The sequence below is a fragment of the Alloalcanivorax sp. C16-2 genome (assembly GCF_046507615.1).
GTDB classification, from domain to species: Bacteria; Pseudomonadota; Gammaproteobacteria; order Pseudomonadales; family Alcanivoracaceae; genus Alloalcanivorax; species Alloalcanivorax marinus_A.
On sequence record NZ_JBKFTL010000004.1, the window covers coordinates 1 to 113,694 of the forward strand.

Here is a 113,694-nt window from a genome sequence, read left to right on the forward strand (position 1 = left end):
GGCACAGGTTCAAGGACCTCAGGAGCGACTCGGGTTGCCACCGGGCTGACAGGGGATGGTAGCTAATCATCTCCCTGTGGAGAGACACAAGGAGCGACTTCAGTCGCGATCATAGGCGCTGCCATCGTCATCGCGACTGAAGTCGCTCCCACCGCGATGAACCACAAAAAAGCCCGGCGCCACCGAAGTGGGCCGGGCTTTTTATTCCGGCTCGCGCGGAGCCGGATGCCGGGAAAGCGCCGTTTACGCTTCCTTGGCTTCCTTCATGGACAGCTTGATGCGGCCACGCTGGTCCACGTCCAGGACTTTCACCTTGATGATGTCGCCCTCGTTGACGTAGTCGGTGACCTTCTCCACGCGCTCCTCGGCGATCTGGGAGATGTGCAGCAGGCCCTCGGTGCCCGGCATGATCTGCACGAAGGCGCCGAAGTCCACCACGCGCATCACCTTGCCTTCGTAGATCTTGTCGATCTCGGCCTCGGCGGTGATCTCCTCCACCCGGCGCTGGGCCTCGGCGGCCGCTTCGCGGGTTTCACCGTAGATCTTCACGCTGCCATCGTCCTCGATGTCGATGGTGCATTTGGTCTCTTCGGTGAGAGCGCGGATGGTGGCGCCGCCCTTGCCGATCACGTCGCGGATTTTCTCCGGGTTGATCTTCAGGGTGATCAGGGTGGGCGCGTTCTCGGACACCTGGCTGCGCGATTCGCTGATCGCCTTGCTCATTTCGCCGAGGATATGGAGGCGGCCTTCGCGGGCCTGGCCCAGGGCCTTCTCCATGATTTCCTCGGTGATACCCTCGATCTTGATGTCCATCTGCAGGGCGGTAACACCGCGCTCGGTGCCGGCCACCTTGAAGTCCATGTCGCCGAGGTGGTCCTCGTCGCCAAGGATGTCGGACAGCACCGCGTAGCGACCGTCTTCTTCCTTGACCAGGCCCATGGCGATACCGGCCACCGGAGCGCTCAGGGGCACGCCGGCATCCATCAGCGCCATGGAGGTACCGCACACGGACGCCATGGAGGAAGAACCGTTGGATTCGGTGATCTCGGACACCACGCGAATGGTGTACGGGAAGTCCTGCTCGTTGGGCACCACCGCTTCCACGCCACGGCGGGCGAGACGGCCATGGCCGATCTCACGACGCTTGGGAGAGCCGATCATGCCGGTCTCGCCGACGCAGTACGGAGGGAAGTTGTACTGCAGCATGAAGTGGTCCTGACGGGCCCCTTCCAGCGCGTCGATCAGCTGGGCATCGCGCATGCCGCCCAGGGTGGCGGTGACGATGGCCTGGGTCTCGCCACGGGTGAACAGGGCGGAACCGTGGGTCTTGTTGAGCACGCCCACCTGGCAATCGATGGGACGCACGGCGTTCAGGGCACGGCCGTCGATACGCGGCTTGCCGGACACCACCGCTTCGCGGACCACGCTCTTCTCGATCTTGCCGAACAGGTCCTTCACTTCGCCGGCTTCCGGCGCGCCGTCCTGCTCGGTGGCGAACTCGGCCACGCAGGCATCACGCAGCTCGCCGACTTTCTGCTGACGGGACATCTTGTCGGTGATGGTGTAGGCCTCGGCCAGCGGGGCCTGGTATTTGCTCTGAATCACCGACTTCAGCTCGGTGTTTTCCGGGGCCGGCTGCCAGTCCCAGGCGGGGGTGCCCACCTCGGCGGCGAACGCCTTGATACCCTCGATCAGGGCCTGCATTTCCTGGTGGCCGAACAGCACGGCGCCCAGCATCTGGTCTTCGCTGAGTTCCTCGGCTTCGGACTCCACCATCAGCACGGCGGCTTCGGTGCCGGCCACCACCAGATTCAGGTTGGAGGCTTCCAGCTCGGAGTAGCTCGGGTTGAGCAGGTAGAAACCGTCCTTGAAGCCCACGCGAGCGGCGCCGATGGGGCCGTTGAACGGAATGCCGGAGATCGCCAGGGCGGCGGAGGTGCCGATCATGGCGGCGATATCCGGGTCCTGGTTCTTGTCGGAGGACATCACCGTGGCCACCACCTGGACTTCATTCATGAAGCCTTTCGGGAACAGCGGGCGGATCGGCCGGTCGATCAGGCGGCAGGTGAGGGTTTCTTTCTCGCTGGGCCGGCCTTCGCGCTTGAGGAAGCCCCCGGGAATGCGCCCGGTGGAGTAGGTCTTTTCCTGGTAGTTCACGGTCAGGGGGAAGAACGGCTTGTTCGGATCCGCTTCTTTCTTGCCAACCACGGTGACCAGTACCTGGGTTTCACCAATGGTCACCATCACGGCGGCGGTGGCCTGGCGGGCGATGCGCCCCGTTTCCAGCACCACGTTGTGGTCGCCGTATTGAATTTCCTTGCGCACTATATTGAACATATCGCTTCTCTTCGTTTCGTCGTCTCTTTTCTTCGACTGCGCGACGTTGCTCTCTCGTCGCTATCGCTCATGCTTTCCGTTACATGCCGGGGCATCATAACCCGGCGCTGGCCGGCACCGAAGCCTTTTAGCGGCCAGAAAACCACCACCCAGAAACAAAGGAAGCCCGGCACGGGGCCGAGCTTCCAATGTCACCAAGGTCAGGGGCTCGCTTAGCGGCGCAGGCCCAGACGCTCGATCAGCTTCAGGTAGCGATCGCGGTTCTTGCCAGCCAGGTAGTCCAGCAGCTTACGGCGCTGGTTTACCATGCGGATCAGGCCGCGACGGCTGTGGTGATCCTTGTGGTGATCCTTGAAGTGACCTTGCAGCTGGTTGATGTTCTCGGTCAGCAGGGCGATCTGAACTTCCGGGGAACCGGTATCGCCTTCTTTGAGGCCGAAGTCCTTCAGGATTTGTGCTTTTTGCTCGTTGGTCAAAGCCATGATCATTGCTCCAATATGCAGTTCATGTCACGGTCGGCCGTGCATATTTACAGCCGCCGCCTTCAGGAAACCAGACGACGAGGGGCGATCCGCCCGTCCTCCAGTACTTCACCGACACCCATGAAGGTGTCCGTGGAAGCTTCATAAATACTGACCCAGCCGTCCAGCGGCCGGTCACTGGTCATCACCGGCTGCCCCTGACGCAGGTAATACGCCGAGGTCTCGCCCAAGGCAACGCGCGGCCAGTCTGCCACGCTGGTGGATAAAGGCAAGAGCAATTCATCAATCGCCTCGAAGCCACCGGCGGCCTTGATTTCGCCAAGCTGCTCCAGGGTCAGCATGCGCTCCGCCGGGTAAGGGCCGGCGGACAGCCGCCGCAGAGCCGCCACATGGGCGCCGCAACCGAGCATCTCGCCCAGGTCCTCGACCAGGGAGCGCACATAGGTGCCCTTGGAACAGGCCACCTCGAAACTGACCCGGTCGCCCTCTTCCAGGCGCGCGTCACTGATCTCGTGAATCGTGACCCGGCGCGGCTTGCGCTCCACGGTGATGCCCTCGCGGGCCAGTTTGTAGAGCGGCGTGCCGTTGTGCTTGATCGCCGAGTACATGCTCGGCACCTGCTCGATCTCGCCCAGGAAACGATCCAGCGCTTCCAGCACCCGGGCCTCGGTGACCTCCACCGGCCGGGTTTCGCGAACCTCGCCGTCGGCGTCGCCGGTTTCCGTGCTCACGCCCAATTGGGCGGTGACCTGGTAACGCTTGTCCGCGTCGAGCAGAAACTGACTGAACTTGGTCGCCTCGCCGAAACAGATCGGCAACATGCCGGTGGCCAGAGGGTCCAGGCTCCCGGTATGGCCGGCCTTCGCGGCGGCGAACATCTTCTTGGCCATCTGCAGGGCACCATTGCTGGTTACGCCCTGGCTCTTGTCGAGCAACAGAATGCCATTGAGATTACGACCTCCACGGCGCCGTCTTCCCACTGTTCTTGCTCCGTGATCAATCGTTATCGGGGTTGGTGTCGTCTTCCGGGCGCAATTCCCGGTCCTCGGCGCGAGCTTCGTCGATCAGCTTGGACAGCTCCGACGCCCGCTCCGGGGTCTTGTCGTAGTGAAACCGCAGGCGCGGCGTGATGCGGGTGTTCAGCGTCTGGGCCAGCGCCGTGCGCAGGAAGCCGGCGGCGCCGGACAGCACCTGCTCCGCCTCCAGGCCGGCGTCCTCGCCCTCGCCAAGCAGCGTGAAATACACGTCGGCGAAGGCCAGATCCCGGGCCACGGTCACGTCCTGCACCGTCACCAGCCCGACCCGCGGGTCCTTCAGTTCAAACTGAAGCACCCGGGACAGCTCGCGCTGGATCTGGTCGGCGACACGGTCGGTGCGCTGAAAACCACTGGGGCGACGATGACGGCTCATGGCTGGGCGCGCCTACAGGCTGCGCGCCACCTCCTTCACTTCGAACACCTCGATCTTGTCGCCTTCCTTGACGTCGTTGTAGCTCTTCACGGCGATGCCACACTCGATACCGCTGCGAACTTCCTGGACATCGTCCTTAAAGCGGCGCAGGGATTCCAGCTCGCCCTCGAAGACCACCACGTCGTCGCGCAGCACGCGGATCGGGCGGTTCCGGTAGAGGGTACCCTCCACCACCATGCAGCCGGCCACGGCGCCGAACTTGGAGGAGCGGAACACATCCCGCACCTCGGCGACACCGAGGATCTCCTCGCGTTTCTCCGGCGCCAGCAGACCGCTCATGGCCTGTTTGACGTCGTCGATCAGCTCGTAGATCACGCTGTAGTAGCGCAGGTCGATGCCTTCCTGCTCGCACAGCTTCTTGGCCTTGCTGTCGGCACGCACGTTGAAGCCGAGCAGTACCGCCTCGCTGGTCATCGCCAGGTTGACGTCGGATTCGTTGATCGCGCCCACGCCGGCGGACACCAGGCTCACCTTCACTTCGTCGGTGGACAGGTCGTTGAGCGCGCCGATCAGTGCTTCCAGGGAGCCGCGCACGTCGGTCTTGAGCACGATATTGACCTGGCTGGCCTCGGCGCTGCCCATGTTCTCGAACAGGTTCTCCAGCTTGGAGGCCTGCTGACGCTTGAGCTTGACGTCGCGGTCGCGATCCTGCCGGAATTCCGCCACTTCGCGGGCTTTCTTCTCGTCCGGCACCACCTGGATCTGCTCGCCGGCTTCCGGCGCGCCGTCCAGACCCAGCACCTCCACGGGAATGGAGGGGCCGGCTTTTTTGACCGGTTGACCGTTTTCGTCGACCAACGCCCGGACACGACCATAGTGCGCGCCGGCCAGCAGCATGTCGCCGACATTAAGCTCACCGGATTGGATCAGCACGGACGCCACGGTGCCACGGCCTTTCTCGACGCGGGACTCGATCACCACGCCGCTGGCCGGGCCTGAATCCGGCGCCTTGAGCTCCAGCAGTTCCGCCTGCAGCAGCACCGCTTCGAGCAGATCGTCGACACCCTGGCCGCTGTGCGCGGACACGTTAACGAACTGATACTCACCGCCCCATTCCTCGGGGATCACGTCCTTGCCGGCCAGTTCATTCTTGACCCGGTCCGGATCAGCGCTTTCCTTGTCGATCTTGTTGACCGCGATGATCAGGGGAATACCGGCCGCCTTGGCGTGGTTGATCGCCTCCTCGGTCTGCGGCATCACACCGTCGTCGGCGGCCACCACGATGATGGCGATGTCGGTGGCCTTGGCACCGCGCGCGCGCATCGCCGTGAAGGCGGCGTGGCCCGGGGTATCCAGGAAGGTGATCATGCCCTTGTCAAGCTGCACATGGTAGGCACCGATGTGCTGGGTGATGCCCCCGGCCTCGCCGGCGGCCACCTTGGCCTTGCGGATGTAATCCAGCAGCGAGGTCTTGCCGTGGTCCACGTGGCCCATGATGGTCACCACCGGGGCGCGCGGCACTTCATCCACGCCGCTGTAGTCCGCCAGGTTGGCCAGATCGTCTTCCAGGGCTTCTTCCTCGCCTTTCACCGGCTTCGGCGTATGGCCCATTTCCTCGGTGAGCAGTACCGCCGTTTCCTGGTCGATGTACTGGTTCACGGTGGCCATCTCGCCCATCTTCATCATCGCCTTGATGAGTTCCTTGGACTTGATGTTCATGCGCTGAGCCAGCTCGGCCACGGTGATGGTCTCGGGAATCTCGACGTCGTATACCATTTTCTCCGTGGGGCTCTTGAACCCGTGCTGTTTGTTCATGGAGCTGCGCATCTGGCCGTGGGCCACGCCACCACCGCGGGGCTTGCGGCGGCGACGGCGGGATTGCCGCTCCTCGGTACGGTAGCCGGCTTCCACGGCGTCGCGAACAATGGACGAGCCTTTCTCTTCTTCCTCGTCGCTCTTTTCCTGTTCCTGTTCGCCGCCGCGCTTCTCCAGCTCCTCGGCGATACGCTTGGCTTCCTCGGCGGTGCGCCGGGCGGCCTCTTCCTCGGCTTTCTGGCGCTGCTCGGCTTCCTGCTTGCGGCGTGCTTCCTCGGCTTCGCGCTGCTTGCGCTCCTCGGCCTCACGCTGCTTGCGTTCTTCCTCGGTTTCTTCCTTCTGCGCCTTCTTGCCGGTCTTGGGCACGCTGGCACGCTTGGCTTTTTCCTGGGAAGCCTTTTCTTCCTCGGCCTTGCGCTCTTCCTCGGCGCGGGCCTTGGCTTCCTGCTCGCGACGCAGGGCTTCTTCTTCCTCCGCCTTGCGCCTGGCCTCTTCTTCCTCGGCCTTGCGCTTCGCTTCTTCCTCGGCCAGGCGCGCCGCTTCTTCCTCGGCGGCCTTGCGCTCGGCTTCCAGGCGCTCTTCTTCCTCGATCGCCGCGCGCTTCACATAGGTCCGCTTCTTGCGCACTTCCACATTCACGGTCTTGGCCTTGCCCGCCGCGCCGGTGGTCTTGATGGTGCTCGTGGAACGACGCTTCAGGGTGATCTTGCTGGGCTCCGACGACTGGGCACCATGGGACTTGCGCAGATGCGCGAGCAGCTGCTGCTTTTGTTCATCGGAGACCCCATCACCAGCGTCGGTGTGCGGCAGCCCGGCTTCCTTCATCTGCGTAAGCAGTGTATCCACCGGAATGCCAACCACGTCGGCCAGTTTTTTTACGGTCGTTTCTGCCATGTCAGCAACACTCTCCTGTCCGCTTCTTGGTGACGCCCTGCTTTCTCCGACGGAGGTTACTCGCCGGCTTCCTCACCTTCGAACCAGGGGGCGCGAGCGGTCATGATCAACTGGGCCGCGCGCTCTTCGTCCATCCCTTCGATGTCGAGCAGGTCATCCACCGCTTGTTCGGCAAGGTCTTCCATGGTGACGATGCCTTTGGAGGCCATCTCCACCGCCAGGTCACGGTCCATGCCGTCCATGTTCAGCAGATCGTCGGCGGGTTCGGCCTGTTCGAATTTTTCCTCGGACACCAGGGCCCGGGTCAACAGCGCATCCTTGGCGCGCTGGCGCAGCGCTTCGACGATATCCTCGTCAAAACCCTCGATGGCCAGCATCTCCTCGGTGGGCACGTAAGCCACTTCCTCAAGGGAGGAGAAACCTTCCTCCACCAGCACGGCGGCCACGTCCTCGTCCACGTCGAGGAACTCCATGAAGGTTTCCAGGGCCTGTTCGGCCTCTTGCTGCTGCTTGTTCTCCGCCTCGTCAATGGTCATCACGTTCAGTTCCCAGCCGGTCAGCTCGGAAGCGAGACGGATATTCTGGCCGCTGCGGCCGATGGCCTGGGCCAGGGCGGATTCGTCTTCCACCGCGATGTCCATGGTGTGGCTTTCCTCATCGACGACGATGGAGGCCACTTCCGCCGGCTGCATGGCGTTGATTACCAGTTGCGCCGGATTGTCGTCCCACAGGACGATGTCGATGCGCTCGCCGGCCAGTTCGTTGGACACCGCCTGCACGCGCGCGCCGCGCATGCCGACGCAGGCGCCCACCGGATCGATGCGCTGGTCGTTGGTCTTCACCGCGATCTTGGCGCGGGAACCCGGATCACGGGCGGCGCCCTTGATCTCGATGAGCTCCTCGCCGATCTCCGGCACTTCGATCTTGAACAGCTCGATGAGCATTTCCGGGCAGGCGCGGCTGGCGAACAACTGCGGGCCCCGGTTCTCCTCGTTGACGCCCAGCAGATAGGCGCGCAGCCGGTCGTTCTGGCGCACGCTTTCGCGGGTAATCATGTGCTCGCGGGTGATCAGCGCCTCGGCGTTGCCGCCCAGGTCGAGCACGATGGCGTCACGGCTGGACTTCTTGACCACGCCGCTGATCAGTTCGCCGATGCGATCACGATATTCCTCGATGATCTGCCGGCGCTCGGCTTCGCGCACCTTCTGCACGATCACCTGCTTGGCGGTCTGGGCGGCGATGCGGCCGAACGCCTCGGATTCGACTTCCTCTTCGTAGGTGTCGCCGATCCGGAGGCTCTTATCCTGCTCGTGGGCCTCATCCAAAGTCAGTTGGCGCCCGAACTCGAACAGCTCTTCGTCGGGTACCACGTGCCAGACGCGGAAGGTGCGGTAATCGCCGCTGACGCGATCGATTTCCACGCGGATTTCCACGTCTTCTTCCTTGAACCGTTTCTTGGTCGCCGCCGCCAGGGCCGATTCGATGGCCTCGAAAATTACATCGCGGCTGACGCCTTTCTCGTTGGAAACGGTTTCCGCTACCAGCAGGATCTCTTTGTTCATGGCCAGGCCTTTACCTATGTCTCCGGGGCGCGCTCAATCGAAGCGGGGCTGCAATCGGGCGCGGTCCACCTGACTGTAGGGAACACGCAGGGTGTCGCCGTCAAGCGTCACCACCAGCGTATCGCCATCCACGGCAACCAGGGTCGCCGTCATTTTACGCTTGCCCGCCACCGGAGCCAGCAGCTTGAGCTGCACGTCCTCGCCCAGGTAACGGTCGAATTGGGAAAGTTCGAAGAGGGGACGGTCCATGCCCGGGGAAGACACTTCCAGGTTGTATTCACCGGGAATCGGGTCTTCCACGTCCAACAGGCCGCTGACCTCATGGCTCACCCGTACGCAATCATCAACGGTGATGCCTTCGTCGTGGTCGATAAAAAGACGCAACACGGCACTGCGCCCCTGGAGGTATTGCACGCCCCAGAGCGTATAACCCAGGTCCTCGACCAGCGGAGCCAGCAGCTCCTTGAGTTGTTCAGTGCGTTTTGACATGTGCCTCTTTTCCGGCGCCACAAACAAAAAATGGGCATAACGCCCATTCCCACTAGCGACCCCGGTTGTGGATAGCAAAAAGCCCCTCTAGAGGGGCTTTTTGTTCTACGGAACCGGGATCGGCTCCGACAAGTGGTAGCGGGGGCAGGATTTGAACCTACGACCTTCGGGTTATGAGCCCGACGAGCTACCAGACTGCTCCACCCCGCACTTGAAATCGAGCGCAAATACTAAGGATTCGCGCGGGCCTTGTCAATCCGATTCGAGAAAAAAGTATTTATTTTTCCGAACCTTAACGAGTGCAAAACCCTTCCACATTTGCTGCCGAAGGCTGGGCGGGAAGCCCCGCTTCCCGCGCCAACGCAGCGGCGGGGATACCGCCCGCCGCGTCTCGGCGTTGGCCGGCAGTGCGGCCAAGAATCACAAGCGGGCTCCGCCAGGAACCCAACCTTATTTTGGTGCCGAAGGCCGGACTTGAACCGGCACGACCGTAAGGTCACTACCCCCTCAAGATAGCGTGTCTACCAATTCCACCACTTCGGCAAAGAACTCGCTTACTGCTCCGGCTGAGACGTGGTCTCATCCGGGGCCGGGGATTCTAACTCAGCCGCCGGCACATCTAAAGACTCTTTTTCGGATTCGGGCGAATCCATCGCCGGCACGTCGCCACCGGGCACGTCACTGGCGGCCGGAGCGTCCGTGGACGGCACCTCGGCACCGCTCTGATCCATGGCCGGCACGTCCTGCTCGTCCACGGATTCCAGCGCCGGCAGAATACTGCCGCCACCCGTGGCTTCCTGGCGGGCCATCCAGGCCAGGCCCAGGCTGGTGATAAAGAACACCACCGCGAGCACCGCCGTGGAGCGGGTCAGGAAGTTGGCGGAGCCGGCACTGCCGAACACGGTTTGCGAACCGCCGCCACCAAAGGAGGCGCCGGCGTCGGCGCCCTTGCCGTGCTGGATCAGAATCAGGCCAATAAGACCCAATGCCGCAAGCACGTGCACTACATGAAGCACAATATCCATAAATCAACCTGCCGCCCGACAAATGGCGATAAATTGTTCTGCTTTCAATGAGGCCCCGCCGATCAGACCACCGTCGATATCCGGCTGAGCAAATAGAGGGGCGGCATTATCCGCCTTTACACTGCCGCCGTAAAGGAGCCTCAGGCCGGCGGCCACCCCGGCGTCCAGATCGGCCACCGCGGCACGCAGCCGGGCGTGCACTTCCTGGGCCTGTTCAGGCGTCGCGGTAAGGCCGGTACCAATCGCCCAGACCGGCTCATAGGCCACCACCGCCCCGGCCAGAGCGCCCACGCCGGCGGCCTCCACCACCGCCATCAATTGCCGCACCACCACCTGCTCGGTCTGCTCCGCCTCCCGCTCGCGCAGAGTCTCGCCCACGCACAGGATCGGAGTGAGCCCGGCCTGTTGCGCGCGCAGGAACTTGCTGGCTACCCGGTCATCGTCCTCGCCATACAGCTCGCGGCGCTCGGAATGGCCGACGATGACGTACACGCAGCCCAGCTCCTTGAGCATTTCCGCGGAGACTTCACCGGTGAAAGCACCGTCCTCATGATCACAGAGATCCTGGGCGCCAAGCATGATGCCGCTGCCGTCCAGTGCCCGGCGCAGTGCCGCCAGGTACGGGAAAGGCGGGCACAGCGCCGCTTCCACGCCCTCGGTCATGACGCCGCGCAGAGCGGCGGCGACCTCTTCGACCAGCGCCAGCCGGCCATTCATCTTCCAGTTGCCCGCCACCAGCGGTGTTCTTGTCATGGGTCGACCCTCTTAAAACCGATCTCAGGCAATCGCCGTTTCCACCGCGTCCGCCAGGCGCCGGCACAGCCGTTCCACCTGGTCGGCGTCCTTGCCCTCCACCATCACCCGCACCAGGGGTTCGGTACCGGAGGGGCGCAACAGCACCCGGCCATTATCGCCCAGCTCCGCCTCCACTTCGCCCAGCGCCGCGCGCAGCCCATCGTCATCCTGATAGCGATCACGGTGAGCGCCACGTACATTGATCAGCGTCTGCGGCAACAGCGGCGCCTCGGTGACCGCCTCGCGCAGACCGCGCCCCTCGCGCCGCAAGGCATCGAGCACCTGCAGGGCCGCCACGGTTCCATCCCCGGTGGAGGTACGGTCCAGACAGACCAGGTGCCCGGAGGATTCGCCTCCCAGCAGCCAGCCACGCTGGTCCAGTTGTTCCATGACGTAGCGGTCGCCCACCTTGGCGCGAACGAACGGGATATCCCGGGCGCGCAGCGCCAGCTCAAGCCCCAGATTGGACATCAGCGTGCCGACCACCCCGCCCTCCAGGCGGCCGCGCCGGTGGCGGTCACGGGCGATGATGTACAGCAATTGATCACCATCCACCACCTGGCCCCGGTCATCCACCATGATCAGGCGATCGGCATCGCCGTCCAGGGCCAGCCCCAGATCCGCGCCCTCTTCCACCACCTGGCGGCGCAGTGCATCCGGGTTGGTGGAACCGCAGTCACGGTTGATATTGAAGCCGTCCGGCTTGTTGGCCATGGGCACCACCTCGGCGCCCAGCTCCTCAAGCACATCCGGCGTAATGTGGTAGGCGGCGCCGTTGGCGGTATCCACCACGATCTTGAGCCCGCCCAGGTTCAGCCCCGGCGCGGTGCTTTTGCAAAACTCGATGTAACGCCCACGGGCATCATCGATCCGCCGCACCTTACCAAGCTTGTCGGTGGGCACCACCGATATCGGCTCGTCGAGCATGCGCTCGATGTCCGCTTCGATCTGATCGCTGAGTTTGCGCCCATCGTCACCAAAGAACTTGATGCCGTTATCGGTATAGGCATTGTGCGACGCGGAAATCACGATGCCCGCCTGGGCATGCAGGGTGCGCGTGAGGTAGGCGATGGCCGGAGTGGGCATCGGGCCGAGCAGGCGAACATCCACGCCGGCGGCGGAAATACCGGCTTCCAGGGCCGACTCGAACATATAGCCGGAGATGCGGGTGTCCTTGCCAATCAGAATCTTGCTGCTGCCCCGGGCGGCCAGCACCCGGCCCGCGGCCCAGCCCAGCTTGAGCACGAAATCCGGCGTGATCGGCGGCTCCCCAACCGTGCCGCGAATGCCATCGGTTCCAAAATACTTGCGACTCATCCCTTGCCTCCTCTGCCAGGGGTTTCCCGCGTCCGGCGCGCGTCGCCGCCGGGCCGCGTTCAGCGTTTCTTATATTGGTTCACGGCGTGGGCGAAACGCACGCCGTCCAAAGTGGCCTTGACGTCATGGGCGCGCACGATCATCGCGCCCCGTTCCACGCACAGTACCGCCGCCGCCACCGAACCCGGCATGCGCTCGTCCACGGGACGGTCCAGCACCTTGCCGATCATGCCCTTGCGCGACAGGCCCACCAGGATGGGCAGATCCAGGACACGAAGCTGCTCGAGCTCGGCCAACAGGCGCAAATTATGCTCCAGGGTCTTGGCGAACCCGAACCCCGGGTCCACCAGCAGCTTGTCACGGGCAATACCAGCGGCCACGCAGGCCTCCACCCGCTCGCGCAAAAAGGCGATCACCTCGGCGGTGACATCCTGGTAGCGGGGATCGTCCTGCATATTGCCGGGTTCACCACGCATGTGCATGACACATACCGGCAAACCGGTGGCGGCGGCAGCCTCGAGGGCGCCGGGACGGCGCAGGGAGCGCACGTCGTTGATCAGACCGGCGCCGGCGGCGGCGCAATCGCGGATCACCGCCGGGGTACTGGTGTCCACGGACACCAGGGCATCCAGCTCCCGGGTGAGCGCTTCCACCACCGGAATCACGCGGTCCAGTTCTTCCTGCTCGGAGACCGGCTCGGCCCCGGGGCGGGTGGATTCACCGCCCACGTCGATGATCGCCGCCCCGTCCGCCAGCAGGCGTTCCGCCTGGCGCAGGGCTGCGTCCCGCGAGGTATAGCGGCCGCCGTCGGAAAAGGAATCCGGGGTCACATTGAGGACCCCCATAACGAGGGGCGCGGACAAATTCAGTGTCCGCGCCCCACAGGTCAGGCTGGTTGTCGTCATTGAAGCCCGGTCGTCAGTGCGTGTTCGCCGGACCGCCGATGGCGTCGTCGCCGGGCTTGGCGTCACCGGTGCTTTCGTCGCCCTTGGAGGAAGCGCCGCTGCCACCCGGGCCCTGGTCGCGCCAGTCACGGGGCGGACGGGGTTTGTGGCCAGCCATGATGTCGTCGATCTGATCGGCATCGATGGTCTCGTACTGCATCAGCGCCTCGGCCATCAGGTCGAGCTTGTCCCGGTTGTCCTCCAGGATCTGCTTGGCCCGCTGGTAGCAGCTATCGATGATGGCACGCACTTCGCGGTCGATCTCCTCGGCGGTCTGCTCGGAGACGTGCTTGCGCTGCGACATCTGCTTACCGAGGAACACCTCGCCTTCGTCTTCCTCGTAGGCCAGCGGCCCCATCTTCTCGCTCAGGCCCCATTTGGTGACCATGGCACGGGCCATCTTGGTGGCGCGCTCAATATCGTTGGAGGCACCGGTGGTGACCCCGTCGAAGCCCAGCGTCATTTCCTCGGCCAGGCGACCGCCGTACAGCGAGCAGATCGAGGACTCGATGGCGCGCTTGGACTGGGAGTACTTGTCCTCCTCGGGGAGGTACATGGTCACGCCCAGGGCGCGGCCACGGGGAATGATACTGACCTTGTAGACCGGATCGTGGTCCGGCACCAGCCGACCGACGATGGCGTGGCCGGATTCGTGATAGGCGGTGTTCAGCTTCTCTTTCTCGCTCATCACCATGGAGCGACGCTCGGAGCCCATCAGGATCTTGTCCTTGGCCTTCTCGAACTCCTCCATGCCCACCACGCGCTTGTTGGCGCGAGCGGCGAACAGGGCGGCCTCATTGACCAGGTTGGCCAGGTCGGCGCCGGAAAAGCCGGGCGTACCACGGGCCAGCACGCTGGCGTCCACGTCCTCGCCCACCGGAACCGGGCGCATGTGCACCTTGAGCACCTGCTCGCGACCGCGCACGTCCGGCAGCGGCACGGTGACCTGACGGTCGAACCGGCCGGGGCGCAGCAACGCGGGGTCGAGCACGTCCGGACGGTTGGTGGCGGCGATCACGATGATACCGTCGTTGGCGTCGAAACCGTCCATCTCCACCAAAAGCTGGTTGAGGGTCTGTTCACGCTCATCGTGACCACCGCCCACGCCGGCGCCCCGGGAGCGGCCCACGGCGTCGATCTCGTCGATGAAAATGATGCACGGCGCGTGCTTCTTGGCCTGATCGAACATGTCACGCACGCGGGAAGCGCCCACGCCCACGAACATTTCCACGAAATCGGAACCGGAAATGCTGAAGAACGGCACCTTGGCCTCACCGGCGATGGCCTTGGCGAGCAGGGTTTTACCGGTACCCGGCGAGCCCACCATCAGCACGCCGCGCGGAATCTTGCCGCCGAGGCGCTGGAATTTGGCCGGATCACGCAGGAACTCCACCAGTTCCTGCACTTCTTCCTTGGATTCCTCCACGCCCGCCACGTCGGCGAAAGTGGTCTTGATCTGGTCCTCGCCCATAAGGCGGGCCTTGGACTTGCCGAACGTCATGGGCCCGGAGCCGCCCTTGCCGCCACCCTGCATCTGACGCATGAAGAAGATGAAGATCGCCAGGATCAGCAGAATCGGCAGCACCGACAGGAACAGCTGGGTCAGGAAACCCTGGCGCTCCGGCTCCTTACCGGTGACCTGCACGTCGTTCTGGATCAGGGTGGGCATCAGGTTGGTGTCCATGGCCTGCGGCTTGACGGTCTCGAAGCGGGTACCGTCCTTCATCTGCCCGGAAATGCGGGTGCCACCGATGGTCACCTGATCCACGTTGCCGCTCTCCACGTTATGAATGAACGAGGAGTAGTTCAGCATTTGCTGCGACGGCTGCGGATTGATGCTGGAGGCGACTACGTAAAGCACCCCGGCGATCACCAGCCACAGCACGATGTTCTTGGTCATGTCGTTCAAGGGAGACCTCGACTTACTGGGCGCAATTGCGCGTACTGACAGACTTGCAACTCTACACTACTTCAGGATGGACCCCAATTGGTACACCTCGGTAGAGCGCGGCCGGCTGGCCGCCGGCTTGCGGCTGACCACCTTCTTGAAGGCGCCTTGCAGGGTGCGGCGATACTCGTCGAACCCTTCGCCCTGGAACACCTTGACCAGGAACATCCCGCGCGGTTGCAGCACATTGACCGCCATATCCAGTGCCAGTTCGGCGAGATACATGGCGCGGGGCAAATCCACGGCCTTATTACCACTCATATTGGGGGCCATGTCCGACATTACAAGGTCGACTTTCTGCTCACCCAGCAATGCGGTTATTTGCGTATACACATCCTGTTCCCGAAAATCCCCCTGCACGAAGGAGACGTCCGGAATGGCGTCCATGGGCAGAATATCGCTGGCCACGACGGTACCGCGTGAACCCACCAGGCGGGCCGCTACCTGGGACCAGCCGCCCGGGGCCGCCCCCAGGTCCAGCACGCGCATGCCGGGGCGGAACAGCTTGTCCTTCTCGTGGATTTCCAGCAACTTGAAGCTGGCCCGGGAGCGATACCCCTCGGCCTGGGCCTTCGCCACCCAATGGTCGTCGAAGTGCTCCCTGAGCCAGCGCTGGCTGCTTTTTGATCGGGCCATCGGTCACCACTGCGTCGAGATCGGTTGGTTTCAGGCGCGCACGGCTCTAGAATGGCGCCCCCGTTTTTGGAGAAGATCATGCCCCTGAGCCCGTTGGACAAGAAACGCCTGCGCCGTATCGGCCACCACCTGAAACCGGTGCTGCTGTCCGGCGACAAGGGCCTCAGCGAAACCTTCCTGGAAGAACTTCAGGGCCGCCTGGAAGATCACGAGCTGATCAAGGTAAAAATCAGCGCGCCCACCCGCGATGACCGCGCCCGCATGATCGACGAGCTCTGCGAGCAAAGCGGCGCCGAACTGGTGCAGCGCATCGGCAACATCGCCCTGCTCTACCGCGCCGCCGCCAAGCCTAACCCGAAGCTGTCCAATATCCTGCGGGCCAATGAAAGCTAGACGCCTGACGCTGGACGCCGGACGCTACAACCCGGTGCGGATGGCATTGGCGTGTTTGCCTGAAAGGTTCAGCTCGATGCAGGCAGGAAACACGTCGCACCTATCCGGTTAAGGGTTCTCAGCGTCCGGCGTCCAGCGTCCAGCCTCAGAGATGCTCCACCTTGTCCACTTCGTATTCCTTGACCCCGCCCGGGGTCTCGATCTGCACCACATCACCTTCCTCGCGACCGATCAGGCCCCGGGCGATGGGTGAATTGACGCTCAGCTTGCCGTTCTTGATGTCGGCCTCGTCGTCACCGACGATCTGGTAGACCTTCTCCTCGTCGGTGTCCACGTCGACGATGGTGATGGTAACGCCGAAAATCACCTTGCCAGTATTCTGGATACTGGTGATGTCGATGATCTGGGCATTGGAGAGCTTGCTCTCGATGTCCTGGATACGGCCTTCGCAGAAGCCCTGCTGTTCGCGGGCGGCGTGGTACTCAGCGTTTTCCTTCAGATCACCGTGTTCACGGGCCTCGGCGATGGCCGCGGAGATGCGCGGCCGGTCTTCCCTCTTGAGCCGCTCCAGCTCGCGGCGAAGCGCGTCGGCGCCGGCCACCGTCATGGGAAAGCGTTGCATAGGATTAACCTCTTTTGTCGTCCTTGGGGCCGCCCCGAAGGAAACGGCCCTCGGGACGGCAACGGTCAGTGCATATCGGCGTGCAGGTCCTGCAGACGACGCACCCGCGGCTCACCGCTGATGGCCATCGCCTGGCAGACCGCGTAGGCCGCGGTGATGGTGGTGGTGTAGAACACCTTGTGCTGCAGGGCGGAGCGGCGGATGGCGAACGAGTCGCGGATCGCCTGCTTGCCCTCGGTGGTGTTCACGATCAGGTCCACGCCGTCGTTCTTGATCATGTCGACGATGTGCGGACGCCCCTCCAGCACCTTGTTCACCGCCTTCACCGCCAGCCCGGCCTCGGCCAGGTGAGCGGCGGTACCGCGCGTGGCCACCAACTCGAAGCCATGGCTGATCAGCGAGCGCGCTACTTCCACGGCGGCGGCCTTGTCGGCGTCGCGCACGGAAATAAAGGCGGTGCCGCCCTCCGGAAGACGCTCACCGGCGCCCAGGGACGCCTTGCCGAACGCCTCGGCGAAGGTTTCGCCGACCCCCATCACCTCACCGGTGGATTTCATTTCCGGGCCGAGGATCGGGTCCACCTTCGGGAACTTGGCGAACGGGAACACCGCCTCCTTGACGAAGTAGTGACGCGGCGCCACCTCCTCGGTGAACCCCTGCTCGGCCAGCGAGGTGCCGGCCATGCAGCGCGCCGCCACCTTGGCCAGGGACACGCCGATGCACTTGGACACATAGGGGACCGTGCGCGAGGCACGCGGGTTCACTTCCAGCACATAGACTTCGTCGCCCTTGACCGCGAACTGCACGTTCATCAAGCCGATCACGCCCAGCTCCAGGGCCATGGCGGCGGCCTGTTCGCGCATCACGTCCTGCACAGCCGTGTCCAGGGAGTACGGCGGCAGGGAACAGGCCGAGTCGCCGGAATGCACGCCGGCCTGTTCGATGTGCTGCATGATGCCGCCGATCACCACCTGCTTGCCGTCGCAGATGGCGTCCACGTCCACCTCGATGGCGTCGTCCAGGAAGCGGTCCAGCAGCACCGGTGAATCGTTGGACACGCTCACCGCGTTGTTCATGTAGCTGCGCAGTTCCGCCTCGTTATAGACGATCTCCATGGCCCGGCCACCGAGCACGTAGGAAGGCCGCACCACCAGCGGGTAGCCGATCTCGGCGGCCAGCCGCAGGCCCTCGTCCAGGGAGCGAGCGGTACGGTTCGGCGGCTGCTTGAGGCCGAGCTTGTTGACCATCTGCTGGAAGCGTTCGCGGTCCTCGGCCTCGTCGATGGCGTCCGGGCTGGTGCCGATGATCGGCACGCCGAACGCCTGCAGTTCGCGGGCCAGCTTGAGCGGCGTCTGACCGCCGTACTGGACGATAACGCCCTTGGGTTTTTCCTTGTCGACGATGGCCAGCACGTCTTCCAGGGTAACCGGCTCGAAATACAACCGGTCGGAAGTGTCGTAGTCCGTGGACACGGTCTCCGGGTTGCAGTTGACCATGATGGTCTCGTAACCGTCATCCTTCATGGCGAAGGCGGCGTGCACGCAACAGTAATCGAACTCGATGCCCTGCCCGATGCGGTTGGGGCCGCCGCCGATCACCATGATCTTGTCGCGGTCGGAGACGTTCGCCTCACACTCCTCGTCGTAGCTGGAGTACATGTAGGCGGTGGCGGTGGGGAACTCCGCGGCGCAGGTATCAACGCGCTTGAACACCGGCTGCACGCCCAGTTCGCGGCGACGGCTGCGCACATCCTGCTCTTTCACGCCCAGCAACTGCGCCAGGCGGGCATCGGAAAAGCCCTTGCGCTTAAGCCCGTATAGGCGAGCCTTGGTAAGATCGCTGAAAACACCGGCGGCCACCGCGGCCTCTTCCTTGATGAGATCCTCGATCTGCACCAGGAACCAGCGGTCGATCTGCGAAATCTGGAACACCTCGTCCACGGTCATACCGGCACGGAAGGCGTCACCGACGATCCAGATGCGCTCCGGGCCCGGCGTGGAAAGTTGGCGGGCGATCACTTCCCGGGCATCCGGCGCGTCCAGATCCACGTTCGGGTCGAAGCCCACGGAATCGGTTTCCAGGCCACGCAGTGCCTTGTGCAGGGATTCCTGCAGGTTACGGCCGATGGCCATCACCTCGCCGACGGATTTCATCTGTGTGGTCAGCACCGGATCGGCGGCGGCGAACTTCTCGAAGTTGAAGCGCGGGATCTTGGTGACCACGTAATCGATGGACGGCTCGAAGGAGGCCGGGGTGGCACCGCCGGTGATCTCGTTCTGCAGCTCGTCCAGGGTGTAGCCCACCGCCAGCTTGGCGGCCACCTTGGCGATCGGGAAGCCGGTGGCCTTGGAGGCCAGCGCCGAGGAGCGAGACACCCGCGGGTTCATCTCGATCACCACCATGCGGCCGGTGTCCGGGCACATGCCGAACTGCACGTTGGAGCCGCCGGTTTCCACGCCGATTTCGCGCAGCACCGCCAGGGAGGCATCACGCATCACCTGGTATTCCTTGTCGGTGAGCGTTTGCGCCGGGGCCACGGTGATGGAGTCACCGGTGTGCACGCCCATGGGGTCGAAGTTCTCGATGGCGCAGACGATGATGCAGTTGTCGTTCTTGTCGCGAACGACCTCCATCTCGTATTCCTTCCAACCCAGCAGCGACTCGTCGATCAGCAGCTCATGGGTGGGAGAGAGCTCGAACCCGCGACCGCAGATTTCCTCGAACTCTTCCTTGTTGTAAGCCACGCCACCACCGGAGCCGCCCATGGTGAACGATGGCCGGATGATGGTGGGGAAGCCCAGCTCGGCCTGGATTTCCCAGGCCTGTTCCATGGTGCGGGCCACCTTGGCGCGCGGGCATTCCAGGCCGATGTTCCGCATCGCCTTGTCGAAGCGATCACGGTTCTCGGCCTTGTCGATGGTGTCGGCGTTGGCGCCGATCATCTCGACGTTGAATTTGGCGAGCACGCCGTGGCGCTCCAGATCCAGGGCGCAGTTGAGCGCGGTCTGGCCACCCATGGTGGGCAGCAGCGCGTCCGGGCGCTCCTTCTCGATGATCCTGGCCACCGTTTCCCAGGTGATGGGTTCGATGTAGGTGGCATCCGCCATCGCCGGGTCGGTCATGATGGTGGCCGGGTTGGAGTTCACCAGGATCACCCGGAAGCCTTCCTCGCGCAGGGCCTTGCAGGCCTGGGCGCCGGAGTAATCGAACTCGCAGGCCTGGCCGATGACAATGGGGCCGGCGCCGATGATGAGGATGCTCTTTAGATCGGTTCTCTTGGGCATAAGTGCTAACCGTCAGGCGTTGATTCTTTCCAGGGGTCCGGCGCGCGCGGCGCCGGACGCTCTCAGCGGGCCCCGTGGGCCTCCATCAGCTCGATGAAATGATCGAACAACGGCGCGCAATCGTGCGGGCCTGGGCTCGCTTCCGGGTGCCCCTGGAAGCTGAACGCCGGCACGTCGGTACGGTGAATGCCCTGCAGGGTGCCGTCGAACAGGGACACATGGGTCACCTTGACGTTGTCCGGCAGGGTATCGGCGTCCACCGCGAACCCGTGGTTCTGACTGGTGATCATCACGGTGCCGTCCTCCAGGTTCTTGACCGGGTGGTTGGCGCCATGGTGGCCGTTCTTCATCTTCATGGTGCGCGCGCCGCTGGCCAGCCCCAGTAACTGGTGGCCCAGGCAGATGCCGAACACCGGCAGGCCGGTGGCGAGGATCTCGCGGATCGCGGCGATGGCGTAATCACACGGCTCCGGGTCACCGGGGCCATTGGCCAGGAACACGCCGTCCGGGTTCATCGCCAGCACTTCCGAGGCCGGGGTTTGCGCCGGCACCACGGTGAGCTTGCAGCCGCGATCGGCGAGCATGCGCAGAATATTGCGCTTGCAGCCATAATCGTAGGCCACCACGTGGAAGCGCGGGTCGCCGCCGGGCCGGTGCCCGGTGGGCCGGTCCCAGGTGCCTTCGGTCCAGGTATAGGTGTCGCGCACGCTGACTTCCCGGGCCAGATCCATGCCCTTGAGGCCGGGGAAGCCCCGGGCGGCGGCCAGCGCCTTCTCTTCATCGATGTCGTCGCCGGCCAGGATGCAGCCGTTCTGAGCACCCTTGTCGCGCAGGATGCGCGTCAGGCGGCGGGTATCGATGTCGGCGATGGCGACGATGTCACGCGCCTTGAGGTAGTCCGGCAGGGACTGCTCGGCCCGCCAACTGCTCACGGTCAGCGTCAGATCGCGGATCACCAGGCCGGCGGCCCAGACGCGGTCGGACTCCTCGTCCTCCGGGTTCACCCCGGTATTGCCAATATGCGGGTAGGTCAGGGTCACGATCTGCTTGGCATAGGACGGATCGGTGAGAATTTCCTGATAGCCTGTCATGGCGGTGTTGAACACCACTTCACCCACGGTTTCACCCGTGGCGCCAATGGCGACGCCCCGAAAGAGGCTACCGTCTTCCAGAGCTAGTATGGCGGGTACCGTCAACGCAACCTCCTGGCGGATAGGGACTTGTGGAGATCGGTGGCGGGGGCCGCGCGCCACCCCGTCCGGGGTTCGCAAAAAAGCGAGATGGATTGCTCCACCTCGCTTTCATGAAACGCGCTCTTGGGCCAGAAGCCCATTTTTCACTCGGCCACCCGCTCGCCCATCTTGGGCAGGCGCCATTTTAGGACGTAACCGCCCTGGTGTCACGTCACACGCCCGTAATCGCGGCGGAAGCCGCTCCTACAAAGAGGTGGCGCCCGCTGTAGGAGCGGCTTTAGCCGCGATCGTGCCGCCTCAGCGGCCCCAGCCGGCGCTGTCGCCGGCCAGACCGAGCACATCCTGCATGTCGTACAGCCCGCGATCGTGCCCGCCCAGCCACAGAGCCGCCCGCACCGCGCCCCGGGCGAAGGACATGCGGCTGGACGCCTTGTGGGTGATTTCCACGCGTTCACCATCGGCGGCGAACAGCACCGTGTGGTCGCCGACGATATCGCCGGCACGGATGGTCTCGAAGCCGATGGTGCGCCGCTCCCGTTCGCCGGTGCGGCCCTCGCGGCCATACACCGCGCACTCCTTGAGATCACGGCCCAGGGTCTGGGCCACCACCTCGCCCATGCGCAGGGCGGTGCCGGAGGGGGCATCGATCTTGTGCCGGTGGTGGGCCTCGATTACCTCGATGTCCACCTCGTCACCGAGCACCGCGGCGGCGGTCTCCAGCAGCTTGAAGCAGAGGTTCACACCGATCGAATAGTTGGGCGCGAAGCAGATGGCGATGTCCTCGCCGGCGGCGCGCAACGAGGCGGTCTGGTGATCATCCAGCCCGGTGGTGCCGATCACCAGCCGGGTGCCGGCGGCCCGGCACACCCCGATATGGCGCGCGGTGGCCTCGGGCACGGTGAAGTCGATGAACACATCCGCGTCGCGAACCACCTTTTCCAGCTCATCCGCCAGGACCACGCCGAGGCGGCCCTGGCCCACCAGTTCACCGGCGTCGACACCGATCAGGCTGGAGCCGGGCACATCCACGGCGGCGGCCAGTTCGGTATCCGGATTGGCCAGCGTGGCCTCCATGAGGATGCGTCCCATGCGCCCGGCGGCGCCAATAATGCCTACTTTCATGATCTTTCCTCAGAGCCCTTCGAAGAAGCGTTTCACGCCCTCGAACCAACTGGTGCGACGCGGATTGTGGCGCTCGCCGCCCTTCTCCAGGGATTCCTGGAAATCGCGCAGCAGGTCTTTCTGTTCGCCGGACAGCTTCACCGGAGTCTCCACCACCACCTTGCAGATCAGATCGCCGGGCGGCCCGCCGCGCACCGGAGTAACCCCCTTGCCACGCAACCGGAACAGCTTGCCGGTCTGGGTTTCCGGCGGCACCTTGAGCTTCACCTGGCCATTCAGGGTGGGCACCTCCAACTCGCCACCCAGGGCGGCATCAACGAAACTGAGCGGCACGTCCACGTGCAGGTTCTCGCCGTCGCGCTTGAAGATGTCGTGCTCGCGCACCGCCACCTGCACGTACAGGTCCCCCGGGGGCGCCCCGTTCATGCCGGCTTCGCCCTTGCCTGCCAGGCGGATGCGGTCGCCGGTGTCGACGCCGGCGGGAATTTTCACCGACAGGGTACGGGTGGTCTGCACCCGGCCCTGGCCACCGCAGTTTCCGCACGGGTTTTCCACCACCTTGCCCTCGCCGTGACAGGTGGGGCAGGCCTGTTGCACCGTGAAGAAACCCTGCTGCATGCGCACCTGGCCCATGCCATTACAGGTCGGGCAGGTGACCGGCTGCTCGCCGGCCTGGGCACCACTGCCGTCGCAAACTTCACAGGTATCCCAGCTGGGCACGCGGATTTGTTCCTCGCAGCCGCGTACCGCCTGTTCCAGGGTCAGCTCCAGGGTGTAGCGCAGGTCGGCGCCACGGGCCGGGCCGCGACGACCGCCGCCGAAGATATCACCGAAGATGTCCCCGAAAATATCGCCGAAACCGCCACCGCCGAAACCGCCGGCGCCACCGCCGCCGAAGCCACCCTGGCCGTTGACGCCGGCATGGCCGAACTGATCGTAGGCGGCGCGTTTCTGCTCGTCGGCGAGCACTTCGTAGGCTTCCTTTGCCTCCTTGAACTTGGCCACCGCCTCCTGGTCATCCGGATTGCGATCCGGATGGTACTTCATCGCCAGGCGACGATAGGCTTTTTTCAGATCCTGCTGGCTGGCGTCCTTGGCCACACCCAGCACGTCATAATAATCGCGTTTGGACATAGAAATTCAACTTGCCGTGAAGCAGAAACGCCGGCACTTTATGCCGGCGATAAATATGCTCTGACGCCAGACGCCAGACGCCAGACGCCAGACGCCAGACGCCAGACGCCAGACGCCAGACGCCAGACGCTCAGTATCGGGACTTAGCATTCGGCGTCCAGCGTCGAGCGTCCGGCGTCAGGCTTTCCTCACTTCTTCTTGTCGTCGTCGACTTCCTCGAATTCAGCGTCGACCACGTCATCGCCGGAGGCCTTCTGCTGATCACCGGCGCCGGCTTCGGCCTGCTGGGCTTCGGCGTACATCTTCTGCGCCAGGGCCCCGGACGCCTCGGTGAGCGCCTTGGTCTTGGCCTCGATGTCGTCCTTGTCGCTACCCTTGAGGGCCTCTTCCAGCTCGGCGATGGCCTTGTTGATGGCCTCTTTCTCTTCCTCGCTGGCCTTGTCGCCGGCTTCTTCCAGGGTCTTGCGGGTGGCGTGCACCAGGTGGTCGCCCTGGTTGCGCGCCTGCACCAGCTCCTCGAACTTCTTGTCCTCGTCGGCGTGGGCCTCGGCGTCCTTGACCATTTGATCGACTTCATCATCGGACAGGCCGGAGGAAGCCTTGATCTGAATGGTCTGTTCCTTGCCGGTGGCCTTGTCCTTGGCGCCCACATGCAGGATGCCGTTGGCGTCGATGTCGAAGGTTACCTCGATCTGCGGCACGCCACGCGGCGCCGGCGGAATGTCCTCCAGGTTGAACTGCCCCAGGGACTTGTTCTGGGCCGCCTGCTTGCGCTCGCCCTGCAGCACGTGCACGGTCACCGCGGTCTGGTTGTCCTCGGCGGTGGAGAACACCTGCGACGCGTTGGTCGGGATCGTGGTGTTCTTCTCGATCAGCGGCGTCATCACGCCACCCATGGTCTCGATGCCCAGGGTCAGCGGGGTCACGTCGAGCAGCAGCACGTCCTTCACGTCGCCGGACAGTACCGCGCCCTGGATAGCAGCACCGATGGCCACGGCTTCGTCCGGGTTGACGTCCTTGCGGGCGTCCTTACCGAAGAACTCGGCCACTTTCTTCTGCACCATGGGCATGCGGGTCTGGCCGCCCACCAGGATCACGTCGGTGATGTCGGAGGCTTTCACGCCGGCATCGCTGAGCGCGGTCTTGCACGGCTCCAGGGAGCGGGTCACCAGCTGCTCGACCAGGGATTCCAGCTTGGCCCGGGTCACTTTCACCACCAGGTGCTTGGGACCGGTCTGATCGGCGGTGATGTAAGGCAGGTTGACCTCGGTCTGTTCCGCGGAGGAAAGCTCGATCTTGGCTTTCTCGGCGGCTTCCTTGAGGCGCTGCATGGCCAGGGCGTCGCCACCCAGATCAATGCCGGAGTCCTTTTTGAACTCATCCGCCAGGTAGTTGATGATCGCCAGGTCGAAGTCCTCGCCACCCAGGAAGGTGTCACCGTTGGTGGCCAGCACCTCGAACTGATGCTCACCGTCCACCTCGGCGATCTCGATGATGGAGATGTCGAAGGTACCGCCACCCAGGTCGTAGACCGCGATGGTGCGATCACCGCCTTTCTTGTCCAGACCATAGGCCAGGGCCGCGGCGGTGGGCTCGTTGATGATGCGCTTGACCTCGAGGCCGGCGATGCGCCCGGCATCCTTGGTGGCCTGACGCTGGGAGTCGTTGAAGTAGGCGGGCACGGTGATCACCGCCTCGGTGACTTCCTCGCCCAGATAGTCTTCCGCGGTCTTCTTCATTTTCTTGAGGACCTGCGCGGAGATCTGCGGCGGCGCCATCTTCTCGCCCTTCACTTCCACCCAGGCGTCACCGTTGTCGGCCTTGGTGATCTTGTAGGGCACCATTTTGATGTCCTTCTGCACCACGTCGTCTTCGAAACGACGACCGATCAGACGCTTGACCGCGTACAGGGTGTTGGTGGGGTTGGTCACCGCCTGACGCTTGGCGGCCTGACCGACGAGGATCTCATTGTCCTCGGTGTAGGCGATGATGGACGGCGTGGTGCGCGCGCCCTCGGCGTTCTCGATGACCTTGGTTTTGTCCCCTTCCATGACAGCGACACAGCTGTTGGTGGTGCCAAGGTCGATACCAATGATCTTACCCATAATGCTCCATTCTCCTTCACACGGTCCGGACCCCGAATGGCCGCCCGGACAGCTGAACCTTAATGACCTGCCAGCTATATGGCGGCTGGCGGTGGCTTTTCAAGAGAGGCGCCGCGCGCCTTATTCGGCCTTGCTGACCACCACCCGGGCCGGGCGGATCAGGCGACCGTTGAGCTGATACCCCTTCTCCAGCACCTCGATCACGGTGTTGGGCTCGGCATTGGGTGCCGGCACCATGGTCATCGCTTCGTGGTGCTCCGGGTTGAAGGGCTGCCCCTGAGGATCGATCTGCTCGAGGTTGTATTTGGCGAACACATCGAGCAGCACCTTGAGGGTCAGTTCGAGCCCCTCGCGGGCGGGCTTGAGCGCCTCGTCCTCGGGGTTCAGCGTGGCCAGGCCCCGCTCCAGGCTGTCCGCCACGGTGAGCACATCGGCGGCGAACTTCTCCAGCGCGAACTTGTGAGCACTCTCCACATCGCGCTCGGCGCGGCGGCGCACATTCTGAATTTCCGCCTGGGCACGCAGGTCGGCCTCGGCCAGCGCCTTTTCCACGCGGGCGAGCCGATCGCGGGTTTCCGCCAGCTCGTCCTCGACGCCGTTGCCGTCCTGCTGCCCGGACGCCACCTGTTCGGCTTCCGCCTCGGGGCGGGCACCTTCGTTGATTTCGGCCTCGTCGGCCGGCTGTTTTTTGTCCTGTTCGCTCATATCCACTCCAGACATCCCGAATTCTGGGAAAGCGGGCAAAGATATGGGAACGCCGGGGAGGGATTCAAGGGCGACGACGACGCGCGCGCCGGAACCGCCGAGTCACGGCCTACAATTGGGTAAGCGCGGCGGAGAGGATGCGGGCGGTGATGTCCACGGTGGGAATCACCTTCTCATAGTCCATGCGGGTGGGACCGACCACCGCCAGCACCCCCATGGGACCGTTGTCCACCCGGTACGGAGCGGACACCAGGGAATATTCCTCGAACGGCTGGTAGCCGGATTCGCGGCCGATGAATATCTGCACGCCGTCCGCCTTCATGCTGCGTTCCAGCAAATGCAGAATGTCACGCTTTCGATTGAACGCATCGAACAGGTCGCGCAGCTTGTCGATGCTGTCCAGCCCGGCACTGTCGATCAGATTGGACTCACCGGACACCACATAGTCGGAGTCCTCACGCTCCGGGCGCAGCGCCTTGCCGGCCACGTCCAGAGTGGTCTGCATCATTTCATCGAGCTGCGCGCGATCCGCCTCCATGGTGCTGAGCAGGCCTTCACAGATACCGTCCAGATCGCAGCCGGCGTAGGTCTGGTTGATGTAGTTGGCGGCCTGACGCAACTCCACCTCATCGTATTCCCGGCTGGTCTGGATGATGCGGTTCTGCACCTCGGAGCGGTTCACCACCAGCACCACCAGCACCCGCTGGCCGGATAACGGCAGGAATTCCACCTGGCGCAAGGTGGTGACCTGACGGCGCGGCACCGCCACCAGCCCGGCCATGCGGGTCAACTCCGCCAGGGTTCGCGAAGCCTGGGACACCAGCGCCTGGGGAGATTGATCCGGCGCCAGCATGCGCCGCAGTTCATCGCGCAGGCGGGCGTTGTCCGGCCGCTCCATGGTGCTGGAGGCAAGCAGGGTGTCCACGTAAAGCCGATAGCCCAACTCGGTGGGAACCCGGCCGGCGGAGGTGTGCGGGCTGGCCAGCAAGCCCATTTCCTCCAGCTCGGCCATGATGTTGCGGATGGTGGCCGGGCTCACGCTGAGGCCGCTGCCGGCCGCCAGGGTCTTGGAGCCCACGGGTTGCCCGTGACGGATATGGCGCTCCACCAGGGTCATCAACAACCGTTGCTTGCGTTCGTTCAGTTCCAGCCTGGACATATACTTCAAATACCAAGAAAGACGACTCAGTATAGCCTGATTCCCGGCGCCCATTTTCGGCGTCCGGCGGCGGCGCCGTCCAGTGCCCCGGGACAGGGGCTTACACTGGCGGCGGGAATGCCCTAACATCCTCACAACTACTGGCCAGAAGGACAGTCCATGCTGACCCATCTCAGTGTTCGCCACTTCGCCACCGTGGACCAGCTGGAGCTGGAACCCGAGGGCGGCCTGACCGTGATCAGCGGCGAGACCGGTGCCGGCAAATCGGTGCTCATCGACGCCCTGTCGCTGACCCTGGGGGAAAGGGCGGACAGCGCCGTGGTGCGCCCCGGCTGCGAACGCGCCGAGGTGCTGGCCACCTTTCACCTGGGCGACAACCCGGCGGCCCGTGCCTGGCTCGCCGAGCGCGAGCTGGACGACGGCGACGAATGCCTGCTGCGCCGCACGGTACGCGCCGATGGTCGCTCCCGCGCCTACATCAACGGCACCCCCACGCCACTCACCGAGGTGCGCGACCTGGGCGAACACCTGATCAGCATCCACAGCCAGCACGAACACCAGGCCCTGCTTCGCAAGGAAACCCACCGCGCCCTGCTCGACAACCTGGCCGAAGCCGGAGACCTTGCCACCAGGGTACGTGAGCGCTGGCGCGAGTGGCAGGCCGCCCGGCGCGCCCATGACGACGCTCTGGCCAGCGCCCGGGAGCAAACCGAGCGGCAGGAGCTGCTGCGCTTCCAGCTCGAGGAACTGGATGCCCTGGCTCTGGCCGAGGGCGAGCTGCCGGAGCTGGAGCAGGAACAGCAGCGCCTGGGCAACGCCGACGCCCTGATCCGCCTGTGCCAGCAGGCGGTCACCGCCCTTTACGACGGCGAGGACGGCACCGTCAACGACCACCTGGGCCAGGTCAGCCACTGGGTGGAGGAAGCCCGCGCCAGCGACGACGCCCTGGCCGGCGTGTTCGATACCGTGGAATCCGCCCGCCTGCAGGTGGAGGCCGCCGCCGAGGACCTGCGTCACTACCTGGAGAGGCTGGACCTGGACCCGGAACGGCTCAATCACGTGGAAGAGCGGCTCGGCCAGGCCTACACCCTGGCCCGCAAGCACCGCCTGCGCCCGGAGGAACTGGTGGAACACCACCAGCGCCTGGCCGAGGAAGCGGACACCCTGGAACATTTCGACGAACACCTGGAAGCCCTCGCCGCCACCGAGCAAAAGGCCCGCGACGCCTACATGAAACAGGCCCAGGCGCTGGGCCGGCGACGCCGCGACGCCGCCGGCATACTGACCCGCGACGTGCTCAAGCAACTCAAGGCCCTGGGCATGAAGGCCGCCCGCCTGGAAGCGGTGGTCGAGGAAAGCAAACCGGGACCGGACGGGCTCGAGGAGGTGGAATTCCGCTTTTCCGCCAACCCGGGCCAGCCGCCGCGCGCCCTGGCCAAGGTGGCCTCCGGCGGCGAGCTGTCCCGGGTGAGTCTGGCGATCCAGGTGATCTGCGCGCGCAACCTGACCGTGCCCAGCCTGGTGTTCGACGAAGTGGACGTGGGCGTGGGCGGCGGGGTCGCCGAGATCGTCGGTCGGCTGCTGCGCGAACTGGGTGATCACGCCCAGGTACTGTGCATCACCCACCAGCCCCAGGTGGCCGCCCAGGGCCACCAGCACTGGCAGGTGCACAAACTGCAGGGCAAGGACAGCACCCGCACCCGCATTCAGCCCCTGGCGGAAACCGCCCGGGTGGAGGAAGTGGCGCGCATGCTCGGCGGCGTGGAAATCACCGAATCCACCCTGGCCCATGCCCGGGAAATGCTCGACAAGGGCCAGCGGGTCGCCTGAACGCACGACGCCCGGATGCCTGACGGCAACCCGGGCGGGGTGTTTCATGGGGCTGGCGGCGCGTCCCGGCGGATGCCGCGACGCAGGCTGGCGGGAAGGCGGCTTACTTCTTGCCGCCCTTGGGCTTCACATAAAGCACCAGGGAGTGGTCGACGATCTCGTAACCGTGCTCCTCGGCGATGCGGTGCTGACGCTCCTCGATCTCCTGGTCCACGAACTCGATCACCTCGCCGGTCTCCATGCACACCATGTGATCATGGTGATCCTCGTCGGCCAGCTCGAACACCGCGGAACCGCCTTCGAAGTTATGGCGCAGCACGATACCGGCCTGCTCGAACTGGGTCAGCACCCGGTAAACGGTGGCCAGCCCCACGTCCTCGCCGGCGTCCATCAGCGATTTATAGATGTCCTCGGCGCTGAGATGCCGCTCCTTGGAGGATTCCAGCTGCTGCAGAATTTTCATCCGCGGCAGGGTCACCTTCAAGCCTGCTTTTCTAAGATCCTGATTATCCAAAACAATTGCTCCGTATGCCGCCAGCGGGGATTCCTGATTCCGTGAGGAACCTTGTTCCCCTTCAACAAGTCTGTATTATCGCCCGGACATTATGCCAAGTCGAAACATCATGCCAAGGACCTTTCTCCTATCCCTGTTATTGGCCGGTCTTCTCACCGGCTGCAGCTCCCTCCGCTTCCCCGGGGTATACCGTATTGATATCCCCCAGGGCAACGTGGTGACCGAGGACATGCTGGCCGAACTGGAACCGGGCATGAGCCCGGAACAGGTACGCTTCGTGCTGGGGCCGCCGACCCTGACCGACCCCTTCACCCCGGACACCTGGTACTACCTGCTGCATTACCAGCCCGGCAAGGCCGATACCGTCGAGCAGGACATCGTGGTGTTCTTCGAAAACGGTCAATACAGCCATTACCGGGGCGAAGTGGTGGCCAATGTGCGCGAACGGACCTCCGGTCGCCGAGACCGGGAGCTGGAACAGCGCGCCGAGGACCGCCGCGAAGGCAATGTGGTGGATCAGGAGCCGCTCAACGATCCGGCCCCGGAACCGGGCGCCCAGAGCACCCCGGACGCCACCACCGTTCCCCTGCCCCGCGACGGCTGAAGACGCCGACAGGCCCTGCTAGCGTGAACGCTCCGCCCGGGCCCGCCGGGCGGCCTTCGGGTCGATGCTGAGCGGCCGGTAGATCTCCACCCGCTCGCCGTCCGCCAGTACGCGCCGGGCCGGGTCCGGCTCCGCCTTGCCGAAGATGCCCATGGGCATATTTTCCAATTCCAGCCCCTCGAACTGCCCGGCGATACCGGACTGGCGCGCGGCGTCCAGCATGGTGGTCCCCGGCGCCACCTCCAGGGCGACCAGGCGCTGCTTGTCCGGCAGCGCGTAGACCACCTCCACGCGGATCGACTCAGCCACCACCACCTCCGACCGCGGACCAGATCGAGTAGAGAATCAGGGCGATCACCGCCAGCGGCGAGAACACCCTCACCAGGGCCCGCCACACCAGGTACAGCGGGAAGCTCTTCATCGCCAGCTCCTTGCGCACCTGGGTCTCCTTCATCACCCAGCCGGTGAACACGGCGATCAGCAAGCCGCCCAGCGGCAGCAGAATACTGGTGGACAGGAACTCGATATTGTCGAAGAAGGTACCCATCAGGAAGGTATCTTCCTTCCACAGATTGAACGAAAGCACCGAACCGATACCCAGCACCCAGGCCGCCAGCCCCACCATGGTGGCGGCCACGCCGCGCTTGTGACCGCGCTCCACCAGCCAGGCCACCATCGGCTCGCCCAGGGAAATCGAGGAGCTCCAGGCGGCGCACACCACCAGCACGAAGAACAGGCTGCCGAACAGAATGCCACCGGGCATCTGGCCGAAGGCCAGCGGCAGAGTGACGAACATCATGCCCGGCCCCTGGGCCGGCTCCAGCCCGCCGGTGAACAGCAGTGGGAACATGGCCAGCCCGGCGCCCAGAGCCACCAGGGTGTCCAGGGCCGCGATAATGACCACCGACGAAACGATCGATACCGGCCGGGAGCGGCCGCTCTTCTTGTCCTTGATCTCGCGGGGCATGTAGGCGCCGTAGGCCATGATCGCGCCCATCCCCAGGCTGAGGGTGAAGAACGCCTGGCCCAGGGCGATGATCACCGCCTCTCCGGACAGCTTGGAGAAATCGAACGCGAACAGGAAACTGACGCCCTCGGCGAACCCCGGCGTGGTGGCGGCGTAACCGATCAACACCACCAGCAGCAGGAACAGCAACGGCATCAGCACTTCCACCGCCCGCTCCAGACCCCGTTTCACCCCCAGGGCCACCACGCCCATGGTCAGCACCATGAAAGCGGTGTGCGAGCCCATCATCAGCCAGGGATTGGCCTGCATGGCCTCGAAGTTAGCCTGGGACTGCATCGCCGTAAGCCCCTGGAACATGCCGGTGACCGCCTCCCAGACGTAGATCAGCGCCCAGCTGGCGACCACGGAATAGAACGACAGAATCAGAAAGCCGGCCAGTGCCCCCAGGTAGCCAATGCCCTTCCAGCGCTGGCTCACCTTACTCTGCTCGGCCAGCCGCCCCATGGAATGAATCGGGCTGAGGCCACCCCGGCGCCCCAGCAGCACTTCGGCGATCATGATCGGCACGCCCATCAAGGCGATGCAGAGCAGATACAGCACCACGAAGGCCCCGCCGCCATACTCGCCAGTGATGTACGGAAACCGCCATATGTTGCCCAGGCCCACCGCGGACCCGGTGGCGGCAAGAATAAAGACCCACCGGCTGGCCCACATGCCGTGGACCGGCTTGTTCTGTTCGCTCATCGGCTATCAACCCCTCGACGCAATGCGGCCATTGTCTTGATTTTCCAGGGACCCCTCAAGGGACAGTGCGTGAACGCTCACCCACCCCGACGAACGGCGCCCTCGCCAGAACCGCGGGCACTCTCTATAATCGCCGCCCCATGGGCAAAGCGAAAAAGCAAAAGTCGACGTCCGACGCCATCGCGCAGAACCGCAAGGCGCGCTTCGACTATCATCTGGAAGAATTCTTCGAGGCCGGCCTGGCCCTGGAAGGCTGGGAGGTTAAGTCCCTGCGCGCCGGCAAGGCCAACCTGACGGAATCCTACATCCTGCTCAAGGATGGCGAGGCGTTCCTGTTTGGCGCCCGCTTCGAACCCCTGCCCGCCGCCAGCACCCATTTCGTGCCGGACCCGCAGCGCAGCCGCAAGCTGCTGCTGCACCGCAAGGAGCTGGCCAAGGTGTTCAGCGGCGTGCAAAAACAAGGCTTCACCTGCGTGCCGGTGAACCTGCACTGGAGGCGGGGCCGGGTGAAACTGGACATCGCCCTGGCCAAGGGCAAGCAGAAACACGACAAACGGGCCACCGAGCGCGAACGCGACTGGAACCGCCAGAAGCAGCGTATTCTGCGCCAGCACTGATCGCGACCAAAGTCGCTCCTACAGCAATCCCGTAGGAGCGACTTTGGTCGCGATTTCGACAGACTCGATTAAAACGCCTTGCCGGTGCGGCCATGGCGGCGGCGCCAGCCGCGCACCTCGTCACGCACCCACCAGTACACCCGCAGCCAGGCACGCAGCACCGCCGGCAGAAAGTACACCGCGAACAACAGCACCGGAATCCGGGCGTCGCCGCTCACCGCCACCAACGCCGCGATACCGCCGGCGTATAATGCCACCGCCAGCACCAACTGCAGGGTACGCGCCAGCAACGGACGCGCCGCCACCGGCGCCAGGGCTTTCTCGACAACCTGTTCAGCTGACCGGAAGATCGCTTTCATGATCTCGCTCCCTCTTTAAACGGATGGGTTAGCGGCTGACTTTGTCATCGGTATTCGAGGCTCGCTTTGACCAGAATCATGCACCCGGGCAATGACAACGCCATGGCATTCGGGTCTGATTGTCCGACAAGGCGTACAAAAAACCGGCAATGCGGCCCTCTTTGAGCATTCTCAACAAATAAAGCGCCCCTTGGCTTTCCTCCCGGCGTCCCCATCTCCTACAATACGCCGCTTGGCCTGAGCGGCCAGATCACAGGGGGCGACATGGATTCGACGCCGGTAAAGAAACCTGTGGTGCATGTCGAGTAGCGTCGCAATGCTCGTAAATTCCTTGTGGCATTTTAAAGTAATCGCAAACGACGATACTTACGCACTAGCGGCTTAAACCCCGCTTATCGCCAAACGACCCAGCCTGTGGGGAAGTGCGGCGAGCATCGCTACACAGGCTCGCGGCAAAGTCCGTCCCGGACGGCGCCGTTAAAACTCTTAGGGACTCGGTGACTGCGCCCTGTCGGTCGGGCCGCAGCCACTTAAATCAATAGACCAGACTAAACATGTAGATCCACAGGCGGATTGCTGGCGGACGGGGGTTCGATTCCCCCCGCCTCCACCAACGCAAAGAAAAAGGGGCGCCCATGCGGGCGCCCCTTTTTCTTTGCGCGGTTGCGGTGGGAGGATGAGCAACCCCCGTCGGGGTTCGACAAGCGAAGCAAAGCTTCGCGCAGGACGTCCCCGCCCCGCGGGGACGGTCCCGGCCAAAGGCCGGGATGGCCGGATCGCCAAAAGCGATCCGGCCACCTTCCCCCCGCCGGCCCGCCACCTCCCACCCTGCCCCCAAACCACCCACCCACCCCACAAAAACGCACCATAAAAGTGCATACATCCCATGAACCCCCAACATTCACCACCTAAATACCCCTAAACCCTTCACTTTCCTGCCAATTTTCGTGTATACAAGAACGGCACATAACTTGCTCCATGCCCTGAAACCGCCCAGGGCGGCCTCGATATGCTGGGGATGCGCCGCCGGGACGGACCACAAAGCCGTTGAAGGAGTCACCTTTTGGAATTCCTGGATCAATACAGCATCGCCTGGCTGGCGGGCCTGGTGGTGGCGCTGCTGGCCACCGGCGTGATCGCCGGCGTCATGGCCGGCCTGTTGGGGGTGGGCGGCGGCATCGTCATCGTGCCGGTGCTCTATCATCTGTTCACCCTGCTGGGCGTGGACGAATCCGTGAAAATGCACGTTGCGGTGGGCACTTCCCTGGCCACCATCATTCCCACCTCGATCATGTCGGCACGGGCCCACGCCGCCAAGGGCAACCTGGATTTCTCACTGCTCAAGACCCTGGGCCCGGCGCTGGTGATCGGCGTGCTGATCGGCACCTGGCTGAGTGGCTACCTGGGCGGCACCGCCCTGACCGCCATCTTCGCCGCCGTGGCCCTACTGGTGGCCGCCAACATGGCGTTCCGTACCCAGGGCGGCGCGCTGGCCGAATCACTGCCGCCGACCCCGTTCAAGCAATTGATCGGTACCGTGATCGGCGGCTTCTCCACGCTCATGGGCATCGGCGGTGGCACCCTGACGGTGCCGATCCTGACCCTGTTCAACTATCCGATTCACAAGGCGGTCGGCACCGCCGCCGCCATCGGCCTGTTCATCAGCGTGCCCGGCGCCATTGGTTTTCTGCTGCATGGCATGGACGATCCGGGCCGGCCGCCGTTCACCGTGGGCTACGTGAACCTGATCGGCTTTATTCTGATCGTGCCAATGACCATGCTGATGGCCCCGGTGGGCGCGCGCCTGGCCCACGCCATCAACGCCACCCGGCTGCGCCAGGCGTTCGCCGTGTTCCTGTTCCTGACATCCCTGCGGATGTTCTACGGCCTGCTCTGAGGAATCACCATGCTGCATACCAAACGCGCCCTCGGCGGTGTCTTCGTCGCCCCCCATCACCTGGCCGCCCAGGCCGGTCGGGACGTGCTCCGCGAGGGAGGCAACGCCGCCGAAGCGATGATCGCGGCGGCGGCGGCGATCGCCGTGGTCTACCCGCACATGAACGCCATCGGCGGCGACGGCTTCTGGCTGCTCGCCGAACCCGGCCAGGCGCCCAAGGCCATCGAAGCCTGCGGCCCGGCGGCCGCCGCCGCCGACGCGGATTTCTACCGTGCCCGCGGCCACGACGTGATCCCGTCCCGGGGGCCGCTGGCGGCGCTCACCGTGGCCGGTACCATCGGCGGCTGGGAGCGCGCCCGGGAAATCGCCGAGCGGTGGGGCGGCCGCCTGCCTCTACCGCGACTGCTGGACGACGCCCGGCGCCACGCCCGCGACGGCGTGGCGGTCACCGCCAGCCAGGAAGGCCTGACCCGCGCCAAACTGGCGGAGCTGGCCGACGTCCCCGGCTTCGCCGACGCCTTCCTGCTCGACGGCCAGGTTCCCAAGGAAGGCCAGGTGCTGCGTCAACCGGCCCTGGCCGATACCCTGGAGCGTCTGGGCCAGGCCGGCCTGGATGATTTCTACCGGGGCGAGCTGGCCGCCGCCCTGGCGGCGGATCTGGCCCGGGCCGGCAGCCCGCTGACCGGGGACGACCTGGCCGCCTACCGGGCCCGGGTGGTGGAACCGCTGTCCACCCGGCTGCGCACCGCTACCCTCTACAACCAGCCACCGCCCACCCAGGGCATGGCGTCGCTGATGATCCTGGGCATGTTCGACCGCCTGGGCGTCACCGAGGCGGAAGGCTTCGACCACATCCACGGCCTGGTGGAAGCCACCAAGCAGGCGTTCCTGATCCGCGACCGCCACTGCACCGACCCGGCCTACATGGACGTGGACCCGGCGGACTTCCTGTCCGGCGATGACCTGGCCGAACGGGCCGCCGGCATCGACCCCACCCGCGCCCTGCCCTGGCCGCAACCGGCGCTGCCCGGCGACACCATCTGGATGGGCTGCATCGACCGCGAGGGCCGCTCCGCCAGCTTTATCCAGAGCATCTACTGGGAATTCGGCAGCGGCGTGGTGCTGCCCGCCACCGGCGTGCTGTGGCAAAACCGGGGCATCAGCTTCTCTCTGGACGAAAACGCGCCCCAGGCCCTGAAACCGGGCCGCAAGCCGTTCCACACCCTGAACCCGGCCATGGCCCGCTTCGACGACGGTCGCACCATGGTCTACGGCACCATGGGCGGCGAAGGGCAACCGCAAACCCAGGCGGCGGTGTTCAGCCGTTACGGGCTGTTCAACCAGCCGCTACAGCAGGCGGTGACCGCGCCGCGCTGGCTGCTGGGCCGTACCTGGGGCGAGGTAAGCACCAGCCTGAAGCTGGAGGCCCGCTTCGAAGCGGAGCTGGTGGAAAAGCTGCGCGACGCCGGCCACCAGGTGGAAGTGCTGGACCAGGACTTCAGCGACACCATGGGCCATGCCGGCGCCGTGGTGCGCCATCCGGACGGCGTCATCGAAGGCGCCAGCGATCCGCGCAGTGACGGCCTGGTGGCAACGCTGTAACCCGTTTCAACCGAGCAACCCTCGGCGGCGGCACGGCCCCTTCCCCGGTCGTGTCGTCCGCCTTCTTTTATTCCCCTTTCCTTTCTTCTCCCGCCTTCTCCTCGCCGGGCCTGTGTATACATTCGGAGCACAGCGCACCAAGGCGGATCATTTTTTGTGGGCAATAAATATTCAAGCCTTTGATTAGGAAGGGCTTTTCTGTTTGGCACAAAGCCTGCTCTGTTCCTGTCGTCCTTATCCGATTGGCAGGAGAACAGCATGTTGAACCGACTGATCCGCCCGCTCACCGTGGTGGCGCTATCCCTGGTCACCTTGAGTCTGGGCACCCTGACCGCCCAGGCCGCCACCGTGGTCAAACTGCACCACGACCTCACCGAGGACAGCGCCCAGCACGAAGGGGCCCTGCGCTTCAAAAAGCTGGTGGAAGAACGCAGCAACGGCGATATCCAGGTCAAGATCTTCCCCAACAACGCCCTTGGCGACGACGTCCAGGTGGCCCAGCAGATGCAGTTCGGCGCGGTGCAGGCGGCGCCCATTCCCACCGCCAAACTGAGCGGCTTCAACAAGCAGCTTCAGTTGATCGACCTGCCCTTCCTGTTCCCCTCCCGGGACATCGCCTATCAATTCCTGGACGGCCCGGTGGGTCAGCGCGTGCTGGATGGCCTGCGCGACGCCGGCTTCGAACCGGCCAGTTTTTGGGAGAGTGGCTTCAAGCAGATGACCTGCAACAAGCCGGTGCATGAACCCGCGGACCTGGATGGCGCCAAGTTCCGCGTCATGGAAAGCCCGTTGTTGATCGCCCAGTACAAGGCGGTGGGCGCAAACCCGGTGCCGATCGCCTTCTCGGAAACCTACACCGCCCTGCAGCAGGGCGTGGTGGATTGCCAGGAGAACCCGCTGGTATCGATCTCGCAAATGAAGTTCTACGAGGTCCAGGACTACCTGATGCTGTCCAACCACGGCTACCTGGGCACCGCCTTCATCTTCAGCAAGGTGTGGTTCGACAAGCTCCCCGAAGCGCAGCAAACAATCCTGATAGACGCCGCCCGGGAAGCCGGCCAGTACCAGCGTGAGCGCTCCGTCGCCCGCGAACAGGGCTACCTGGACGGCATCAAGGAAGCCGGCGGCACCGAGGTGGTGGTACTCAATGACAAGCAAAAGCAGGCCTTCCGCGATGCCATGGACCCGGTCTACGAGGAATTCGGCGCCATTCTCGGCGAGGACCTGATGCAGGCCACTCGCCAGGAACTGGATCGTCTCAACGAGGGGCAATAAACAGCCCCGGGGAGTTAGCGTCATGTGGCAACGATTCAGTCGCGGCCTGGCCAGGGTGGAGGCGGCGTCCGTGGGCGCCCTGATCCTGTTCGCCGCCGTCATGCTGTGCGTGCAAATCACCGCCCGCGCCCTGTTCAATCATTCGTTCAGCTGGGCCGAGGAGAGCGTGCGCTACGCCATTATCTGGATGGTGTTCCTGTCCTGTGGCCTGGCGTTCCGGCAGGACGCGCACATCAACATCGACGTGCTGCGCCAGTTGCTCCCCGGCCCGGCGCGCAAGGTGCTGGAAGTGATCATCATCCTGGCCTGCGCGGCGCTGGCCGGACTGCTGGTCTGGTACGGTGGCGCCATGGTCGCCACCCTGTACCGTTTCGGCCAGGTATCGCCGGCCATGGAGGCGCCCATGTACCTGTTCTACCTGGCGATCCCGGTGAGCGGCGTGCTTATGCTGATCCGCCTGGGCGAATCCCTGGTACGGGTGCTGCGTTGCAAGCCGGCGCCCGCCACGGCGCCGGTACTGGCGGGGTAGCGGCATGGGCGCGGGATTCTTCGTGATGGTATCGGGTCTGCTCACCGTGGGCCTGCCAATCTTCGTGGCGCTGCTGCTGGCGGTGTTCATCGGCCTGCACCTGGAAAACGGCACGCCGCTGATGCTGATCATTCAGCGCATGTTCTCCGGCCTGGACAGCTTTCCGCTGATGGCGATTCCGCTGTTCATCCTGGCCGGCAACCTGATGAGCACCGGCGGTCTGTCCCAGCGCATCCTGCGCGTGGCCATGCTGCTGGTGGGCCCGATGCGTGGCGGCCTGGCGATGACCACCGTCACCGGCTCCATGTTCTTCGGCGCCATCTCCGGCTCCAGCCCGGCCACGGTGGTGTCCATCGGTCGCATGATGCTGCCCACCATGACCGAGCAGGGCTACGACAAGAAGTTCACCCTGGGCCTGCTGATGGCCACCGGTGCCCTGGGCATTATTATTCCGCCGAGCATCTTCATGATCGTCTACGGTGCCGTGGCCGGCGTTTCCATCGGCGCCCTGTTCATGGCCGGTATCGGCGCCGGCCTGGTGTACGGGGCGGTGTTCTTCGCCTACTGTTTCTACCGGGCCCACCGGGACGGCCTGGAACCGAAGCCCTGGCCCGGCCTGGAGGAATGGCTCAGCGCCGTGGGCGAGGCATCCTGGGGACTGGCGATTCCGGTGTTGATCCTGGGTGGCATCTACGGCGGCATTTTCACGCCCACCGAGGCGGCCGCCGTGGCGGTGGCCTACGCCGCCTTCGTGGGGCTGTTCGTGTACCGGGAACTGGACCTCCCCGGCCTCTGGAAGGTATGCGTGGACAGCGCCGTGGTCACCGCCCAGGTGATGGTCATCATCTCGGCGGCGGCGGCGTTTTCCTGGTACCTGACCTCCAGTGGCATCACCGAGACCATCGCCGGCGGGCTGCTGGCGCTCAGCGACAATCCCTGGACCCTGCTGCTGATGATCAACCTGGTGGTGCTGGTGGCCGGTATGTTCCTGGACCCCAACTCCATCGTCATCATCCTGGTACCGTTGATCGTCAACGTGGCCCGGGCGGTGGGCATCGACCTGGTGCATCTGGGCGTGATCCTGTGCGTGAACTGCGCCATCGGCATGTTCACGCCACCGTTCGGCATGAACCTGTTCGTCGCCAGCGGCCTGGGCGATGTGCGCTACGCGGAGGCGGTGCGCGGCGCCCTGCCCCTGGTGTGGCTGGCACTGCTGGCCCTGGTGATCGTCAATGTGTTCCCGGGAATCAGCCTGTGGCTGCCGCGCTCCGTGATGTCGGGCCTTTGAATCTGTTTGGAGATACGAGTGAAACTGGACAACGGCTTTCTGGACTTCGACCCGGTCCACCTCGCCCCTACTGGTAGCGGCCCCCTGGACGGGCTCCGCTTCGCCGCCAAGGATGTTTACGATATCGCCGGCACCGTCACCGGCATCGGCCACCCGCTCTATCGCGCCACCCACGCCCCCGCCGAGCACACCTCCCCGGTGGTGACCGCCCTGCTGGCCGCCGGCGCCGAACTGGTGGGCAAGACCCACACCGACGAACTCACCTACAGCCTGGCCGGCCAGAACATACACTACGGCACGCCGCCCAATCCGGCGGTGCCGGACGGCATCCCCGGCGGCTCCTCCAGCGGCTCCGCCTCGGTGGTGGCCGCCGGCCTGGTGGATTTCGCCCTGGGCAGCGATACCGGCGGCTCGGTGCGAGTGCCGGCCAGTTACTGCGGTATTTATGGGCTGCGCCCCACCCATGGCCTGGTCGACGACCGCCACACCGCGCACCTGGCGAAAAGCTTCGACACGCTCGGCTGGTTCGCCCGCGACGCCGCCACCCTGTTGGCGGTGGGTCGGCAACTGCTGCCCGCCTACACCGGTCCGGCGTTGCGGCGTCTGTGCCCCCTGCGGGAAGCGCTGACCATGGCCGGCGAGAACCTGGCCGGCCAGCTTAACGAACTCACCGCCGAGGGCTTCGCCGGGCTGAGCCCCGGCGAGCCGGTATCCGTGGGCCCGCTGCGGGCCTTCTTCGATGCTTTCCGGCCGGCCCAGGCGTTCGAGGCCTGGCGCTATTTTGGCGACTGGATCAGCGAACACCGGCCTGAATTCGGCCCCGGTATTCGTGAACGCTTCGCCGCCGCCGCCGACGTCACGCCGGCCCAGGCCGCCGAGGCCCGCGAGGCCTGCGACCTGCTGCGCCGCCGGGTACGCCAACTGGTCGCCGACGGCACCGTGCTGTGCCTGCCCACCACGCCCACCGCGGCGATTGCCCTGGACGCCAGCGACGCGGCGGTGGACGAGGTGCGCCTGCGCACCCTGTGCATGACCGCGGTGGCCGGCACCGCCGGCCTGCCACAACTGACCCTGCCGTTGCTGCATGACGAGCGCGGCCCGGTGGGCCTGTCATTGATCGGCCCGCCAGGGGCTGACCTGGCGCTTCTGCAACTGGCCGCACGATGGGAGAACGGCTAATGTCCCAGGAACTGGATATCCCGGAAGTGATCGAGGAAGTGAGCGCGGCTTTCCAGGAATACGAAAAAGCCTTGGTAAATAACGACGTGGCGGTGCTGGATCGGTTATTCTGGGAGGATGCCCGGGTGGTGCGTTACGGCGCCGGGGAGAACCTGTACGGCTACGACCAGATTCAGGCGTTTCGCGCCGGCCGCCCCGGTGGCAATTTGGCCCGCACCCTGCATAACACCCGTATCACCACCCACGGCCGCGACCTCGCCACGGTCTGGACCGAGTTCCACCGGCCGGGCAATCCGCGCACCGGGCGTCAAAGCCAGGTGTGGGCACGACGGCCGGAGGGATGGCGCGTCGTCGCCGCCCATGTATCGTTCATGGACGAGGGTTAATAACAATGAACGAGCAGTTTTCCGTGCAAGTCCCGATGGACTCGGATCGCCCGCTGGCGGAACAGATCCGGCGCGTCCTCTCAGATGAAATTCTCAGCGGCGTTCTGCCGCCGGGCACCCGCCTGGATGAAATCGCGCTCGCCAATCGCTTCGATGTGTCACGCACGCCGGTCCGTGAGGCGCTGCGGGAGATGGCGTCCGCCGGCCTGGTGGAACACCAGCACCGGCGTGGCGTGTTCGTGATCGAGATCCCCGATCAGCGGCTCGCGGACATGTTCGAGTACGCCGCGGAGATGGAAGCGGTGTGCGCGCGCATGGCGGCGACCAAGATGAGCCGGGCGGAACGGGAGGAGCTGCTGGCCGTGCATCTGGACAGCCACGTGCACGTGGTCAACGAGGACATGGACGCCTACGACGCCGCCAACCTGCGCTTCCATGAACGGCTGTTCCGGGGTTGCCACAACAGCTATCTGTTCGAAGCGGCGATGGCGGCGCGCTCACGGGTGCTGGCCTACCGGCGGGTGCAATTCACCGTGGGCGACCGGTTGTCCAACTCCTTCGCCGAGCACAGCGCCATCGTCATGGCCATCGTGCGCGGCGAGAGCGAGCACGCGGCGGAACAGATCCGCGACCACGTGCTCAGTGCCCACCGTACCTCCAAGGATCTGCTGGAACGCCGCGCGCCCCGGGACGGCGATCAGGAGTCGCCGGACTTCCAGGTTTCCTGAATGAAACGCAGGTCGTAGGCTTTCCGGTAATCCAGTCCCTCAGGCAGGGTGCCGGCCTCGACCATGTCCTGGTAGAACGACTGCCAGCGTGCGTCGGTCATCATTCCGTACTCGCCGCCCTCGGCGGCGTCCGACAACAGAATTCCCTGCTCCTCCATTTCCCGGATTGAATAGGCGATCAGGTCGTCCTGCATTTCCGGGTTGTCCTGTTTAATCAGTGCATTGGCCGGCGCCGGGTTCTCGAAGTAAGCGGCCCAGCCCTCGGCGGTGGCGTCCACCATGGCCTGCACCACTTCCGGTTGCTCCTCGATCATGTCCCGGGTGGTCACCAGGGTGGCGGAATAGGCCCCCCAACCGGCGTCCGCCAGCAGCAGACTCTTGGCATCCACGTTTTCCTTGGCCAGGAAATATCCGTCGTTGGTGATATAGCCCTGCTGGGCGATGGTGGGGTCGGCGATGAACGGGCCGATGGTGTAATCGTAGGGACGCAGTTGATCATCGGTGAAACCGTACTCCGCTTTTAGCCAGGGCCAGTAAGCGACGCGGCCGGCGGTGGGAACGCGGATGCCGGCACCCTTGAGATCGGCGATCTCGTCGTAACCCTGCCCTTCATGAACCATCAGCGATTGCGGGTCCTTCTGGAAAAACGCCGCCACGGTGACCAGCGGCAACCCCTGCTGGACCGCGTTCAGGGCCTGCAGGCTGTAGCTCATGCTGAAATCCGTGGCGCCGCCGAGCAGCAACTGCATGTTGTTGACCTGGGGCCCGCCCATCTTGATGGTCACGTCCAGGCCGTGCTGCTCGTAGAGTCCCATGGCCTTGGCGGCGTACAGGCCGCCGTGTTCCGCCTGGGCGTACCAGGTGGTGCTCACCGTCACCGGCGTCAGTTCCTCGGCCTGGGCCGACAGGGCGCCGCCAAGCAGCGCGCCGGCGAGAGCCACGCGCGTCAGGGTCCAGAGTTTCATCGCTACCTCCACGATTGCATCGTTATTGGCCGTTGCCCGGCATTCGGAAATGGTGAATCTCGGTGAACGCCCGCACCCAGCCATCGATCAGGGAATCCAGCATCCGGCTCCCCTCTTCCGGGCAGGAGCCCGCCGGATCGCCGACCACGCCGCTCTTGCTCAGATCATGGGTCAGCCAGGCGTAGCGGAAACGCCCTTCCGGGGTAAGCAGGCCCTGGTGCGGTGGCGGGTACTCCCCCACCGCCCTGTCGGCGTGCACGTAATCCCCGGCCAGGGCCATCATCAGGCTGGTTTCCGAGCGGCCGGCGTGGATGCCCTCTTCCAGTTCCTTGGTGGAAAGGAACTCACTGGCGCAATTCGGCACCGCCCAGGAAAACACCGGGAACAGACAGAAATCCTGGTATTCGGCGCGCAGATCCCGGGCGATGATTTCCACCACCTGGGGCTGGCCGCCGTGGCCGTTAAGCAACACCAGCTTGCGGAAACCCATGCGGTAAACACTTTCGCCAATGTCCCAGAGAATCCGCATCAGAGTCTCGGCCTTGAGGATCACGGTGCCGGAAAAATTAATGTGCTCGTTGGATTTGCCACACCACACCGGCGGCAACGCGAACGCCGGCACGGATTCCGGCAGCGCCGCCAGGGCGCGACCGGTGAGCTCCGTGGCGATGGCGGTGTCGGTGCACACCGGCAGGTGGGGGCCGTGCTGCTCGATGGCGCCGATGGGCAGCACGATCACCGTGTTTTCCTTGTCCGGCAGCGCCTCGATGGCCGGCGCGGTGAAATACGGCAGAAAACGGGACGGCGGCACGGCGCCGTGGAGCTGGGTCATGCCGCGGCCTCCTCGTCCCAGGTGCGCATCTTGCCGGGGTTGAGCAGGCCCTGGGGATCGAGCCGGCGCTTCATGGCGAGCTGGCCCGGGTCGACGCTGAGCTTGCCGCCGTCTTCCAGGATGTAGGTGTGCGGGTTGCTGATGTGCACGTTCTGCTCCCGGTGGTACTGAATAATCTCGTTGAGACGCTCCTCGGTGGTGTAGCGCACCACCTGGATGCCACTGCAGGTAACGGCGCCGTCGGCGCGCAGGAATTCCAGATGCATCATCACTTCCTCGCCGAAGTGCTCGTGCATCTGTTCAACCCGCTGCACGTTCTCCCAGGGTCGGAAACCGCTTTGCAGGTAAGTGATGTCCTTGTGTTTGCGGAAGATGTGCAGGGTGGTGTGGTTCCAGCTGTGCTCGATCATGCTCTTGGTGGTACCGAACACCTCGGCATGGGACTGCTCCTCCACCAGTTCGCCGCCGAATTTCTCGCGCAGCTCGTGGAGCGCGTCCATGCCCGGCTGGTTAACGATGGTGACCACCGCGGTGTGGCCGGCGGCGATCTTGTCTTCCAGGCCGCACATTTGCGGCAACGGGTCCGCCAGCAGGGTGAGCAGCTTCTTCATGGTGCCGCAGGTGCTGCCCAGGGCCTGGCAGAATTTCACCGCCTGCATGAAATCCGGGAAACTGAGCAGGTTCTCGCGCCAGTCCAGGGCCGGGGCCAGGGCGAACTCCAGCTCGGTGATCAGCCCGTTGACACCATAGGCGTGGTAAAGATCGCGGGCCTCGGCGCCGCGCAGTTCCTCGGCTTCAGGCTGCTCCGCCATGCTCAGGGCACGCACGCCCAGTACGTTACCCGGGTCGCCGATGGAGCCGTAGGTAATCGAACCGACGCCGCCGAAACCGCCGCAGAAAAAGCCGCCGGCGGTGGCCAGCCGGTAGGTCGACGGCATCAGCCGCAGCTCCCAACCATGCTCACGGGCGGCCTTGTCGATGTCCACCAGGCGCGCGCCGGCCTGCACCCGGGCCACGCCGTCCTTGATCCAGAGAATTTTGTTCAGGCCACTCATGTCCATCAGCACCCCGCCGTGCAGCGGCGTGCTCTGGCCGTAATTGCCGGTACCGCTGCCGCGCAGGGTGAGCGGAATGCGGTGCCGGCTGCAGGCCGCCGCCACCCGCTTTACCTCCTCTTCGCTGGCGGGCTTGACCACCAGTTCCGCCTGCTTGCCACGGAGCCGCTCCACCAGCACCGGACTGAACCAGGCGAAATCCTTGGAGTAACGCTGCAGGGCCCGGTCCTCCATGCTGATTTCCAGGCCGTCCAGGTCCGCGCACAGCTGCTTTAACGTATTGTCGTCGGTCATGGTTCTCTCCATTCTTACGCTCGCCATCCTATTGCTCGACCTTGAGTGCGCTTTCGTGCCAGTTGCGCAGCACCCGGTCCGACAGCCACACCATCAGCGCGAACAGAATGATCCCGGTGAGAGTGATCAACCCCAGGGCGGCGAACATACGGGGAATATTCAGGTTGTAGCCGGACTGCAGAATCAGATAGGCGAGGCCGGCCTGGGTGCCGCCGGTGCCGGCCACGAATTCGGCCACCACCGCGCCGATCAACGCCAGGCCGGTGCTGATGCGCATGCCGCCGAAGAAGTACGGCAAGGCGCTGGGGATACGCAGGCGAATCAGTTGCTGCAGGCGCCCGGTGCGATACATACGGAACATGCTGAGCAGGTTCGGATCGACGCTGCGCAGCCCCAGGGTGGTGTTGGAAATGATCGGGAAGATGGCGATGATCACCGCGCACACGGTGAGCGCCCAGGTGGTGTCGTCGACCCAGATGATGATCAGCGGCGCGATCGCCACGATCGGCGTCACCTGCATCAGCACCGCGTAGGGGAACAGGCTTACCTCTATCCAACGGCTCTGCACGAACAACAGCGAGGCGGCGGTGCCCAGCACCACGGAAATGGCGAACGCCATCAGCGTCACCTTGAGCGTCATCAGCAGGCTGTGGAACAGCACCGCCCAGTCCGCCACGAACGCCTTGGCGATGTCCAACGGCCCGGGCAGGATGTACACCGGCGTGCCGGTGGCGCGCACCACCGCTTCCCACAACAACAGGAACACCACGCCCACGAACACCGGCGCGGCGATCTGCACGAATCGTTCGTTTTCCAGCAACGGGGATTTCATTATTTCGCCTCCTCGCCCTGGCGACTGGCCACTTCCAGTGCCTCGGACACGCGCCGGCAGTAACCGGCGAACTCGGTGGACACGCGGAATTCCTGACCGCGCGGATAGGGCGCCTCGATGGGCACGTCCTCGATCACACGGCCCGGACGGGCGGCCATCACCACCACCCGGTTGGACAGGTAAACCGCCTCGTACACCGAGTGGGTAACGAACACCACGGTCCAACCGTTGGCTTTCCACAGACGCAACAGATCGTCGTTGAGCTTGTTGCGGGTCATTTCATCGAGGGCGCCGAACGGCTCATCCATCAGCAGCAGGTTCGGCTCGGTAACCATGGCGCGGGCAATGGACACACGCATCTGCATGCCGCCGGACAATTCCCTGGGGTAGGCGTCGCCGAACTTGTTCAGGCCCACCATGTCCAGGGCCTGGTCGATGCGCTGTTCGGTTTCCGGGCCTTTCTCCCGGTTCAGGTCCAGGGGCAGGCGCACGTTCTTGCGCACCCGGGCCCATGGCATCAGGGTGGCGTTCTGGAACACGAAGGCCAGCTTGCGGCCCTTATGCCCGACCACGTTGTAATCCTGCTCCCACCAGCTCACCTTGCCGGCGCTCACGTCGCCGAGCCCGGCCATCAGTCGCAACAGGGTGGATTTGCCGCAGCCACTGGGGCCCAGCAGGCTGACGAATTCCCCTTCCTTGACGGTCAGGTTGACGCCCTTCAGCGCCACGGTACCGTTGCCGTAGACCTTGTCCACGTCGCGCACGGACACCACCGGCCGGCCGCCCACGGCGGGCCGGGTTTGTTGTTCGGTGCTCATCGGCACCACCACCTCGGGGCGGGTTGCTTTGACGTTTGTCACGACACTTCCTCCTTTGCGGCCGGGGCTCGGGCTGGCAGCTCGAGCCAGGACCCCTGGGTGTTCAGGCTGAGGGTCAGAATGCGGTAGTCGGCGGCGCGCACCGCGCCCGGGGCGCGGCCGCTGCCATCGTTGAGGGTATAGGCGGGATAGCAGGCGCCACTGACGCTCAGACGCAGCCGCTCGCCAGCGCGCACCAGGGCGCAGGTACCACGCAGATCCAGCCGCACCGGGCCGTTGCCACTGGCGCGGACATAACCCTGGGTGAGATTGCGGGCGCGACCGCCCGCGTCCACCACCGACAGCACCGCGCACAGATCAAAGCTGTCGGCGTCGGCGGCGGCATTGAGAGTCGCGCGCACCGGGCCGGCCAGTTGACGGTCGGCGCCGAGCGGCGCGCTGGTGTAGGTGAGCACGTCCGGGCGGGCGTCCACCACGGTGCGATCATGGATGCCGGGGGACGGCGCCAGATGGCCGCCCACCGCCGGTACCGGCCGCCACGGATCATGGATGATGGTGTCCACGGTGGCTTCGCCGGTCTCGCCGAGGCGGCCACCGTCCAGGTCGAACCCGGCACTGCCGTCGCTGGCCAGACACAAACGCTCCGTGGGCAGGCCGGCGTAATCCTCATAGGCGCGCCAGCGATTGGCGCCCAGGTCATAGAGCTGTACCGGAGGGTCGCTTTCCACGCCGGTGTCACGCTCCTTGAGGAAACGATCGAACCAGCGCAGTTGCAGGGTATCGATGGTGGAGCGGGCGGCGTCGCCGAGCCAGGCCTGGCCCACCGCCGGCGTCCACGGCAGGTGGGTCCAGGGACCCACCACCAGACGCTGGGGCGCGGCACCGGCTCGCAGGTGCTCGTAAGTGGCGAAGGTGCCGGTGAGGAAGCTGTCGAACCAGCCACCCACGTGCAGCGCCGGCAGATCCACCACCGGCAAGGTCCCGGCGGCGGAGCGCTCGGTCCAGTACTTACTGTCCAGGGGCTGGTCCAGCCAGTCACCGAAAAAGGTGCCCTCCAGCAATTCGCGCACCGCCGGCGAGGCCGGGTCGATCAGTTCATCGGCGGCCGGGTCGTGGCCCAGCCGGTAGCGCTGGGCGAAGCGGTCGTGGTAGCCGTCGCGGCGGTCGGTTTCCGCGCCCAGTTGGGCCGCCCAGGACAGGCTGTTCTGCAGACGCAGGGCGCCCCCCTCGCAGGCCCAGTCGCTGGCAAGCCGGAAGCCGGTCATGGCCGGCACGATGGTTTTCAGGGCCGGGTGCCCGCTGGCGGCGGCGAACAATTGGGTGACGCCCTGGTAGGAAAAGCCGTACATGCCCACCCGGCCGTTGCAGTCCGTCAGGCCGGCAAGCCATTCCAGGGTGTCCTCGCCGTCCCGCTGCTCGTTGACGAAGGGCTCGAACACTCCTTCCGAGGAGCCACGCCCACGCACATCCTGGATCACCACCAGATAGCCCTGTTCCGCGTACCAGGAAGGGTGGGCGTAGGTGACCGTGGAAGCGATACGACGCCCGTAGGGCTGGCGCATCAGCAACGCCGGGAACGGGCCCTCGCCGTCCGGGCGGTACACATCCGCGTCCAGACGCACGCCATCGCGGGTGCGCATGCTGATCACTTCCGGCATCGGCAGCCCGGCGGTCATGGGCCCGCTCCCCGCAACACGCGCAGATCCTCGGCATCCAGATGGTCGGGCACGCCATTGCGGATCAGCCGCGCGAAATTCTCGTCGGGCACCATTACCGTAAGAGTGTAGAGCCGCCCATCGCCAGTGTTTTCCACCACGTGCTCGGCGCCGGCGGGCACCACCATGGCGTCGCCCTTGCGCAGTTCCAGCCAGTCGTCATCACAGCGCGCCCGGCCTTCGCCTTCCAGCACGAAAAACAGTTCATCGGCGGCCTTGTGGGTATTGGGCGGCGTCAGCCCGCCCACGTCGAAGATCTCCACGCAGGCGATGAAATCCAGCTTTTCGTTGATCGAATCAAACATCACCACGAGCCGGTTGCTCTCGCCTTCCTTGATGCGGAAAGCCTCGAACTGCTCGGGGCGCTTGAAGAACGGCAGCATCAGAATGTCTCCAGAGCTGGGATCAGGTCCGCCGACAGGGCGGTGAAGCCGAAGATCTGGCGGGCGTTGTAAAGCGTGGCCTGCCAGCAGAAATCCGGGGAGGTGGTGGCGGTGCAGTCCTCCAGCAGAATGGTGTCGTAGCCGAGGAAGTTGGCGTCCGCCAGGGTGTGCAGCACGCACTGGTCGGCATTGACGCCAGCGAACAGACAGGTGCTGATACCGAGATTGCGGAGAATGGAATCCAGGGGCGTGTCCCAGAAGCCGCTCATGCGGAACTTGTCGACGCGGATGTCCTGATCGGCGATGTCCAGATCATCGATCACTGCGGCGCCCCAACTGTCTTTCTCCAGCACCGGCGCGCCGGTGCCCGGCACCGGGTCACCGAGGCCCACGTCCCGGCCACTGCCGTTGTAGACGTGGCGCAGCGCCGGCGAGATGTTCATCAGATCCTTGCGGTTGCCCCAGTTCACCCAGATCACCGGCACGGCGGCACGGCGCAGGGCGGGCAGCAGGGTTTGCAACGGTGCCACCGGTCGGCGCGCCGGCGTGGTGTCCACGCCGATGTGATCCAGCCAGCCACCAGGGGTACAGAAATCGTTCTGCATGTCGACGACGATCAGCGCCGTGCGATTCAGGTCGAGTACCAGGGATTTGGGCGCGGCCGGCACGTCAACGGGACGCGGCGCCGGTCCGCGGCGGCTAAGGTCGGCGACCTGGTCGCTGACCCGCCACTGGCCGCCGGGCCGGGGGCCCAGCGGTAGAAGTTCGGGGTGATGGTGCGTGGTTTGATCGCTCATCTCTACTCGGCCCCTTCACTGCGAAATCACTGCGAAATAGCCCGTGAGGCGGGACCCTGGGGCGGCGACGCAGAGGGACGCCGCCACCCCAAGGCAACGCGAACGGTTAGAACTTGAAGCGGGCGCCCACGCCGTAGGTGTCGCCATCGCCAAGGTCGTCGATGTCGTCGTTCATGAAGTTGGCGTAAACGTCGAACTGGTCGTTGATGATCCAGTCGTAACCCACGGTCCAGGTGTTACGCTCGGTGTCGATGTCACCCTCGAAATCGGAGCTGGCGTAGGAGGCCAGTACCGAGCCCGGGCCCACCGGAATGTCCACGCCACCCTGGTAGGTATCCACGTCCACGCTGCCGGTGGTGGTGTCGGTGTCCAGGCTGTGGAACATGCCGTAGACCTTGATCACCTGGAAGTCATAGCTGGCGCCCACCAGGTAGGCGTCCTGATCGGTGACGGAGAAAACACCGCCGCCAATGGCAGCCAGACCACCGCTCTCGCCGAAGCCCGGGCTGTCGCCGCTGTTCAGGGCACCCTGCTTCACGGAGTGAGCCGCCGCGGTGAGCATCAGGCCACCGTTGCGATACACCAGGTTGCCACCGAATTTGTTCTCGGAGTCCTCACCCTCTTCCTCGCCGAAGGCGTAGGTCACGGTGGCGGTCAGGCCGCTCATGTTCGGGGAGGTATAGCTGACACCGTTGCTCCACCCGGAGTCACCCACGGTGGCGCCATAGTTGCCGCCCTGGTAGGAATGCAGGATCGCCGGCGAGAACACGAAGGAGCCGCCAAACGGGTTGGAGAAAATCACCGGCAGGAACATGGGCGCTCCCACACGACCGGCGGAGAAGGTACCCAGATCACCCTTGACGCCAATCTGCGCGGCGCGGGCGAAGAACTCGTCGCCGTTGTAGCGGCCATCGTCACCGGTGTCCGGGCGCAGGAACATTTCCGCCTTGGCGAACGCCTGGGTGCTCTCGTTAAGGTCCGCGGTGGCGCTGAAGCCAACGAAGGAAGTGGTCATGCCGCCGGCGTCCAGCACCTTGGAATCGTCTCCGGCCACGGCGCTTTCCCGGCTGCCGGCGAACAGATCAAGCAAACCGTAGAAGTCCACTTCAACATCCGCGCAGGCCATGCCACTGGCGCCCATCAGGGTGGCGGCCCCCAAAGTCTTAGCAACCTTTCTGTTAAGTTTCACGTGCTTTCCTCTCTGAAAAGTGGGGAGGCACCCGCGCGTCGGTAGCGAATTCCGAACCGCGCCAAAGGCGACCTCGATCCACCGGTATGGCCGGTGTCCCCCGGATTCGCGTCGTCTTCCCGAACGACCACGAAACCCTCTTGCATCCGACGCCACCACATCCCGTGGCGGCGACTCGTCGGGCATGGCGGCTCGGCCGCGGCATGCCGTTATCCTGTGCACCGGACTGGCAAAACCCAGCCTTGCATACACGATAAGCCTCTACTTTCAAGATGCGTGCCAGCCGCTCGGCGGCGGCCTGAAAGGCACTACGGACGGGTGAACAGGACGTCAAACGGAGGGAAGGCAGTCGGCGGACCGGGTGTTTCCTGCCCGCTTTTGGGGCAAACCTGGAAATTTCGCCCTATGGGGGCGCGAGAAAAATACAAGAGCGGGGACAGAAAAAAGCCGTGCCAGACGGGGCCATGGGCGCCCGCCGGGCCCGGCGAACGGAAAGGAATCGGTGAAAATTCAACCTCCCAGACGTATTTTTGTATACAAAACAACAGAGCCGTGCGTGACGGTACCTCGAAGCGTCTCGGTGTGGGCCCCTTTCCGGGACCCTGTTTGACAGGATGTCAAACCGGGAGCCCCCAGGGACGGGTTCACGGCGTTCCCGGAAAGGGGCCCACACCGAGACGCGGCCCGACTGGAGACCCCACGCCAGGATACGGCCCGAGCCAGGACTCAGACCGACGCCGCCGACTCATGCTCCTCGATCAGCCGCTCCATCATGCGCCGGATCACCAGCCCCGGCTTATCGGACTCCATGTGTTTTTCACCACGCGGGTCCAACGGCATGTCCGGGTCGGTGCTCTCCAGCACGTGCTTATCCTCCAGGGTCACCTTGCGGTCGAAGGCAAGCAGTGCTTCGCGATCAAAACCGGTGCCGTCATCCTGCTGCAGGCAAAACTGCACCACCTGGGAACGGCCGTGATCGATGGGCACCTGGCAATTGACGATCACATGGGCCGGGCCGCCATCGGCGTAATTGATGCGCAGGCGGCACACGAAAGGCGCGAACCAGGAACAATCCAGAAAGCGCTCATTGGCGTCTTCCTGTGCATGGTGAGCCTGGGTTACCCCGAGCCGGCCCGTGTAGTGGAAGCCGCCCTCGAATTCCTCGATGCGCGCATCCCGGGCCACCAGATGCTCCGGGCTGCCGAAGGTACCCAAGTGCACATAACTGGGGTGGGCCATGTCCAATTCGTTCTCCATCACCCGCAGCCCCGCCACCTTCCATTCCTCGTAGAACTCCTGAATCAGTTCGAAGTCCGGCTCGCCGGCTTCCGGAATGGTCGGGATTTCGTAGATCGGATCCTCCAGGGCCACCCAGGCATAGCCATAACGGGTGTCACAATGAAACGCCCGCACCCGACGCTGGGGGCCCGGATCCCGGCCCGGCATCTGTGGTACGTGCACGCACTGGCCGGTGCGGTCGTACTGCCAGCCATGATAGGGACAGGCCACCCTGCCCTGACACACGTCACCCAGCGACAACTGCGCGCTGCGGTGGCAACAGCGGTCCTCCAGAGCCGCGGGAGCGCCATCCGGGTCCAGAAACAACACCAGCGGCTGCCCCAGCAGCACAAAACGACGCGGCCCCTCACGCAGATGGGCGAGCGGCATCACCGGGTACCAGAAACGTCGAAAGACGGGATGCTCCATGACATTCATCACGCGTTCTCCTCAATGGGCGGGCAGCGGCGGCGGCCGGAACGTCAGGCCAATCAGGAACGACGCCACCACCGACAGCAGCAAAAACAACATGGCCGCGGGAAAGCCGTAGCCGTCGCGCAGCACACCGAACACCAGCGGCCCCAGCGCGCCCATCAGCATGGCCAGCCCCTGCACCAGCGCCGACAGACGACCAGCCTCGGCGGGCGTCGCCGAGTAATCCAGCGGCAGGGTCAACGCCAGCGGAAAGGAACCGCCCAGCCCGACCCCGGCGATCACCGCCCAAAGCAGACCGCCGGGTTCGGGAGACCACCAGAAACCGGCCACGCCGATCATCAGCAGCCCCAGAGTGGCGGCCAACGCCGGCCGGCGGTCGCGCTGAAACTGGGCCAGCGGCGGCACCAGCAGAGCGCCAGCGATCTGGGCGCCGGTGAACACGGTCAGCAGCGCAGCCCCCTGAGCCTGGCTGTGGCCCTGGGCCACGTAGAACGGCACCAGCCAGGCCAGCAAGGACATATAGGCCACCGACCCGGTGCCCAGCAGCAGCGCCATGCGCCAGGCCAACGGATCGCGCCAGGGCAACACGCGGGCATTTTCACCCCGGGCGCGCTCAAGCCGTGCCGGCCAGAGCAAGGCGGCCAGCAGCGCCGGCAGCGCCCAGATGCCCAGCGCCAGCCGCCAGTCGCCACCGGCGCCGGCGGTCAAGGCCGGGGTGGCGGCGGCGCCGATAGCCGCCCCCAGATTCATGGCGGTGGTGAAAATTCCCATCATCAGCGCGGCACGCCCGGGGAAATACTGTTTCACCACCACCGGGATCAACACCTGCCCGCAGGCAATCCCCAACCCGCCCAACAGAGTGGCGGCGAACATCACCGCCGGATGCAGGCCCGCCCAGCGTGCGGCACAGCCCGCCGCCACCAGCCACAATGCCACGCGCATGCCAACGCCGATGCCCAGCCGGCCAATCAGCCAGCCGCCCACCAGCGCCACCGCGCCCATGCAGAAGGTGGGCAGCGCCGCCAGCAACCCGGCTCCGGTACTGCTCAACCCCAGATCCAGACGCACCGCCTCCAGACTCACGCCCAGGGAGGTCAACAAGGGCCGCAGATTGAGCCCGGCCACCACGATCATCACCGCGATCCAGCCCAACCCCACCGCCGGCGCCACCGACGGACTTTTCAATGCCGCCGACGGCGACTCAGTAGGTGGCATTCAGTCTTTCCATCAGGTGCTCACCGGCCCGGATCGGCGGATAGCGCGGCGGGTTATCCGCGTCCGCGCAGCTTTCAATGCAGCGGATTTCCGCGTCCGGATTCGGGTGGCAAAAGAAAGCAATGGAATAGCGATCCGGAGACCCCTCACCGGTGAACGGCGATACCCGGTGCGGCGTGGAGCAAAATACATGGTTGGTCCAGCGCTGCATCAGATCGCCGGTGTTGACCACCACGGTGCCGGGAATCGGCGGCGCGGTGATCCACTCGCCGTCCCGGGTGCGCACCTCCAGACCGCCGACGCCATCCTGAAACAACAAGGTGATGCTGCCGTAATCGGTGTGCGCGCCGGCGCGACGCTCGCCGCCCTGGGGCTGGAACGACCCGGGCAGCGGCGGGTAGTGAAGCAACCGCAGGGTATGATGGAGCTGATCATGGGTGTCGACGAAAAAACCGTCGGGCAAATCCAATGCCAGGGCGAAAGCGGCCAGCACCCGGTTGGACGCCGCCACGCAGCCTTCCATCAAATCCATCACCGTGGCGCGAAAGGCGGGCTGCCCCACTGGCCAGCGGTTTTCCCGATACGGGCGCTCCGCTTCCGACAGGCTATCCGGCGCCGCCTCGGGGCCGGCATTGAAGGCTTCCTTGAGATCGCCGGGCTTGCTCGCGTCCAGTCGCTCACGGCGCACCGCCACATAGCCCCGGTTGCTACTGGCGTTTTGCCAGGCCACGCCCATTTTCTCTTCATAGGGCAACGCGAAGAAGGAACGCGACGCCTGAAAGGAGCGGCGCAGCAGGGTCTCCGGCACGCCATGATTGGACAGATAGAAAAAGCCCCAGTCAGCGCTGGCCTGGCGCATCGCCCGTGCCACCGCCTTGCGGTCCTCGGCATCGCCGTGCAGGAAAGGCCCGAAATCAATCACCGGAATAGTGGCGACGTCGGCCTGTTTCGCTGAATCCATATGATTTCTCCCGGAACGCCCCCGCGCTCCTTCAGTTCAGTTCCGCCACCACCTCGGCGGCGCGCTCACGCAGAGCGGCCAGCTCCAGGCCCGGAATGGCGCCGTCGCGCACCCGCACCTCGCCGTCCACCAGCAAATGGCGCACCGAGGCGCTGCCGCCGCCGGCCACCGGCGCGATGGCCGGGTCGTGCATGCCGAAGTAGCGCGGCTGGTCCAGATCATAGAGCGCCAGATCGGCGGCGCGCCCCGGCGCCAGCTCACCGACCTGGTCGAGGCCGAGCACACGGGCACCGCCGGACGTTCCCCAATGGACCACGTCCTCCACGGTGACCGCGTCGGCACCACCCAGGGCGCGATGGATCATCCAGGTGGTGTGCGCCTCCTGAATCATGTCGGCGGCTTCGTTGGAAGCGGCGCCGTCCACCGCCAGGGAAATCGGGATGCCGCGGGCGGCCATCTCCGGTACCCGGGCGATGCCGCTGCCCAGCCGGCAATTGCTTTGCGGGCAGTGGGCGATGCCGGTGCCGGTTTCCGCCAGGATCGGCAGCTCCGAATCGGCCACGTGCACCATGTGCGCGAACCAGACGTCCTCGCCCAACCATTCGTTCTCGCCGCAGAATTCCACCGGCGTCATGTTGTGCACGTCGCGGCAGTACTCCACGTAGTTGAAGGTTTCCGACAGATGGCTGTGCAGGCGCAAACCCAGGGCACGACCGGCCCGGGCCAGCTCACGCAAGGTCGACGGGTCCACCGAGAAGGTCGGCGTGGTGGGCGCCATCACCACCTGGCGCATGGCGCGCGGGCCGCTTTGGTGATAGCGGGCGGCGAGCCGTTCCACGTCGGCCACGTAGGCGTCCAGGGTTTCCGATTCCAGGTCATTGGGGTAACCCGGGTGGCGACCCTGTTCGGTGGCGCCGCCCCGGCACAAGGTGAAACGCAGCCCCAGCCGCCCAGCCACTTCGAACAGCACATCGCCCATCTCGCTGTCGAGACCGCCATAATAAATGTAATGGTGATCGGCGCAGGTGGTGGTGCCGGACAGCAACAGCTCCGCCAGCCCCACCTCCGCCGCCACTTCCAGATGGCGGTCGCGAATGCGCGTCAGGCGCGGATAGGGCACCGCCCCCAGCCAGCCGAACAGCGGCTCGTTGATGCCCTCCGGTACCGCCTTGAGCACACTCTGGAACAGGTGATGGTGGGTGTTCACCCAGCCCGGATAGATCACGCAGCCGCGGGCATCCAGCACTTCCTCGCCGGCCGCCGGGGTCAACCCGGCGGCCATTTCCGTGATCAGGCCGTCACGCACGCGGATATCCACGGCGCCGGCGCGGGCGGCGTCGCCCGCCCGGCCGGTCATCACCGCGTCCGCGCCCTGGATCAGCAGGTCGGTCACGACGCCTTCTCCTGCTTCACCGGAATGCGCGCGTGGTCGCTGCGCGCCTCGCTTTCGCCGAACCGTTCCAGCAGCGCCTTCATCATCTTGCGCATCACCATGCCGGGCTGATCCGAGGGCATGTGTTTTTCTTCGCCGCTGGCGGTGTCCAGGGGCACGTCGTAATCGGTGCTTTCCAGTACCCGCTTGTCTTCCTCGGTGACCTGGCGATCAAAGGCGATGATCTCCGCCTGCGGCGCATCTTCTTCCGTGTCACTGCGGAACGCCCATTGGCAGATCATGGAGTACTCGTCGTCGATGGGCGTGGCGTAGGTAACGATGGAGTGCACCAGGCCGTTCGGGTAGCGGATGTTCAGGCGGCGGCCGAACGGCATGTACCAGTTGCTGGTCATGTGCCGCACGGTGGTGTCGCTGTCCATTTGCAGCAGCTTTTTCTGGGATTCCGGGTTGTTCACCGGCGCCTTGGTCTCGAAACGGAAGCCGTACTCGCCTTCCTCGATGTTCAGGTCGGCGGGAATCGGCTTGTCGAACTGGCCGAAGCTTTCCCGATGCACGAAGCTGAAATGGGCGTTGTCGAAGGAGTTCTCCATCAGACGCAGGCCCGCGGTGTGCCATACCTCATGGAACTGATGGAACATGCGATAGCCCGGCTCCTTGGCCTCCGGCATGTCGGGAATATCGGTAAGCGGTTCGCCCAGGCAGACCCAGACGTAGCCGTAACGCTCGTCGGCCTTGAAAGCCGGCACCTTGGCGCGGCCGGCGGGGCGGTCCGGGGTTTGCGGAATTTTCTTGCAGGCGCCGGTGCCGTCGTAGTTCCAGCCGTGGTAGGGGCAGACGATATTGTCGCCCTCCACCCAGCCCAGGGACAGTTTGGCGCTGCGGTGAGCACAGCGGTCTTCGGCGGCTTGCGGTTTGCCCTGGCTATCCAGCCACAGCACCAGATCCTGATTGAGCAGACGGAACGGTTTCGGGCCGTCATCGAGTTGCGCCATCGGAATCACGGGATACCAGAAACGGCGCAGGACGGGTTGTTGGGTTACTAGCATGGCTCATCTCCTATGGACGAGGCAGCCCCCGCCGAGAGCCTGTTCGCGCTCTTTAAGGCCGGCTTTTCCTCACTGTTGGCGGAAGGTTGAACGCGGCGCGGGCCTCCGCCATTCGGACCCGCGCCGGACATCAATAAGAAGCGGCGCGCCGGCTCACCAGGTAGTCGCCGGTGAGAATCGGCGGGTAGCGACGGGCGTTGTCGTCGCCCACGCACTGATCAAGCACGCGGATTTCCGCGTCGTTGTCCGGGTCGTTGAAAAAGGCCACCGAATAGCGGGCCCGACCACCACCGGCGTGTTCGGGTAGACGCACGCGGTGCAAGGTGGAGCGGTACACATCGTTGGTCCAGCGGGCCATGATGTCGCCGGTGTTGATCACCACGCCGCCCGGCACCGGGTCCACGGGTACCCACTTACCGGCACCGTCGCGCACTTCCAGGCCACCAATGTCATCCTGGAACAGCAGCGTCACGCTGCCATAGTCGGTGTGTCCGCCGGCCCGCGCCTGGCCACGCTCGGCCTCGAACGCCGGCGGCAGCGGCGGATAATGGAGCAACCGCAGAATCTGGCTGTGGGTGCGATGGCGGTCGCGAAAGTAGCCGGGCTCGGTGCCCAGCCCCAGCTCGAACGCTTCCAACACCTGCATGGACAGATCCGACACCGCGGCAAAAAAGTCCTCCACCGTGGCCCGGAACGCCGCCTGCCCGGATGGCCAGCGATTAACGTGGCCGTACAGACCGGGCTCGCGAATCTGAAAGCTCTCTTTCAAGTCCGGCGCGCGCTTGACGTCCAGACGCTCCTTGCCCACCGCCACATAACCGGTGTTGGCATCGGTATCGTCGTAGGCGAAGGCGGCTTCCGCCTTGACCGCGTCCGGCAGCGCGAAAAAGTCACGCTGGGCCTGGAACAGCGTGGTCAACCGGGCCTCCGGAAGGCCGTGCCCCACCAGACACATAAAGCCCACGTCACGGGCGGCGCGGTCAACCGCCGCCACCACCTTGGCTCGCTCACTCTCGCCCCCCTTCAAGAAGGGCGCGAAATCGATCACCGGGACGCGGGTAACGCTCATGGCAACACCGGTTCCTCGGGCAGGAATTCCAGGGTATAGGCCTGCTTGTAATCCAGGTCCTCGGGCACCATGCCGGCCTTGGCCATGAACTCGAAGGTGGCTTTCCAGCGCGCGTCGGTCATCACGCCCAGCCCCTTGGTCTTGGCGTCGCCACCGGCCACCAGGCCGTACTCCTTCATCTTCTCGATGCCGAAGGCGATCTGCTCATCGGTCATCTCCGGGTTGTCCTGTTTGATCAGTTCGTTGGCCGGCGCCGGGTTCTCGAAATAGCTCTTCCAGCCTTCCATGGAAGCCTGGACGAACTTGCGCAGCACCTCCGGCTGCTCCGCCACCATCTTGCGGGTGGTTTCCAAGGTCTGGGCGTAGGGCGGGTAACCGTATTCGGCGAACAGGAAGATCGACGGCGTCACGCCGCCTTTCTCCATGGCGTAGGGCTCGGACGTTACATAGCCCTGCTGCACCACGGACTTATCGGCGAGGAACGGCTGCACGCTGAAGGTATAGGGGCGGATCATGTCGTCGGTGAAACCATAGTTGGCTTCCAACCAGGGCCAGAACGTCTGCTTGGCACCGGAGAACACGTACACCGGATTGCCCTTGATCTCCTCCAGGGACTTCACGTGCGGGTGCGCCAGCAGCGCCTGCGGGTCGCTCTGGAACGGCGCGGCGATGGTCACCACCGGCAGATCCTGGACCAGGGATTTGATGTTGCGAATCGGATATCCCATGGTCACGTCCTGCTTGCCGGCCAGCAGCAGCTGAACGTTATTGACCTGCGGACCACCCATCTCGATGGACACATCCAGGCCGTACTTCTCGTAGATGCCGGTGGCCTTGGCCTGATAGAAACCGCCGTGCTCCGCCTGGGCAAACCAGTTGGTGCCGAACGTCAGCTCGGTGAGTTCCTCGGCGCCGGCGACGCCGGTGCCCAGCAGGCCCGCCCCCAGGACAAGCCCGGCCACGGTCCGTCGAACCCCCTTCCCGATGCCCTCGAAACGACTTTCTCGTGCCTTCTTCATGGTGCCAGCTCCATTATGTATACAGCTTGGTATCCAGTTCTGATGCCGATATCGACGCAAAGGCCGTGCCACCTTTGTGGGTATGGCCGGTTCCCTTGCAGGCCGGGACCTTACGCGCCCCGGCCCGGATTCCAGCGACGGCCAGGACGCGCCAGGTCGGTGCGTCCGGCCCGCTGTTGTGCACAAAAACGCCAACCATCAGGGCAGCACCGGCTCCTCGGGCAGGAACTCCAGGGTGTAGGCTTTCTTGTAATCCACGTCCTCGGACACCAGATCCGCGTCCACCATGAACTGGAAGGTCTTCTGCCAACGGGCATCGTTCATGTAGCCGATCCCCTCTTCCCCCGCATCGCCGCCGGTGACAATGCCGTATTCCTTGAGCTTTTCGAGGCCGAACGCCAACTGCGCATCGGTCATCTCCGGATTGTCCTTCTGGATCAGCTCGTTACCCGGCGCCGGGTTTTCCAGGTAGCTCTTCCAGCCCTCCATGGTCGCCTGCACGAAACGCCGCACCAGATCCGGATTGCTTTCCACCAGCTCCCGCCGCGTCTCCAGCGTGGCCGCGTACGGCGGATAACCGTTATCCGCGAACAGGAAGAAATTCGGCGTCACCCCGCCCTTCTCGGCGGCAAACGGCTCGGAACTCACATAGGCCTGCTGCACCAGTTCCTTGTCCGCCAGGAACGGCCCCAGGCTGAAGGTGTAAGGCTTGGCCTGAGCATCCGTGAAACCGTACTCGGACTGCAGCCAGGGCCAGTAGGTGGAACGGGCCGAGGTGGAAATCAGCACGGTGCGATCACCCACCTCCTCCAGGGACTTCACGTGCGGATGAGCAATCAGCCCCTGCGGGTCCTTCTGGAAGCAGGCCGCCACGCTCACCACCGGCAACCCCTCGCTCACCGCTTTGATGTTGCGCAGCGGGTAGCCCATGGTGAAGTCGTACTGCCCGGCCACCAGCAACTGCAGGCCATTCACCTGGGGGCCGCCCATCTTGATGTTCACGTCCAGGTCGTACTTGTCGTAGATGCCGGTGGCCTTGGCCTGATAGAAACCGCCGTGCTCGGCCTGGGCGTACCAGCTGGTGCCGATGGTCACTTCATCGGCGGCCCGGGCGGTGCCCGCGCCCACGCCCAGCGCCACCGCCATCAAAGTGGCGCCCAGGCGCCCGTAGGTTCGAAGAGTGGATATCACGCGCATGCTTGTTGCTCCGGTTGCATTGGTTCTTTTCGTATACAAGCAACCTTCATGCCCGCCCCGAATGCACCAACTTGGTTTCCGTTCTTAATTTCCGTAGGCGGCCAACTCCACGGAGGCGGGCTCCGGCCGGACCTGCCCGGCCAGACGCGCTACCCGCGCCCCCAACGCCCGAGCAATGGCCCGCTCGTTATCGTCCACTCCCCGGGTGCCATCGAACCCGGTCACCGCCGACGCCCCATAGGGCGACCCGCCCTTCACCGTGCGTACCAGCTCCGGCACGCTGTGCGGCACCCCCACCAGCACCATCCCATGCTGAAAAAACGGCAACAGCAGATTAATCAACGTGATCTCATTGCCCGAATGCATGCCCCCGGTGGAAGTGAAAGCGGCGCCCACCTTGCCGATCAGCGCACCACGCCGCCACAACGGCGCCACCTCATCGATGAAAGCGCGCAACGGCGTGCTCATCAGCCCATAGCGGGTTGGTGAGCCCCAGACGATGCCTCGCGCCCACTCCAGATCCTCCCCGGTGGCCCGGGGCAAAGCCCGGTATTCCGCCAGGGTGGCCTGAAAATCCGACCGCTCCGGGTCCACGCTGTACTCCGGCTCCTCGATGTCCACCCGGCACAGACGCACTTCCGCCCCTTCCTGTTCGGCGCCACGCGCCACCGCGCGGGCCAGCTCCAGGGTGGTGCCGTAACGGGAATCGCAGATCACGCAGACGCGCATCGGTTCTTGCATGAGGGTATCTCCAGCGTTGTCGCATGCCCGGCCCGGGCCATTTTCTGTATACAGGCAAGCCCCATGCCACGCTCCAGATCATCACCCGGAGCGCTCACCGCGTAACCGAAAGGGCTCTGACCCGAAACATCCCGGCGCACCTGCATGGCGCAAAATACAGGGTGTCGCACCATTTGCGAGCCCATCAATCCGGGCTTGCCGGTCGGTGCCAGACTGGTTTAAATCATGTATACATTTTTAGGAAAAGGACCCCCATGGGCGACTCTCTGCTGATCCGCGCCAGCCTGCTGAACCCGGTGCACGCCGACCGCTGGGATTTCCACCGGGAAGGCGGCCTGCTGCTGCACGGCGATCGCATCGTCGACGCCGGCCCGCTGACGCGCTTCCGCGATCATCCGGCAAGCCGGGTGCTGGACGTGGACGGCGTGCTGGTGCCCGGCTTCGTGGACGTGCACATCCACTGGGTACAGCACCATGTGCGCGGGCGCTTCCAGAGCGACCTGATGGAATGGCTGCGCGAGCACATCTGGCCCGAGGAAGCCGGCTTCGAGGCGGACGACTTCGCACGCCGCCATGCCCGCGCCTTTTTCGCCGACACGGTCCGCGCCGGCACCACCCTGGGCATGGCCTACTCCAGCCCGCACCTGAGTGCCCTGCGGCTGGCCGGCGAGGAGGCCCGCGGCGACTGGCTGTTGGGCAACGCCATCATGGAGAAGGCGGCACCGGAGCCGTTGCGCCGGGCCAGTCCGGACAACGTGGATCAGGTGGCACCGCTGTTGGAACAGCTCGGTCGCGAGCGTTACGCCATCACGCCGCGCTTCGCGCTCAACTGCAGCGCCGGGCTGATGCGTGACCTGGGAGAGCTGGCGCGCCGCGAGAACGCCTTCGTGCAGACCCATCTGTCGGAATCAGTGAACGAGATCCGCGAGATCCGCGCCGCCTTCCCGGAGGCGGAGGACTACACCGACGTGTACGACCGGGCCGGCCTGTTGGGGCCACGCTCGGTGCTGGGCCACTGCATCCATCTGTCGGAGCGGGAACATGACACCCTGGCCCGGCGCCGCGCCTGGATCGCCCACTGCCCGTCCAGCAATGAGGCCCTGGGCAGCGGGCGCATGGATCTGGCGGCGGTACGCCGCCATGGCACCCGCTATGCGCTGGCCTCGGACGTGGGCGCCGGGCCCAGCCACAGCATGCTGCACGTCATGCAGCGTTTCCTGGCCCAGCATCGCCAGGCCGGCGAAGCCGTCGCGCCCCAGGAGGCCCTCTACCGCGCGACCCTGGCCGGCGCCGAATGCCTGGGGCGCGGCGACCGCGCCGGTAGCCTTACCTCGGGCAGGCGCGCGGACTTCGTGGTGTTGCCGGCGCCGGACGCTGGCGTGGCCGCCGAGGACTGGTTCGAGGAATTGCTGAGCGGCGAGGCCCGGGATCTGGAGACCCGGCCCCTGCAAACCTGGATTGGCGGCGCGCCGGTCTAGGACCTGTTAACAGGCCCTAGACCCGGGCCGCCAGGCGCAGGGCGGCGATGCGGTTCACCTGGGCCACCGCCGTGGCCCGTTCCGTGTCCGGATCGTTGCGCACCCGCGCTTCGAAGGCGGCAAGAATGTCGCGACGATGCAGGCCGCGCACCGCCAGAATGAAGGGAAACCGGAAACGCGCCTTGTATTCCTCGTTGAGCGCCTGGAAGCGCTCGAATTCCTCCACCGTGCACTGATCCAGGCCGGCACCGGCCTGTTCGGCGCTGGAGTCGGCGGTGAGCGCCTCGCCCACCGCCAGCCTGCCGGCCAGGTCCGGGTGGGCGCGCAGCACCGCCAGTTGGGCCGCCGCGTCGGCGGCGTCGAACACCGCCGCCAGCCGCGCGGCCAGGGCCGCCGGGGAGTCGTCGTCCTCGCCCAGGCCCTGCCGGTGGGCCTGGCGGGCGATCCAGGGGGAGTGTTCATAGACGTCGCCATAGCAGGCCACGAACGCCTCCTCGTCCAGGGTGCTGGGGCGTGGCGACAGCAACGGAGTATCAGCCATGGTGCTCCATCCAGTGGCGAGCGATGTCGATGCGGCGCGTCACCCAGACGTCTCGGTGGGCGCTCACATGCTTGAGAAATTTCTCCAGGGCAGCGGCTCGACCGGGACGCCCGGCGAGCCGGCAGTGCAAGCCCACCGACAGCATGCGCGGCTGCTCCGCGCCTTCCTGGTAGAGATAATCGAAGCTATCGCGCAGGTAGTTGAAGTACTGCTCGCCATTATTGAAGCCCGCCGGTGACGAAAAGCGCATGTCGTTCACGTCCAGGGTGTAGGGCACCACCAGATGGCGGCGATCGGCCACCCGAGTCCAGAACGGCAGTTCGTCGTTGTAGTCATCGGCGTCGTAAAGGAAACCGCCGTGCTCCACCACCAGGCGCCGGGTATTGGGGCTGGTGCGGCCGGTGTACCAGCCCAGGGGCGGGGCGCCGGCGGCGCGGGTCAGCGCCTCCACGGCGCGGCCGATGTGCTCCGCTTCCACCGCCTCGGGCACGTACTGATAGTCGATCCAGCGGTAACCGTGGCTGCAGATCTCATGGCCCTCGTCCACCAGGGCGCGGATGGCGTCCGGGTGGCGCTCGGCGGCCATGCCCACGGCGAACACGGTAAGCGGCATCCGGTAGCGGCGAAACAGGCGCATCAGCCGCCAAAGGCCCACCCGGCTGCCGTACTCGTAAAGCGATTCCATGCTCATGTGGCGCACGCCGGGACGGGCCTCGGCACCCACCATTTCCGAAAGGAAGGATTCCGAGGCGGCATCGCCGTGCAGCACGCAGTTCTCGCCACCTTCCTCGTAGTTGAGTACGAACTGCACCGCCAGCCGCGCGCCACCGGGCCAACGCGGGTCCGGTGGATGCGGCCCATAGCCGATCAGATCCCGGGGATAGTCCCCGCCGGAGCGTGCAGCCGCCATGGCGTTCCTCCTGATTCATGGGTGGTGACGGTGTCGTGGCGTTCACCGGGCTCGGATTGTACATGTATACATTTCTATGATTTTATTGTCGACATCGAAATGTACAAATTCGAGGAGCGGCCCATGGGGCGTCTTACCACGCATGTTCTCGACACTGCCTCGGGCCAGCCCGCCGCCGGCCTGGCGCTGCAGCTGTGGCGGCTGGATGACGGTGATTCACCGGCCCTGGTTTGCCAATGCAATACTGATGCCGACGGGCGCTGCCCGGCGCCACTGCTGGAGGGCGAGGCCCTGCGCCCGGGGCGCTACCAACTGGTATTCCAGGCCGGCGACCACTTCCGCCGCCAAGGCACCTCCCTGCCGGAGCCGGCGTTCCTGGATGAGGTGGTGGTGCGTTTCGGCGTCGCCGACGCGCAGCGTCACTACCATGTGCCACTGCTGCTTTCCCCCTACGGCTACAGCACCTACCGGGGAAGCTGATGGAAGCGCATTTGTATGAGTGGGCCAACCTGCTGATTCGCTGGCTGCACATCACCGTGGGCATCGCCTGGATCGGTGCCTCCTTCTACTTCAACTGGCTGGAAAATCAGCTCGAACGGCATGGCGACAAGCCGGACGGCGTGGAAGGCACCCTGTGGGCGATCCACGGCGGCGGCTTCTACCACCTGCAAAAATTCCAGGTGGCGCCGGCGCGGCTGCCGGAGCGTCTGCACTGGTTCAAATGGGAGGCCTACTACACCTGGATCAGCGGCGTTCTTTTGCTGGCGGTGGTCTATTACCTGAACGCGCGCACCAACCTGATCGACCCGTCCGTGGCGGAGCTGTCGCCGCTGGCCGCCAGCCTGATCGGCCTGGCCACCCTGGCGCTGAGCTGGCTGGTCTACGACGGCCTGTGCCGCTCGCCGCTGGGGCGCAAACCGGTGGCGCTGGCCGCCGTGCTGTTCGCGCTGCTGGTGCTACTGGCCTGGGGGCTGAGCCAGGTGTTCAGCGGTCGTGGCGCCTACATTCATGTGGGCGCGGCCATCGGCACCTGCATGGTGGCCAATGTGTTCTTCGTGATCATTCCCGGCCAGCGCGCCATGGTGGAAGCCATGAAAGCCGGTCGCGAGCCGGACGGCGCGCGGGGCCGGGCCGGCGCCCTGCGTTCCCGGCACAACAACTACCTGACCCTGCCGGTGCTGTTCATCATGATCAGCAACCACTTCCCAAGCACCTACGGCAGCGGCTGGAACTGGCTGATCCTAACCGCCCTGGCGCTGGCGGCCATCGTCATCCGCCATTACTTCAACGTGCGCCACCTGCCTGGCCGGCATTGGAGACTGATGCTCCTGGGCCTGGCCGGCCTGGCGGCGATCATCCTGGCCACCGCGCCCCGCGCCCCGCACCGCGAGGCCGGCGCCGACACCCCGCCGGTGGCCATGGAAGCGGTCAACACGGTGGTCGAGCAGCGCTGCGTCGCCTGCCACGCCGCCGCGCCCTCCTTCGCCGGCTTCACGGCGCCCCCCAAGGGGATTCGCCTGGACAGCGAAGCGGCCATCCGCCAGCACCGGGACCAGATCGGCCAGGTGGCGGTGCGCACCCGCATCATGCCGCCGGGCAACCTGACCGGCATGACCGACGACGAGCGCGCCCTGCTGGAGCGCTGGCTGAACCAGCCCGCCGGCACGCCCTGATCCGGCGGCGGGCGGCGGTTGCCCCGGCGCCACCCGGTGTATACATTTCGGGCTCGACCAGGGAGATTGAATCTATGGCAACGGCCCCCGATTCCGGCAAGCCGACCGCGGCCCAGGCCCTCGCGCCGGACCGCCACCGCAAGGCCAGCGACCAGAGCATCTATGACGCCATCTACGAGGCGGTGCTGACCCAGCGGCTACCGCCAGGCTCGCGATTGCCCGAAGTGGCCCTCAGCGAGTTGTTCGGGGTGAGCCGTTCGATCATCCGCAAGGCACTGACGCGGCTGGCTTCCGACCACGTCATCGAGCAACGCCCCAACCAGATGGCCATGGTGGCGCGCCCGGACGTGGAGGAAACCCGCCAGATCTTCGCCGCCCGCCGGCTGGTGGAAGGCGAGGTGATGCGGCTCACCGCCGGCACTCTGAGCAAGGCGCGCCTGCAGGAGCTGAAACGGCTGGTGAAGGACGAAAAAAGCGCCCACCAGAGCGGTCGCGACCAGGACCGGGTGCACTGCTCCATGGAAGTGCACCGTTTTCTGGCCCGGCACTGCCCCAATCAGGTGCTCGGGCGAATGATGCGCGAACTGGTACTGCGCACCTCCATCGTCATCGCCCTGTACAAGTCACCGGGCATGAGCGCCTGCTTCCTGGGCGACGACCACGCCCGGCTGGCGGAACTGATCGCCCAAGGCAAGGGGGACCAGGCGGCGGACCTGGCGCACCGGCATCTGCGCGCCCTGGAAGACCTGCTCGACCTGAACGAAGCCGACACCACCATCGATCTGGCCCGCATTCTGCGCCCGGAAACCTGAAGGCGCGGATTCCGGCACGGCTCCTGCTTGGATGCACCGCATACCGCCGACTGTATACAAAAAGGCCGAGAGGGCCGAGAGGAGAGCCGCCGCATGCCCCGCACCCTGCTGCTGAAGAACGCCACCGTGGTGGCCACCATGGACGATGAACAGCGCGAGATCGCCGATGGCGCCGTGCTGATCACCGACAACCGCATCACCGCCGTGGGCCCCACCGCCGAACTGCCCGCCGACGCCGACCAGGTGATCGACCTGAGCGGCCATGTGCTGATGCCGGGCCTGGTGAACACCCACCATCATATGTTCCAGTCGCTGACCCGGGCCCTGCCGGCGGCCCAGAACGCGGAGCTGTTCGACTGGCTCAGCGCCCTGTTCCCGGTGTGGGGCAACATCACCCCGGAGATGATGACGGTGTCCGCCCAGACCTCCATGGCGGAGCTGATGCTGTCCGGCTGCACCACGGCGGCGGACCATGCCTATTTCTACGTCAATGGCTCGCGCCTGGAAGACAACCTGGAAGCGGCCCGGCGCCTGGGCATGCGCTATCACGGCGTGCGCGGCGCCATCACCCTGGGCCAGAGCCAGGGCGGCCTGCCGCCGGATCACGTGGTTGAGCACGACGAGGACGCGGTGCTCAAGGAAATGCAGCGCGTGGTGGAAGCCCACCACGACCACGCCGACGACGCCATGATCCGCGTCGCCCTGGGCCCTTCCTCGCCATTTACCGTGAGCCCGGACCTGATGCGCCAGAGCGCCGTACTGGCCCGGGACCTGGGTGTGCTGATGCACACCCACACCGCCGAGAACAACAAGGACCTGGCGTTCAGTCAGGAACGCTACGGCATGACGCCGGCCCAGTTCGCCGAGGAAACCGGCTGGGTCGGCGAGGACGTCTGGCACGCCCACTGCGTGCACCTGGACGACCACGGCATCAAGCTGTTCGGTCGCACCGGCACCGGCGTCGCCCACTGCCCCTGTTCGAACATGCGCCTGGCCTCGGGCATCGCGCCGATCCGCAAGATGCTCGATCACGACGTCAAGGTGGGCCTGGGCGTGGACGGCACCGCCTCCAACGACGGCAACGACCTGCTCGGCGAGGCCCGTCAGGCGATGCTGGTGGCGCGGGTGCGCCACGAGGACCCCACCGCCATGAGCGCCCGGGAAGCCCTGTGGCTGGCCACCCGGGGCGGCGCCCGGGTGCTCGGCCGCGACGACAACATCGGCCGGCTGGCGCCGGGCTACTGCGCCGACCTGATCGCCTTCGACCTGAGCGACATCGCCTACGCCGGCGGCCAGATCGACCCGCTTGCCTCGCTGCTGTTCTCGGCGCCGCGCCGGGTCGCCTACAGCATCATCAACGGCCGCACCGTGGTGGACCGGGGCCGGCTTACCCCCATCGAGCTACCGGTGCTGGTGGAGCAACACAATCGCCTGGCCCGGCAACTGGTCGACGGCTGACATGGCCACCCGGCTGCGCGTTCATTCGCCGGCGGTGCTCTACTTCGACGCGGTGCGTCGCGCCGGCTCCATCCGTGAAGCGGCGCGCCGCCTGCATGTGGCGTCGTCGGCGGTGAACCGGCAGATACTCAAACTCGAGGATGAAATCGGCGCGCCCCTGTTCGAACGCCTGCCCGGCGGCCTCAAGCTCACCGCCGCCGGCGAGGTGTTCGCCCGCCACGCCATCGTGGTGCTGCAGGACGCGGAGCGGGCCCGCTCCGAACTGGACGCCCTCAAGGGGCTGCGCACCGGCCATGTCGAAGTGGCCACCGTGGAGGGCGTCACCACGGATCTGCTGCCGGTGGTGATCGGCCGCCTGCGCGAGGATTTCCCCAACATCACCATCGGCATCGCCACCCTGGGCTCCCAGGCGATTCCGGAAACCGTCACCAGCGGCACCGCCGATCTCGGGCTGGCGTTCGCCCTGCCGCGCACCGCCGAGCTGCGCCAGCTCACCCTGGCGCGCTTCCGGCTCGGCGCGGTGATGCCGCCGGACCATCCCCTGGCCGGTCGCGAGGAAGTCAGCGTGGCCACCTGCATGGCCTACCCCCTGGTATTGGCCAAACAGGACCTGTCCGTCCACCACCTGATGCGCCCCGCCATGGAGCGGGCCGGCGCCACCGCCCGGGGCGTGGTGCGCTCGGGCTCGGTGGAGTTGAGCAAGGAGCTGGCCCGCCGCGGCATCGGCATCGCCTTCCAGACCCGCATCGGCCTGGAGACGGACCTCAACCGGGGCAGCCTGGTGCACCTGCCACTCAACGACGCCGGTCCGGTGTACAGCGACCTGGGCATCTACGCCCGCGCCGGTCGGGCCCTGCCGGTGGCGGTGGACGCCTTCGCCCGCCTGCTGGGCGAGGAAATGGCCCGCCGCGAGGCCGCCGAGGCGGCGCTGTTGCCAGCCCCCACCTGATTCAACCGGGCCCGCCCGCGGCCGATGCCGATTCGGCATCACCGTGGTCGATATTCTCTGCTTTGGCGGACAGCCGGCCGGGCGCACACTGAATTCCGGATCAATGACCGCCAGCCTTGCCCGGAGGGCAAACCACCATGAACGCCGATTTCGAAGCGATGCGAGTGTCCCAGGGCGCCCTGCCCATTATCGACGTGTCCGGCCTGCGCTCCCCGGACCCGGCGGAGCGCCGGGCGGTGGGTCGGGCACTGCGCGCCGCCTGCGCCGACAAGGGCTTTTTCTACATTCGCAATCATGGCGTCGACCCGGCTCTGCAGGCCCGGGTGTTCGACGCCAGCCGGCGCTTCTTCGCCCGTCCCATGGAAGAGAAGAACCGGGTCGGCATGGCGCACTCCGCCGCCAACCGGGGCTACGACCCATTGCGTGGACAGACCCTGGAAGCCGGCGCGCCGCCGGATCTGAAGGAAAGTTACTACATGGGCGAGGAACGGGGCCCGGACGACCCCAAGGTGAAAGCCGGCAAGTTCAACCATGGCCCCAATCAATGGCCCGAAGGGGTGGTGGATTTCCGCCCGGCCATCGAGGCCTATTACCGGGAAATGACCGCGCTCAGCGAATTGATCATGCGCGGCCTGGCCCTGTCCCTGGATCTCGACGAGCACTACTTCGACGACTTCTGCGTGGAGCCCCAGGCCATCGTGCGGCTGCTGCACTATCCGCCCCAGCCCGCCAACCCGGCGCCCAACGAAAAGGGCTGCGGCGCGCACACGGATTTCGGCGGCATCACCCTGTTACTGCAGGACGACAACCCCGGGCTGCAGGTCTGGAACCAGACCCGCGGCACCTGGATTCATGCCGACCCGGTGCCCGGTACCTACGTGGTCAACCTGGGCGACATGATCGCCCGCTGGACCAACGACCGTTACCGCTCGACGCTGCACCGGGTAGTGAACATCTCCGGCCAGGAACGCTACTCCATTCCGTTCTTCTACTCCGGCAACCCGGACCACGAAGTACGCTGCCTGCCCGGCTGCCTGGCCGCCGGCGAGCAGCCCAAGTACCCGCCAGTGACCGTGGAACAGCACATCATCGACATGTACCGGCGCACCTATGCGTGAAGGCATGCCTGAGCACCTGATTCTGATTCACGGTGCCTGGGCCGGCGCCTGGGTGTGGGAGCGTCTGCTGGCACCGCTGCGCGCCGCCGGCTTCCAGCCCCATGCCGTGGACCTGCCCGGCAATGGCCACGGCCCCCGCGGCGAGCTGGACGCCGGCCTCGACGACTACGAAAACAGCGTGCTGGAAACGCTGGCGGCACTGCCTGGCCGCGTCGGCCTGGTGGCCCATTCCGGTGGTGGCGTCACCGCTACCCGGGTGGCGGAACGGGCGCCGCAACGGATCGCCGGGGTCGCCTATGTGGCCGGCATGATGCTGCCCTCCGGCATGGGCTTCGCGGAACTGACCGCGCCGCTCAAAACCGCCGACCCGGACGCCGCCGGCATCGTGCCGCACCTGCAATGGGACGCCGAACGCCGCGCCAGCCGGGTACCGCCGGAGGCGGCCCGGGCGATCTTCTTCCAGGACCTGCCGGACGCCGTGGCCGAGCAAGCCGCGCGGCGACTCACCGCGCAACCGGAAAAGGCCCGTGCCGCCGCCCCGCGCTGGAGCACGGAACGCTTCGGCCGGGTGCGCCGGCTGTATGTGGAAGCCCTCCGCGACCGCTCCGTGGTGCCCGCCGCGCAGCGTCGCATGCAGGCCCTGGTACCCGGCGCCCGGGTGGTGTCCCTGGACACCGGCCATGCCCCCCAGGTGTCCGCCCCCGACGACCTCGCCGCCAGCCTGACTGATTTTTTCGCCTCGTCGAGACCGTGACGGGCATGCCCATTGCATACCGAACTGTATACATAATTATTATCGAGGAGTGACGCCATGACGTTCCGTGCCCTGCGATCCATATTGCTCGCCTTGGGGGTAAGTGCCCTGTCCGCCACCGCCGGCGCCGCCGACAAAATCCGCTGGTTGAACGACTGGCTGCCCGCCGGCGACAAGGCGGTGATCTATCTGGCCGTGCAGGAAGGCCTGTTCGAGGACGCCGGCATCGAGGTGGAAATCAACAGTGGCCGTGGCTCCAGCGACGTGGTCACCAAGCTGGGCACCGGTGCCGCCGACATGGGCACCGGCGGTCTGTCCGCCCTGCTCCAGGCCCAGGCCGGGGCCGAGGTGCCGGTGACCGCGGTGATGTCGATCTACACCAAACAACCGGACGCGGTGTTCGTCGCCAAGGGCGCCGGCATCGACCGCCTGCAGGACCTGAAGGGCAAGACCCTGGCCACCGCCACTTTCTCCGCCTCCAACGTGACCTGGCCGCTGGTGCTGGAAGCCAACGGCATGGAGCCGGACGCGGTGAAGGTGCTCAAGGTGGACCCGGGCGCGATGGGCCCAATGTTCGCCACCGGTCGGGTGGACGGCACCATCAACTGGATCACCAAGCTGCCCGCCTTCGAGGCCCTGATGAACGACGCCGGCAAGGAGATCAAGGTGCTGCCCTGGTCCGAATACGGCTTCAATGGCTATGGCCTGTCGGTGTTCGCCTCCGACCGCCTGATCCAGGAGAACCCGGCGCTGGTGGCCAAGGTGCTCGATATCTACAAGAAGGCCCTGCGCATCGCCATCGATGACCCGGCCAAGGCCGGCGCCGCCCTCAAGGCTATGGTGCCGGACGTGGACGCGGACATCGCCGCCGAGGAATTCGCCGCCTCCGCGCGCCTGATCGATACCGACGTCGCCGGACAGGATGGCCTGGGCGCCTTCGAGCCGGAATTGCTGGCGGAGACCTGGCGCTGGGTGGCCAAGGCCCAGGATCTGCCCGAGGACAGCCTGGACCCGGAAACCTCGGTGACCCGCGAGTTCATCCCGGAGTAACGCCATGACCACCCGCATCGAACCGGACGGCAGCCGCCCGGCGATCCGCTTCGACCGCGTCGGCCAGGTATTCAACGGGTCCGACGGCGGCAGCGTGACCGCCCTGGAGGACGTCAGCTTCACCCTGCACCGCCACGAATTCGTGGCGGTGATCGGGCCCTCCGGCTGCGGCAAGTCCACCCTGCTGCGCATCATCGCCGGGCTGGTGAAACCCACCGGCGGCCAGGCGGAAATCTACGGCCTGCCGGTGACCGGCCCCCGCGAGGAAGTGGGCATCGTGTTCCAGCAGCCCACCCTGCTGCCGTGGCTGAACGTGCGCGACAACGTGACCTTCCCGATGAAACACAAGCATGGCCGGGTCACCCAGGCGGAGAAGCAACGGGCCGCGGAACTGCTCGCCATGGTCGGCCTGGAGGACTTCGCCACCCGCCGCCCCAACGAGCTGTCCGGCGGCATGCAGCAGCGCGTCGGCATCGCCCGCGCCCTGCTCCACGACCCGGACATCCTGCTCATGGACGAGCCGTTCTCGGCACTGGACGCCCTGACCCGGGATGAAATGAGCTTCGAACTGCTGCGCATCTGGACCGAGCGGCCCAAAACCGTGTTGTTCATCACCCATTCCATTCCCGAGGCCCTGTTGCTGGCCGACCGCATCCTGGTGATGTCGGCGCGCCCGGGCCGGGTGCGGGAGATCATCGACGTGGGCCTGGCCCGGCCCCGTTCCATGCAGACGCTGTCGGAGCCCCGCTTCCATGAAATCGCCAACCATATCCGCGCCCAGGTCTTCCGACCGGCGGCGCTGGCCTGACATGGGGCGCGCCCTTCTCAAGGTGCTCGACCGGGGTGCCCCGCTGTTCGCGTCGCTGCTTCTACTGCTGATCTGGGAACTGGGGTGCCGGCTGTTCCAGGTGCCCTCCTACCTGCTGCCGGCGCCCAGCGCCATCGTCCAGGGCGCCCTGCCCGTTTCCCTGGAAAGCTGGCTGGGCCACATCTGGGCCACCCTGCGGGTAAGCCTGCAGGGCTACGCCCTGGCGGTGATCATAGGCATTCCGCTGGCGGTGGCCCTGGCCAACAGCCGACTGTTGTCGCGCACCCTGTATCCGCAGCTGGTGATCATCCAGTCCACGCCGATCGTGGCGGTGGCGCCGATCATCGTGGTGGTGCTCGGCGCCGGCGACGCGCCCCGGGTGGCGATCACCTTTCTGATCACCTTCTTCCCGATCGTGGTGTCCACGGTCACCGGCCTGCTGGCGACGCCACCGGCGATGCTTGAGCTGTCCCGCTCGCTGGGCGCCAGCCGGCTGCGCGAGGTGAAGAACATCCAGTTGCCGTTCGCGGTGCCCTACATCTTCTCGGCGCTGCGCATCTCCGTGACCCTGGCGATCATCGGCGCGGTGGTGGCGGAGTTCGTGGCCGCCGAGGACGGCCTGGGCTTCTTCATCGCCTTTTCCACGTCCTTCTTCAAGGTACCCCAGGCATTCGCCGCCCTGGGCGTGCTGGTCACCCTGAGCCTGGTACTGTTCCAGTTGGTGTCCCTGACCCAGCGCCTGCTGTTCCCCTGGAGCCTGCCCGACGCGGAGAAATAACATGAGCGACACCCTGGCGGTCCTGGACCACGAACACTATCTGCGCCTCGCCTTCCAGGTGGCGCAACGGGCCCTGGAGGCTGGCGGCCACCCGTTCGGCGCCCTGCTCGCCGGGCCGGACGGCGAGATTCTGATGGAGCAGGAAAACGCCTTCCTGCCCGATCACGACATGACCGGCCACGCCGAGCGGGTGTTGATGACCCGCGCCTCCACCGCCTGGTCGCCGGACTTTCTCGCCGGCTGCACGATGTACACCTCCGCGGAGCCCTGCGCCATGTGCGCCGGCGCCGCCTATTGGACCGGCGTCGGTCGGGTGGTCTACGGCCTGTCCGAAAAGCGCCTCAAGGCACTCACCGGCGACCATCCGGAAAACCCCACCCTTGACCTGCCCTGCCGGTGTGTGTTCAACGCCGGGCAACGCCAGATAGAGGTGATAGGCCCACTACTGGAAGATGAAGCGGCGGTCCTGCACCGACGGTTTTGGGCCACGCCATGATTCTTTCACCAGCGGATCAGCAACTTTTCCAGCAGCTCCACCAAGTAGTATAGAACAATGCTTATCAGTGTGAGGATCGCCAGGGCGGCGAACGCCAGGGCGGTCTTCGACTGGGCCGTGGAGGTGAGAATCAGATAACCCAAGCCTTCCTCCGAACCCACGAATTCACCGATTACCGCGCCGATCACCGCCAGGGTAATGGCCACCTTGCAGCCCACCATGATCGACGGCAAGGCCACCGGCAGCCGTACCCGGCGAAACACTTGCCAGGGCCCCGCCTGCATCGATGTCATCAGATGCAGCATGGACGTCGGTGTGGACCGCAGCCCGGCAACGGTATTGACCACGATGGGGAAAAAGCACACCAGAAAGACCACCATCACCTTCGGTGCAATACCAAACCCCACCCATAACGTAATCAATGGCGCCACCGCCACCTTGGGCACGGACTGCAGCGCCAGCAGCACCGGATACAGGGTGTAATGCAGCGCCGGCACATACACCACCAGAACGGAAACCGGTAAGGCAATGGCCACCGCCACCAGGAAGCCCAGTACCGTTTCATACAAGGTGACCCAACTGTGCTGGAACAGCTCGGTACGCCAGTCCAGAGCGGTACTGCCCACCGCCGTGGGGGCCGGCAGAATCCATTCCTCGATATCCATTCCCTGAACCAACAGCTGCCAGCCGACCAGCAAGGTCGCCAGACTTATGCACGGCAACACCAACCGTGCCCATTCGGAACGCCAGAATCTGGCCATGTTAAAACTCCGGTTACGATGCGGCGCGCTGACGCTGGGCGAAGATCAGCCCGCGGATATGGTGAGTAAGCTCTCGGAATGCCGGTAGCAGTTCAGTATCCGGCCCACGCGGACGGGGCAGATCGATGCGGATAATTTCAAGAATGCGCCCGGGCCGGGGCGACATCACCACCACGGTGTCGGAAAGCAACACCGCTTCATTGATATCGTGGGTAATCAGCAAGGCAGTCTTGCGATCACGCTCCCAGATGCGCAGCATTTCCAGAGACAGTTCCTCCCGGGTCAACGCATCCAGAGCACCAAATGGCTCATCCATCAGCAGCACACGGGGGTCCGGCAGCAGCGCACGGCAGATGGCCGCGCGCTGCTTCATACCACCGGACAGATCACCCGGGCGCCGGTCCTCGAAGCCGGACAAACCGGACATGGCCAACAGTTCCTGCGCCCGCGCACGGCTCTCTTCACGCGGTAGCTTGTACAACTCCGCCGGCATCATCACGTTCTCCAGCACCGTCAACCAGGGCAGCAGCACATGCTCCTGAAATACGATGCCCACCTCCCGGCTGGGAGTGGCCAACGGACGGCCATCACGGAACACCTGCCCGGCACTGGGTTGCTCCAGAGCCGCCAGAATTCGCAACAAGGTGGATTTACCGCAGCCGGACGCGCCCACAATGGACACGAAGCTACCCTCCGGCACATCCAGGCTCACCTTATCCAGAGCCTGGATATCACCGCCACGAACCGGATAGACCTTGGACAAGTTTCGGGCCGACAGCATCGGCGGTGAGATTGTTTCAGTCATGATTGATTCCTCTGACGAATGGCCCGGCATCGCTTACTGACCGACAAAGCCCGGCGCATAGAGGTCCTCGACCCCAACCGGGTGCTTCAGATCAAACGCCGAGCCCACCACCTGCAGGGTCTTGGCGATCATGTCCGGGTCGATTTCACCCATCGGCAGGCCATCGGGCTGTTCCGCCAGAGCCTTGACCATCCGGGTTTCTCCGGCACCGATATCGGTATCCACCTGTCGGTGGTAGCCGTGCAGAATCTCTCCGGCTTCTTGAGGATGCGCGAACGCGTAGTTCATCCCCTTAATGGTGGCGGACACGAAACGTCGCACCAGATCCGGGTTCTCGGCGATGGTTTCCTCGGAGGCAATCAGACCATTGCCGTAATAGCTCAACCCCACATCTTCATAGGCAAGTCGCACCAGCTTTTTCGGCGCCACTGCCTTCTCCAACAGCGGCTCGCCGACCACGAACTGGCCGATGGCATCGGCCCGCCCGGTGCTCAACAGGCTGGGCAACGCGCTGCCATCGGCCACCACCCAACCCACCTTTGAGGGGTCGATGCCAGCATCGGCGGCATAGGCACCGAATAAAGCGGGGATCGCGCTGAACGCGGTGTCAGCCACCTTCCGGCCCTGCAAATCCTCGGGTTTCTCGATACCCGAACCTTCCAAGGCATAGATGGCATGGGGCGGACGGACATAGACCACCGCCACCATTTTCACCGGCACCTGATCATTGCCGCGCGCCAGCACCAATGAGCCCGCATCGGCGAAACCCAGCCGGGCATTGCCATTGGCCACTTTTTTAATGGCATCGGAAGACCCCTGCCCCCGAACAATGTTCACGGCCAGCCCCTGCTCTTCATAAAAGCCTTTCTTATCGGCGACAAAAAAATAAGCGTGACGGCCATTGATCCCGAAGTCGGTCACGAACGTGATTTCCTCCGCCACCGCGCCGGCGCTGATCAATGCCAGACAGGCGCCGAAGGCCAACCGTAAGCTTTTTATCCAACTCATAGCGATGCTCCGAAAACCGGTAAAAATGACCCGCCCAAACCGAACTCCAGGCGGATAAGTACCCCTATCGTCTGCAGAGCCTGTGCCAGCGCCGCCGATCTCCAGGGCGCCCGGCGGCAAGCTCTTGAGAAACCTGCTTTTTTCGCTCTCCAGCATCGAGATGGCCGCGACGACATGGCCATCACCAAGGCCCCACCTTTGTGCACGCCGCCGCCCCAAAGCACCATAATTGAACATATAAATCTATATTTGACTGAATAAATCTTTAATGGTCACATATAGAACATATATGGCCACAAGCATTCAATTGGAGAACATCATGCCCGACGACGCTTCCCCCGAAATCTACGATTTATTGATTGAAAACGGCCACCTTCTGGACCCGGCTTCCGGTCTCGACCAAGTGGGTTTTCTGGCGGTACATCACGGCCGCATTTTGTCCGCCGGGCCCCGCCCTCCGGCGGGGCGCCCCCGCCAACGCATCGATGCCAGCGGCCGACTGGTCTGCCCCGGCCTGATCGACATGCATGTCCATGTTTACGAATGGGTAACCAATTTCGGGGTGCATGCCGACGATGCGGGTGTCCACGCGGGCATCACCACGGTGGTGGATCAGGGCAGTTCCGGCGCCTGGACGTTTGGCGGGTTCAACGCCCATGTGATCGAGCCATCACGCACCGATGTGCGCGCCTTTGTCTCCATCAATGTGGCCGGCGCGTTAATGGGCGGAATGAAAGGCGATATTCTGCATAACCCTCAGATGACCGATGGCGACAGTCTGGTCAAACTCGTGCAACAGTTCCCTGAGCGTGTTAAGGGCATTAAATGCCACTGCGAATCCGGAGCCCTTTCACACTGGGGCACCGAGGTCCTCACCCACGCCAGCCAGGTGGGCCGCGACGCGGATATTCCCCTTTATGTTCATACCGGCGAGCTGTTCCCGGTGGTCGAGCAACAGCGGCCAAGCGCCGATGAAGTGTTTCCCAGCATGCTGCCACTGCTCAAACCCGGCGACATGCTCGCGCACATCTACAGCTGCATGCCCGACGGCATCGTCGGTAACGCCGATACCGTGCCTGAAGCCGTGCTGCAGGCACGCGATAAGGGCGTGTATTTCGATATCGGTTACGGGCTGAACTTCAGCTACCGCATCGCGCGCATGATGCTGGCCGCCGATATTGCGCCGTTTACTATCAGCAGCGACGTGCACGGCGACTTCAACGCTTTCCACGACAACAGCAAACTCAACTACAGCTTGTACGGTGCCATGACCCGGCTGTGGGCATTGGGAATGCCGTTAAGAGAAGTGATCGCCGCCACCACCTGGCACCCCGCTCGCATGCTGCGCGAAGAGGGTGAAATCGGCACGCTGACCCCTGGCTCCCGAGCCGACCTGAGTCTCATCGAGATCGACACAACGCCCCGCGAGCTGTACGACGGGCGCGGCGAAACACTCACCACCGAGCAGACCCTGCTGCCCTGGCTAACGGTGCGCGCCGGCCAGCCCATCGTGCCACACCGGCGACTGCTTACGGACCTGCTGCCCGACGCCGCCCGAGTCACCCAACAAGAGAGACTGTCATGATGGATACCCAGGACATTGAATTCGAGAACACTCGCGTGCGTTTGTACCGTGCCGGGCAGGGTCCTCGACTATTGCTGATTCACGGCATCGGCCCGGGCACCTCGATACCCGCCAACTTCGGCACCGTGATCCCGGCCCTGGCGGAGCACTACAGCGTGGTTGGCATGGATCTGATCGGCTTCGGCGGGTCCGAACGAAAAAGCACGGCGCCGTTTTTTGATTTTCCCCTGTGGTGCCGCCAGGCTCGCTTCGTGGCCGACACCCTGGGCGCCGATGAGCTGCGAATTTGGGGGCAATCCCTGGGTGGCGCCATGGCATTGCAGGTCGCCTCCGAAATGCCATCGGTGACCCGGGTGATCACCACCGGCACCGGCGGCGGCAAACAAACACTCAACCCCGCCCTGGAGCGATTCTGGACCTTCCCGCCCAGCGCCGAGGCGTTGCGCGAGGCGTTGCTCAGTTCCATGTACGACACCTCCGGAATCACCGATGAAGTGGTGCGCGAACGGTTTGAAACCCTTCAGCAAGGGGGCATTGGCGACTACTTCAGCGCCATGATGGCCGGTGATAAACAGGCGCTGCTGGATTCGGTCTACCTGTCTCCGAAGGTTTTGAACAACGTCCAGGCCAGAGTACTGCTTCTGCATGGTCGCGACGATGTTCCGGTGCCCTACCGGGACACCACCTTGCATCTTCTCGACCATCTACCCACCGCGGAGGCCGTCATCCTGAGCCGTTGCGGGCACAATCCGGCCCGCGAACACACAGACCGCACTCTGAGCCTGGCGCTGGAACATCTGCGCTAAGTTCGATTACCATCAGCCGCGCCGCTCGCGGTAAGCGGGCGGCGTTACTTTGGCCACGAGCAGAACGGTATGAAACAGCCTCCGCGCAAGGACTCCTACCTGCAATCCCTGGAGAAGGGTCTCGCGGTGTTGGACAGCTTCACGGAAGGCACCACCTCCCTCAGTATCAGCGATATCGCCGAGCGCACCGGGCAGGACCGGGCTTCCGCGCGGCGCGCCATTCTCACCCTCACTCATCTGGGCTACACCCGCCTGGACGGCCGCCGCTTCTCCATGACGCCGAAAGTGCTGTCACTGGGCCATCGCTATTTGTCCTCACTGCCGTTCCTACCGCTCGCCCAGCGCATCATCGAGGAACTGGCGGACGAGATGCAGGAGACCGTTTCGGTCGGCGCGCTGGACGATAACGATGTGGTGTTTCTGTGTCGCGTGGCGGCTCGCCGTTTTCTGAGTTTCGACGCCAGCGTCGGCAGTCGTGTGCCGGCCCATCTCCATTCCATGGGCCAGGTCCTGCTCGCTACCCTTCCGGAAGCACAACGTGATGCGATTCTGGCGACGCTCGACTACCGCCAATACACCCCCCACTCGGTCACCGACCCCGACCAATTACGAGAGCAGTTGAAGGTCGTCGCGGAACAGGGCTGGGCCTTTACCAATCAGCAATACGAGGAAGGCTACTGTGGTATCGCCATTCCTCTGTTTGACGCCGACGGCCATGCCATGGCCGCCCTCAACGTCAGTTTCGCCGCTGGCCAACGAGCTCTGGAACGGGCCCGCGAAGATGTTCTGCCGCGCCTGAAACTGGCCGGCCGCCGTATTCAATCCCCTGGGGTGTAAACCTCCCGCCCCTGGCGACAATAACGCTTTGGCATTAACATATAACCACTTTCCTGACCCTTCTCGCGCCCTCGCCAACGGGCGCCCCGTGGTTGTTTCGCCGGAGTATTCCATGACCCTCTGGACGCGCCTGCTGCCGTTCCTCGGCTGGCCCCGTCCCACCCGCCAATCCCTGCGCCAGGATTTGTTCGCCGGCCTCACCGTGGGCCTGGTGCTGGTACCTCAGGCGCTGGCCTACGCCACCCTGGCCGGTATGCCGCCGGTCACCGGCCTGTACGCCGCCCTGCTACCCGGGGTGGTGGGCATCCTGTGGGGCTCCTCGCCGCTGCTGGCGGTGGGCCCGGTGGCGCTCACCAGCCTGCTGACCTTCGCCGCCATCAGCCCCATGGCCACGCCGGAAAGCGGCGAATGGGTGACCCTGGCGATCTGGCTGGCGATCTATTCCGGGTTGATCCAGTTCCTGCTCGGCGCTCTGCGCCTGGGGCTGATCGCCAACTTCGTCTCCAACGCGGTGATCACCGGCTTTCTCAACGCCGCCGCCCTGATCATCCTGGTGTCCCAGTTGCCCGCTCTGTTGGGCGTGGACGGTGGCGGCCTCCGGAGCGCCTTCACGGCTCTGGGCGGCCACCTGGCCCACCCGGACCCGGCCTGGCTATGGACCCTGGCCTTCGGCCCCGGCGCCATGCTGCTGCTATGGCTGCAAAAACGCTGGCTGCCACGCGCGCCCGGGGTGCTGGTGGTGTGCGTGCTGGGTATCGCCGCCAGCGCCCTGCTCGGCTATGCCGGCCTGGGCGGCGCCGTGGTTGGCGCGGTGCCCGCCGGCCTGCCGGAATTCGGCTGGCCCGCCAGCCTGACCCTGGAGCAACACCGGGCACTGCTGCCGGCGGCCCTGATCATCGCCCTGATCAGCTTCACCGAGGCCATGTCCAGCGCCCGCTCGCTGCCGTCCCCGGACGGCCGCCTGTGGGATCAGAACCAGGAACTGGTGGGCCAGGGGCTGGCCAAGGTGGCCAGCGGCCTGAGCGGCGCCTTCCCGGTCAGCGGTTCGTTCTCGCGCACCGCCCTGAACCGCTACGTGGGCGCCAACAGCGGCTGGTCGGCGCTGTTCGCCGCACTGTGCACCCTGCTGTGTCTGCTGTTCTTCACCGGCTATCTGCAGCACCTGCCGCGGGCCATCCTGGCGGCGATCATCATGGTGCCGGTGTTCGGGCTGATCAGCCCGATGGCGTTCGTACGCCTGTGGCGCGCCTCCGTGGACGATGGCCTGGTGGGCCTGGCCACCTTCGTGGTGACCCTGGTGTCGGTGCCCTACCTGCACTGGGGCGTGTTCACCGGCTTCGTGCTGGCGATGCTGTTCTTCCTCTACCGGCGCGCCCACCCGCGCCTGATCGAGCTGGGCCTGCACCCGGCCGGCACCCTGCGCGACCGGCGCCTGCACGACCTGCCGCCGCTGGCGCCCGGGGTGCTGTCGCTGCGCCTGGATGCTTCGCTCACCTACCTGACCGCGCCCTTGCTGGATCGCTTCGTGCGCCAGCGGCTACGGGCCGAGCCGGATATCCAGGTGGTACTGATCTGCGCCTCGGCGATGAACGCCATGGACGCCACCGGCGTGGAAACCCTGGAGCGGCTGCACCGGGACCTGGCCGGGCGCGGCGTGCGCCTGGCCTTTTCCGGGGTCAAGAAACAAGTCCGGGACGTCATGAAACACACTGGCTTGCTGGCCCGGCTCGGCGAGGACAACCTGTTCGTCAACAACCGGGACGCTATCGAGGCACTCGGCGGCCCTGGAACCGCCACCGGCTGAGCCGGTCGAACAGAACCGGACCACCGCTCGACGAGGAGCCAGGAATGCACCTTGTGCGCACCCTGCTGCTGGCGCTGCTGGCGCTGGCGGGCATCGCCGCCGCCGACGATTATGACTACATCCGCGGCGACGAAATCTACAGTGAGGATTACAACTACGGGCTGGACTACGACCGCCTGCGCAGCGTGCCGGAAACCCCGGACACCGATCTCGGCGGCGCCGGCGCCTCGCCGGAGTCCATCGGCCAGCGTGGCGCCGCCAGCCGGGACGGCCAGCAGCCCTCCATGACCCGACGACTGCGGGAACTGCGCCAGGAAACCTACCCGGACCAGCGCGACTTCGGGCTTGAGGGCGATGGCGACGCCCGATCCAAAGGCGCCATGCCGGCGGTTCCCGGTCGCTGACCTGACAAGCCGCCCGGTTTCCGGGAAAATCAGGGTCCCATGGACAGGATGCGACATCCCGAATGAAGCGTTTCTTTTTTTCCGTGCTGGGGCTGCTGGCGATCGCCGCCATCGGCTCGCAGCTCTGGTACCTGGGCCAGGTACTGCAATTGCGGGGTCAGAACCCCAAGGACACCGCTTTTATGGAGCGGGCCCGGGAACATGGCCGCGTGCTCTATCAATGGCGGGACTACGACGCCATCGCCGACGATCTGAAACGGGCGGTGCTGATCTCCGAGGACGCCCGCTTCGTGGAGCACTTCGGGTTCGACTGGCGCGGCATCCGTCATGCCATGGAACGCAATGAGGAAGCGGGCCGACCGGTGGCCGGCGGCTCAACCATCACCCAGCAACTGGCCAAGAATCTTTACCTGAGTGGCGAAAAGACCTATGTGCGCAAGGGCCAGGAAGCCCTGATCGCGCTGATGCTGGAACTGACCCTGTCCAAGCAGCGCATCCTCGAGCTTTATCTGAACACCGCCCAATGGGGCAACCGGGTGTTCGGTGCCCAGGCGGCGGCCCGCCATTACTTCGGCGTCGACGCCGACCAGCTGTCACCGGACCAGGCGGCGCAGCTGGCGGTGCTGCTGCCCCGGCCCAGCTATTACGACGTGCGCGGCACCACCGACTATGTGCAGCAACGCAGCCAGTGGATTCAGCAACAGCTTCCCCTGGTACGTATTCCGTCGCCCTGAACTCATCCGGCCGGCGCCCCGCCCGAACCGGCGCCGCCCCACCGACTCATGGAGAAAGCAGTATGAGACCGTTGTGGTTCGTTCTTCCCCTTTTGCTCACCCTCGCCGCCTGCGACGACCCGGATACCCCGGCGCCGTCCACCGCCGACGCCCCGGCTGCGCAACCGGCGGCCACGGAAGTACGCGAAGGGCTGGCGGGCATCTGGCGCCCACGGGGCGAGAGCGACCTGAATGCCCTGGTGCTGGAGGATCAGGGCCAGCTGTATCTGGTCGGCGACGGTGAACGCCGCGGACTGCGTTGGGAAAAAGCCACCGACGACGCCGTCACCCTGCACTATCTGAGCGGGGGCGACACGCTCACCGAGGACGACCTGCGGGTCTCACTGGACAACCCGTCACTGACCCTTGAGGGCGAGTCGCCCCTTGCCGGGGAATACCGCCGCGATCCAGCCGGCATTGGCACCCTGGAAGGGCGGGTCACGCTCCCCGAGGCCGGCGCCGTGCCCGACAACGGCGTGCTGGTACTCACCCTGCGCGATCTGTCCGCCAGCGACGGCGAAGGCGACGGCCAGCTGGCCCGGCGGCTCACGCGCCTGTCCCTGGAGGGGGATATGTCCATGCCGTTCCGGCTCTATTTCGACCAGGCGCGGGTCAACGGCGACCACCGCTATGGCCTGGACGCCCGGGTCATCGCCGACGGCGCCACCCTGCTCGCCCTGCCCGCGCCACGACGGGTGCTCGCCAACGACGGGCAACGCCAGGACGTGACCCTGCCGCTGAGCCCCACCAGCGCCAGCGCCGGTCTGATCAATACCTACTGGAAGCTGGAGCGGGTCGGCGAGCGCGCGGCGCCGCCACCGGCCGACCAGGCCGCCCAGGCGCATCTGGTGCTGCACCGTGACGGCGACCGCCTGAAGGGCGCCACCGGCTGCAACACCCTGCAGGGCCAATACCAAACCGACGGCAATGGCCTTACCCTGAGCAATCTGACCCGCACCGAAAAAGCCTGCACCGGCGACAACGTGGCGGACGCCTTCGTCGCCGCCCTGGAGAACACCCGCCGGTACCAGGTGCAAGGCCAGCGCCTCACCCTGCTCGACGACCAGGGGGAACCGCTGGCGGTGCTGCGGGCGGAATACCTCTACTGATCACGCCCAGGAGCAGGCCCATGCGCGTTCATTATCTCTCCCACGTGCCGTTCGAGAAGCTCGGCACCCTGGCCGAATGGTTCGACGCCCACGGCCACGCGGTGAATGCCTCGCGGCTGTACCAGGGCGACCCGCTGCCGGCGCCGGAGGATCTCGACGCCCTGGTGGTGATGGGCGGCCCCATGGGCGCCGACGACGAGGCCCGCTACCCCTGGATGGCCGACGAAAAGCGGCTGATCGAGGCCTGCATCCAGGGCGGCAAGAAGGTGCTCGGCGTGTGCCTGGGCGCCCAGCTCATCGCCCGCGTGCTGGGCGCGCCGGTGACCGCCAACCCGGAACGGGAGATCGGCTGGTTCCCGGTGCAAAGCACCGAGGCCGGCGCCGGCGATCCGCTGGGCGCCCTGTTCAGCGACAGCGCCCCGGTGCTGCACTGGCACGGCGACACCTTCGCGATTCCCGAGGGCGCCGTGCACCTGGCGCGCAGCTGGGGCTGTGACAATCAGGCCTTCCGCTACGGCGATAACGTGCTGGCGCTGCAATTCCATCTGGAGCTGGCGCCGGACAACGCCCGCGCCCTGTGCCGGGAGTGCGCCGACGAACTGGCGGACGGCGGCCCCTGGGTGCAATCCGAGGCGGAGATGCTCGCCGACCCGGCCCTGTTCCACGCCGCCCGCCAGCGCCTGCACCGCCTGCTCGACCTCTTCTTCGCCTGACCGCCCCGCCCACTCTACGGAGCCGCGCGGGACGCTACCTTGGAGCGTCTCGGTGTGGGCCCCTTTTCGGGACCCTGTCAAACAGGATGTTTGACCGGGAGCCCCCATGGACGGGTTCACGGCGTTCCCGAAAAGGGGCCCACACCGAGACGCGGCCTGGCTGGAGGGAACCAACCAGCACTCTCCCACAAAAAAAGCCCGCCCCTCTTTCGAAGGGCGGGCTTTTCTGTGGGCGCCGGGGATCAGGCCTGGGCGCGCACCGGCTGTTCGGCCTCGGCGGCGGCCACCCGACCGGCGGCGGACAGGATCGCCTGCAGCGCGGCGGCGGTAGTGTCCGCGGCCAGCGCCACGGCGCTCTGCACCTGCTCACCCACCTGCACCCGCACGCAGGCCATGGCGTTGGCCTCGGTGTTGTCGCCGAGCGAGTACTCATCGAACGCCTCGACCCGGATCTGCCAGCCATGGCGACGATTGAGCGCATCCACCAGCGCCCCCATGGCGCCCTCGCCACGGCCTTCGATCTCCACCGTGGCGCCGGCTTCGTCACCGACACTGATGCGGGCGCGCACGCCATCATCGGCACGGTGCAGGTCGTAGGAGCGCAGCGTCCAGCCCGCCGGCACGTTCAGGTAATCGCCGTTGAAGCGGCGGTGAATACGCTCACCGGTGATTTCGCCACCGTCTTCCTCGGCGTCCCGCTGCACCACCATCGCCAGCTCCTGCTGCAACCAGCGCGGCAGGCTGATGCCGAAGTCGCGCTCCAGCACGTGGGCCACGCCGCCCTTGCCGGACTGGGAGTTGATGCGCACCACTTCCTCGTAGCGGCGCCCCAGATCGTGCGGATCGATGGGCAGATAGGCCACGCGCCAGATGTCGCCGGGCTGGTAGCGCGCCAGACACTTGCGGATCGCATCCTGGTGGCTGCCGGAGAAGGCGGTGAACACCAGGTCCCCCGCGTAGGGATGGCGCGGGTGGGTATCGATCTCGGTGATCTCCTCCACCAGCGCGCGGATTTCCTTCATACGCGAGAAGTCGATCTCCGGGTCGATGCCCTGGGCATACAGGTTCATGCCGGCGGTGACCAGATCCATATTGCCGGTGCGCTCACCGTTGCCGAGCAGGGTGCCTTCCACCCGGTCGGCGCCGGCCATCACCGCCAGCTCCGCGGCGGCCACGCCACAGCCCCGGTCGTCATGGGTGTGCACGCTGATCAGCACATGCTCGCGGTAGCGGATGTTCTCGTGTACCAGCTCCACCTGGTCGGCGAACACGTTCGGCGTGCTCACTTCCACCGTGGCCGGCAGGTTGATGATCACCCGCTGGCCCTGATCCGGACGCCACACTTCGTTGACCGCGTCGATCACCTCGATGGCGAAATCGGTCTCGGTGGCGCTGAAGGTCTCCGGGGAATACTGGAACGACCATTCGGTGTCCGGCTGTTTGGCGGCGGCGTCACGGACCCACTCGGCGGCCTGCACGGCGATCGCCTTGCATCCCTCCTTGTCCACGTTGAACACCTGCTCACGGAAGGTGGGCGAGGTGGCGTTGTAGATGTGCACCACCGCCTTGTTCGCGCCCTTGAGGGACTCGAAGGTGCGCTGGATCAACTCCGGCCGGGCCTGGCTGAGCACCTGGATGTGCACGTCGTCGGGCACCAGGTCTTCCTCGATGAGGGCGCGGCAGAAGTCGTAGTCGATCTGGCTGGCGGAGGGGAAACCAACTTCGATTTCCTTGTAGCCGAGCTCCACCAGCAACTGAAAGAAACGTTTCTTCTGAGCCACCGACATGGGCTTGATCAGCGCCTGATTGCCGTCGCGCAGGTCCACCGCCGCCCATAGGGGCGCTTTCTCGATGCGCTTGGACGGCCACTGGCGGTCCGGCTTGTCGATGGTGGCGAAGGGCGCGTACTTGCGATGATCGAAACTCATGGGTTGCTCCAGATTTATGTTGTCTTGCCGGGTTGGCCTGGCGTTCCACCGCGACCGGGATCACCGGTGAGGGGCGGCGTGGCGCCTCGAAATCGGCCCCGGTTCCCGCCTGGTAAGGCGGGAACCCGACCGGCCACGGTAGGACTTGTGATCTTCCCGTGGCGACAGAAACAGTCTAGGACAGCGGCTCGGCAATGTGCTTGCTTTTTTTCCCGAAACCGGACATCTTTAGCAATATTATCATGCTTCAAAAACGGAAATCAGGATTTTATTGCGTGAGCAACAAGACACCGGCAAAACTTGACCGCACCGACGTGCGCATCCTGGACGCCTTGCAGCGCGATGGCGGCCTCACCAACCAGCAACTGGCGGAACAGGTGGGCCTGTCGCCCTCGCCCTGCTCCCGGCGGGTGCAGAAGCTGGAGGAGGCCGGCGTGATCCTGCGCCGGGAAACAGTGCTCGATCCGCGCCAGCTGGGCCTGGACCTGACCGCGATGATCCAGATCAGCATGGACCGGCACACCCCGGAACGCTTCGCCAATTTCGAGGCCACCGTGGCCGAATACCCCGAGGTGCAACAGTGCTATCTGGTCACCGGCCAGGAGGCGGATTATCTGCTTAAGGTAGTGGTGCCGGACATCGACCACTACCAGCAGTTTCTGCTCAACAAGATCACCCGCATCGAAGGGGTCAGCGGGGTGCGCTCCAGTTTCGTGATGCGCCGGGTGATCGACACCACCGCCGTGCCGCTGACGTATATTAATTGATGTAGGAGCGGCTTTAGCCGCGATATGGCGCCATCACGGCCCCGGCATTTCATCGCGGCTTAAGCCGCTCCTACAAATACCGGCCCGCTCGCTGCTAACCTGGACGCCATGAAGAATTTACTGATCGTCGCTCATGCCCCATCGCCCAACACCCGCCGACTGGCGGAAGCCGCTCTGCGCGGCGCCGGCCACGAGGACATTGAGCAGGTTCGGGCGGAGTGGAAGCCGCCGCTGGAGGCCGGCCCGGAAGATGTGCTGGCCTGCAACGGTATCCTGTTGGGCACCACCGAGAACCTGGGTTACATGAGTGGCGCCCTGAAGGATTTCTTCGACCGCGTCTACTACGCCGTGATCGACCAGAAGCAGGGGTTGCCCTGCGCGCTCTACATCCGCGCCGGCCACGACGGCACCGGCACTCGCCGGGCCATCGAATCCATCGTCACCGGGCTGCGCTGGAACTGGGCCCAGGAGCCGCTGCTGTGCCGGGGTGACTGGCGGGATGACTTCGTCGATCAGGTGGAGGAACTGGGCCTGTACCTGGCCGCCGGGCTGGACGCCGGTGTCCTCTAGCAACCTGCCAGGACGCCACCGCCCCGGTCACCTTGAAAAAGCCGGGCTGGCCCGCACAGCATTGATATCGTCATCCAATCAGGAGGAGACCATGCGCATTACCGTCGAAGGCATTAGCGAAGGCAAGCCGATTCCCGGCCAGTTCGCGTTCGCCGTTCCCGACCCGAAAGAACACATGAGCCTCAGCGACAACCGCAACCCGAAGGTGGTCTGGGACGGCGCCCCGGAAGGGACCCGCGGGTTCGCCCTGCTGGTGGTGGACCCGGACGCGCCCACCGACGCCTCCGACGTGAACCAGGAAGGCAAGACCGTGCCGGAGGAGCTGCCCCGTGCCGACTTCTATCACTGGGTGCTGGTGGACATCCCCGCCGAGGTGCGCCAGATCGACGAAGGCGAGGACTCCAATTCCGTGACGCCGCGAGGCAAGAGCACCGGCCGGGTGGAGAAAGGGGTACGCGGCGCCAACGACTACACCGACTTCCTGGCCGGCGACCCGGACATGAAAGGCGTGTACGGCGGTTACGACGGCCCCTGCCCGCCCTGGAACGACGAGCGCCTGCACCATTACATCTTCACCGTGTACGCCCTGGACGTGACCAGCCTGGGGCTGGACGGTGATTTCCGCGGCCCGGACGTGGTCAAGGCCATGCAGGGGCATATCCTCGACCGGGCCAGCGTTACCGGCACCTACACCCTGAAGGCGAACGTGTGACCCACCCCGCCGCGACATAACGCGGCGGCACCCACACCGTGGGAATCCGCGCCGTGGGAGCGGCTTTAGCCGCTCCCACGGCGTACCCGCGTGTCGGCTCAGACGGCGGTGAAGGCGCCCGGGAGATGCTGACGCAGGGTCAACAGGTTATCCTCGCGCACCTCCATGTCGCCAAAACAGTTGGCCACCGTGCCTGCGTAGTCGAGGCCGTCGGCGCGGATCGCCTCGGCGGTGAGCAGGGCGTGGTTGATGCACCCCAGCTTCATGCCCACCACCTGAATCACCGGCAATTGCAGCTCCACCGCGAGCCCGGCGAGCATCTCCCGGTCGTTAAGCGGCACCCGCCAGCCGCCGGCCCCCTCCACCAGCACCAGATCCGCCGGATGGCTGTTGAGCGCGCCGCGCACATAGCCGGCAAGCCGGGTCAGGTCGATGCGCTTGCCCTCCCGCCGGGCGGCGATGTGCGGCGCGATGGCGGCCTTCAACGCCACCGGATTGACCTGCTCGTAGGGCAGCGCCACGGAGGAGGCCGCCATCAATTGCAGAGCATCATCGTTGCGAAGGCCCTCGTCGGTATCCTCGCAGCCCGCCGCCACCGGCTTCAGCCCATAGCAGCTCAGGCCCGCGTCCCGGGCTCTTTCCAACAGGCGGCAACTGACCCAGGTCTTGCCCACTTCGGTGTCGGTGCCGGTAATGAAGAACACGCCGCGCAGCACCGGCAGCGGCGGCGGAGTAGCGATGGAAGGCTCGGCCATGGGGTCCTCGAAACGGTCGGGTTGATCAGGGAATCCGGGTGGCGTCCACGAACAGGACGTCCCAGCTCAACGGCAGGCCGGCGACCTCGCGGCGCGCCTCGTAGGCCGCCGCCATGGCGCGCCAGGCGGTCTTGCCAGTGAGACCGGTGGCGCCGCCCTGGACGTGATCCACGCCGGTGGCCTTGAAGGCGCGCACCAGGGTTTTCACGTCCGGATAGTGCTCGGTGATGCCCAGGCGTTGATGCCGCTGAATCGCCAGGCCGGCGCCGGTCAGGGCCCGGTGCCAGTCGGCTTCCGACGGCAGCCGGTTCACCCGGGGGCGGCCGTCGGCGGCGGCCCAGCTTTCCGACATCTCCCACAGGGAGCCGGCCAGCGGTACCGCCAGCAGCAGGCCACCGCCGGGCATCAACACCCGGGCCAGTTCCCGGCTTACCCGGGCCGGATCACACCATTGCAGGGCGAAGCTGGAAAACACCAGGGCCTGGCCGGCGTCCGCCAGCGGCAGTTGTTCCGCGTCGGCGCACAGGGGCTGGTAGTCCGGCCCGGTGCGGCCCCGTTCCCGGGCCTCGGCGAGCATGGCCGGCGACAGGTCCACCGCCAGCCAGCGGGCCTCCGGCCAGCGCGCGCGCTGCTGGCGGGCCAGGGGCGCGGTGGCGCAGCCCAGGTCCAGGGCGGCGGCGCCGGCCAGCTGCTCCGGGCCCATGGCCAGCAGGCTGCGCGCGCAGGACAGCTGCAACCCGGCGTGGGCATCGTAGCTGGCGGCGGCGCGGCCGAAACGCCGGCCCACCGCGCCCTTGTTCATGGATTCAGGACGCAACGAAGCGGTGTTGGCGATGGAAGTCATGGACGGCCTGCATGAAGGTGTCGGGGGCGGACAGGAAGGGCACATGGGCGACCTGCTCGATCAGCGCCGTGTCGCCCTGGTCGTTGAGCAGCGGCTGCACCGCCGTCATGGCCGCCGCCGGCACGATGTGGTCGCGCTCGCCGAAGATCATCCGCAGCGGCATGGCCAGTTTCGCCAGATCGGCGCGCAGGTCGGTGTCGCGCAGGATCGCCAGCCCTTCGCGCAGGGCGCGGTGAGCCGGCAAGCCGCAGAAATAAAGAATCTCCTTGAGCCGCGCCACGTCCTGGCGCATGGACTCGGCACCCTTGCAGTTAAGCGCCAGGAAGCGCACCAAGGTGCCTTCGTAATCCTCCCGGCACATTTCCTCGAAGGCCTCCAGAATCTCCGGCTTCATGGCCGCCGGCCAGTCGTCGCTGGCGGTGAAGCGCGGCGTGGTGGCCACGGTGACGATGGACCGTACCCGCTCCGGGCGGGTCAAACCGAGCCGCAGCGCCACCAGGCCACCCAGGGACCAGCCCAGCAGGTGGGCCCGCTCGGGCATCACGGCGGCCACCTGGTCGGCCAGGAAATCCAGGGTGTAGGGGTCGCCGGGCAGCGGGCTCTGGCCCATGCCCGGCAGATCCACCACGGTGACCCGGAAGCGCTCCAGCAGGGCCGGCACGATGTCGTCGAAGACAATGGCGTGCAGCCCCCAACCGTGCAGCAGCACGATGTCACCGGCGTCCTGATCGGCCACGCCGGTGGCGCGGTAGGTGTTGTGGAAGGGAATCAGTTTCGGCACTTGGCGTTCTCCAGGGCATCCAGCAGCCGCTCCACGTCCCCTTCCTGGTGAGCCGCCGACAGGGTCACGCGCAGCCGCGCCTGGCCCTCGGGCACGGTGGGCGGGCGGATCGCGGTGACCAGCAGGCCCCGCTCCGCCAGGGCCCGGCTCAGGGCCAGGGCGTCGGCGTCCTCGCCCACGCGGATCGGCTGGATCGGCGTATCCGAGTCCATCAGCGCGTAGCCCAGCTCGGCGGCGCCGTGGCGAAAGCGGCGGATCAGCGCCGCCAGCCGTTCCCGGCGCCAGGTTTCCGTGCGCGCCTTGGCCAGGCTCACCCGGGTAGCGGCGGCCACGGCGGCGGGCATGGCGGTGGTGTAGATGTAGCTGCGGGAAAATTGTATCAGCGTTTCGATCAGTTCCTCGGAACCGGCCACGAAGGCGCCGGAAGTGCCCAGCCCCTTTCCCAGGGTGCCCATGTACACCGGCAGGCGTTCATTGACGCCCTGGGCGAAGGCGGTGCCCCGGCCCTGCTCGTCCAATACGCCCAGGCCATGGGCGTCATCCACCATCAGCCAGGCATCGGCCGCTTCGCAGGCATCCAGCAAGGGCGCTAGCGGCGCCTGATCACCGTCCATGCTGAACACGCCGTCCACCGCCACCAGCTTGCGCTCGGCGTCGGAACGGGCCAGTTGCCCGGCCAGGGCATCGGCGTCGTTGTGGGCGAAGCGCCGGAAGCGGGCGCCGCTGAGAAGGCCGGCGTCGAGCAGGGAGGCGTGATTGAGACGGTCCTCGAAGATCGCGTCACCCCGACCCACCAGGGCGGTGATCACGCCCAGGTTGGCCATGTAGCCAGTGGAGAACAGCAACGCCCGGGGACGACCGGTGTGGGCGGCCAGGGCCTCCTCCAGTTCCTGGTGGGGGCGCTGGTGGCCGCACACCAGATGGGAGGCGCCGCTGCCCACGCCCCACTGCTCGGCAGCGGCGCGGAAGGCGGCGCCGACCTCCGGGTCGGCGGCCAGGCCAAGATAGTCGTTGGAGCAGAAATTCAGGTACTCGCGGCCGTCCACCCGGGCGACGCGGCCACAGGGGGCGTCCTGTACCCGGGGGTGGCGATAGCGATGCCGGGCGCGCCGTTCATCCAGGCGCGCGCGCAGGTCGAAGCCCAATGGAGTGCTCCCGGATCAGGCGTCCAGAGCCCGCTGGGCGGGGCGACCGGTGTCCTTGTCGAGCACATGCTTGGCGGCGCGCTTTTGCTGGCCGGTTTCCAGGGCATTGTGGAACAGGCCGCTGCTTTCCGCTTCCCGTTCCGCCACCTGCTGGCGCAGCGCCTCTTCGTGGGCCTCGTCGGAGGCCTCGTGGCGCGGGTCCAGGGGGTGAATACCAAGACGCTCGAACAGCTGGCGGTCGTGGGTGGCTTCCGGGTTGTCCGTGGTCAGCAACCGCTCACCGTAAAAGATGGAGTTGGCGCCGGCCAGGAAGCACAGGGCCTGGGCCTCGTCGTTCATTTCCTGACGGCCGGCGGACAGACGCACATAGGATTCCGGCATCAGGATGCGCGCCACGGCGATGGTGCGCACGAATTCGAACGGGTCCAGATCGGCCACGTCGGCCAGGGGCGTGCCCTCGATCTTGACCAGCATGTTGATCGGCACCGATTCCGGGTGGTGCGGCAGGTTGGCCAGCTGCTGCAGCAGGCCGACCCGGTCGTCGCGGCCCTCGCCCATGCCGACGATGCCGCCACAGCACACCTTCATGCCGGCGTCGCGCACATTGGCCAGGGTGGAGAGACGGTCATTGTAGGTACGGGTGGTGATCACCTGGCCGTAGTACTCCGGCGAGGTGTCCAGATTGTGGTTGTAATAGTCCAGGCCGGCTTCGGCCAGATCCTTCGCCTGCTGGTCGTCGAGCATGCCCAGGGTCATGCAGGTTTCCATGCCCAGCGCCTTTACCTGGCGCACCATGTCCAGCACGTAGGGCATGTCCCTGGCACGCGGGCTACGCCAGGCGGCGCCCATGCAGAACCGCGAGGCGCCCTTGTCGCGGGCCGCCCGGGCCTCTTCCACCACCCTCGTCACTTCCAGCAGCTTTTCCTTCTCCAGCTCGGTGTTGTGGTGGCCGGACTGGGAGCAGTACTTGCAGTCCTCCGGGCAGGCGCCGGTCTTGATCGACAACAGGGTGCTCACCTGCACCGCGTTGGGATCGAAATGCTCGCGGTGCACCTGGGCGGCGCGGAACAACAGATCGTTGAACGGCAGGGCGAACAGGGCTTCGATCTCACCCCGATGCCAGTCATGGCGTACGGCATTCAGAGCGGAAGTCGTCTTGGGCGTGGCGGCGGCTACAGTCATGATCAATCTCTCCGAAGGAATAGCGACAGCCTAGCAGTCCGCCGAAAGCTGTCAACTTCAAGAAACCAGGAAGGTTTACATCTGGATGTTTTTTGACCTTATCAGCCAATGCGTTCTTTGTGGCCGCCTGGCCGAGTCCGGCCTGTGCCGGCATTGCCACCTTGAACTGGAATGCCATTGCGCCCTGTCCGGACCGCTGTGCCGCTGCGCCCTGCCCGGTCCGGGGCTGGAGCCCGGCGCGCTATGCGGTCGCTGCCTGGACCGCCCGCCGCCGTTCACCGCCAGCTATTGCGCCTGGGTCTATGGCTTTCCCCTGGACCGGCTGCTCAATGCCTACAAGCACCAGGGCCGGCTCACGGTGGAGCGGGCCCTGGAAACCCTGACCCGGGCGCAGCCGTTGCCCTGGCCGGAGGCCGACCTGATCTGTCCGCTGCCGGCCCACTGGCGGCGACGCTGGTGGCGAGGCTTCGACCAGGCGGAACGGCTGGCGGTGGCGCTGGGGCGGCGCTGGCGAAGGCCGGTGGTCCCACTACTGACCCGGACCCGGGCGACCCACCACCAACAGGGAAGCGGCCGCGCCGAGCGGGTGCGCAATCTACGCCATGCGTTCCGCGCCGATAGCCATGCCCGGGGCCGGCGTGTGCTGCTGGTGGATGATGTCATGACCACCGGCGCCAGCGCCCGGGCGGCGGCCCGGGCGCTCGGCGAGGCCGGCGCCAAGGAGGTGCGGGTGTGGGCATTGGCCAGGGCGCTGGACGCGAGACGCTAGACGCTATAACCCGGCGCGGCAAGGTACGGCGAGCTGACTGAAACGCAGAAAACACACCAAGCCTTTCAGACCCCGGGTTTATGCGTCCGGCGTCAGGCGTCAGGCGTCCAGCGTCCAGCGTCCGGCGTCAGGCGTCCTGCGCCCCTAGCCCCGCACCACATCAATACGCGGCACCGGCTCGAAGGTGACTCCCATCACCAGGGCGTCCTCGCCGCCGTCGGAGGCGGCCATGTCGATATCCTCCGGGCGCAGCCGGGGGTGGCTGCCGTCCAGGAACTTGCGCGCCGCGAAGGCGTTGCGGGTGCGTTCCCGGGCCTGCTCCAGGGAAATGCCATCGCCACCCAGCAGGCCGCGCAGGTATTCGGCGCAGGCCACATCCTCGTCGCCGGTGGGATGCGAAGCCACCAGCACCACGGTCTCCGGGTCGCGCTCGCGAATGTAGCGCGCCGTGGCACGGGCGTTGACCAGAGCGCCGACCAGGACCTGGCGGCTGTCCCGGGCACGCAGGGCGGCGGTCACGCCGTTGGTGGTGCGCATGATCAGGTAACGGTCACGTACATCGGTGTGGCGGATCTCCCAGGGCGAGTTGCCATGATCGAAGCCTTCGATGGGCAGCGCCTGGATCTCGCCTACCAGCAGCCCGTCCCGGTAGCTTTCGCGCAGATGGAAGGCGTCCTCGGCGGTGGCCACCGGGTAAATATGGCTGGCGCCGCCAAGGAAGGCCTCGTGGCTGGTGGTGAAGGCGCGAATCACGTCGATCACCACGGTGATGCCGTGAATATTGTGGGGCGGGTTGTGACCCTGGGCGATCTTGATTTCCATGCGCGCGGCCGGTTGCGGAGCGAAGCGCGCATTATGACGGATGGGCGGCCACGCTTAAACGCCTGACCATTTCCCTCACCGGACACGGCACCGATGATCAATGACGGCCCGGCCCGGGCCCTGTTAGCTTCACACCATCACAAATCGACCCGGGAACCATCATGATTGAGTGGAACGAACAACAACGGATGATCCAGAAAATGGTGCGCGACTTCGTGGCCAGGGAGGTGGTGCCCAATCTTGACGACATCGAATACAACGGCGTGCCGCCCTACGACATCCTGCGCAAGATGATCAAGACATTCGGCATGGACGTGATGGCGACCCAGAGTTTCGAGAAGCGCATCGCCCGGGAGAAAGCCGGACACGACGCCGCCGACCGGGAGGACCGCGAGGAAGGTGGTTCCGGCGAGCAGGCCGCCATGACCATGATCCCGATCATCGAATTGAGCCGTCACGCCCAGGGGCTGGTCACCGCCATGGGCGTGTCCATGGGCCTGGCCGGCGGCGCCATCATGAGCAAGGGCACCCTGGAGCAGAAGGAGCGCTGGGCGCTGCCGCTGCTGACCCTGGAGAAAGTGGGCGCCTGGGCGATCTCCGAGCCCAACTCCGGCTCCGACGCCTTCGGCCAGATGAAGACCCTGGCGCGCCGGGACGGCAACGGCGGCTATGTGATCAACGGCAGCAAGACCTGGATCACCAACGGCCCGTTCGCCGACACCATCATTCTGATCTGCAAGCTGGACGAGGAAGGCATCGAGCCCCGCGACCGCAAAATCGTGTCGTTCATTCTCGACAGCGGCATGGAAGGGCTGGAGCAGTCCAAACCGTTCAAGAAGATGGGCATCGGCAGCTCGCCCACCGGCGAATTGTTCTTCAGCGATCTCAAGGTCGGCGCGGACCGGCTGCTGGGCGGCAGTGAAACCGCCTACGGTCGCTCCGGCGCCAAGGCCACTTTCATGCAGGAACGGGCCGGCGTGGCGGCCATGGCTCTGGGCATGGTGGAGCGGGCCCTGGAGCTGTGCACCGGCTACGCCCGGGACCGGGTGCAGTTCGGCCGGCCGATCGGCGATAACCAGCTGATCCAGCTCAAGCTGGCGAAGATGGAAGTGGCCCGCGCCAACCTGCAGAACATGGTATTCCGCTATATCGAGATGACCGCCGCCGGCAAGCAGATGACCCTGGCGGAGGCGTCGGCCATGAAGCTCTACGCCGCCCAGGCGGCCATGGAGGTGTCCACCGAGGCGGTACAGATTCACGGCGGCTACGGCTATATGCGCGAGTCCCGGGTGGAGCAGTTGATGCGCGACGCCAAGATCCTGCAGATCTACGCCGGCACCGACGAAATGCAGGTGATCGCCATCGCCCGGGATCTGATCGGCCGCGACTGACCGCCACCACCGCGATGGAAAAGGGGGTTGCCTCGCCGCCTGGCGGCCCCCAACCTTACCTGGACGCAGACGAATACGACCAAGGAGGCTGCCATGTCCCTGCAACAACAACACTGCGAGGCCTGCCGCGCGGACGCGCCACGCATCACCGAGGAACAGGCCCGCGAGCTGCGCCCGCAAATCCCGGACTGGAAACAGGTGGAGGAGGATGGCGAGGAAAAACTGCAGCGCCAGTTCAAGTTCAGCAACTTCGCCGAGGCCCTGGCGTTCACCAACCAGGTCGGTGGCCTGGCCGAGGACGAAGGCCATCACCCCGCTCTGCTTACCGAGTATGGCAAGGTCACGGTGACCTGGTGGACCCACAAGATCGGCGGCCTGCATCGCAATGACTTCATCTGCGCGGCCAAGACCGACGCTTTGTTCGAAGGCCGCAAGCCAGGCTGAAACGGAGAATGCCCATGGCACTGAGCGATACCCAAAAAGAACAGATCAAGGCGGCCTCGGACAAGACCTTCCCGTTCGTGGAGCGTTGCGGCGCCCGCACCCTGGACGTGGACCGTGGCTACTGCCGCATGATGATGCCCCTGGAGCCAAACCTGAACCATGTGGGCATCATGTACGCGGGTGCCCTCTACACCCTGGCGGAGCTGCCCGGCGGCGTGATCTACCTGTCGTCGTTCGACGTCAGCCGCTTCTACCCCATCGTCAAGGACATGCGCATCCGCTTCCGGCGCCCGGCCACCACCGACATCACCGTGGAAGTACACCTCGACGAGGCGGAGATCGAGCGCATCCAGGCACGGGCCGAGGCCGACGGCAAATGCGATTTCGAGTGGGACACCGAGCTCAAGGACGCCAACGGCGAGGTGGTGGCGCTGACTCACAACATCTACCAGCTACGCCGCATCGGCCAGTAGATCACGCGGATACAATCCTTAATTGTTTTTTACGCAAAGGGGACAGACTTGTTTTCCTTTTGATCAACGATCTTTCCGCAAATAATTGTCGCCGATGCAAAAAGAAAGTTGACACCCCGCTTCAGGCAGAGCTAGCCTGAAAATGCATCCAACGCGGCAGGACGCCCGACGGGTGTGATTTCGAGTGACATGAGAGTCTGGAAATCTTGCGCGGCCTTCGGGCCGCGCTTTTCATTTCGGTGAACCATTTCACCAACTCCGTCCTTCCCCCCGGCCTCCGGACCGACAATGCGCTAGCATTGCGCGCTCTCGTTCATGGAGGGCTCTCATGGGTTTCCTGGTCGCACTGAAGCTGCTGCTTCTGGTTATCGTCCTCGGCACCACCATTTATTCAGGTATCGTCTATTCCGCCCGCCGGCGCGGCAGCGCCCGGGAATTGTCCAGTCTGCGCGACCAGGCGCAGCCACTGCGGCGGCTGTCCGCCAATGAGCGCGACGCCCTGGCTCCATTTCTGGTGCAGCCGAACAGGCCCGGAAAACCGGTCCATCTGACCAGCGAGGAAGTCTTCCCGCTGCGCGGCGAGTACCAACGCCACGGCATCCAGAGCAACGGCCATCAGAGCTGGCACCACATGATCGGCGGCGTGGAGGTGATCCTGCCCTTCGACGCCGAGCTGTTTCTGGATCAAGACAACGAGGCCGAGGTGGTGTTCGCCGATAAGCTGGCGGTGGTGGTGCGCCTCAACGGCTTCGAGCTGCTTGAGGGCGCGGCGCGGGACGCCCGACGCGATGCCGCCGAGGACCAGTGGCAACAGGGCGTCCGGGGCACTCTGGAGCAGGTGTACGTGGACGACGAAGCGCCGCGGGCCGAGGACGAGGCGGAGGCCGCCCGCCGGCGCGTGGAGATCCACGACCAACGCCCGGAAACCGCGGCGGAAACCGAAGCGCGTCTGGGCCGCGGCCTGGGGCTGCTGCCGGGCCTGCTGTGGGCGCTGGCATTCCTGGCCCTGGGGATCGCCGTGTTCCGCGACACCCTGGTCTGGCTTTCAGTGTGGGGCGGCCTGGCCCTGGTCCTGGCGTTCTCGGCGCTATGGCTGTTCTGGCGCCGCCGGACGCCGGGCCCGGCCGGCAAGGTGAATCGGGTCACGGGGACGGTCAACCTGGTACCGCTGAGTGTCGACGAGGCCAGCGGCACGGTGTCGGTGATCGCCACCCTGGGCGGCAAGCTGACCTTCGAGACGCCGGAACACTGGCGCCCCCATACCCCCCTGGAGGACGGCCAGCGCCTGGAGCTGGAGATGCGCGTGGAGGACCATTCCGTGGTCACCTATGACCGCAAACTGTCCGTGGACGAAGAATACCGCCGCTGCCCGCCGGTATACCCGGGCCGGCACCTGAGCCTGGCGGTGGTAGCGGTGGTGGCACTGCTGGTGGGCCTGGGGGCGCTTCCCGATCCCGCCGGCGATCTGGCGCAAACGGTCTACTGGCTGGGCAGCGCCGGCACCCTGCACGCCGACGACCCGGCCAGCCTGGCCGCCAACCCGCCGCAAGCCGGCCGCCGCGTGGTGCTCGACGGTCGCGGTCGTTGCCAGGTGACACCGGTGGGCAGCGATTGGTCGCGGGCCGATATCCGCTGCGACCGGCTGCGCTGGGGTGGCGATGAACCCAAGCGCCCGGACCTGGAGCTGGACGACGCCACCCTCGCGCTAACCTCCGACGACGCCCTGCAAACACACAGCGACCCACGGCTGCGCATGCTGGCCCTGCTGCGCGGCGGCGGTACCGGCGACCGCGAACCCCTGCTGCTCACCAACGCCAAGGATCTGGTGGCGCGCGTGGACCGTGTGTGCCAGGTGGACGAACCGCCTCATGCCTGCGGCAACGCCCAACAAACTATCCTCAGCGCCCTGAATTTCCCCGAACTGGGGCAGTTGGGAAACTGGGACGATCTGCGCCAGCAGCTCCAGGAGCGGGGCGAGGATGCCTCACCGGCGGCCGTGACCCTGAAAGGCCACCTGGGTTCGATCCGCCGCCAGTTGCGGTCGCTGGCGGATCAACACGCCCGGGACAAGGTGGCGCGGCTGGCCGAGGCGATCGCCGCACAGCAGCGCGGCGGCGTACTGGTGGAAGTCACCGCTGGCATGGCGGCGGGGCCGCTGCAAGGGGGAGCCGACACGCTGGAGCGCTGGCGGGCCCTGCAAACGTTGTTCGGCGAGGACGGTATGCGCGCGTTCCATGTGGAAGGGATGGTCGCCCACCAGGGGAGCGATCAGCACGGCACGCCGGGCCTGATCGTCGATCCGGAGCGGGGTGAGCGCCCCTGGCAGGCGCTGCTGCGTTCGATCTGGATCGTGATGGCCGCCACTCTGCTGCTGGTGCATGGCGCACTGTGGCTGCGCAACTGGATGGCCGCCCGCCAACGGCGCCGGGCGGTGGCCCGGCTGCACGGCTGGCCGGCGGCCTGAACGGCGGCGGATTCCAGGCTAGCGAGCCTTGTTCAGCGGCTCCCCAGTTCCACCACCGCCTCGATAAAGACCCGGGCATGCTCCGGGTCCACCTGGGGGGTAATGCCATGACCCAGGTTAAAGACGTGACCGGGGTGGTCACCGAAATCATCCAGGATGCGCTTCACCTCGGCGCGGATCGCCGCCGGCGGCGCGTACAGCACCGCCGGGTCCAGATTGCCCTGCAGCGCCACCCGGTCACCCACCCGGCGGCGCGCCTCGCCGATGTTGATGGTCCAGTCCAGTCCCAGGGCGTCGCAGCCGCTGTCGGCCATGGTTTCCAACCACAGGCCACCGTTCTTGGTGAACAGGATTACCGGTACCTTGCGGCCTTCGTGGTCGCGGATCAGGCCGTCGACGATCCGCTTCATGTAGCCCAGTGAGAATTCCGGATAGGCTTCCGCCGACAGGGCACCGCCCCAGGTGTCGAAGATCTGAACCGCCTGGGCGCCGGCGCGGATCTGGGCGTTGAGGTAATCGGTGACCGCCCGGGCCAGCTTGTCGAGCAGGGCGTGGGCCAGTTCCGGCCGACCGTAGACCATGCCCTTGAGGTGACGGAAATCCTTGCTGGGGCCGCCTTCCACCATGTAGGTGGCGAGCGTCCAGGGACTGCCGGAGAAACCGATCAAAGGCACCCGGCCATTGAGTTCACGGCGGATGGTACTCACCGCGCGCATCACATAATCCAGATCGCGCTCGGCGTCGGGCACCGGCAGCGCCGCGATTTCTTCCTCGCTGCGCACCGTTTTACGGAATTTCGGCCCCTCGCCGGGCTCGAAATACAGCCCCAGGCCCATGGCGTCGGGGATGGTGAGGATGTCGGAGAACAGGATCGCCGCGTCCAGCGGGTAGCGTTCCAGAGGCTGCAGGGTCACCTCGCAGGCCAATTCCGCGTTGCGGCACAGGTCCATGAAGGAGCCGGCTTTCTCACGGGTGGCGCGGTACTCGGGCAGGTAACGGCCGGCCTGGCGCATCATCCATACCGGCGTGCGATCCACCGGCTCCCGGGCCAGGGCTTTCAGGAAACGGTCGTTCTGGAGCGGAGCTTGGGTCATGGGAATTCCTTGCAGAACGCTTGCATGCAATACGCTTGCACGCGAGCACGCAAAACATAAAAAAGATACCGCATCATATAGAAAACGGGCCTGCGAAAGCAGGCCCTTGAGCGTGTTGCGTGCGGGCGTGCCGCGTGCAAGCGCCGTTATACATCCAAATAGTCGAGAATACCCTTGGCGGCCTCGCGGCCTTCCCAGATGGCGGTCACCACCAGGTCGGAGCCACGCACCATATCACCACCGGCGAAGATCTTCTCGTTACTGGTCTGGAACGGGAACGCCTGCTTCTCCAGCGCGGTGACGCGACCGGAATCGTCGGTGGTCACGTTCTTGGCGTCGAACCAGTCCGCCGGGCTGGGGCGGAAACCGAAGGCGATGATCACCGCGTCGGCGGGCAGCACTTCCTCGCTGCCCGGGATCGGCTCGGGGCGGCGGCGGCCATTGTTGTCCGGTTCGCCGAGCTTGGTCTCGACCACCTTCACGCCGACCACCTTGCCGTTCTCGCCGACCACCTCGATGGGCTGGCGGTTGAACAGGAACTGCACGCCCTCTTCCTTGGCATTGGCCACCTCGCGGCGGGAACCGGGCATGTTTTCCTCGTCACGGCGGTAAGCGCACACCACGCTTTCCGCGCCCTGGCGAATGGAGGTGCGGTTGCAGTCCATGGCGGTGTCGCCGCCGCCAAGGACCACCACGCGCCGGTCGCTCACATCGATGAAGTCCGCCGGGTCCTTCTCGAAGCCCAGGTTGCGGTTGGCGTTGGCGATCAGGAAAGGCAGCGCCTCGTGCACGCCGTCCAGGTCCTCGCCGGGGAAGCCACCCTTCATGTAGGTGTAGGTACCCATGCCCATGAAGACCGCGTCGTACTCCTCAAGCAGCTCGTCGATGGTCACATCCTTGCCCACCTCGGTATTGAGGCGGAACTCAATGCCCATGCCCTCGAACACTTCGCGGCGCTTGGTCATCACCGGTTTTTCCAGCTTGAACTCGGGGATGCCGAAGGTCAGCAGGCCACCGATTTCCGGATAACGGTCGAACACCACCGGCTTGACGCCGTTGCGCACCAGCACGTCGGCGCAGCCGATACCCGCCGGGCCGGCGCCGATCACCGCCACTTTCTTGTCGGTCCACGCCACCTTGGACATATCCGGTCGCCAGCCCATGGCCAGGGCGGTGTCGGTGATGTACTTCTCGGTGGCGCCGATGGTCACCGCGCCGAAGCCGTCATTAAGGGTACAGGCACCCTCGCAGAGCCGGTCCTGGGGACACACGCGGCCACAGACTTCCGGCAGGGAGTTGGTCTGGTGCGCCAGCTCCACGGCTTCCATCAGGTTCCCCTCGCTGATCAGTTTCAGCCAGTTGGGGATGTAGTTGTGAACCGGGCATTTCCATTCGCAGTACGGGTTGCCGCAATGCAGGCAACGGTGTGCCTGATGCTCCACTTCCCGGGTTTCGAACGGGTAGTAGATTTCCTCGTACTTGTGGCGGCGCTCCTCGATGTCCTTTTTCTGGGGGTCCAGGCGCGGGACATCCAGGAACTGAAAGTGATTGTTCAGACGTTCAGCCATGTTTTTCTCCGTTATGCCGGATTGGCGCGCGTGCTCTTGAGCAGGTCTTCCAGGCTGGCGGCCTTGGGTTTGACCAGCCAGAACTTGCGGCTCATGGCATCGAAATTATCCAGGATGTGCTGACCCCACTCGCTGCCGGTCTCGCCCACGAATTCCTCGATCACGTGGCGCAGATGGCTGCGGTGGGACTCGGTGGATTCGGAACTGATGCGGTGCAGCTCGATCAGCTCCGGATTGACGCGGTCGAAGAAATCATTCTCTTCGTCCAGCACATAGGCGAAACCGCCGGTCATGCCGGCACCGAAGTTGTGGCCGGTGCGGCCCAGCACGGTGACACAGCCGCCGGTCATGTATTCGCAGCAATGATCGCCGGCGCCTTCCACGACCGCGTGCACGCCGGAGTTGCGCACACCGAAACGCTCGCCGGCGGTGCCGGAGGCGAACAGTTTTCCGCCGGTGGCGCCGTACAGGCAGGTGTTACCGACGATGGCGGTGTCCTGGGTCTTGAACGGGCTGCCCTTGGGCGGACGGATCACCACCCGGCCGCCGGCCATGCCCTTGCCGACGTAATCGTTGGCGTCACCTTCCAGGTACAGGTGCAGACCACCGGCGTTGAACACGCCGAAGCTCTGCCCGGCGGTGCCGGTGAAGCGCACGCGGATCGGCGCGCTTTCCATGCCCAGGTTGCCGTGGTGCTTGGCGATCACGCCGGACACGGTGGCGCCCACCGAGCGGTCGCAGTTGGTGATGGTGTAGTGGAAGGAGCCGCCGGACTTGTTCTCCACGGCGGTGCGCATTTCTTCCACCATCTTGCGGTTCAGCTCACCCTTGTCGAACGGCTCATTGCGTTCCACCTGGCAATGGGTGGGCTTGTCCGCCGGGATATGATCGTTGCGCAGCATCGGCGTCAGGTCGAGACGCTTGTGCTTGTCGGTGGCGCCTTCGATGCGCTCGAGCAGATCGGTGCGGCCGATCAGATCGGGCAGGCTCTTCACGCCCAGCGCGGCGAGCAGCTCGCGCACTTCCCGGGCCACGAACGTGAAGTAGTTGATCAGCATGTCCGGGGCACCGATGAAGTGCTCCTGGCGCAGGTCGTCACGCTGGGTGGCCACGCCGGTGGCGCAGTTGTTCAGGTGACAGATGCGCAGGTACTTACAACCCAGCACGATCATCGGCACGGTGCCGAAACCGAACGACTCGGCGCCAAGAATGGCCGCCTTGACCACGTCCAGGCCGGTCTTCAGGCCGCCGTCGGTCTGCAGACGGATCTTGTCGCGAAGATCATTGGCGCGCAGCGCCTGATGGGCCTCGGACAGACCCAGTTCCCAGGGCGAACCGGCGTAGCGGATCGAGGTCAGCGGGCTGGCCGCGGTACCACCATCGTAGCCGGAAATGGTGATCAGGTCGGCGTAGGCCTTGGCCACGCCGGACGCCACCGTGCCGACACCGGGCTCGGACACCAGCTTCACGGACACCTGGGCGTCCGGATTGACCTGCTTGAGGTCGAAGATCAGCTGGGCCAGATCCTCGATGGAGTAGATGTCATGGTGCGGCGGCGGAGAGATCAGGGTCACGCCGGGTACCGAGTGACGCAGCCGCGCGATCAGGGCGTTGACCTTGCCGCCGGGCAGCTGGCCGCCCTCGCCGGGCTTGGCGCCCTGGGCGATCTTGATCTGCAGGACCTCGGCATTGACCAGATAATGCGGGGTCACGCCAAACCGACCGGAGGCGATCTGCTTGATCTTGGATACACGCTCGGTGCCGAAACGGGCCGGGTCCTCGCCGCCCTCGCCGGAGTTGGAGCGACCGCCGAGGCGGTTCATGGCGGTGGCGATGGCCTCGTGGGCCTCCGGACTGAGCGCGCCCAGGGACATGCCCGCGGAATCAAAGCGCGGCAGGATGCTCTCGATCGGCTCGACCTGATCCAGGTCGATGGCGGTGGCGTCCTGGCGCAGACGCAGCAGGTCGCGCAGGGTGGCCACCGGGCGATCGTTGACCAGCGCGGCGAATTCCTTGTACGCCTCGTAATCGTCGTTCTGGGTGGCGCGATGGATAGCGTGCACCACGTCCGGATTGAAAGCGTGGTATTCCTTGCCGTGGATGTACTTGAGCACGCCACCGGCATCCACCGGCTTGCGCTGCTTCCAGGCGTCCTTGGCGATGATTTCCTGGTCGTTCTGGAAATCCTCGAAGCCGGCGCCCTCGATGCGGCTCTGCACGCCCCGGAAGCACAGGTCCACCACGTCGCTGGCGACGCCGATGGCTTCGAACAACTGGGCACCACGGTAGGAGGTGATGGTGGAGATCCCCATCTTGGAGAGGATCTTCATCAGGCCCTTGTTGATGCCCTTGCGGAAGTTCTTCTGCAGCTCCACCGGGTCACCCAGCAGTTCACCGCTGCGCACCATGTCGGCGATCACGTCATAGGCCAGGTACGGGTAGACGGCGGTAGCGCCGAAACCGAACAGCACCGCGAAGTGGTGGGCATCCCGCGCGGTGGCGGTCTCCACGATGATGTTGGCGTCACTGCGCACGCCCTTGGTGGTCAGGTGGTGGTGCACCGCGCCGGTGGCCATCAGGGCATGGATGGTGAGCTGCCCCTGGGCGATACCGTGATCGGACAGCACCAGGATCACCTTGCCATCGGCGACCGCTTTCTCCGCCGTCGCGCACAGATCACGCACCGCCTGCTCCAGGCCGATGCTCGGATCATAGTGCAGACTTAAGCGCTCCTGGGCGTAACCCGGGCGTTCGATCTTGAGCAGGTTGGTGAACTTGGAGTGCGACAGCACCGGGGTGGCCAGGATCGCGCGGTCGGCGTGGTCGGAGGTTTCCTCGAACACATTGCGCTCGGCGCCCACGCAGGTCTCCAGGCTCATCACGATGGCTTCGCGGAGCGGGTCGATGGGCGGATTGGTGACCTGGGCGAATTGCTGCCGGAAGTAGTCGTACAGCGGGCGCTGGCGCTCGCTGAGCACCGCCATGGGGGTATCGTCGCCCATGGAACCGGTGGCTTCCTGGCCGGATTCCGCCAGCGGACGGATCACCTGATCGCGTTCCTCGAAACTGATCTGGAAGAACTTCTGGTAGCTCAGCAGATCCTGGGGATCGATGTCGTCGGTGCGCTCCACCTCGTGGTCGTAGTTGGCCTCGATACGCAGCGCGTTGTCCTTGAGCCATTGACGGTAGGGATGACGCACCTTGAGGCGGTCATCGATGTCCCGGGTGTGCAGCAGCTCGCCCTTCTCGATGTCCACGGCCAGGATCTGGCCGGGGCCGACACGGCCCTTGGCCACCACATCCTCGGGCTGGTAGCTGTACACGCCGATCTCGGAGGACAGGGTGATGAAGCCGTTCTTGGTGATCACCCAGCGGGCCGGGCGCAGGCCGTTGCGGTCCAGCATGCAGACGGCGTAGCGGCCATCGGTCATGACCAGGCCGGCGGGGCCGTCCCAGGGCTCCATGTGCATGGAGTTATATTCGTAGAAGGCACGCAGATCCGCGTCCATCGTGTCCACGTTCTGCCAGGCCGGCGGCACCATCATGCGCACCGCGCGGAACAGGTCCATACCGCCGGCGAGCAACACTTCCAGCATGTTGTCCATGCTCGAGGAGTCGGAGCCGCTGCGGTTAACCAGGGGGCTGAGGTCGCTCAGATTGGGCAGCAGCTCGTTCTCGAACTTGCTTGCCCGGGCCAGCGCCCAGTTGCGGTTACCCTGGATGGTGTTGATCTCGCCGTTGTGGGCCAGGTAGCGGAACGGCTGGGCCAGCGGCCACTGCGGCGAGGTGTTGGTGGAGAACCGCTGGTGAAACACCACGATGGCGGTTTCCATGGATTCGTCGCCGAGATCCGGGAAGAACGCCGGCAGATCCACCGGCATCATCAGGCCTTTGTAGGAGACCACCGAGGCGGACAGGGAACAGACGTAGAAATAACCGTCGTTCTCGATGCGCTTCTCGGCGTGCCGACGGGCGTAGAACAGGCGCCGGTTGAGTTCCTGTTCGGAATCCCCCTCGGCGGCCACCAATACCTGCGCGAAGCCGGGCAGGGACTGTTTGGCCAGATCGCCCAGGCAGGACGGGTCGGTGGGAACATCCCGCCAGCCCAGCACCCGGATGCCCTGGGCCTGGATCTGCTCCTCGATCACCGCCTTCTGCGCGTCGGCGCGCTCGGCCTCGGGGTGGGTGAAGATCATGCCCACGCCATAGGTGTCGGGCAGGTCCACGCCCAGGTCTCCGGCCACCTTGCGGAAGAAGGAGTCCGGCTTTTTCAGCAACAGCCCGCAGCCGTCACCGGTTTTTCCGTCGGCGTTGATCCCGCCCCGGTGTGTCATGCAGGTGAGTGCTTCGATGGCGGTTTGCAAAAGCTCATGGCTGGCCTGCCCCTCCATATGAGAGATCAGGCCGAAGCCGCAGTTGTCCCGGAAATCTCCGGGCTCATAGAGCCCCTGCACCAGCTTGGAATTCTGCTGCATCAAAACCAATCCTCTTGAAATTCAGAGACTTACAGAAGGCGGTACTGACGTCGAAAAGACGGCGACGGCAAAAAAGGGATAGGCATTCTACACGTTGAGCCCATGGGCGACAAACACGACGATGACGCCACCAGGGAAGGTGGCGTCATGAACCAGACGGGTTCGCCGGAGATCAGCGCAGTTCCTTGCGGATTGACCCCATCTCCCGTGGGAAGGGCCCGCCACGGCGCAGCGTTTCGGGCAGGGTTTCACGGGCAGCCAGCGCCGCGTCGCGGCTGGGATAGGGGCCCGCCAGCACCAGATAAACCTTATTGTCGCCTCTTTCCGTCTGGTAGTAGGCGCCCTGGCGGCCGATGCGGTCAAGCACCCCCCGGGCACCGTCCTCACGGCCGGTGGCCACCAACTGCAGGAACCACTCACCGTCGTCCCGGGTGGCCAGCCAGTCCTCCTGGCGGTACCCCAGACGCGCCTCCAGGCCGCTGAGCTCGGGCTGGCTAGCGCTGACGGTGCCCTGCCCGGGGGCGTCATCGTCGGCGGAGGAGTCGTCGGCGGAGGACGGCTCGCGCCCGGCATCCGCCGACGCCGGCGCCTCATCGCCGGCGGGCCGGTCGGCCGGGCGCGGCTCTGGGCGGGCGCGTGGCGCTGGCTCGGCGGTCTGGTTCTGGCCTTCCGGTTCCGCCGGCGGTGCCGGGGCGGTTTCGCCGGTATTTGCTTCGGCGGCCCCGGCCCGCTCCTGGCGGCGGGTTTCCGCCTGCTCGAAATCCGCCGCGTTATCGTGGAATTCGGCCAGCGCGTTGCGGGTCTGTTCCGGGTCGGACACCAGACCATAATCGTGGCCATCCTCGGCGGTTTCCGGCGTCAGGCCGTCACCGGCGGCGTCGCCCCCCTCCGGGTCCACGGTTTGCGCGGGCCGCTGCGGCAAATCCAGGCTCACCACCTGGTCGGCCCCCGGTTCGTCATCGCCGCTGGCCAGCCACAACACCAGCACCACCAGAATCAGCGCGCCTACCGCCAGGCCATGACGCCACGGCACCGGCTTACGGGCCGGCGGCGCGGCCTCCTCGGCACGCTCATCGAGCAGCGCCAGTAAAGGTCCCAGGCGGCCGCCGGTCTCGGCGCGCAAATATTCCGCCTCCCCCTCGTCCAGGGACAGATCGTGGAACTGCTCCGCCAGGGTGGCGACGTCCTCCGCGTCCAGGGGCGGCAATACCAGGGTGTCCACCACGGTAAGGCCACCCTCGCCCACCGACCGCGCGGTGCCCGGCGCGCCACCGAATACATAGGTGAGGCGCTGCCCGAGTTTTTCCTTGAGGGAAGCCATGGTGGCCAGCGCCGCCTCCGGCACCCGGTCGGCATTGTCCACCAGGATCACCAGCCGGTTGCGCGCCAGGGATTGCTTGAGGGTCTCCGCCAGATCGTCGCGCTCGATGCCAAAATGCACCAGCATGGCGTCGACCACCGCGTTGGCGCCCAGGTTGTCGTCGCCGTCCAGGCGGATCAGTTCGTAGTCCCCCACCAGGGACATGGCCAGCATGCCCAGCAGAGTGGACACCCCGCTGCCCGGCTCGCCCTCCAGCACCACCGTGGCGCCTTCATGGGCATGACCGTTCAGAGCATCGAGAAGGTCGCCGCGCTCGGCGCCCTCGTAGAAAAAGTCCTCATCTCTCACAAAAGGCCTCGAGCGTTCGCGTCAATGCGTTCGGATCGTATTCGCCTGTGACCAGGGCATCGCCGATTTGGTTCAGCAGCACCAGCCTCAGGCGCCCGTTCTGTACTTTCTTGTCCAACGCCATGAGATCGTTGAAATCGTCCCGGCCCATGCCCTCGGGCGCCGCCACCGGCAGCGACCAGGCGGCCAGGGCATCACGCACCCGCTCCACGTCGGTGTCGTCCAGCCAGCCCAGTTCCCGGGACATACGCGCCGCCATCACCATGCCGGCGGCCACCGCCTCGCCGTGCAACCAGTCCCGGTAACCGGTGAAGGTCTCCATGGCGTGGCCAAAGGTGTGGCCCAGGTTGAGCAGCGCCCGATTGCCCTGCTCGGTTTCATCGGCGGCCACCACCTCGGCCTTGTTGCGGCAGCTGCGCAGGATCGCTTGCGCCAGCGTCGCCTGCTCGCGGGCGGCCAGCTCCGGCTGGTTATCCAGCAGCCACTGGAAAAACCCGGGATCGCGGATCAGGCCATACTTGATCACCTCGGCCATGCCGGCGGCGAATTCCCGCGCCGGCAGGGTATCCAGCACGGCGGTGTCGATCACCACGGCACGGGGCTGATGGAAGGCACCGATCATGTTCTTGCCGCGCGGGTGATTGACCGCGGTCTTGCCGCCCACGGAGGAATCCACCTGGGCCAGCAGCGTGGTGGGCACCTGGATGAAGTCCACGCCACGCTGGTAGCAGGCCGCCGCGAAGCCGACCATGTCGCCGACCACGCCACCGCCCAGGGCCACCAGGGTGGTGGTGCGCGAATGACGCCTGGCCATCAGGGCGTCGAAGATGGTCTCCAGGGTAGCCAGGTTCTTGTGGCTCTCGCCGTCGGGCAGGATCAGGGTGTCGCACTGCAGATCACCGAGCCCGGCGGTGACCCGCTCCAGATAGAGCGGCGCGATGGTCTCGTTGCTGACCACCATCACCTGGTTGCCACGAACGTGCTCGCGGATCAGGCCGCCGTCGAGCAGACCGCGACCAATATGAATGGGGTAACTGCGCTCACCCAGCGCCACGTCAAGCTTGTGCATAGTGTCTCGAATCGCCGGAAGGGGTTGCCGGCATTATCGGTTGGCGTGTTCGGCCAGACAACCGAGGATCTGGTCGGTGACCTTCTTCAGGTTACCGGAGGCGGTGGATACAACGGCGTGCGCCACGTCCCGATACAGAGGATCACGCGCCTCCAGCAGCGCCTGCAGGCGCGCCTTCGGGTCCTCGGTCCGCAGCAGCGGCCGGTTGCGGTCGTTGCGGGTTCGCGCCAGTTGCAGCTCCACCGGCGTCCACAGATAGATGACACAGCCGCGATCATGCAGATGACGGCGATTTTCCTCCTCGGTCACCGCGCCGCCACCGGTGGCGAGCACGATACCGGGCAGACCGGTCAGCTCATCGATCACGTCCCGCTCGCGGCGACGAAAACCTTCCTCGCCTTCCACATCGAAAATCCACGGGATGTCGGCTCCGGTCTTCTCCTCGATGACCCGATCGGAATCGTAGAACGGACGGTCCAGGACCTGAGCCAGGTGACGGCCCAGGGTGCTCTTGCCAGCCCCCATGGGCCCCACCAGATAAAGAGGGGTTACTGCCTTTTCATTCACCGATTAACCATTGCATCTTTCACCAGGCGAGGCGTGATAAAGATCAGCAGTTCCTGCTTGTTATCACGGTTCACCTTCTTGCGGAACAGGGCGCCCAGCCAGGGGATATCCCCCAGGAAAGGCGTTTTGACCACGGAGTTTACCGTTTCCTGCTGGAAAATGCCGCCCAGAACCACGGTCTCGCCATCGTTCACCAGCACCGTGGTCTCCACCCGGTTGGTGTTGATCGCCGGGCTGTCCAGGTCGGTGCCCAGGGAATCATTGTTCACCTTGAGCTGCATGATCACATCGCCTTCCGGGGTCACCTGGGGGGTAACCTCCAGACGCAGTTCCGCCTCGATGAACTCAACGGCGGTGGCGCCGGACGCGGTGGAGACATTGAACGGCACCTGCTGGCCGGAGGCGATCACCGCCGGCTGCTGGTCGGCGGTGAGCACCTTGGGCGTGGCCACCAGCTCGCCGTGCCCTTCCGCTTCCAGGGCGGACAGCTCCAGTTCGATCAGACCGGAATCCAGCGACGTGAAGCCGATGGAGAAGCGGGTCGCATCGGAGGATTCCACGCCCATGTCGACGATAAGGTCGTTATTTTCCTCTTCGTCGAACTCTTCCATCTCCGTTTCAATCGGATTCTGGCTACGGTCCGCCTCCAGGTTGGCGTAATGCAGGTTGCGCAGCGAGGTATGGCGACCGGAAATACCCCAGCTCTCACCCTCATCCCAGAAACTGCTCTGCCAGCCCAGGCCGCCCCAGCGCACGCCGAACTCGTCGGCCACGTTGGTGCTGGCCACCACCACGCGGGCCTCGATCAGCACCTGCTGAACCGGCACGTCCAGACGCTGAATCAGATCACGAATGCTCTGAAGCCGCTCGGCGGTGTCCTGCACGATCAGGGTGTTGGTGCGCTGGTCCACGCTCACCGAGCCGCGCTCGCTGACCAGGGAGGAGCCGTCGGAACCACCCCGTGACGTAATCAGGCTCTGCAGCTGTTCGGCACGGGCGTAGTTGATGCTGATGTATTCGGTGCGCAGCGGCGCCAGGGTAGCGAGCTGCTTCTGGGCTTCCAGTTCCTGCTTTTCGCGGGCGGCGATTTCATCCGCCGGCGCCACCAGCAACACGTTACCCACCTGACGCTTGTCCAGCCCCTTGGTCTTGAGAATCAGGTCCAGAGCCTGGTCCCAGGGCACGCTCTGCAGGCGCAGGGTGATGCGACCGGTGACGGTGTCGGAAGCCACCAGGTTGAGATCGGTGAAATCGGCGATCAGCTGCAGCACGGAACGCACTTCGATGTCCTGGAAGTTCAGGGACAGCTTCTCGCCGTCATACTTGAAGGCCTCGCGACGCTGGCGCTCCTTCTCGGCGGCGCTGAGCGGCTTGATGTTGATACTGAACTGATTGTCGGCCTGATAGGCCAGGTAATCCCAGGTGCCTTCCGGTTCGATGGTGACCACCGCGCCACCATCGGTGCGCCGGGTATCCACGTAACGCACCGGAGTGGCGAAATCGGTCACGTCCAGGCGGCGCACCAGATCGTCGGCAAGGTCCGCCCCCACGAACCGGGCGATGATCTTGCCCCCTTCCTCGCTCACATCCACCGGCATGGACGCCTTGGACAGACGAATCATGACGCGGCCTTCGCCGTCGGCACCACGCCGGAAGTCAATATCGCGAATCGCCGAGGCGTTGCTGGCCGGGGCCATCGGCGCCGGGCTGGCCGGATCGGTGCTGGGGGTGCGCTGGCCGCCGCCGATGGTGACCACCAGTTGCTGGCCTTCCACCCGGGTGTCATAGCCGGTGAGCTGATCGAGATTGAAGATCAGGCGGGTGCGGTCCTTGGCTTCCACCACGGTCACGCTGCGGGCATTGCCCGAACCCAGGTTATGGCGCTTGATGTCCACGTTACTGGCGGTGCCCAGCAGGTCCAGGGCAATACGCGCCGGCTGCTCGATGCTGTACCCCTTCACCTCCGGCGCGGCGCCCTCGAAATCCAGCCGCACTTCCAGGCCGTCCCCGGGCAGGGTGTTGGCTTGCAGATTGGTCAGCGTGGCCGCCCGTCCCGGGGACATCAGGGCGACTCCCGCCAGAACCAGCAGTGCCGCGATCCAGAGCCGGGGCGCTGCGCTTGTTTTTGTCGACGTGAAGAAAATCATAACTGGCATCCCCAGCAGCAGTTAGTCAGCAAGCGTGATATTGCGGGACCGTTCCACCCAGCCCCCTTGTCCGTCCGGAACGATTTCCACCAGGGCGAGCTGGCCGGCGGAGACTTCCACCACGCGACCGTAATTCTTGCCCATGTAGCTGCCCACCCGCACCCGGGTCACCGAGCCGGACGGGTCCTCGACGAGCGCTTCCAGCGGATTGCCCGGCCGGGTGATGGTGCCCACCATGGCCAACGCATCCAGACTGAAACCCTCCAGGTATTCCTTGGGCCGGCTGAGATCCGGTTCCACCGGTTTGCCCTCCGGCACCTCCAGCAGCTTCTGGTCCTGCGGCGGACTGAACGGCGGACGCAGCTTGTGCGCCGCGTAGCTGTAAGTGGCGATCGGCTTGAACTCCGGCGGCGGCTCGATACGGCCGCGCGGGCGTGCCTTGATCTCCTGCAGGCGGGCGTCGAGCTGGCCGAGATTGGCGCCGCCGCCGCAGCCGGGCAGCAGTGCCGCCACGGCGATGACCATGATCCCCTGCGCGATGGCTTTTCGTGCACTCATCTTGTTCCCCTCAGGAGCGACCGCCCTTCTTGCCTTTGTTCTTGCCCTTGTTGTCGCCGTCGCTGTTGTCCCCGCCTTCCGCGTAACGGTAGGTCTTGGCCGTGATCGCCATGTCCAGCAGCGCGCCGGACGCGCTGCTCTCGTCCTTCACCGGCGTGATCTTGAAATCGTGCAGGGTGACGATACGTGGCAGGGCCGCCACCCCGGAAACGAAGGAGCCGAAGCCGTGATAATCGCCGACCACCTGAATATCGATGGGCAGCTCGGCGTAGAACTCCTTCTTCACCTCGTCCTTGAGCGCGATGGTTTCAAACTCCAGCCCGCTACCGAGCCCGGTGTGGGTAATGTCCTCGAGCAGACCAGGCACCTCGGTATCCCGCGGCAGCTGGCTCTTCAATGTTTCGAAGCGGGCCTCCATTTCCACCAGTTGCTGCCGGTACTGATCCAGGTTGTGGGCCTGGAAGGCCTTCTTTTCATAGCTGTCGAGCAGCGAGGTCTCCTCACGCTCCAGTTGCGCGTGGCGGCTGTTCAGGTCCTTGATGCTGAGAAAATAGCCCAGCAACACAATGATGCCGAACACCAGAATGGCGGCGCCGATCTTCACCGGCAGCGGCCAGCCACCCACGTTCTCGAAATCAAGACTGTTGAGCTCGTCGATCAATTCCCGGACGTCGAGGTTTTTCAGCTCGGACGCTTTCATCGCGCGGCCTCCTCTTCTTCCTCGCTACGCGGCGAGCCTTGCTTGACGGTGAGCACGAAACTGTTGGCCTGCTCGCCCTCGGCGCGATCGTCCGGGTTCAGCGCCCGCACGTTGAGCAGGTTGGGCTCGACGAACCAGTCCGAGGCGTCCAGGTTGCGCATCAGCCGGGAAATGCGGTTGTTGGATTCCGCCACCCCCTCGATGGTATAGCTGTTCCCTCGGCGCTCCACCATGGTGTAGTAGACG

The 113,694-nt window shown here is 65.4% G+C and carries 105 protein-coding genes, 2 tRNA genes and 1 other RNA gene (1 of these 108 only partly in view); 41 read left to right on the top strand and 67 right to left on the bottom strand.

All coding sequences use genetic code 11. The features are described 5' to 3' along the window. Positions 1-243 precede the first annotated feature (243 nt). The 15 genes from pnp to rlmE all read right to left on the bottom strand — a co-directional run bounded on the left by pnp (position 244) and on the right by rlmE (position 15,654). Complete coding sequence (gene pnp, locus ACLD02_RS15285) at positions 244-2,337, bottom strand: polyribonucleotide nucleotidyltransferase (RefSeq protein ID WP_203105784.1); 2,094 nt, start codon at positions 2,335-2,337, stop codon at positions 244-246. Between the two features lie 212 nt (positions 2,338-2,549). Continuing rightward, entirely contained in the window at positions 2,550-2,819 is a 270-nt protein-coding gene (gene rpsO / locus ACLD02_RS15290) for a 30S ribosomal protein S15 (RefSeq protein ID WP_203105785.1), read from the bottom strand. Positions 2,820-2,881: 62 nt separating this feature from the next. Beyond that, positions 2,882-3,799: a tRNA pseudouridine(55) synthase TruB gene (truB, locus tag ACLD02_RS15295; RefSeq protein WP_203105786.1), complete on the bottom strand. Its 918-nt coding sequence runs from the start codon at positions 3,797-3,799 to the stop codon at positions 2,882-2,884. Between the two features lie 16 nt (positions 3,800-3,815). Then, on the bottom strand, positions 3,816-4,229 hold the full coding sequence (gene rbfA / locus ACLD02_RS15300) for a 30S ribosome-binding factor RbfA (protein ID WP_203105787.1): 414 nt from the start codon (positions 4,227-4,229) through the stop codon (positions 3,816-3,818). A gap of 12 nt (positions 4,230-4,241) precedes the next feature. Beyond that, entirely contained in the window at positions 4,242-6,938 is a 2,697-nt protein-coding gene (gene infB, locus ACLD02_RS15305) for a translation initiation factor IF-2 (RefSeq protein ID WP_203105788.1), read from the bottom strand. Positions 6,939-6,994: 56 nt separating this feature from the next. Beyond that, on the bottom strand, positions 6,995-8,500 hold the full coding sequence (gene nusA / locus ACLD02_RS15310; protein WP_203105789.1) for a transcription termination factor NusA: 1,506 nt from the start codon (positions 8,498-8,500) through the stop codon (positions 6,995-6,997). A 33-nt stretch (positions 8,501-8,533) separates the two neighbouring features. Further along, the gene (rimP, locus tag ACLD02_RS15315; RefSeq protein WP_203105790.1) at positions 8,534-8,989 is read right to left on the bottom strand and encodes a ribosome maturation factor RimP; all 456 of its coding nucleotides are present in this window, start codon (positions 8,987-8,989) and stop codon (positions 8,534-8,536) included. Positions 8,990-9,122: 133 nt separating this feature from the next. Further along, positions 9,123-9,199, bottom strand: a tRNA-Met gene (locus tag ACLD02_RS15320). 246 nt (positions 9,200-9,445) lie between these two features. Then, a tRNA-Leu gene (locus tag ACLD02_RS15325) sits at positions 9,446-9,532 on the bottom strand. A gap of 11 nt (positions 9,533-9,543) precedes the next feature. Next, positions 9,544-10,014, bottom strand: coding sequence for a preprotein translocase subunit SecG (gene secG, locus ACLD02_RS15330; protein ID WP_203105791.1), 471 nt, complete (start codon positions 10,012-10,014; stop codon positions 9,544-9,546). 3 nt (positions 10,015-10,017) lie between these two features. Next, entirely contained in the window at positions 10,018-10,767 is a 750-nt protein-coding gene (gene tpiA, locus ACLD02_RS15335) for a triose-phosphate isomerase (protein WP_203105792.1), read from the bottom strand. 24 nt (positions 10,768-10,791) lie between these two features. Beyond that, the gene (glmM, locus tag ACLD02_RS15340) at positions 10,792-12,126 is read right to left on the bottom strand and encodes a phosphoglucosamine mutase (RefSeq protein ID WP_161385586.1); all 1,335 of its coding nucleotides are present in this window, start codon (positions 12,124-12,126) and stop codon (positions 10,792-10,794) included. Between the two features lie 59 nt (positions 12,127-12,185). Next, positions 12,186-13,031, bottom strand: a complete 846-nt coding sequence (gene folP, locus ACLD02_RS15345; RefSeq protein ID WP_410299095.1) for a dihydropteroate synthase — start codon at positions 13,029-13,031, stop codon at positions 12,186-12,188. Positions 13,032-13,044: 13 nt separating this feature from the next. After that, positions 13,045-14,970: an ATP-dependent zinc metalloprotease FtsH gene (ftsH, locus tag ACLD02_RS15350; RefSeq protein WP_202553116.1), complete on the bottom strand. Its 1,926-nt coding sequence runs from the start codon at positions 14,968-14,970 to the stop codon at positions 13,045-13,047. A gap of 66 nt (positions 14,971-15,036) precedes the next feature. After that, a complete protein-coding gene (gene rlmE / locus ACLD02_RS15355; protein ID WP_410299096.1) occupies positions 15,037-15,654 on the bottom strand; it encodes a 23S rRNA (uridine(2552)-2'-O)-methyltransferase RlmE in 618 nt (205 codons plus the stop codon). A gap of 78 nt (positions 15,655-15,732) precedes the next feature. On the opposite strand from rlmE, the gene ACLD02_RS15360 reads away from it, so the two are divergent. Further along, a complete protein-coding gene (locus ACLD02_RS15360) occupies positions 15,733-16,047 on the top strand; it encodes a YhbY family RNA-binding protein (RefSeq protein WP_161385589.1) in 315 nt (104 codons plus the stop codon). Positions 16,048-16,192: 145 nt separating this feature from the next. Here the strand turns inward: ACLD02_RS15360 and greA are convergent, their stop codons facing one another. From greA to hrcA, 8 genes are all read right to left on the bottom strand, one after another. Next, positions 16,193-16,669 (bottom strand): transcription elongation factor GreA, encoded by a 477-nt coding sequence (gene greA, locus ACLD02_RS15365; protein WP_161385590.1) that lies wholly within the window; start codon positions 16,667-16,669, stop codon positions 16,193-16,195. 65 nt (positions 16,670-16,734) lie between these two features. Beyond that, on the bottom strand, positions 16,735-19,953 hold the full coding sequence (carB, locus tag ACLD02_RS15370; RefSeq protein WP_410299097.1) for a carbamoyl-phosphate synthase large subunit: 3,219 nt from the start codon (positions 19,951-19,953) through the stop codon (positions 16,735-16,737). A 62-nt stretch (positions 19,954-20,015) separates the two neighbouring features. Next, positions 20,016-21,149 (bottom strand): glutamine-hydrolyzing carbamoyl-phosphate synthase small subunit, encoded by a 1,134-nt coding sequence (gene carA / locus ACLD02_RS15375; RefSeq protein ID WP_203105794.1) that lies wholly within the window; start codon positions 21,147-21,149, stop codon positions 20,016-20,018. A 294-nt stretch (positions 21,150-21,443) separates the two neighbouring features. Further along, positions 21,444-22,268, bottom strand: coding sequence for a 4-hydroxy-tetrahydrodipicolinate reductase (dapB, locus tag ACLD02_RS15380; RefSeq protein ID WP_410299098.1), 825 nt, complete (start codon positions 22,266-22,268; stop codon positions 21,444-21,446). A gap of 9 nt (positions 22,269-22,277) precedes the next feature. After that, entirely contained in the window at positions 22,278-23,402 is a 1,125-nt protein-coding gene (gene dnaJ, locus ACLD02_RS15385; RefSeq protein WP_203105796.1) for a molecular chaperone DnaJ, read from the bottom strand. A gap of 188 nt (positions 23,403-23,590) precedes the next feature. Next, on the bottom strand, positions 23,591-25,507 hold the full coding sequence (gene dnaK / locus ACLD02_RS15390; RefSeq protein ID WP_203105797.1) for a molecular chaperone DnaK: 1,917 nt from the start codon (positions 25,505-25,507) through the stop codon (positions 23,591-23,593). Between the two features lie 120 nt (positions 25,508-25,627). After that, entirely contained in the window at positions 25,628-26,212 is a 585-nt protein-coding gene (gene grpE / locus ACLD02_RS15395; protein ID WP_203105798.1) for a nucleotide exchange factor GrpE, read from the bottom strand. Between the two features lie 109 nt (positions 26,213-26,321). Continuing rightward, complete coding sequence (hrcA, locus tag ACLD02_RS15400; RefSeq protein ID WP_203105799.1) at positions 26,322-27,371, bottom strand: heat-inducible transcriptional repressor HrcA; 1,050 nt, start codon at positions 27,369-27,371, stop codon at positions 26,322-26,324. Between the two features lie 159 nt (positions 27,372-27,530). Between hrcA and recN the strand changes: the two genes are divergently transcribed. Continuing rightward, positions 27,531-29,201 (top strand): DNA repair protein RecN, encoded by a 1,671-nt coding sequence (gene recN, locus ACLD02_RS15405; protein WP_203105800.1) that lies wholly within the window; start codon positions 27,531-27,533, stop codon positions 29,199-29,201. A gap of 103 nt (positions 29,202-29,304) precedes the next feature. Here the strand turns inward: recN and fur are convergent, their stop codons facing one another. Further along, positions 29,305-29,715 (bottom strand): ferric iron uptake transcriptional regulator, encoded by a 411-nt coding sequence (gene fur, locus ACLD02_RS15410; protein ID WP_203105801.1) that lies wholly within the window; start codon positions 29,713-29,715, stop codon positions 29,305-29,307. A gap of 109 nt (positions 29,716-29,824) precedes the next feature. Between fur and ACLD02_RS15415 the strand changes: the two genes are divergently transcribed. Next, positions 29,825-30,319 (top strand): outer membrane protein assembly factor BamE, encoded by a 495-nt coding sequence (locus ACLD02_RS15415; RefSeq protein ID WP_203105802.1) that lies wholly within the window; start codon positions 29,825-29,827, stop codon positions 30,317-30,319. Positions 30,320-30,337: 18 nt separating this feature from the next. Here ACLD02_RS15415 and ACLD02_RS15420 read toward each other — a convergent pair whose 3' ends face one another. Both ACLD02_RS15420 and ACLD02_RS15425 read right to left on the bottom strand, forming a co-directional pair. Continuing rightward, the gene (locus ACLD02_RS15420; protein ID WP_203105803.1) at positions 30,338-30,628 is read right to left on the bottom strand and encodes an RnfH family protein; all 291 of its coding nucleotides are present in this window, start codon (positions 30,626-30,628) and stop codon (positions 30,338-30,340) included. After that, positions 30,621-32,030, bottom strand: a complete 1,410-nt coding sequence (locus ACLD02_RS15425; protein ID WP_203105804.1) for a sodium-dependent transporter — start codon at positions 32,028-32,030, stop codon at positions 30,621-30,623. The genes ACLD02_RS15420 and ACLD02_RS15425 overlap by 8 nt, the downstream gene beginning before the upstream one ends. Positions 32,031-32,170: 140 nt before the next feature. Here ACLD02_RS15425 and smpB point away from each other — a divergent pair, with 140 nt between their 5' ends. Next, entirely contained in the window at positions 32,171-32,647 is a 477-nt protein-coding gene (gene smpB / locus ACLD02_RS15430) for an SsrA-binding protein SmpB (RefSeq protein WP_203105805.1), read from the top strand. A 68-nt stretch (positions 32,648-32,715) separates the two neighbouring features. Here the strand turns inward: smpB and ACLD02_RS15435 are convergent, their stop codons facing one another. Then, on the bottom strand, positions 32,716-33,006 hold the full coding sequence (locus ACLD02_RS15435) for a hypothetical protein (protein ID WP_203105806.1): 291 nt from the start codon (positions 33,004-33,006) through the stop codon (positions 32,716-32,718). Positions 33,007-33,261: 255 nt separating this feature from the next. Here ACLD02_RS15435 and ssrA point away from each other — a divergent pair. The 9 genes from ssrA (at position 33,262) to ACLD02_RS15480 (ending at position 41,890) form a co-directional block, all read left to right on the top strand. Then, positions 33,262-33,619, top strand: a transfer-messenger RNA (tmRNA) gene (gene ssrA / locus ACLD02_RS15440). 450 nt (positions 33,620-34,069) lie between these two features. Then, entirely contained in the window at positions 34,070-34,903 is an 834-nt protein-coding gene (locus tag ACLD02_RS15445; RefSeq protein WP_203105807.1) for a sulfite exporter TauE/SafE family protein, read from the top strand. 9 nt (positions 34,904-34,912) lie between these two features. Then, positions 34,913-36,505 carry a gamma-glutamyltransferase family protein gene (locus ACLD02_RS15450; protein ID WP_410299099.1) on the top strand — a complete coding sequence of 531 codons (1,593 nt, stop codon included), beginning with the start codon at positions 34,913-34,915 and terminating at the stop codon, positions 36,503-36,505. A 258-nt stretch (positions 36,506-36,763) separates the two neighbouring features. Next, positions 36,764-37,780, top strand: coding sequence for a TRAP transporter substrate-binding protein (locus ACLD02_RS15455; RefSeq protein ID WP_410299100.1), 1,017 nt, complete (start codon positions 36,764-36,766; stop codon positions 37,778-37,780). Between the two features lie 22 nt (positions 37,781-37,802). Continuing rightward, complete coding sequence (locus ACLD02_RS15460; RefSeq protein WP_410299101.1) at positions 37,803-38,309, top strand: TRAP transporter small permease; 507 nt, start codon at positions 37,803-37,805, stop codon at positions 38,307-38,309. 4 nt (positions 38,310-38,313) lie between these two features. Next, on the top strand, positions 38,314-39,597 hold the full coding sequence (locus ACLD02_RS15465) for a TRAP transporter large permease (protein ID WP_410299102.1): 1,284 nt from the start codon (positions 38,314-38,316) through the stop codon (positions 39,595-39,597). 18 nt (positions 39,598-39,615) lie between these two features. Further along, positions 39,616-40,776, top strand: a complete 1,161-nt coding sequence (locus ACLD02_RS15470) for an amidase (protein WP_410299103.1) — start codon at positions 39,616-39,618, stop codon at positions 40,774-40,776. Then, on the top strand, positions 40,776-41,162 hold the full coding sequence (hpxZ, locus tag ACLD02_RS15475) for an oxalurate catabolism protein HpxZ (RefSeq protein ID WP_203105812.1): 387 nt from the start codon (positions 40,776-40,778) through the stop codon (positions 41,160-41,162). Before ACLD02_RS15470 ends, hpxZ begins: the two co-directional genes overlap by 1 nt. Before the next feature lie 5 nt (positions 41,163-41,167). Then, entirely contained in the window at positions 41,168-41,890 is a 723-nt protein-coding gene (locus ACLD02_RS15480) for a GntR family transcriptional regulator (protein WP_203105813.1), read from the top strand. Here ACLD02_RS15480 and ACLD02_RS15485 read toward each other — a convergent pair. The 18 genes from ACLD02_RS15485 to wrbA form a co-directional block, all read right to left on the bottom strand. After that, positions 41,860-42,855: an ABC transporter substrate-binding protein gene (locus ACLD02_RS15485; RefSeq protein ID WP_203105814.1), complete on the bottom strand. Its 996-nt coding sequence runs from the start codon at positions 42,853-42,855 to the stop codon at positions 41,860-41,862. The two genes, ACLD02_RS15480 and ACLD02_RS15485, sit on opposite strands and share 31 nt — an antisense overlap. A 22-nt stretch (positions 42,856-42,877) precedes the next feature. Then, on the bottom strand, positions 42,878-43,687 hold the full coding sequence (locus tag ACLD02_RS15490) for a creatininase family protein (RefSeq protein ID WP_203105815.1): 810 nt from the start codon (positions 43,685-43,687) through the stop codon (positions 42,878-42,880). Next, positions 43,684-45,036, bottom strand: a complete 1,353-nt coding sequence (locus ACLD02_RS15495; RefSeq protein WP_410299104.1) for an FAD-binding oxidoreductase — start codon at positions 45,034-45,036, stop codon at positions 43,684-43,686. The genes ACLD02_RS15490 and ACLD02_RS15495 overlap by 4 nt, the downstream gene beginning before the upstream one ends. A 28-nt stretch (positions 45,037-45,064) precedes the next feature. Next, complete coding sequence (locus tag ACLD02_RS15500; protein WP_203105817.1) at positions 45,065-45,868, bottom strand: ABC transporter permease; 804 nt, start codon at positions 45,866-45,868, stop codon at positions 45,065-45,067. Beyond that, the gene (locus tag ACLD02_RS15505) at positions 45,868-46,728 is read right to left on the bottom strand and encodes an ABC transporter ATP-binding protein (protein WP_338015249.1); all 861 of its coding nucleotides are present in this window, start codon (positions 46,726-46,728) and stop codon (positions 45,868-45,870) included. Before ACLD02_RS15505 ends, ACLD02_RS15500 begins: the two co-directional genes overlap by 1 nt. After that, positions 46,725-48,362 (bottom strand): CocE/NonD family hydrolase, encoded by a 1,638-nt coding sequence (locus ACLD02_RS15510; protein WP_410299105.1) that lies wholly within the window; start codon positions 48,360-48,362, stop codon positions 46,725-46,727. Before ACLD02_RS15510 ends, ACLD02_RS15505 begins: the two co-directional genes overlap by 4 nt. Next, positions 48,359-48,784, bottom strand: a complete 426-nt coding sequence (locus ACLD02_RS15515) for a cupin domain-containing protein (protein ID WP_203105819.1) — start codon at positions 48,782-48,784, stop codon at positions 48,359-48,361. The genes ACLD02_RS15510 and ACLD02_RS15515 overlap by 4 nt, the downstream gene beginning before the upstream one ends. After that, a complete protein-coding gene (locus tag ACLD02_RS15520; protein ID WP_203105820.1) occupies positions 48,784-49,581 on the bottom strand; it encodes a cysteine hydrolase family protein in 798 nt (265 codons plus the stop codon). Before ACLD02_RS15520 ends, ACLD02_RS15515 begins: the two co-directional genes overlap by 1 nt. 106 nt (positions 49,582-49,687) lie before the next feature. Next, positions 49,688-50,770, bottom strand: a complete 1,083-nt coding sequence (locus tag ACLD02_RS15525) for a porin (RefSeq protein WP_203105821.1) — start codon at positions 50,768-50,770, stop codon at positions 49,688-49,690. Positions 50,771-51,496: 726 nt separating this feature from the next. Continuing rightward, positions 51,497-52,486 carry an aromatic ring-hydroxylating oxygenase subunit alpha gene (locus ACLD02_RS15530; protein WP_203106115.1) on the bottom strand — a complete coding sequence of 330 codons (990 nt, stop codon included), beginning with the start codon at positions 52,484-52,486 and terminating at the stop codon, positions 51,497-51,499. A gap of 12 nt (positions 52,487-52,498) precedes the next feature. Then, entirely contained in the window at positions 52,499-53,698 is a 1,200-nt protein-coding gene (locus ACLD02_RS15535) for a CynX/NimT family MFS transporter (RefSeq protein WP_203105822.1), read from the bottom strand. Further along, entirely contained in the window at positions 53,685-54,659 is a 975-nt protein-coding gene (locus ACLD02_RS15540; protein WP_410299106.1) for an isopenicillin N synthase family dioxygenase, read from the bottom strand. Before ACLD02_RS15540 ends, ACLD02_RS15535 begins: the two co-directional genes overlap by 14 nt. A gap of 31 nt (positions 54,660-54,690) precedes the next feature. After that, complete coding sequence (locus ACLD02_RS15545) at positions 54,691-56,052, bottom strand: amidohydrolase family protein (protein ID WP_203105824.1); 1,362 nt, start codon at positions 56,050-56,052, stop codon at positions 54,691-54,693. Continuing rightward, on the bottom strand, positions 56,049-57,098 hold the full coding sequence (locus ACLD02_RS15550; protein WP_203105825.1) for an aromatic ring-hydroxylating oxygenase subunit alpha: 1,050 nt from the start codon (positions 57,096-57,098) through the stop codon (positions 56,049-56,051). The genes ACLD02_RS15545 and ACLD02_RS15550 overlap by 4 nt, the downstream gene beginning before the upstream one ends. A 130-nt stretch (positions 57,099-57,228) precedes the next feature. Beyond that, on the bottom strand, positions 57,229-58,167 hold the full coding sequence (locus ACLD02_RS15555; RefSeq protein ID WP_203105826.1) for an isopenicillin N synthase family dioxygenase: 939 nt from the start codon (positions 58,165-58,167) through the stop codon (positions 57,229-57,231). Then, entirely contained in the window at positions 58,164-59,186 is a 1,023-nt protein-coding gene (locus ACLD02_RS15560) for an ABC transporter substrate-binding protein (protein WP_410299107.1), read from the bottom strand. The genes ACLD02_RS15555 and ACLD02_RS15560 overlap by 4 nt, the downstream gene beginning before the upstream one ends. Positions 59,187-59,384: 198 nt before the next feature. Continuing rightward, positions 59,385-60,383, bottom strand: a complete 999-nt coding sequence (locus ACLD02_RS15565) for an ABC transporter substrate-binding protein (protein WP_410299108.1) — start codon at positions 60,381-60,383, stop codon at positions 59,385-59,387. 84 nt (positions 60,384-60,467) lie between these two features. Further along, positions 60,468-61,124 carry an NAD(P)H:quinone oxidoreductase gene (gene wrbA / locus ACLD02_RS15570; protein WP_410299109.1) on the bottom strand — a complete coding sequence of 219 codons (657 nt, stop codon included), beginning with the start codon at positions 61,122-61,124 and terminating at the stop codon, positions 60,468-60,470. Positions 61,125-61,378: 254 nt separating this feature from the next. Here wrbA and ACLD02_RS15575 point away from each other — a divergent pair, with 254 nt between their 5' ends. Beyond that, positions 61,379-62,602, top strand: a complete 1,224-nt coding sequence (locus tag ACLD02_RS15575) for an amidohydrolase family protein (RefSeq protein WP_203105830.1) — start codon at positions 61,379-61,381, stop codon at positions 62,600-62,602. A gap of 16 nt (positions 62,603-62,618) precedes the next feature. Here ACLD02_RS15575 and uraD read toward each other — a convergent pair whose 3' ends face one another. Together uraD and puuE are read right to left on the bottom strand one after the other, a co-directional pair. Next, on the bottom strand, positions 62,619-63,143 hold the full coding sequence (gene uraD, locus ACLD02_RS15580) for a 2-oxo-4-hydroxy-4-carboxy-5-ureidoimidazoline decarboxylase (protein ID WP_410299110.1): 525 nt from the start codon (positions 63,141-63,143) through the stop codon (positions 62,619-62,621). After that, a complete protein-coding gene (gene puuE, locus ACLD02_RS15585; protein WP_203105832.1) occupies positions 63,136-64,053 on the bottom strand; it encodes an allantoinase PuuE in 918 nt (305 codons plus the stop codon). The genes uraD and puuE overlap by 8 nt, the downstream gene beginning before the upstream one ends. Before the next feature lie 123 nt (positions 64,054-64,176). On the opposite strand from puuE, the gene uraH reads away from it, so the two are divergent. The 11 genes from uraH to ACLD02_RS15640 all read left to right on the top strand — a co-directional run bounded on the left by uraH (position 64,177) and on the right by ACLD02_RS15640 (position 73,949). Further along, positions 64,177-64,533 carry a hydroxyisourate hydrolase gene (gene uraH, locus ACLD02_RS15590; protein ID WP_203105833.1) on the top strand — a complete coding sequence of 119 codons (357 nt, stop codon included), beginning with the start codon at positions 64,177-64,179 and terminating at the stop codon, positions 64,531-64,533. Beyond that, a complete protein-coding gene (locus ACLD02_RS15595) occupies positions 64,533-65,726 on the top strand; it encodes a urate hydroxylase PuuD (protein WP_410299111.1) in 1,194 nt (397 codons plus the stop codon). Before uraH ends, ACLD02_RS15595 begins: the two co-directional genes overlap by 1 nt. Positions 65,727-65,800: 74 nt before the next feature. Then, positions 65,801-66,538, top strand: coding sequence for a GntR family transcriptional regulator (locus ACLD02_RS15600; protein WP_203105835.1), 738 nt, complete (start codon positions 65,801-65,803; stop codon positions 66,536-66,538). Between the two features lie 93 nt (positions 66,539-66,631). Beyond that, positions 66,632-67,996 carry an 8-oxoguanine deaminase gene (locus tag ACLD02_RS15605; protein ID WP_410299112.1) on the top strand — a complete coding sequence of 455 codons (1,365 nt, stop codon included), beginning with the start codon at positions 66,632-66,634 and terminating at the stop codon, positions 67,994-67,996. Between the two features lies 1 nt (position 67,997). Then, positions 67,998-68,945 carry a LysR family transcriptional regulator gene (locus ACLD02_RS15610; protein ID WP_410299113.1) on the top strand — a complete coding sequence of 316 codons (948 nt, stop codon included), beginning with the start codon at positions 67,998-68,000 and terminating at the stop codon, positions 68,943-68,945. A 137-nt stretch (positions 68,946-69,082) separates the two neighbouring features. Next, on the top strand, positions 69,083-70,063 hold the full coding sequence (locus tag ACLD02_RS15615) for an isopenicillin N synthase family dioxygenase (RefSeq protein ID WP_410299114.1): 981 nt from the start codon (positions 69,083-69,085) through the stop codon (positions 70,061-70,063). A 4-nt stretch (positions 70,064-70,067) separates the two neighbouring features. Further along, the gene (locus tag ACLD02_RS15620; RefSeq protein WP_410299115.1) at positions 70,068-70,817 is read left to right on the top strand and encodes an alpha/beta fold hydrolase; all 750 of its coding nucleotides are present in this window, start codon (positions 70,068-70,070) and stop codon (positions 70,815-70,817) included. Between the two features lie 57 nt (positions 70,818-70,874). Then, a complete protein-coding gene (locus ACLD02_RS15625; RefSeq protein ID WP_203105840.1) occupies positions 70,875-71,867 on the top strand; it encodes an ABC transporter substrate-binding protein in 993 nt (330 codons plus the stop codon). Between the two features lie 4 nt (positions 71,868-71,871). Continuing rightward, on the top strand, positions 71,872-72,675 hold the full coding sequence (locus ACLD02_RS15630; RefSeq protein ID WP_203105841.1) for an ABC transporter ATP-binding protein: 804 nt from the start codon (positions 71,872-71,874) through the stop codon (positions 72,673-72,675). 1 nt (position 72,676) lies between these two features. Next, positions 72,677-73,453, top strand: coding sequence for an ABC transporter permease (locus ACLD02_RS15635; protein ID WP_410299116.1), 777 nt, complete (start codon positions 72,677-72,679; stop codon positions 73,451-73,453). Between the two features lies 1 nt (position 73,454). Continuing rightward, the gene (locus ACLD02_RS15640; RefSeq protein ID WP_203105843.1) at positions 73,455-73,949 is read left to right on the top strand and encodes a nucleoside deaminase; all 495 of its coding nucleotides are present in this window, start codon (positions 73,455-73,457) and stop codon (positions 73,947-73,949) included. Positions 73,950-73,954: 5 nt separating this feature from the next. On the opposite strand, the gene ACLD02_RS15645 is transcribed toward ACLD02_RS15640, so the two are convergent. The 3 genes from ACLD02_RS15645 to ACLD02_RS15655 are packed head-to-tail and all read right to left on the bottom strand — an operon-like array spanning position 73,955 to position 76,523. Further along, positions 73,955-74,710, bottom strand: coding sequence for an ABC transporter permease (locus tag ACLD02_RS15645; RefSeq protein ID WP_203105844.1), 756 nt, complete (start codon positions 74,708-74,710; stop codon positions 73,955-73,957). Positions 74,711-74,723: 13 nt separating this feature from the next. Then, positions 74,724-75,515: an ABC transporter ATP-binding protein gene (locus ACLD02_RS15650; RefSeq protein ID WP_203105845.1), complete on the bottom strand. Its 792-nt coding sequence runs from the start codon at positions 75,513-75,515 to the stop codon at positions 74,724-74,726. Positions 75,516-75,548: 33 nt separating this feature from the next. After that, positions 75,549-76,523, bottom strand: coding sequence for an ABC transporter substrate-binding protein (locus ACLD02_RS15655; RefSeq protein ID WP_410299117.1), 975 nt, complete (start codon positions 76,521-76,523; stop codon positions 75,549-75,551). A gap of 319 nt (positions 76,524-76,842) precedes the next feature. Here ACLD02_RS15655 and ACLD02_RS15660 point away from each other — a divergent pair, with 319 nt between their 5' ends. The 8 genes from ACLD02_RS15660 (at position 76,843) to ACLD02_RS15695 (ending at position 84,554) form a co-directional block, all read left to right on the top strand. Continuing rightward, positions 76,843-78,108, top strand: a complete 1,266-nt coding sequence (locus ACLD02_RS15660; RefSeq protein ID WP_410299118.1) for an amidohydrolase family protein — start codon at positions 76,843-76,845, stop codon at positions 78,106-78,108. Next, on the top strand, positions 78,105-78,914 hold the full coding sequence (locus ACLD02_RS15665; protein WP_203105847.1) for an alpha/beta fold hydrolase: 810 nt from the start codon (positions 78,105-78,107) through the stop codon (positions 78,912-78,914). The genes ACLD02_RS15660 and ACLD02_RS15665 overlap by 4 nt, the downstream gene beginning before the upstream one ends. A gap of 69 nt (positions 78,915-78,983) precedes the next feature. Next, positions 78,984-79,751: an IclR family transcriptional regulator C-terminal domain-containing protein gene (locus ACLD02_RS15670; RefSeq protein ID WP_203105848.1), complete on the top strand. Its 768-nt coding sequence runs from the start codon at positions 78,984-78,986 to the stop codon at positions 79,749-79,751. A 112-nt stretch (positions 79,752-79,863) separates the two neighbouring features. Next, a complete protein-coding gene (locus ACLD02_RS15675) occupies positions 79,864-81,555 on the top strand; it encodes a SulP family inorganic anion transporter (protein WP_203105849.1) in 1,692 nt (563 codons plus the stop codon). Positions 81,556-81,599: 44 nt separating this feature from the next. Further along, positions 81,600-81,959 carry a hypothetical protein gene (locus ACLD02_RS15680; protein WP_203105850.1) on the top strand — a complete coding sequence of 120 codons (360 nt, stop codon included), beginning with the start codon at positions 81,600-81,602 and terminating at the stop codon, positions 81,957-81,959. 62 nt (positions 81,960-82,021) lie between these two features. Beyond that, entirely contained in the window at positions 82,022-82,693 is a 672-nt protein-coding gene (gene mtgA, locus ACLD02_RS15685) for a monofunctional biosynthetic peptidoglycan transglycosylase (RefSeq protein ID WP_203105851.1), read from the top strand. A gap of 62 nt (positions 82,694-82,755) precedes the next feature. Continuing rightward, positions 82,756-83,841: an META domain-containing protein gene (locus ACLD02_RS15690; protein WP_410299119.1), complete on the top strand. Its 1,086-nt coding sequence runs from the start codon at positions 82,756-82,758 to the stop codon at positions 83,839-83,841. A gap of 20 nt (positions 83,842-83,861) precedes the next feature. Next, positions 83,862-84,554, top strand: coding sequence for a type 1 glutamine amidotransferase (locus ACLD02_RS15695; RefSeq protein WP_410299120.1), 693 nt, complete (start codon positions 83,862-83,864; stop codon positions 84,552-84,554). A gap of 242 nt (positions 84,555-84,796) precedes the next feature. On the opposite strand, the gene ACLD02_RS15700 is transcribed toward ACLD02_RS15695, so the two are convergent. Beyond that, complete coding sequence (locus ACLD02_RS15700; RefSeq protein ID WP_410299121.1) at positions 84,797-86,482, bottom strand: 2-isopropylmalate synthase; 1,686 nt, start codon at positions 86,480-86,482, stop codon at positions 84,797-84,799. A 275-nt stretch (positions 86,483-86,757) separates the two neighbouring features. Between ACLD02_RS15700 and ACLD02_RS15705 the strand changes: the two genes are divergently transcribed. The 3 genes from ACLD02_RS15705 (at position 86,758) to ACLD02_RS15715 (ending at position 88,531) form a co-directional block, all read left to right on the top strand. Continuing rightward, positions 86,758-87,249, top strand: a complete 492-nt coding sequence (locus tag ACLD02_RS15705; protein ID WP_338015250.1) for an Lrp/AsnC family transcriptional regulator — start codon at positions 86,758-86,760, stop codon at positions 87,247-87,249. A 108-nt stretch (positions 87,250-87,357) separates the two neighbouring features. Then, positions 87,358-87,819, top strand: a complete 462-nt coding sequence (locus ACLD02_RS15710; protein ID WP_410299122.1) for a flavodoxin family protein — start codon at positions 87,358-87,360, stop codon at positions 87,817-87,819. A gap of 91 nt (positions 87,820-87,910) precedes the next feature. Further along, positions 87,911-88,531 (top strand): YbhB/YbcL family Raf kinase inhibitor-like protein, encoded by a 621-nt coding sequence (locus ACLD02_RS15715; protein WP_203105857.1) that lies wholly within the window; start codon positions 87,911-87,913, stop codon positions 88,529-88,531. Between the two features lie 98 nt (positions 88,532-88,629). Here ACLD02_RS15715 and bioD read toward each other — a convergent pair whose 3' ends face one another. From bioD to bioB, 5 genes are read right to left on the bottom strand one after another with little or no spacing between them, the layout of a single operon-like run. Beyond that, positions 88,630-89,286, bottom strand: coding sequence for a dethiobiotin synthase (gene bioD / locus ACLD02_RS15720; RefSeq protein ID WP_410299123.1), 657 nt, complete (start codon positions 89,284-89,286; stop codon positions 88,630-88,632). A gap of 25 nt (positions 89,287-89,311) precedes the next feature. Further along, positions 89,312-90,130: a methyltransferase domain-containing protein gene (locus ACLD02_RS15725; RefSeq protein WP_238401172.1), complete on the bottom strand. Its 819-nt coding sequence runs from the start codon at positions 90,128-90,130 to the stop codon at positions 89,312-89,314. After that, positions 90,093-90,911: a pimeloyl-ACP methyl ester esterase BioH gene (bioH, locus tag ACLD02_RS15730; protein ID WP_410299124.1), complete on the bottom strand. Its 819-nt coding sequence runs from the start codon at positions 90,909-90,911 to the stop codon at positions 90,093-90,095. The genes ACLD02_RS15725 and bioH overlap by 38 nt, the downstream gene beginning before the upstream one ends. Further along, entirely contained in the window at positions 90,899-92,056 is a 1,158-nt protein-coding gene (gene bioF, locus ACLD02_RS15735) for an 8-amino-7-oxononanoate synthase (protein ID WP_203105861.1), read from the bottom strand. The genes bioH and bioF overlap by 13 nt, the downstream gene beginning before the upstream one ends. Before the next feature lie 15 nt (positions 92,057-92,071). Beyond that, positions 92,072-93,238, bottom strand: coding sequence for a biotin synthase BioB (gene bioB / locus ACLD02_RS15740; RefSeq protein WP_203105862.1), 1,167 nt, complete (start codon positions 93,236-93,238; stop codon positions 92,072-92,074). An 85-nt stretch (positions 93,239-93,323) separates the two neighbouring features. Between bioB and ACLD02_RS15745 the strand changes: the two genes are divergently transcribed. After that, on the top strand, positions 93,324-94,007 hold the full coding sequence (locus tag ACLD02_RS15745) for a ComF family protein (protein ID WP_410299125.1): 684 nt from the start codon (positions 93,324-93,326) through the stop codon (positions 94,005-94,007). A gap of 144 nt (positions 94,008-94,151) precedes the next feature. On the opposite strand, the gene ACLD02_RS15750 is transcribed toward ACLD02_RS15745, so the two are convergent. Beyond that, a complete protein-coding gene (locus tag ACLD02_RS15750; RefSeq protein ID WP_410299126.1) occupies positions 94,152-94,829 on the bottom strand; it encodes a 2-phosphosulfolactate phosphatase in 678 nt (225 codons plus the stop codon). A gap of 161 nt (positions 94,830-94,990) precedes the next feature. On the opposite strand from ACLD02_RS15750, the gene ACLD02_RS15755 reads away from it, so the two are divergent. The 4 genes from ACLD02_RS15755 to ACLD02_RS15770 all read left to right on the top strand — a co-directional run bounded on the left by ACLD02_RS15755 (position 94,991) and on the right by ACLD02_RS15770 (position 99,601). Next, positions 94,991-96,220, top strand: coding sequence for an acyl-CoA dehydrogenase family protein (locus ACLD02_RS15755; RefSeq protein WP_203105865.1), 1,230 nt, complete (start codon positions 94,991-94,993; stop codon positions 96,218-96,220). A gap of 93 nt (positions 96,221-96,313) precedes the next feature. Next, a complete protein-coding gene (locus ACLD02_RS15760; protein ID WP_203105866.1) occupies positions 96,314-96,664 on the top strand; it encodes a 4a-hydroxytetrahydrobiopterin dehydratase in 351 nt (116 codons plus the stop codon). 14 nt (positions 96,665-96,678) lie between these two features. Then, positions 96,679-97,137 carry a PaaI family thioesterase gene (locus ACLD02_RS15765; protein ID WP_203105867.1) on the top strand — a complete coding sequence of 153 codons (459 nt, stop codon included), beginning with the start codon at positions 96,679-96,681 and terminating at the stop codon, positions 97,135-97,137. A 328-nt stretch (positions 97,138-97,465) separates the two neighbouring features. After that, positions 97,466-99,601, top strand: coding sequence for an IgaA/UmoB family intracellular growth attenuator (locus ACLD02_RS15770; RefSeq protein ID WP_410299127.1), 2,136 nt, complete (start codon positions 97,466-97,468; stop codon positions 99,599-99,601). A gap of 32 nt (positions 99,602-99,633) precedes the next feature. Here the strand turns inward: ACLD02_RS15770 and hemE are convergent, their stop codons facing one another. From hemE to ACLD02_RS15820, 10 genes are all read right to left on the bottom strand, one after another. Further along, positions 99,634-100,695: a uroporphyrinogen decarboxylase gene (hemE, locus tag ACLD02_RS15775; protein ID WP_203105869.1), complete on the bottom strand. Its 1,062-nt coding sequence runs from the start codon at positions 100,693-100,695 to the stop codon at positions 99,634-99,636. Positions 100,696-100,841: 146 nt separating this feature from the next. After that, positions 100,842-102,263, bottom strand: a complete 1,422-nt coding sequence (locus tag ACLD02_RS15780) for an FAD-dependent oxidoreductase (RefSeq protein WP_203105870.1) — start codon at positions 102,261-102,263, stop codon at positions 100,842-100,844. 11 nt (positions 102,264-102,274) lie between these two features. Beyond that, the gene (gene gltB / locus ACLD02_RS15785) at positions 102,275-106,738 is read right to left on the bottom strand and encodes a glutamate synthase large subunit (protein ID WP_203105871.1); all 4,464 of its coding nucleotides are present in this window, start codon (positions 106,736-106,738) and stop codon (positions 102,275-102,277) included. 172 nt (positions 106,739-106,910) lie between these two features. Beyond that, positions 106,911-108,407, bottom strand: a complete 1,497-nt coding sequence (locus ACLD02_RS15790) for an SPOR domain-containing protein (RefSeq protein ID WP_410299128.1) — start codon at positions 108,405-108,407, stop codon at positions 106,911-106,913. Beyond that, positions 108,397-109,476: a 3-dehydroquinate synthase gene (gene aroB, locus ACLD02_RS15795; RefSeq protein ID WP_203105873.1), complete on the bottom strand. Its 1,080-nt coding sequence runs from the start codon at positions 109,474-109,476 to the stop codon at positions 108,397-108,399. The genes ACLD02_RS15790 and aroB overlap by 11 nt, the downstream gene beginning before the upstream one ends. A gap of 33 nt (positions 109,477-109,509) precedes the next feature. Continuing rightward, complete coding sequence (gene aroK / locus ACLD02_RS15800; RefSeq protein WP_338015251.1) at positions 109,510-110,043, bottom strand: shikimate kinase AroK; 534 nt, start codon at positions 110,041-110,043, stop codon at positions 109,510-109,512. Continuing rightward, positions 110,040-112,106, bottom strand: coding sequence for a type IV pilus secretin PilQ family protein (gene pilQ / locus ACLD02_RS15805; protein ID WP_238401173.1), 2,067 nt, complete (start codon positions 112,104-112,106; stop codon positions 110,040-110,042). The genes aroK and pilQ overlap by 4 nt, the downstream gene beginning before the upstream one ends. 105 nt (positions 112,107-112,211) lie before the next feature. Further along, positions 112,212-112,748, bottom strand: coding sequence for a pilus assembly protein PilP (locus ACLD02_RS15810; protein ID WP_238401174.1), 537 nt, complete (start codon positions 112,746-112,748; stop codon positions 112,212-112,214). A gap of 10 nt (positions 112,749-112,758) precedes the next feature. Beyond that, on the bottom strand, positions 112,759-113,448 hold the full coding sequence (locus tag ACLD02_RS15815) for a type 4a pilus biogenesis protein PilO (RefSeq protein WP_203105875.1): 690 nt from the start codon (positions 113,446-113,448) through the stop codon (positions 112,759-112,761). Beyond that, positions 113,445-113,694, bottom strand: the final stretch of a protein-coding gene (locus ACLD02_RS15820; protein WP_203105876.1) for a PilN domain-containing protein. Its footprint extends 338 nt past the window's final position; 250 of the gene's 588 nt are visible here — the last part of the coding sequence; the start codon falls outside the window, past its right edge — the gene reads right to left on this strand; its stop codon occupies positions 113,445-113,447. Before ACLD02_RS15820 ends, ACLD02_RS15815 begins: the two co-directional genes overlap by 4 nt.

Coding starts and splice junctions, on each gene's coding strand:
- ACLD02_RS15710 (WP_410299122.1), top strand. CDS start 87,358: ATGAAGAATTTACTGATCGTCGCTCATGCCCCATCGCCCAACACCCGC.
- ACLD02_RS15755 (WP_203105865.1), top strand. CDS start 94,991: ATGATTGAGTGGAACGAACAACAACGGATGATCCAGAAAATGGTGCGC.
- ACLD02_RS15510 (WP_410299105.1), bottom strand. CDS start 48,362: ATGACCGCCGGGCTGCCGATGCCGGAAGTGATCAGCATGCGCACCCGC.
- wrbA (WP_410299109.1), bottom strand. CDS start 61,124: ATGCAAGAACCGATGCGCGTCTGCGTGATCTGCGATTCCCGTTACGGC.
- ACLD02_RS15415 (WP_203105802.1), top strand. CDS start 29,825: ATGCCAAGGACCTTTCTCCTATCCCTGTTATTGGCCGGTCTTCTCACC.
- pilQ (WP_238401173.1), bottom strand. CDS start 112,106: ATGTCCCCGGGACGGGCGGCCACGCTGACCAATCTGCAAGCCAACACC.
- grpE (WP_203105798.1), bottom strand. CDS start 26,212: ATGAGCGAACAGGACAAAAAACAGCCGGCCGACGAGGCCGAAATCAAC.
- ACLD02_RS15595 (WP_410299111.1), top strand. CDS start 64,533: ATGGAAGCGCATTTGTATGAGTGGGCCAACCTGCTGATTCGCTGGCTG.
- tpiA (WP_203105792.1), bottom strand. CDS start 10,767: ATGACAAGAACACCGCTGGTGGCGGGCAACTGGAAGATGAATGGCCGG.
- rlmE (WP_410299096.1), bottom strand. CDS start 15,654: ATGGCCCGATCAAAAAGCAGCCAGCGCTGGCTCAGGGAGCACTTCGAC.
- ACLD02_RS15770 (WP_410299127.1), top strand. CDS start 97,466: ATGGGTTTCCTGGTCGCACTGAAGCTGCTGCTTCTGGTTATCGTCCTC.
- ACLD02_RS15500 (WP_203105817.1), bottom strand. CDS start 45,868: ATGAAATCCCCGTTGCTGGAAAACGAACGATTCGTGCAGATCGCCGCG.
- dnaJ (WP_203105796.1), bottom strand. CDS start 23,402: ATGTCCAAACGCGATTATTATGACGTGCTGGGTGTGGCCAAGGACGCC.
- ACLD02_RS15495 (WP_410299104.1), bottom strand. CDS start 45,036: ATGACCGACGACAATACGTTAAAGCAGCTGTGCGCGGACCTGGACGGC.
- ACLD02_RS15485 (WP_203105814.1), bottom strand. CDS start 42,855: ATGAAACTCTGGACCCTGACGCGCGTGGCTCTCGCCGGCGCGCTGCTT.
- ACLD02_RS15765 (WP_203105867.1), top strand. CDS start 96,679: ATGGCACTGAGCGATACCCAAAAAGAACAGATCAAGGCGGCCTCGGAC.
- ACLD02_RS15610 (WP_410299113.1), top strand. CDS start 67,998: ATGGCCACCCGGCTGCGCGTTCATTCGCCGGCGGTGCTCTACTTCGAC.
- dnaK (WP_203105797.1), bottom strand. CDS start 25,507: ATGGGTAAGATCATTGGTATCGACCTTGGCACCACCAACAGCTGTGTC.
- ACLD02_RS15815 (WP_203105875.1), bottom strand. CDS start 113,448: ATGAAAGCGTCCGAGCTGAAAAACCTCGACGTCCGGGAATTGATCGAC.
- ACLD02_RS15695 (WP_410299120.1), top strand. CDS start 83,862: ATGCGCGTTCATTATCTCTCCCACGTGCCGTTCGAGAAGCTCGGCACC.
- ACLD02_RS15560 (WP_410299107.1), bottom strand. CDS start 59,186: ATGAAGAAGGCACGAGAAAGTCGTTTCGAGGGCATCGGGAAGGGGGTT.
- ACLD02_RS15810 (WP_238401174.1), bottom strand. CDS start 112,748: ATGAGTGCACGAAAAGCCATCGCGCAGGGGATCATGGTCATCGCCGTG.
- ACLD02_RS15565 (WP_410299108.1), bottom strand. CDS start 60,383: ATGCGCGTGATATCCACTCTTCGAACCTACGGGCGCCTGGGCGCCACT.
- ACLD02_RS15625 (WP_203105840.1), top strand. CDS start 70,875: ATGACGTTCCGTGCCCTGCGATCCATATTGCTCGCCTTGGGGGTAAGT.
- ACLD02_RS15465 (WP_410299102.1), top strand. CDS start 38,314: ATGGGCGCGGGATTCTTCGTGATGGTATCGGGTCTGCTCACCGTGGGC.
- folP (WP_410299095.1), bottom strand. CDS start 13,031: ATGACGACAACCAGCCTGACCTGTGGGGCGCGGACACTGAATTTGTCC.
- ACLD02_RS15660 (WP_410299118.1), top strand. CDS start 76,843: ATGCCCGACGACGCTTCCCCCGAAATCTACGATTTATTGATTGAAAAC.
- ACLD02_RS15490 (WP_203105815.1), bottom strand. CDS start 43,687: ATGACCCAGCTCCACGGCGCCGTGCCGCCGTCCCGTTTTCTGCCGTAT.
- aroB (WP_203105873.1), bottom strand. CDS start 109,476: ATGCACAAGCTTGACGTGGCGCTGGGTGAGCGCAGTTACCCCATTCAT.
- dapB (WP_410299098.1), bottom strand. CDS start 22,268: ATGAAAGTAGGCATTATTGGCGCCGCCGGGCGCATGGGACGCATCCTC.
- ACLD02_RS15750 (WP_410299126.1), bottom strand. CDS start 94,829: ATGGAAATCAAGATCGCCCAGGGTCACAACCCGCCCCACAATATTCAC.
- ACLD02_RS15700 (WP_410299121.1), bottom strand. CDS start 86,482: ATGAGTTTCGATCATCGCAAGTACGCGCCCTTCGCCACCATCGACAAG.
- ACLD02_RS15540 (WP_410299106.1), bottom strand. CDS start 54,659: ATGGATTCAGCGAAACAGGCCGACGTCGCCACTATTCCGGTGATTGAT.
- ACLD02_RS15455 (WP_410299100.1), top strand. CDS start 36,764: ATGTTGAACCGACTGATCCGCCCGCTCACCGTGGTGGCGCTATCCCTG.
- bioB (WP_203105862.1), bottom strand. CDS start 93,238: ATGACTGTAGCCGCCGCCACGCCCAAGACGACTTCCGCTCTGAATGCC.
- rimP (WP_203105790.1), bottom strand. CDS start 8,989: ATGTCAAAACGCACTGAACAACTCAAGGAGCTGCTGGCTCCGCTGGTC.
- ACLD02_RS15635 (WP_410299116.1), top strand. CDS start 72,677: ATGGGGCGCGCCCTTCTCAAGGTGCTCGACCGGGGTGCCCCGCTGTTC.
- ACLD02_RS15550 (WP_203105825.1), bottom strand. CDS start 57,098: ATGCTAGTAACCCAACAACCCGTCCTGCGCCGTTTCTGGTATCCCGTG.
- ACLD02_RS15620 (WP_410299115.1), top strand. CDS start 70,068: ATGCCTGAGCACCTGATTCTGATTCACGGTGCCTGGGCCGGCGCCTGG.
- ACLD02_RS15555 (WP_203105826.1), bottom strand. CDS start 58,167: ATGAGCGTTACCCGCGTCCCGGTGATCGATTTCGCGCCCTTCTTGAAG.
- nusA (WP_203105789.1), bottom strand. CDS start 8,500: ATGAACAAAGAGATCCTGCTGGTAGCGGAAACCGTTTCCAACGAGAAA.
- ACLD02_RS15690 (WP_410299119.1), top strand. CDS start 82,756: ATGAGACCGTTGTGGTTCGTTCTTCCCCTTTTGCTCACCCTCGCCGCC.
- ACLD02_RS15615 (WP_410299114.1), top strand. CDS start 69,083: ATGAACGCCGATTTCGAAGCGATGCGAGTGTCCCAGGGCGCCCTGCCC.
- ACLD02_RS15760 (WP_203105866.1), top strand. CDS start 96,314: ATGTCCCTGCAACAACAACACTGCGAGGCCTGCCGCGCGGACGCGCCA.
- bioD (WP_410299123.1), bottom strand. CDS start 89,286: ATGGCCGAGCCTTCCATCGCTACTCCGCCGCCGCTGCCGGTGCTGCGC.
- infB (WP_203105788.1), bottom strand. CDS start 6,938: ATGGCAGAAACGACCGTAAAAAAACTGGCCGACGTGGTTGGCATTCCG.
- hpxZ (WP_203105812.1), top strand. CDS start 40,776: ATGTCCCAGGAACTGGATATCCCGGAAGTGATCGAGGAAGTGAGCGCG.
- ACLD02_RS15600 (WP_203105835.1), top strand. CDS start 65,801: ATGGCAACGGCCCCCGATTCCGGCAAGCCGACCGCGGCCCAGGCCCTC.
- rpsO (WP_203105785.1), bottom strand. CDS start 2,819: ATGGCTTTGACCAACGAGCAAAAAGCACAAATCCTGAAGGACTTCGGC.
- ACLD02_RS15460 (WP_410299101.1), top strand. CDS start 37,803: ATGTGGCAACGATTCAGTCGCGGCCTGGCCAGGGTGGAGGCGGCGTCC.
- mtgA (WP_203105851.1), top strand. CDS start 82,022: ATGAAGCGTTTCTTTTTTTCCGTGCTGGGGCTGCTGGCGATCGCCGCC.
- ACLD02_RS15535 (WP_203105822.1), bottom strand. CDS start 53,698: ATGCCACCTACTGAGTCGCCGTCGGCGGCATTGAAAAGTCCGTCGGTG.
- ACLD02_RS15745 (WP_410299125.1), top strand. CDS start 93,324: ATGTTTTTTGACCTTATCAGCCAATGCGTTCTTTGTGGCCGCCTGGCC.
- uraH (WP_203105833.1), top strand. CDS start 64,177: ATGGGGCGTCTTACCACGCATGTTCTCGACACTGCCTCGGGCCAGCCC.
- ACLD02_RS15605 (WP_410299112.1), top strand. CDS start 66,632: ATGCCCCGCACCCTGCTGCTGAAGAACGCCACCGTGGTGGCCACCATG.
- greA (WP_161385590.1), bottom strand. CDS start 16,669: ATGCAACGCTTTCCCATGACGGTGGCCGGCGCCGACGCGCTTCGCCGC.
- ACLD02_RS15675 (WP_203105849.1), top strand. CDS start 79,864: ATGACCCTCTGGACGCGCCTGCTGCCGTTCCTCGGCTGGCCCCGTCCC.
- ACLD02_RS15650 (WP_203105845.1), bottom strand. CDS start 75,515: ATGACTGAAACAATCTCACCGCCGATGCTGTCGGCCCGAAACTTGTCC.
- ACLD02_RS15680 (WP_203105850.1), top strand. CDS start 81,600: ATGCACCTTGTGCGCACCCTGCTGCTGGCGCTGCTGGCGCTGGCGGGC.
- ACLD02_RS15665 (WP_203105847.1), top strand. CDS start 78,105: ATGATGGATACCCAGGACATTGAATTCGAGAACACTCGCGTGCGTTTG.
- ACLD02_RS15645 (WP_203105844.1), bottom strand. CDS start 74,710: ATGGCCAGATTCTGGCGTTCCGAATGGGCACGGTTGGTGTTGCCGTGC.
- pnp (WP_203105784.1), bottom strand. CDS start 2,337: ATGTTCAATATAGTGCGCAAGGAAATTCAATACGGCGACCACAACGTG.
- hrcA (WP_203105799.1), bottom strand. CDS start 27,371: ATGTCCAGGCTGGAACTGAACGAACGCAAGCAACGGTTGTTGATGACC.
- ACLD02_RS15435 (WP_203105806.1), bottom strand. CDS start 33,006: ATGAAAGCGATCTTCCGGTCAGCTGAACAGGTTGTCGAGAAAGCCCTG.
- ACLD02_RS15360 (WP_161385589.1), top strand. CDS start 15,733: ATGCCCCTGAGCCCGTTGGACAAGAAACGCCTGCGCCGTATCGGCCAC.
- ACLD02_RS15725 (WP_238401172.1), bottom strand. CDS start 90,130: ATGACTTCCATCGCCAACACCGCTTCGTTGCGTCCTGAATCCATGAAC.
- ACLD02_RS15715 (WP_203105857.1), top strand. CDS start 87,911: ATGCGCATTACCGTCGAAGGCATTAGCGAAGGCAAGCCGATTCCCGGC.
- hemE (WP_203105869.1), bottom strand. CDS start 100,695: ATGACCCAAGCTCCGCTCCAGAACGACCGTTTCCTGAAAGCCCTGGCC.
- ACLD02_RS15480 (WP_203105813.1), top strand. CDS start 41,168: ATGAACGAGCAGTTTTCCGTGCAAGTCCCGATGGACTCGGATCGCCCG.
- ACLD02_RS15450 (WP_410299099.1), top strand. CDS start 34,913: ATGCTGCATACCAAACGCGCCCTCGGCGGTGTCTTCGTCGCCCCCCAT.
- ACLD02_RS15630 (WP_203105841.1), top strand. CDS start 71,872: ATGACCACCCGCATCGAACCGGACGGCAGCCGCCCGGCGATCCGCTTC.
- ACLD02_RS15515 (WP_203105819.1), bottom strand. CDS start 48,784: ATGCTGCCGTTCTTCAAGCGCCCCGAGCAGTTCGAGGCTTTCCGCATC.
- uraD (WP_410299110.1), bottom strand. CDS start 63,143: ATGGCTGATACTCCGTTGCTGTCGCCACGCCCCAGCACCCTGGACGAG.
- ACLD02_RS15655 (WP_410299117.1), bottom strand. CDS start 76,523: ATGAGTTGGATAAAAAGCTTACGGTTGGCCTTCGGCGCCTGTCTGGCA.
- ftsH (WP_202553116.1), bottom strand. CDS start 14,970: ATGACCAAGAACATCGTGCTGTGGCTGGTGATCGCCGGGGTGCTTTAC.
- ACLD02_RS15530 (WP_203106115.1), bottom strand. CDS start 52,486: ATGAATGTCATGGAGCATCCCGTCTTTCGACGTTTCTGGTACCCGGTG.
- secG (WP_203105791.1), bottom strand. CDS start 10,014: ATGGATATTGTGCTTCATGTAGTGCACGTGCTTGCGGCATTGGGTCTT.
- puuE (WP_203105832.1), bottom strand. CDS start 64,053: ATGGCGGCTGCACGCTCCGGCGGGGACTATCCCCGGGATCTGATCGGC.
- recN (WP_203105800.1), top strand. CDS start 27,531: ATGCTGACCCATCTCAGTGTTCGCCACTTCGCCACCGTGGACCAGCTG.
- glmM (WP_161385586.1), bottom strand. CDS start 12,126: ATGAGTCGCAAGTATTTTGGAACCGATGGCATTCGCGGCACGGTTGGG.
- ACLD02_RS15780 (WP_203105870.1), bottom strand. CDS start 102,263: ATGGCTGAACGTCTGAACAATCACTTTCAGTTCCTGGATGTCCCGCGC.
- smpB (WP_203105805.1), top strand. CDS start 32,171: ATGGGCAAAGCGAAAAAGCAAAAGTCGACGTCCGACGCCATCGCGCAG.
- gltB (WP_203105871.1), bottom strand. CDS start 106,738: ATGCAGCAGAATTCCAAGCTGGTGCAGGGGCTCTATGAGCCCGGAGAT.
- rbfA (WP_203105787.1), bottom strand. CDS start 4,229: ATGAGCCGTCATCGTCGCCCCAGTGGTTTTCAGCGCACCGACCGTGTC.
- ACLD02_RS15575 (WP_203105830.1), top strand. CDS start 61,379: ATGGGCGACTCTCTGCTGATCCGCGCCAGCCTGCTGAACCCGGTGCAC.
- ACLD02_RS15670 (WP_203105848.1), top strand. CDS start 78,984: ATGAAACAGCCTCCGCGCAAGGACTCCTACCTGCAATCCCTGGAGAAG.
- ACLD02_RS15640 (WP_203105843.1), top strand. CDS start 73,455: ATGAGCGACACCCTGGCGGTCCTGGACCACGAACACTATCTGCGCCTC.
- carB (WP_410299097.1), bottom strand. CDS start 19,953: ATGCCCAAGAGAACCGATCTAAAGAGCATCCTCATCATCGGCGCCGGC.
- ACLD02_RS15425 (WP_203105804.1), bottom strand. CDS start 32,030: ATGAGCGAACAGAACAAGCCGGTCCACGGCATGTGGGCCAGCCGGTGG.
- ACLD02_RS15520 (WP_203105820.1), bottom strand. CDS start 49,581: ATGAGCGATCAAACCACGCACCATCACCCCGAACTTCTACCGCTGGGC.